Source organism: Photobacterium sanctipauli, from assembly GCF_003026495.1.
Classification (GTDB): Bacteria; Pseudomonadota; Gammaproteobacteria; order Enterobacterales; family Vibrionaceae; genus Photobacterium; species Photobacterium sanctipauli.
Genome location: NZ_PYMA01000001.1, coordinates 634,385 through 748,385, shown reverse-complemented (window position 1 = coordinate 748,385; position 114,001 = coordinate 634,385). Strand labels below are relative to the sequence as shown.

103 protein-coding genes, 2 tRNA genes and 1 pseudogene (1 of these 106 only partly in view) are annotated in these 114,001 nt (G+C 48.2%); 46 read left to right on the top strand and 60 right to left on the bottom strand.

The window, feature by feature from the left end; translation table 11 throughout:
* Window positions 1-291 precede the first annotated feature (291 nt).
* Both C9I98_RS03265 and C9I98_RS03260 read left to right on the top strand, forming a co-directional pair.
* The gene (locus C9I98_RS03265; protein WP_036825404.1) at window positions 292-891 is read left to right on the top strand and encodes a glutathione S-transferase family protein; all 600 of its coding nucleotides are present in this window, start codon (window positions 292-294) and stop codon (window positions 889-891) included.
* 56 nt (window positions 892-947) lie between these two features.
* Window positions 948-1,370, top strand: a complete 423-nt coding sequence (locus C9I98_RS03260) for a GNAT family N-acetyltransferase (RefSeq protein ID WP_036825402.1) — start codon at window positions 948-950, stop codon at window positions 1,368-1,370.
* Between the two features lie 60 nt (window positions 1,371-1,430).
* Here C9I98_RS03260 and C9I98_RS03255 read toward each other — a convergent pair whose 3' ends face one another.
* Both C9I98_RS03255 and C9I98_RS03245 read right to left on the bottom strand, forming a co-directional pair.
* Entirely contained in the window at window positions 1,431-1,859 is a 429-nt protein-coding gene (locus tag C9I98_RS03255; protein WP_036825400.1) for a VOC family protein, read from the bottom strand.
* Between the two features lie 705 nt (window positions 1,860-2,564).
* Window positions 2,565-3,449 (bottom strand): LysR family transcriptional regulator, encoded by an 885-nt coding sequence (locus tag C9I98_RS03245; RefSeq protein ID WP_036827307.1) that lies wholly within the window; start codon window positions 3,447-3,449, stop codon window positions 2,565-2,567.
* Between the two features lie 154 nt (window positions 3,450-3,603).
* Between C9I98_RS03245 and C9I98_RS03240 the strand changes: the two genes are divergently transcribed.
* The 7 genes from C9I98_RS03240 to C9I98_RS03210 all read left to right on the top strand — a co-directional run bounded on the left by C9I98_RS03240 (window position 3,604) and on the right by C9I98_RS03210 (window position 12,908).
* The gene (locus C9I98_RS03240; protein ID WP_036819401.1) at window positions 3,604-3,996 is read left to right on the top strand and encodes a RidA family protein; all 393 of its coding nucleotides are present in this window, start codon (window positions 3,604-3,606) and stop codon (window positions 3,994-3,996) included.
* 4 nt (window positions 3,997-4,000) lie between these two features.
* On the top strand, window positions 4,001-5,455 hold the full coding sequence (locus C9I98_RS03235) for an aldehyde dehydrogenase family protein (protein ID WP_036819396.1): 1,455 nt from the start codon (window positions 4,001-4,003) through the stop codon (window positions 5,453-5,455).
* A 10-nt stretch (window positions 5,456-5,465) separates the two neighbouring features.
* A complete protein-coding gene (locus C9I98_RS03230) occupies window positions 5,466-6,458 on the top strand; it encodes a membrane dipeptidase (RefSeq protein WP_036819395.1) in 993 nt (330 codons plus the stop codon).
* A 99-nt stretch (window positions 6,459-6,557) separates the two neighbouring features.
* A complete protein-coding gene (locus tag C9I98_RS03225) occupies window positions 6,558-8,150 on the top strand; it encodes a BCCT family transporter (protein WP_036819394.1) in 1,593 nt (530 codons plus the stop codon).
* 258 nt (window positions 8,151-8,408) lie between these two features.
* Window positions 8,409-10,124: a hypothetical protein gene (locus tag C9I98_RS03220; RefSeq protein WP_036819391.1), complete on the top strand. Its 1,716-nt coding sequence runs from the start codon at window positions 8,409-8,411 to the stop codon at window positions 10,122-10,124.
* Window positions 10,121-10,852, top strand: a complete 732-nt coding sequence (locus C9I98_RS03215; RefSeq protein ID WP_036819389.1) for a DUF3726 domain-containing protein — start codon at window positions 10,121-10,123, stop codon at window positions 10,850-10,852. The genes C9I98_RS03220 and C9I98_RS03215 overlap by 4 nt, the downstream gene beginning before the upstream one ends.
* A 550-nt stretch (window positions 10,853-11,402) precedes the next feature.
* Window positions 11,403-12,908, top strand: a complete 1,506-nt coding sequence (locus C9I98_RS03210; RefSeq protein ID WP_245907074.1) for a DUF3943 domain-containing protein — start codon at window positions 11,403-11,405, stop codon at window positions 12,906-12,908.
* Window positions 12,909-13,326: 418 nt separating this feature from the next.
* Here the strand turns inward: C9I98_RS03210 and C9I98_RS03205 are convergent, their stop codons facing one another.
* A complete protein-coding gene (locus C9I98_RS03205) occupies window positions 13,327-14,646 on the bottom strand; it encodes an outer membrane protein transport protein (protein ID WP_036819387.1) in 1,320 nt (439 codons plus the stop codon).
* Window positions 14,647-14,948: 302 nt separating this feature from the next.
* Here C9I98_RS03205 and melR point away from each other — a divergent pair, with 302 nt between their 5' ends.
* The 4 genes from melR (at window position 14,949) to C9I98_RS03185 (ending at window position 19,440) form a co-directional block, all read left to right on the top strand.
* Entirely contained in the window at window positions 14,949-15,851 is a 903-nt protein-coding gene (gene melR, locus C9I98_RS03200; RefSeq protein ID WP_051902037.1) for a transcriptional regulator MelR, read from the top strand.
* 247 nt (window positions 15,852-16,098) lie between these two features.
* Window positions 16,099-16,896 (top strand): phosphate/phosphite/phosphonate ABC transporter substrate-binding protein, encoded by a 798-nt coding sequence (locus C9I98_RS03195; protein ID WP_425440723.1) that lies wholly within the window; start codon window positions 16,099-16,101, stop codon window positions 16,894-16,896.
* 20 nt (window positions 16,897-16,916) lie between these two features.
* Window positions 16,917-18,854, top strand: a complete 1,938-nt coding sequence (locus C9I98_RS03190; protein ID WP_107271563.1) for a HAMP domain-containing hybrid sensor histidine kinase/response regulator — start codon at window positions 16,917-16,919, stop codon at window positions 18,852-18,854.
* Window positions 18,855-19,047: 193 nt separating this feature from the next.
* Window positions 19,048-19,440 (top strand): hypothetical protein, encoded by a 393-nt coding sequence (locus C9I98_RS03185; protein ID WP_245907072.1) that lies wholly within the window; start codon window positions 19,048-19,050, stop codon window positions 19,438-19,440.
* Between the two features lie 314 nt (window positions 19,441-19,754).
* On the opposite strand, the gene C9I98_RS03180 is transcribed toward C9I98_RS03185, so the two are convergent.
* The 6 genes from C9I98_RS03180 to C9I98_RS03155 form a co-directional block, all read right to left on the bottom strand.
* Complete coding sequence (locus C9I98_RS03180; protein ID WP_036827989.1) at window positions 19,755-20,033, bottom strand: type II toxin-antitoxin system RelE/ParE family toxin; 279 nt, start codon at window positions 20,031-20,033, stop codon at window positions 19,755-19,757.
* Window positions 20,030-20,314, bottom strand: coding sequence for a type II toxin-antitoxin system RelB/DinJ family antitoxin (locus C9I98_RS03175; protein WP_036827987.1), 285 nt, complete (start codon window positions 20,312-20,314; stop codon window positions 20,030-20,032). Before C9I98_RS03175 ends, C9I98_RS03180 begins: the two co-directional genes overlap by 4 nt.
* Before the next feature lie 142 nt (window positions 20,315-20,456).
* Window positions 20,457-21,905: a melibiose:sodium transporter MelB gene (melB, locus tag C9I98_RS03170; protein WP_036827984.1), complete on the bottom strand. Its 1,449-nt coding sequence runs from the start codon at window positions 21,903-21,905 to the stop codon at window positions 20,457-20,459.
* A 151-nt stretch (window positions 21,906-22,056) separates the two neighbouring features.
* The gene (gene melA, locus C9I98_RS03165) at window positions 22,057-23,406 is read right to left on the bottom strand and encodes an alpha-glucosidase/alpha-galactosidase (RefSeq protein ID WP_036827982.1); all 1,350 of its coding nucleotides are present in this window, start codon (window positions 23,404-23,406) and stop codon (window positions 22,057-22,059) included.
* A gap of 222 nt (window positions 23,407-23,628) precedes the next feature.
* Window positions 23,629-24,018, bottom strand: a complete 390-nt coding sequence (locus C9I98_RS03160; RefSeq protein ID WP_051902493.1) for a DUF6559 family protein — start codon at window positions 24,016-24,018, stop codon at window positions 23,629-23,631.
* 106 nt (window positions 24,019-24,124) lie between these two features.
* A complete protein-coding gene (locus tag C9I98_RS03155; RefSeq protein ID WP_158262655.1) occupies window positions 24,125-24,877 on the bottom strand; it encodes a sulfite exporter TauE/SafE family protein in 753 nt (250 codons plus the stop codon).
* Between the two features lie 181 nt (window positions 24,878-25,058).
* Between C9I98_RS03155 and rsgA the strand changes: the two genes are divergently transcribed.
* Complete coding sequence (rsgA, locus tag C9I98_RS03150) at window positions 25,059-26,102, top strand: ribosome small subunit-dependent GTPase A (RefSeq protein ID WP_036821266.1); 1,044 nt, start codon at window positions 25,059-25,061, stop codon at window positions 26,100-26,102.
* Here rsgA and C9I98_RS03145 read toward each other — a convergent pair.
* The 10 genes from C9I98_RS03145 to C9I98_RS03100 form a co-directional block, all read right to left on the bottom strand.
* Complete coding sequence (locus C9I98_RS03145; RefSeq protein ID WP_036821269.1) at window positions 26,099-27,283, bottom strand: hypothetical protein; 1,185 nt, start codon at window positions 27,281-27,283, stop codon at window positions 26,099-26,101. The two genes, rsgA and C9I98_RS03145, sit on opposite strands and share 4 nt — an antisense overlap.
* Window positions 27,283-28,110: an outer membrane lipoprotein-sorting protein gene (locus C9I98_RS03140; RefSeq protein ID WP_107271562.1), complete on the bottom strand. Its 828-nt coding sequence runs from the start codon at window positions 28,108-28,110 to the stop codon at window positions 27,283-27,285. The genes C9I98_RS03145 and C9I98_RS03140 overlap by 1 nt, the downstream gene beginning before the upstream one ends.
* Before the next feature lie 30 nt (window positions 28,111-28,140).
* Window positions 28,141-30,489 (bottom strand): efflux RND transporter permease subunit, encoded by a 2,349-nt coding sequence (locus C9I98_RS03135; RefSeq protein ID WP_036826474.1) that lies wholly within the window; start codon window positions 30,487-30,489, stop codon window positions 28,141-28,143.
* Window positions 30,486-31,550, bottom strand: coding sequence for a flavin-containing monooxygenase (locus C9I98_RS03130; protein WP_036826471.1), 1,065 nt, complete (start codon window positions 31,548-31,550; stop codon window positions 30,486-30,488). Before C9I98_RS03130 ends, C9I98_RS03135 begins: the two co-directional genes overlap by 4 nt.
* Window positions 31,540-31,821 (bottom strand): acyl carrier protein, encoded by a 282-nt coding sequence (locus tag C9I98_RS03125; RefSeq protein WP_036826468.1) that lies wholly within the window; start codon window positions 31,819-31,821, stop codon window positions 31,540-31,542. The genes C9I98_RS03130 and C9I98_RS03125 overlap by 11 nt, the downstream gene beginning before the upstream one ends.
* Window positions 31,822-31,881: 60 nt before the next feature.
* Window positions 31,882-33,612: a fatty acyl-AMP ligase gene (locus tag C9I98_RS03120; protein WP_107271561.1), complete on the bottom strand. Its 1,731-nt coding sequence runs from the start codon at window positions 33,610-33,612 to the stop codon at window positions 31,882-31,884.
* The gene (locus C9I98_RS03115) at window positions 33,605-34,804 is read right to left on the bottom strand and encodes a cysteine desulfurase family protein (protein ID WP_051902160.1); all 1,200 of its coding nucleotides are present in this window, start codon (window positions 34,802-34,804) and stop codon (window positions 33,605-33,607) included. Before C9I98_RS03115 ends, C9I98_RS03120 begins: the two co-directional genes overlap by 8 nt.
* Window positions 34,788-35,201 (bottom strand): iron-sulfur cluster assembly scaffold protein, encoded by a 414-nt coding sequence (locus C9I98_RS03110; protein ID WP_081878938.1) that lies wholly within the window; start codon window positions 35,199-35,201, stop codon window positions 34,788-34,790. The genes C9I98_RS03115 and C9I98_RS03110 overlap by 17 nt, the downstream gene beginning before the upstream one ends.
* 41 nt (window positions 35,202-35,242) lie before the next feature.
* Window positions 35,243-36,430, bottom strand: coding sequence for a LuxE/PaaK family acyltransferase (locus C9I98_RS03105; RefSeq protein ID WP_036821831.1), 1,188 nt, complete (start codon window positions 36,428-36,430; stop codon window positions 35,243-35,245).
* A 153-nt stretch (window positions 36,431-36,583) separates the two neighbouring features.
* Complete coding sequence (locus C9I98_RS03100; RefSeq protein WP_051902162.1) at window positions 36,584-37,345, bottom strand: helix-turn-helix transcriptional regulator; 762 nt, start codon at window positions 37,343-37,345, stop codon at window positions 36,584-36,586.
* A gap of 433 nt (window positions 37,346-37,778) precedes the next feature.
* On the opposite strand from C9I98_RS03100, the gene C9I98_RS03095 reads away from it, so the two are divergent.
* Window positions 37,779-40,082 (top strand): chitinase, encoded by a 2,304-nt coding sequence (locus C9I98_RS03095; protein ID WP_158262654.1) that lies wholly within the window; start codon window positions 37,779-37,781, stop codon window positions 40,080-40,082.
* Between the two features lie 65 nt (window positions 40,083-40,147).
* Here the strand turns inward: C9I98_RS03095 and tyrS are convergent, their stop codons facing one another.
* The 3 genes from tyrS to C9I98_RS03080 all read right to left on the bottom strand — a co-directional run bounded on the left by tyrS (window position 40,148) and on the right by C9I98_RS03080 (window position 43,117).
* Window positions 40,148-41,341, bottom strand: a complete 1,194-nt coding sequence (gene tyrS / locus C9I98_RS03090; protein WP_107271559.1) for a tyrosine--tRNA ligase — start codon at window positions 41,339-41,341, stop codon at window positions 40,148-40,150.
* 64 nt (window positions 41,342-41,405) lie between these two features.
* The gene (locus tag C9I98_RS03085; protein WP_036820932.1) at window positions 41,406-41,843 is read right to left on the bottom strand and encodes a PACE efflux transporter; all 438 of its coding nucleotides are present in this window, start codon (window positions 41,841-41,843) and stop codon (window positions 41,406-41,408) included.
* A gap of 185 nt (window positions 41,844-42,028) precedes the next feature.
* Window positions 42,029-43,117, bottom strand: coding sequence for a permease (locus tag C9I98_RS03080; protein ID WP_036820935.1), 1,089 nt, complete (start codon window positions 43,115-43,117; stop codon window positions 42,029-42,031).
* Between the two features lie 281 nt (window positions 43,118-43,398).
* On the opposite strand from C9I98_RS03080, the gene C9I98_RS03075 reads away from it, so the two are divergent.
* Complete coding sequence (locus C9I98_RS03075) at window positions 43,399-44,130, top strand: GntR family transcriptional regulator (protein WP_036820938.1); 732 nt, start codon at window positions 43,399-43,401, stop codon at window positions 44,128-44,130.
* 147 nt (window positions 44,131-44,277) lie between these two features.
* Here the strand turns inward: C9I98_RS03075 and C9I98_RS03070 are convergent, their stop codons facing one another.
* The 4 genes from C9I98_RS03070 to C9I98_RS03055 all read right to left on the bottom strand — a co-directional run bounded on the left by C9I98_RS03070 (window position 44,278) and on the right by C9I98_RS03055 (window position 48,128).
* Window positions 44,278-45,603: a 6-phospho-alpha-glucosidase gene (locus C9I98_RS03070; protein ID WP_036820940.1), complete on the bottom strand. Its 1,326-nt coding sequence runs from the start codon at window positions 45,601-45,603 to the stop codon at window positions 44,278-44,280.
* A 43-nt stretch (window positions 45,604-45,646) separates the two neighbouring features.
* Complete coding sequence (locus C9I98_RS03065) at window positions 45,647-47,239, bottom strand: PTS transporter subunit EIIC (RefSeq protein WP_036820943.1); 1,593 nt, start codon at window positions 47,237-47,239, stop codon at window positions 45,647-45,649.
* 254 nt (window positions 47,240-47,493) lie between these two features.
* Window positions 47,494-47,796, bottom strand: coding sequence for a hypothetical protein (locus C9I98_RS03060; RefSeq protein ID WP_036820946.1), 303 nt, complete (start codon window positions 47,794-47,796; stop codon window positions 47,494-47,496).
* Window positions 47,797-47,975: 179 nt separating this feature from the next.
* Window positions 47,976-48,128, bottom strand: a complete 153-nt coding sequence (locus C9I98_RS03055; RefSeq protein WP_107271558.1) for a hypothetical protein — start codon at window positions 48,126-48,128, stop codon at window positions 47,976-47,978.
* Window positions 48,129-48,675: 547 nt separating this feature from the next.
* Here C9I98_RS03055 and C9I98_RS03050 point away from each other — a divergent pair.
* Window positions 48,676-50,037, top strand: coding sequence for an endonuclease/exonuclease/phosphatase family protein (locus C9I98_RS03050; protein WP_036819620.1), 1,362 nt, complete (start codon window positions 48,676-48,678; stop codon window positions 50,035-50,037).
* 427 nt (window positions 50,038-50,464) lie between these two features.
* Window positions 50,465-51,841 carry a cytochrome-c peroxidase gene (locus C9I98_RS03045; RefSeq protein WP_036819625.1) on the top strand — a complete coding sequence of 459 codons (1,377 nt, stop codon included), beginning with the start codon at window positions 50,465-50,467 and terminating at the stop codon, window positions 51,839-51,841.
* 67 nt (window positions 51,842-51,908) lie between these two features.
* On the opposite strand, the gene nagA is transcribed toward C9I98_RS03045, so the two are convergent.
* From nagA to C9I98_RS02995, 10 genes are all read right to left on the bottom strand, one after another.
* Window positions 51,909-53,108 (bottom strand): N-acetylglucosamine-6-phosphate deacetylase, encoded by a 1,200-nt coding sequence (gene nagA / locus C9I98_RS03040; protein ID WP_036819628.1) that lies wholly within the window; start codon window positions 53,106-53,108, stop codon window positions 51,909-51,911.
* Window positions 53,108-54,454: a class-II fumarase/aspartase family protein gene (locus C9I98_RS03035; protein WP_036819631.1), complete on the bottom strand. Its 1,347-nt coding sequence runs from the start codon at window positions 54,452-54,454 to the stop codon at window positions 53,108-53,110. The genes nagA and C9I98_RS03035 overlap by 1 nt, the downstream gene beginning before the upstream one ends.
* 2 nt (window positions 54,455-54,456) lie before the next feature.
* A complete protein-coding gene (locus tag C9I98_RS03030) occupies window positions 54,457-56,016 on the bottom strand; it encodes a PTS transporter subunit EIIC (protein WP_036819634.1) in 1,560 nt (519 codons plus the stop codon).
* Window positions 56,017-56,118: 102 nt separating this feature from the next.
* Window positions 56,119-57,669 (bottom strand): PRD domain-containing protein, encoded by a 1,551-nt coding sequence (locus C9I98_RS03025; protein WP_107271557.1) that lies wholly within the window; start codon window positions 57,667-57,669, stop codon window positions 56,119-56,121.
* Window positions 57,670-57,932: 263 nt separating this feature from the next.
* Complete coding sequence (locus C9I98_RS03020; RefSeq protein ID WP_107271556.1) at window positions 57,933-58,550, bottom strand: DUF1190 family protein; 618 nt, start codon at window positions 58,548-58,550, stop codon at window positions 57,933-57,935.
* 11 nt (window positions 58,551-58,561) lie between these two features.
* Window positions 58,562-58,978, bottom strand: a complete 417-nt coding sequence (locus C9I98_RS03015; RefSeq protein ID WP_107271555.1) for a DUF350 domain-containing protein — start codon at window positions 58,976-58,978, stop codon at window positions 58,562-58,564.
* 45 nt (window positions 58,979-59,023) lie between these two features.
* Window positions 59,024-59,659, bottom strand: a complete 636-nt coding sequence (locus tag C9I98_RS03010; RefSeq protein ID WP_107271570.1) for a YjfK family protein — start codon at window positions 59,657-59,659, stop codon at window positions 59,024-59,026.
* Window positions 59,660-59,697: 38 nt separating this feature from the next.
* Window positions 59,698-60,729, bottom strand: coding sequence for an ion channel (locus tag C9I98_RS03005; protein WP_036828376.1), 1,032 nt, complete (start codon window positions 60,727-60,729; stop codon window positions 59,698-59,700).
* Between the two features lie 35 nt (window positions 60,730-60,764).
* Entirely contained in the window at window positions 60,765-61,451 is a 687-nt protein-coding gene (locus C9I98_RS03000; protein WP_036828377.1) for a PspA/IM30 family protein, read from the bottom strand.
* Window positions 61,451-61,849, bottom strand: a complete 399-nt coding sequence (locus tag C9I98_RS02995; RefSeq protein WP_036828380.1) for a DUF2170 family protein — start codon at window positions 61,847-61,849, stop codon at window positions 61,451-61,453. The genes C9I98_RS03000 and C9I98_RS02995 overlap by 1 nt, the downstream gene beginning before the upstream one ends.
* Before the next feature lie 284 nt (window positions 61,850-62,133).
* Here C9I98_RS02995 and C9I98_RS02990 point away from each other — a divergent pair, with 284 nt between their 5' ends.
* Complete coding sequence (locus C9I98_RS02990; protein ID WP_107271554.1) at window positions 62,134-63,519, top strand: MATE family efflux transporter; 1,386 nt, start codon at window positions 62,134-62,136, stop codon at window positions 63,517-63,519.
* Here the strand turns inward: C9I98_RS02990 and C9I98_RS02985 are convergent.
* On the bottom strand, window positions 63,505-64,320 hold the full coding sequence (locus C9I98_RS02985) for a helix-turn-helix domain-containing protein (protein WP_036830851.1): 816 nt from the start codon (window positions 64,318-64,320) through the stop codon (window positions 63,505-63,507). The two genes, C9I98_RS02990 and C9I98_RS02985, sit on opposite strands and share 15 nt — an antisense overlap.
* A 153-nt stretch (window positions 64,321-64,473) precedes the next feature.
* Window positions 64,474-66,255: a solute:sodium symporter family transporter gene (locus C9I98_RS02980; protein WP_036830849.1), complete on the bottom strand. Its 1,782-nt coding sequence runs from the start codon at window positions 66,253-66,255 to the stop codon at window positions 64,474-64,476.
* A 119-nt stretch (window positions 66,256-66,374) separates the two neighbouring features.
* Here C9I98_RS02980 and C9I98_RS26485 point away from each other — a divergent pair, with 119 nt between their 5' ends.
* Window positions 66,375-66,905 carry a hypothetical protein gene (locus C9I98_RS26485; RefSeq protein WP_036830847.1) on the top strand — a complete coding sequence of 177 codons (531 nt, stop codon included), beginning with the start codon at window positions 66,375-66,377 and terminating at the stop codon, window positions 66,903-66,905.
* Window positions 66,898-67,221, top strand: a complete 324-nt coding sequence (locus tag C9I98_RS02975) for a helix-turn-helix transcriptional regulator (protein ID WP_158262653.1) — start codon at window positions 66,898-66,900, stop codon at window positions 67,219-67,221. Before C9I98_RS26485 ends, C9I98_RS02975 begins: the two co-directional genes overlap by 8 nt.
* 349 nt (window positions 67,222-67,570) lie before the next feature.
* Here C9I98_RS02975 and C9I98_RS02970 read toward each other — a convergent pair whose 3' ends face one another.
* Window positions 67,571-69,337, bottom strand: a complete 1,767-nt coding sequence (locus tag C9I98_RS02970; RefSeq protein ID WP_036824278.1) for a sialidase family protein — start codon at window positions 69,335-69,337, stop codon at window positions 67,571-67,573.
* Between the two features lie 459 nt (window positions 69,338-69,796).
* On the opposite strand from C9I98_RS02970, the gene C9I98_RS02965 reads away from it, so the two are divergent.
* Complete coding sequence (locus tag C9I98_RS02965) at window positions 69,797-70,453, top strand: Qnr family pentapeptide repeat protein (protein ID WP_036819516.1); 657 nt, start codon at window positions 69,797-69,799, stop codon at window positions 70,451-70,453.
* Between the two features lie 109 nt (window positions 70,454-70,562).
* Here the strand turns inward: C9I98_RS02965 and C9I98_RS02960 are convergent, their stop codons facing one another.
* On the bottom strand, window positions 70,563-71,018 hold the full coding sequence (locus tag C9I98_RS02960) for a GNAT family N-acetyltransferase (RefSeq protein ID WP_036819509.1): 456 nt from the start codon (window positions 71,016-71,018) through the stop codon (window positions 70,563-70,565).
* Between the two features lie 171 nt (window positions 71,019-71,189).
* Here C9I98_RS02960 and C9I98_RS02955 point away from each other — a divergent pair, with 171 nt between their 5' ends.
* From C9I98_RS02955 to C9I98_RS02935, 5 genes are all read left to right on the top strand, one after another.
* Window positions 71,190-71,972 carry a hypothetical protein gene (locus C9I98_RS02955; RefSeq protein ID WP_036819507.1) on the top strand — a complete coding sequence of 261 codons (783 nt, stop codon included), beginning with the start codon at window positions 71,190-71,192 and terminating at the stop codon, window positions 71,970-71,972.
* Between the two features lie 70 nt (window positions 71,973-72,042).
* Entirely contained in the window at window positions 72,043-72,249 is a 207-nt protein-coding gene (locus C9I98_RS02950; RefSeq protein ID WP_036819505.1) for a DUF3283 family protein, read from the top strand.
* A 191-nt stretch (window positions 72,250-72,440) separates the two neighbouring features.
* On the top strand, window positions 72,441-73,166 hold the full coding sequence (locus tag C9I98_RS02945) for a response regulator (RefSeq protein ID WP_036819503.1): 726 nt from the start codon (window positions 72,441-72,443) through the stop codon (window positions 73,164-73,166).
* A gap of 49 nt (window positions 73,167-73,215) precedes the next feature.
* Window positions 73,216-74,661 carry an ATP-binding protein gene (locus C9I98_RS02940; RefSeq protein ID WP_107271552.1) on the top strand — a complete coding sequence of 482 codons (1,446 nt, stop codon included), beginning with the start codon at window positions 73,216-73,218 and terminating at the stop codon, window positions 74,659-74,661.
* A gap of 11 nt (window positions 74,662-74,672) precedes the next feature.
* Window positions 74,673-75,929, top strand: coding sequence for an ABC transporter substrate-binding protein (locus C9I98_RS02935; protein ID WP_107271551.1), 1,257 nt, complete (start codon window positions 74,673-74,675; stop codon window positions 75,927-75,929).
* Between the two features lie 89 nt (window positions 75,930-76,018).
* On the opposite strand, the gene C9I98_RS02930 is transcribed toward C9I98_RS02935, so the two are convergent.
* Window positions 76,019-76,201, bottom strand: a complete 183-nt coding sequence (locus C9I98_RS02930; RefSeq protein ID WP_107271550.1) for a hypothetical protein — start codon at window positions 76,199-76,201, stop codon at window positions 76,019-76,021.
* Between the two features lie 453 nt (window positions 76,202-76,654).
* Between C9I98_RS02930 and C9I98_RS02925 the strand changes: the two genes are divergently transcribed.
* From C9I98_RS02925 to C9I98_RS02910, 4 genes are all read left to right on the top strand, one after another.
* Window positions 76,655-76,918, top strand: a complete 264-nt coding sequence (locus tag C9I98_RS02925) for an Lpp/OprI family alanine-zipper lipoprotein (RefSeq protein WP_036818920.1) — start codon at window positions 76,655-76,657, stop codon at window positions 76,916-76,918.
* 216 nt (window positions 76,919-77,134) lie between these two features.
* The gene (locus C9I98_RS02920; protein WP_036818913.1) at window positions 77,135-77,632 is read left to right on the top strand and encodes a SixA phosphatase family protein; all 498 of its coding nucleotides are present in this window, start codon (window positions 77,135-77,137) and stop codon (window positions 77,630-77,632) included.
* Window positions 77,633-77,748: 116 nt separating this feature from the next.
* Window positions 77,749-77,839, top strand: a tRNA-Ser gene (locus C9I98_RS02915).
* Between the two features lie 41 nt (window positions 77,840-77,880).
* Window positions 77,881-77,957, top strand: a tRNA-Asp gene (locus tag C9I98_RS02910).
* Between the two features lie 74 nt (window positions 77,958-78,031).
* Here C9I98_RS02910 and pobA read toward each other — a convergent pair.
* Window positions 78,032-79,246: a 4-hydroxybenzoate 3-monooxygenase gene (pobA, locus tag C9I98_RS02905; protein WP_036818911.1), complete on the bottom strand. Its 1,215-nt coding sequence runs from the start codon at window positions 79,244-79,246 to the stop codon at window positions 78,032-78,034.
* A gap of 120 nt (window positions 79,247-79,366) precedes the next feature.
* Here pobA and C9I98_RS02900 point away from each other — a divergent pair, with 120 nt between their 5' ends.
* On the top strand, window positions 79,367-80,266 hold the full coding sequence (locus tag C9I98_RS02900) for a helix-turn-helix domain-containing protein (protein ID WP_036818909.1): 900 nt from the start codon (window positions 79,367-79,369) through the stop codon (window positions 80,264-80,266).
* Here the strand turns inward: C9I98_RS02900 and C9I98_RS02895 are convergent.
* From C9I98_RS02895 to C9I98_RS02865, 7 genes are all read right to left on the bottom strand, one after another.
* Window positions 80,263-81,180: an MBL fold metallo-hydrolase gene (locus C9I98_RS02895; RefSeq protein WP_036818908.1), complete on the bottom strand. Its 918-nt coding sequence runs from the start codon at window positions 81,178-81,180 to the stop codon at window positions 80,263-80,265. The two genes, C9I98_RS02900 and C9I98_RS02895, sit on opposite strands and share 4 nt — an antisense overlap.
* Before the next feature lie 88 nt (window positions 81,181-81,268).
* Window positions 81,269-82,555 carry a TRAP transporter large permease gene (locus tag C9I98_RS02890; protein ID WP_036818905.1) on the bottom strand — a complete coding sequence of 429 codons (1,287 nt, stop codon included), beginning with the start codon at window positions 82,553-82,555 and terminating at the stop codon, window positions 81,269-81,271.
* Complete coding sequence (locus C9I98_RS02885; protein WP_051902007.1) at window positions 82,555-83,160, bottom strand: TRAP transporter small permease; 606 nt, start codon at window positions 83,158-83,160, stop codon at window positions 82,555-82,557. The genes C9I98_RS02890 and C9I98_RS02885 overlap by 1 nt, the downstream gene beginning before the upstream one ends.
* Window positions 83,161-83,209: 49 nt before the next feature.
* Window positions 83,210-84,232 carry a TRAP transporter substrate-binding protein gene (locus tag C9I98_RS02880; protein ID WP_036818902.1) on the bottom strand — a complete coding sequence of 341 codons (1,023 nt, stop codon included), beginning with the start codon at window positions 84,230-84,232 and terminating at the stop codon, window positions 83,210-83,212.
* A 105-nt stretch (window positions 84,233-84,337) separates the two neighbouring features.
* A complete protein-coding gene (locus tag C9I98_RS02875; protein WP_338049189.1) occupies window positions 84,338-85,366 on the bottom strand; it encodes an aldo/keto reductase in 1,029 nt (342 codons plus the stop codon).
* Window positions 85,367-85,376: 10 nt separating this feature from the next.
* Complete coding sequence (locus C9I98_RS02870; RefSeq protein WP_036818899.1) at window positions 85,377-86,303, bottom strand: NAD(P)-dependent oxidoreductase; 927 nt, start codon at window positions 86,301-86,303, stop codon at window positions 85,377-85,379.
* Window positions 86,304-86,445: 142 nt separating this feature from the next.
* A complete protein-coding gene (locus tag C9I98_RS02865; RefSeq protein WP_036818897.1) occupies window positions 86,446-87,669 on the bottom strand; it encodes a LysR family transcriptional regulator in 1,224 nt (407 codons plus the stop codon).
* Window positions 87,670-88,262: 593 nt separating this feature from the next.
* Between C9I98_RS02865 and C9I98_RS02860 the strand changes: the two genes are divergently transcribed.
* The 7 genes from C9I98_RS02860 to C9I98_RS02830 all read left to right on the top strand — a co-directional run bounded on the left by C9I98_RS02860 (window position 88,263) and on the right by C9I98_RS02830 (window position 96,329).
* Window positions 88,263-89,267, top strand: coding sequence for a DctP family TRAP transporter solute-binding subunit (locus C9I98_RS02860; protein WP_245907078.1), 1,005 nt, complete (start codon window positions 88,263-88,265; stop codon window positions 89,265-89,267).
* Between the two features lie 67 nt (window positions 89,268-89,334).
* Window positions 89,335-89,829 carry a TRAP transporter small permease gene (locus C9I98_RS02855; protein ID WP_107271548.1) on the top strand — a complete coding sequence of 165 codons (495 nt, stop codon included), beginning with the start codon at window positions 89,335-89,337 and terminating at the stop codon, window positions 89,827-89,829.
* An 11-nt stretch (window positions 89,830-89,840) separates the two neighbouring features.
* Window positions 89,841-91,118: a TRAP transporter large permease gene (locus C9I98_RS02850; protein WP_036821720.1), complete on the top strand. Its 1,278-nt coding sequence runs from the start codon at window positions 89,841-89,843 to the stop codon at window positions 91,116-91,118.
* 130 nt (window positions 91,119-91,248) lie between these two features.
* Complete coding sequence (locus C9I98_RS02845; RefSeq protein ID WP_051902155.1) at window positions 91,249-92,199, top strand: AEC family transporter; 951 nt, start codon at window positions 91,249-91,251, stop codon at window positions 92,197-92,199.
* A 36-nt stretch (window positions 92,200-92,235) separates the two neighbouring features.
* A complete protein-coding gene (locus tag C9I98_RS02840) occupies window positions 92,236-93,282 on the top strand; it encodes a Gfo/Idh/MocA family protein (protein ID WP_036821722.1) in 1,047 nt (348 codons plus the stop codon).
* A gap of 52 nt (window positions 93,283-93,334) precedes the next feature.
* Window positions 93,335-95,173, top strand: coding sequence for a bifunctional sugar phosphate isomerase/epimerase/4-hydroxyphenylpyruvate dioxygenase family protein (locus C9I98_RS02835; RefSeq protein WP_107271547.1), 1,839 nt, complete (start codon window positions 93,335-93,337; stop codon window positions 95,171-95,173).
* A 208-nt stretch (window positions 95,174-95,381) separates the two neighbouring features.
* Window positions 95,382-96,329 (top strand): universal stress protein, encoded by a 948-nt coding sequence (locus C9I98_RS02830; RefSeq protein ID WP_036821714.1) that lies wholly within the window; start codon window positions 95,382-95,384, stop codon window positions 96,327-96,329.
* A gap of 275 nt (window positions 96,330-96,604) precedes the next feature.
* Here C9I98_RS02830 and C9I98_RS02825 read toward each other — a convergent pair whose 3' ends face one another.
* Complete coding sequence (locus C9I98_RS02825) at window positions 96,605-96,952, bottom strand: DUF3316 domain-containing protein (protein WP_036821493.1); 348 nt, start codon at window positions 96,950-96,952, stop codon at window positions 96,605-96,607.
* A gap of 233 nt (window positions 96,953-97,185) precedes the next feature.
* On the opposite strand from C9I98_RS02825, the pseudogene C9I98_RS02820 reads away from it, so the two are divergent.
* Window positions 97,186-97,572 (top strand): annotated as a pseudogene (locus tag C9I98_RS02820) (thiol-disulfide oxidoreductase DCC family protein).
* A gap of 4 nt (window positions 97,573-97,576) precedes the next feature.
* Here C9I98_RS02820 and C9I98_RS26480 read toward each other — a convergent pair.
* The 5 genes from C9I98_RS26480 to C9I98_RS02795 form a co-directional block, all read right to left on the bottom strand.
* On the bottom strand, window positions 97,577-97,813 hold the full coding sequence (locus C9I98_RS26480; RefSeq protein ID WP_245907077.1) for a DUF4019 domain-containing protein: 237 nt from the start codon (window positions 97,811-97,813) through the stop codon (window positions 97,577-97,579).
* A gap of 499 nt (window positions 97,814-98,312) precedes the next feature.
* Window positions 98,313-99,578 (bottom strand): RidA family protein, encoded by a 1,266-nt coding sequence (locus tag C9I98_RS02810; RefSeq protein WP_107271546.1) that lies wholly within the window; start codon window positions 99,576-99,578, stop codon window positions 98,313-98,315.
* Window positions 99,579-100,218: 640 nt separating this feature from the next.
* Complete coding sequence (gene aroQ, locus C9I98_RS02805) at window positions 100,219-100,662, bottom strand: type II 3-dehydroquinate dehydratase (RefSeq protein WP_107271545.1); 444 nt, start codon at window positions 100,660-100,662, stop codon at window positions 100,219-100,221.
* Window positions 100,663-100,675: 13 nt separating this feature from the next.
* A complete protein-coding gene (locus tag C9I98_RS02800) occupies window positions 100,676-101,527 on the bottom strand; it encodes a shikimate dehydrogenase family protein (RefSeq protein ID WP_036821054.1) in 852 nt (283 codons plus the stop codon).
* A 35-nt stretch (window positions 101,528-101,562) separates the two neighbouring features.
* On the bottom strand, window positions 101,563-102,510 hold the full coding sequence (locus tag C9I98_RS02795; protein ID WP_036821057.1) for a Gfo/Idh/MocA family oxidoreductase: 948 nt from the start codon (window positions 102,508-102,510) through the stop codon (window positions 101,563-101,565).
* Between the two features lie 435 nt (window positions 102,511-102,945).
* On the opposite strand from C9I98_RS02795, the gene C9I98_RS02790 reads away from it, so the two are divergent.
* From C9I98_RS02790 to C9I98_RS02765, 6 genes are read left to right on the top strand one after another with little or no spacing between them, the layout of a single operon-like run.
* On the top strand, window positions 102,946-103,959 hold the full coding sequence (locus C9I98_RS02790) for an amidohydrolase family protein (protein WP_036821059.1): 1,014 nt from the start codon (window positions 102,946-102,948) through the stop codon (window positions 103,957-103,959).
* Window positions 103,960-103,972: 13 nt separating this feature from the next.
* Window positions 103,973-104,650, top strand: coding sequence for a 4-carboxy-4-hydroxy-2-oxoadipate aldolase/oxaloacetate decarboxylase (locus C9I98_RS02785; RefSeq protein WP_036821061.1), 678 nt, complete (start codon window positions 103,973-103,975; stop codon window positions 104,648-104,650).
* A complete protein-coding gene (locus C9I98_RS02780) occupies window positions 104,643-105,710 on the top strand; it encodes a 4-oxalomesaconate tautomerase (RefSeq protein ID WP_036821065.1) in 1,068 nt (355 codons plus the stop codon). Before C9I98_RS02785 ends, C9I98_RS02780 begins: the two co-directional genes overlap by 8 nt.
* A gap of 28 nt (window positions 105,711-105,738) precedes the next feature.
* Window positions 105,739-106,611: an amidohydrolase family protein gene (locus C9I98_RS02775; protein WP_036821068.1), complete on the top strand. Its 873-nt coding sequence runs from the start codon at window positions 105,739-105,741 to the stop codon at window positions 106,609-106,611.
* A gap of 11 nt (window positions 106,612-106,622) precedes the next feature.
* A complete protein-coding gene (locus C9I98_RS02770; RefSeq protein ID WP_036821070.1) occupies window positions 106,623-106,976 on the top strand; it encodes a protocatechuate 4,5-dioxygenase subunit alpha in 354 nt (117 codons plus the stop codon).
* Between the two features lie 4 nt (window positions 106,977-106,980).
* Window positions 106,981-107,823 (top strand): class III extradiol dioxygenase family protein, encoded by an 843-nt coding sequence (locus tag C9I98_RS02765; protein WP_036821073.1) that lies wholly within the window; start codon window positions 106,981-106,983, stop codon window positions 107,821-107,823.
* Between the two features lie 153 nt (window positions 107,824-107,976).
* On the opposite strand, the gene C9I98_RS02760 is transcribed toward C9I98_RS02765, so the two are convergent.
* The 5 genes from C9I98_RS02760 to C9I98_RS02740 form a co-directional block, all read right to left on the bottom strand.
* Window positions 107,977-108,906 carry a lipoprotein gene (locus tag C9I98_RS02760; protein WP_146153851.1) on the bottom strand — a complete coding sequence of 310 codons (930 nt, stop codon included), beginning with the start codon at window positions 108,904-108,906 and terminating at the stop codon, window positions 107,977-107,979.
* A gap of 262 nt (window positions 108,907-109,168) precedes the next feature.
* A complete protein-coding gene (locus C9I98_RS02755; RefSeq protein WP_107271543.1) occupies window positions 109,169-110,563 on the bottom strand; it encodes a glycoside hydrolase family 1 protein in 1,395 nt (464 codons plus the stop codon).
* Window positions 110,564-110,587: 24 nt separating this feature from the next.
* Window positions 110,588-111,505 carry an ROK family protein gene (locus tag C9I98_RS02750; protein WP_036820465.1) on the bottom strand — a complete coding sequence of 306 codons (918 nt, stop codon included), beginning with the start codon at window positions 111,503-111,505 and terminating at the stop codon, window positions 110,588-110,590.
* A 75-nt stretch (window positions 111,506-111,580) separates the two neighbouring features.
* Entirely contained in the window at window positions 111,581-113,773 is a 2,193-nt protein-coding gene (locus tag C9I98_RS02745) for a CBM35 domain-containing protein (RefSeq protein ID WP_036820462.1), read from the bottom strand.
* A 10-nt stretch (window positions 113,774-113,783) separates the two neighbouring features.
* Window positions 113,784-114,001, bottom strand: partial view of a carbohydrate porin gene (locus tag C9I98_RS02740; RefSeq protein WP_107271542.1) — the final stretch only. 1,114 nt of this gene lie beyond the right edge of the window; only the last 218 of its 1,332 coding nucleotides appear in the window; its start codon lies off the right edge, out of view — the gene reads right to left on this strand; the stop codon is at window positions 113,784-113,786.

Genomic DNA, 114,001 nt, shown 5'->3' with positions numbered 1-114,001 from the left:
CTATGCGATGCCGAACCAATGGTTCAATGAACGTGGTCTGGTGAATCTTGAACATGTAAAGACAGGGTATGTGTTCAGCAATTACGCTGAATGGAAACGTGCATGAGCCGTATACGAGGTCCGTACGTACGGTTCTGTAAGAGGGATGAGGCGGTAACGCCTCACCCTACTTTATGTATCCACTCTTTGATAGTTAACTGGTTACGCTGATTGTATTTATCCGTTAGTATGTTTTTTCACCAAGCCTAAGGAGTGGCTTGAGTTCCCATAGGTGCCAACGGAGGGCAGATAATGAAAGTGTACGGTGATATCCAATCGGGCAACTGTTTCAAGGTGAAGCTGGTGCTTGAACTGTTGGGATTAGAATACCAGTGGCAGCATATCAATATCCTTGACGGTGAAAGCCGCAGCGACGAGTTTCTGCTGAAAAATCCTAATGGCAAGATCCCCACGGTTGAACTGGATGACGGCCGATGCTTGGCGGAGTCCAATGCTATCCTAGGCTTCTTGGCCGAGCAAACAACACTGTTACCGCAAGACAGTTTCCAAAAAGCCAAGGTAATGGAGTGGCTGTTCTTCGAGCAGTACAGCCATGAGCCGTTCATCGCGGTAGCTCGGTTCATTAATAAATACCTTGGCATGCCAGAAGCGCGCCGTGAGGAATACCATAGCTTGCAAGAAGGGGGCAACAAGGCGTTGGCGGTCATGGAGAAGCAGTTGGCTCAAACGCCTTACCTAGCCGGCGATCAGCTGACCATTGCTGATATTTCGCTTTATGCCTATACCCATGTTGCTCACGAAGGGGGCTTTTCTTTGGCGCAATACCCGGCTATTAGCCGCTGGATAAAACAAATCGAAGGCCATCCCCGTTATGTCGGCATGTTGTCATAATAGGACGTTATGCTTACGGGCTGTTTATTGTGGGTTGCCCGTAGGAGAGAGTGAAGATGGAAGTAAGGTTATTATCATCCAATAAGCAAGCGTTGACCGAGGTCGCCGAGGTGCTGTTAGAGCTGCGCCCCCAGTACACGCTGGATAACCTGATCAGCCAGATAAAATCGCAACAAAAAAGTGGTTACCAAATTGTCTATGTCACCGAAGATGAAAAGGTGCTTTGTGCTGCTGGCTTTGTGACGGGGCAAAAGCTCTCTTGGGGAAAGTATATTTACATCGATGATCTGGTTACCGCAGAAGCCCACCGCTCGAAAGGGGCAGGGCAGATGCTGGTGGATTGGTTTAAAGACTATGCCCACCTTAACCAGTTCGATCAAATTCATTTAGATTCTGGCGTTCACCGGTTCGGCGCCCACAAGTTCTATCTCAAAGAAGATTTTGTGATAGCAAGCCACCACTTTTGTTATTCGTTTTAGCCAGCTGCTCCCTTTGCCCACCATGGCTGAGTCTTCACGGTGGGCAAAACAGCTGGGCTGTTAGAGCGAGTAATCATTCCTTTTGGTTGGTTCGCTAGAGAGGTATTCGACAAACTCGAACTGGATATTGTGCTGGTCGAGGAAGTAGACATTTTTACGGTGTGGGTGGTCGGCACCTCTATGATCGATGGGGAATCCTGCATTTTCTAATCGGGTAATCAGTGCCTCGAGATCAGGTACTGCGATGCCGATGTGCTTTACGCCTGTCCAGTGCTCAGACCAATGGCCACTTTTTTCTTCCCCACCACTTTGGATGGCAATGTAGCTATTTTCATTTCCGACGTGGTACCAGTTTATCGATTTACCGAACCAATCCTGATTGACCCCTTCTCCCCTGATAGACCAATCCGGCAGTGCTGTTAGCAGTAGCTTGATGGTATGGTCGGTATCGGAAACCGTGATATTGGCATGTTCAACGTAGCTTTTCATAATCATTCCCTTTTGTCTTATTGCTTATATTTCAATGTATAAGATTGATTCGTGCTGGCTTTCTGTTGCGATATTGATGAGTCTAGTAGTTAAAGTTAACTTTAAGTCAATAAGGCGGTGGTGATCTATATCGCGCTTTTAAATGAACGTGGTGAAACGCAGGACGAGTAGGAATTACTGGCTATGGCCGGATCAACTTAGGGAAAGATTGAGATAGTGGCAAGTGTGTTGTGGGGGCAACAGAGAAGAGCATGCCACTCAGTACAAATATGAATTGTACTGAGTGAATATCTTGTTTAATAACAGTTTATTAGCCTAGTTAATTTAAGCTTTAGGTATGATTATTTTATTTGTCACAATTTAGCGAAATATTTGCGTTTGTAGCTAGACGATCTTGCAAAAAAGCCAATCATCAAGGCAGAAAAGAGTAACCCGTTAGAGAAGATCAAATTCTCATTGGCAAGTAACTGGTAGCAGCTAAAGGCAAAAACCATCATTACGACAACTAGGTTAAATATATGAATTTTAGAGTGATTAGATGAAAAAATCGCATACGCCCTGAACATAACTACATCGACCTTTATCACTGATGGAATTATTATTTTAGTTGATAATTTCATCAATGATAGAAAAGCTTAATGATGAGAATCGGCCATTATGATGATTATTTTCATATTGCACTTTTTTATTCTGCTTTATTTCGCCTTACTCACCAGTATAAGTTAAATATTCTATACACAGCTCATAGAACGCATTGGCCTGCGGTGAAATGGTCCTATCCGCGAGACGGAAAATACCGATGTCCCGCTTGAGAGGAGGATCGAGCAACGGGCGCCACACTAGCTTGGTTTCGTTGGTGGGAAAGGCCAATTTGGGCAATGTCGTGATGCCAATACCCAGCTCCAGTACCGAAAACAACGAGGTAATGTTCTCCACCGAATAGAGTGCCTTTTCACTCAAGGCGCGAGCGGGAGTCGGCTCAAGCAGGGTGCAGGTGCCATTGCGGATAAAAGGTTGCTTGAGCAATGCCTCCCAATGAATACCTTTTTGGTCGTCGGCCAATGGGTTATCTTGCAGGCATACCACGCCAAGGGGATCGGAAAGCAACGGGGTGAAAGTAATCGCCTCGTCGTCAAAGTGGGAGCAGTTTCCAAGCGCCAAATCCACTTCGCCTGCGAGCAGTCGCGCTTCGACTCCGGCGGCATTGTCATCAATCAGGCTTACTTCAACCTTGGGGTAGCGCTCGCAGAAGGCGGCCAACACGCTGGGAATTAGCTTGGCTGCTACCGAAGGCACGCAGGCAATTCGCACTTTGCCCTGTTGGCCAGCCGCAATGGCTTTTAAATCGTTATCCAAGTCGTGATAAATACTTAAGAACTGAGTGATTTTGGGGTAGCAGACTTTCCCGAACGGGGTGAGTTGCGCCTTATGCCCGGTTTCAAATAGCGTCTGCCCCAGTGTGCGCTCCAACTCTTTTACCGAAGTAGATAGTGCGGCTTGCGAGCGGTTTGCCCGTTTGGCGGCGGCACGAAACCCGCCTTCCTCGACCACCATCACAAAATGGATCATTTGCTGCAGTTTGATATTCATGGCCATCTCCCTTTGAGCCCTTTATCCATCATGCCTGAAATCAAGTGTTAAATAAAATTTATCAATTGTAAAAAATTAACCGTTAGATATATCAGTACAGTTAGTGCATGATTTAACCAACTTGAAACAAATTGATTACAAGCTGGAGTTGAGCGTGAGCCTTCAAGACAATAAGCAAGCAGTTAAAACCTCTCTATTCGCATCGAAAGCCCCGCTTGAGTGGGCAATCACCCATAACGGGACGCTTTACACCGCGCAGATCCCTATCGACCAAAACGGTGTTGTGGTGGAGGGCGGTATCGAAGCCCAGACCCGCAAGACGTTGGACAACCTAGTCCACACCTTGGAGTGCGCGGGTGAGTCGCTGGATTCGGTATTGCAGGTGCTGATTTATGTGACAGACCGAGAGTACCTTGCCACCGTCAACAAGGTTTACGCTGAGTACTTCAATGCCCCATTCCCAAACCGTGCAGCCATGGTGGTTGCGGGTTTGGCACGAGAAGAAATGTTAGTTGAGCTAGTGGTTTACGCCGCGGTGAAGGAATAAGGAAATGACAATGACAATTCAAGCAGAACAGTCCCTTTATATCGCAGGTGAGTGGCAGTCAGGCCAACGCACTGTAGCAAACATCAACCCATCAGACATCAGTGAAAACTTGGGTGATTTCGCCCAAGCGAGCCAAGCCCAGGTTCAACAGGCAATTGATGCGGCCAATGCGGCGCAGCCTGAGTGGGAGAAAACCCCGATGGAGCGCAAGCTGGCAGTCCTACAAGCCATTGGTGACGAGCTAATCGCGCGTTGTGACGAATTGGGTCGCTTGCTATCAAGCGAGGAAGGTAAGCCGTTCGCAGAAGGGCGTGGCGAGATTTACCGTGCTGGCCAGTTCTTCCAATACTACGCTGCTGAAGTGCTGCGCCAGGTTGGTGATACCGCCGATTCCGTTCGCCCGGGTGTGTCGGTGGAAGTGACCCGCGAAGCCGTGGGCACGGTTGCTATTATCTCGCCTTGGAATTTCCCGACAGCGACAGCGGCATGGAAGATTGCCCCGGCATTGGCCTTTGGTAACAGTGTGATTTGGAAACCGGCCAACTTAACGCCTGCCAGTGCGGTGGCCCTGACTGAAATCATTGCCCGCCAAGGGCTGCCAGCAGGCACGTTCAACTTGGTATTGGGCAGCGGTGCCGAAGTAGGTGATACGCTGATTAACTCTAAGCAAATCCAAGCTGTCAGCTTCACTGGCTCGGTGGATACCGGTCGTAAAGTCGCTGCGGCAACGGCACCTAATTTCGTGCGCTGCCAGCTTGAAATGGGTAGTAAGAATGCCCTGATTGTCGCCGATGATGCTGACATTCAAACGGCTGTTGAAGCCACCATTGCGGGTTCGTTCTCAGGTGCAGGTCAAAAATGTACTGCTTCATCGCGCTTGGTGGTGATGGACGGTATTCATGACGCCTACGTTGAAGCGTTAATCAAGCGTATGAGCGAGCTAAAAGTTGGCCACGCATTGGAAGATGGCGTTTTCATGGGGCCAGTGGTTGACGGTAAGCAGCTTGAAGCAAACTTCGGTTGGGTAGAGAAAGCCCGCCAGAGCGGTGCCGAGCTAGCATTTGGTGGCGAGCGCTTGAACCTGCAGCACGAAGGCTACTACATGTCGCCAACCCTGTTCTTGAACACCCAGAACAGCTGGGAAGTGAACCAAGAAGAAGTCTTCGCCCCGATGGCTTGCGTTATCAAGGTGTCTGACTTGGATGAGGCAATTGCCACTGCCAACGATACGCGCTTTGGTTTGACCGGCGGCATCATCACCCAAAGCCTGCGTACCAGCGCGCTATTCAAAGAGCAGATCCAAACCGGTTGTGCCATGGTCAACCTGCCGACGGCGGGGACGGATTACCACGTACCGTTTGGTGGTCGCAAAGAGTCGAGCTTTGGCCCGCGCGAGCAAGGCCAATACGCCAAAGAGTTTTACACCGTAGTAAAAACTGCCTACCAGCGTCCTTACTAAGGAGTGGCCTATGTACCAGCAGGAAATAGTGATCGACGGCTTGCAGTACTGCCATTGGGATCGTGAGTACTTCCAAACCTTGAAAGCCAGTGGCATACACGCTGTGCACGCGACCTTGGTGTACCACGAGAATGCCCGTGAAACCTTGACCCGCTTTGCCGAGTGGAACCTGTTGTTCGAGCGCAATGCCGACTTGATCATGCCGGTGCTATCGATGGCGGATGTCGAGACAGCCAAGGCGCAAGGCAAGGTTGGGATCATGTTCGGGGCGCAGAACTGCTCGCCAATTGATGATGAAATTGGCTTGGTTGAGGTGATGCGTCGTCAGGGTCTACTGATCATGCAGTTGACCTACAACAACCAAAGCCTGCTGGCGACAGGTTGCTACGAGCAAAACGATAACGGCGTAACCCGCTTTGGCAAGCAGGTGATCGAAGAGATGAACCGCGTTGGCATGATCATCGATATGTCGCACAGTGCCGAGCGCTCAACCCTTGAAGCGATTGACCTGTCGGCCCGGCCGATTTGTATCAGCCATGCCAATCCGAGTTTCGCCCATGATGCATTGCGCAATAAGTCGGACACGGTGATTAAAGCACTGACGGCCCGAGGTGGTTTGTTGGGCTTTAGCCTCTATCCGTTCCACTTGCCAAATGGCAGTCAGTGCACCTTGGAAGACTTTTGCCAGATGGTGGCGCGTACCGCCGATATGGTTGGGGTTGAGCACTTGGGTATCGGCAGTGATCTGTGCCTGAACCAACCACAATCGGTATTGGAGTGGATGCGTAATGGTCGCTGGTCGAAAGCGATGGATTACGGTGAAGGTTCGGCAAGTAACTCAGGTTGGCCTGATGCCCTACCTTGGTTTAGCGGTAGCCGTGGGATGGAAAACATCTACAACGGACTGGTCAAGACAGGGTTTAGTGAAGCAGAAGCCGGCCAGGTTATTGGCGGCAACTGGTTCAACTTCCTGCACAGCGGTATACAGCCAGCAGAGCTGTAACCGAAAGCACCAAAAAAACGGCCTGCCATTCCAATAATTTCTAGCAGGCCGCCAATTTTCTTTTTGCCCAGACTAATCCACTAACCGCTGGAGACAATCATGTCTGACATTATGAATACGGCAAAGGCTGAAGCAATTACAACCGAGCCTTCGCACACAACAGCACACCCTACGACAGAGACCTTAACTGACAAGCTTGGCGTCAATAACCCTGTGCTATGGCTTAGCGGCGGCTTTATTGCGCTGTTCGTTACCCTCGCGTTATACGACCAAGAATTACTGTCGTCTTTCGTTAATGCCGGTTTTGCTTGGTCGGTGAAGTATTTTGGCCCCTACTGGCAAATACTGCTGCTACTTACCTTTTTGATTGGCCTCGCTTTGGCAGCTGGCAGAACCGGGCACGTAAAACTTGGCAACCTAGACAAGCCTGAAATTGATGCCTTCCGCTGGATTGCCGTCATGCTTTGTACCCTGCTTGCCGGTGGCGGTGTATTTTGGGCCGCAGCCGAACCTATTGCCCATTACGTGAGTGTGCCACCGCTCTATGGTGAAGCAACAACGCCGTGGCAGAAGGCGATAAACAGCTTATCGCAGTCATTCATGCACTGGGGCTTCTTGGCATGGGCCATTACCGGCTGCCTGACCTCCATCGTGTTGATGCACTTGCACTATGACAAGGGGCTACCACTCAAGCCACGTACCTTGCTGTACCCGTTGTTGGGAGAGCGTGCGCTTAAAGGCGGTATTGGAGCCACTATTGACGCCTGTTGCATTATTGCCGTGGCGGCGGGGACCATCGGTCCTATCGGCTTCCTTGGCCTGCAGATCAGCTATGCCTTGAATGCGTTGTTTGCCATTCCAGATGGCTTCACAACCCAGCTGATCATTATTTTGTTCGCCATTGCTATCTATACCATTTCTGCCTTGAGCGGTTTGAATCGTGGTATCCAGATCTTGAGCCGTTGGAACATTATCCTAGCCGTTGGCTTGATGGTTTATATCTTGCTGGTTGGCCCAACTAACTTTGTCATTAATGGCTACCTGCAAGGTGTTGGCACCATGCTGGATAATTTCATACCAATGTCTACTTACCGTGGTGATGAAGGCTGGCTAAGCTGGTGGACGGTATTTTTCTGGGGCTGGTTCCTAGGCTATGGCCCAATGATGGCAATCTTCATTTCGCGTATTTCCCGCGGCCGTACCATACGCCAGTTGGTGATGACCCACAGTGTGATGGCACCGCTTGTGACCTGCTTCTGGTTCACCATCGTTGGTGGTACGGGTGTGGCATTCGAGATTGCCGCTCCGGGCTCGGTAAGCCAAGCATTTGAGGGCTTTAACTTCCCTGGTGCACTGCTGGCAATTACCCAGCAACTACCGTTTCCGCTGATTGTGTCGATTCTGTTCCTGATCCTGACCACGATCTTCATTGTGACCACGGGCGACTCGATGACGTACACCATCAGTGTGGTGATCAGTGGTGAAACCGAGCCAAATGCTTTCATCCGTACCTTCTGGGGCGTGATGATGGGCCTAACAGCACTGATCTTGATTTCTCTAGGCTCAGGTGGCGTATCGGCACTGCAGTCCTTCATCGTGATTACTGCGGTACCTGTGTCGCTTATTTTGCTGCCGTCGCTATGGGATGCACCAAAAATCGCAATGAAGATGGCAAAAGAGCAAGGGGTATAACCAGGCATAGCCCAATGGGTTGTAAACCGCATGCCCCGCAAGGGACATGAAAAACAATATCTTGAGCAGCAACACCTTGAACTGAACAGCAACACCTTGTGGCTGCTTTACAGTGTAAACGCACCGTGGAGCAGCAACAAAAACCAGTACGAGTAAACCGAAAGTACGAATAAACCAAGCGAAATATGAACAACATATCCGGGCGGTAGTTGGCCGCCTTAAACCAGAAACATAATTATAAAATTGGTGGTGAGCAATATGGATGCACATCGTTCCCTGAAATCTGATAACACCCTACGCCAGCCTGAAGTGGTGATGGCCCCGGAAAGACTTGGTGCTATGCACCAGAACCGAGTGAGCTTCGTACGCTACTTGATTCGCCAGATGGCCCAGAAAAACTGGCAGGTAAGCCAACATGACTGGCAGCTATCGCCAGAAGGGTATGGCCATGCCATTTACCGGCTTGAAACCCAACAGCACCAATATCACTTGGTGGTGTTCTGTGACGAAATCAGCGATGAAGAGCGTAACGACCGCGTTATTGCCGAGAAGTGGGATGTTACCTTTGCCCTGATCCAAGGGGAGGTAGACCAAGCGCTACTTGAAAGATTACGTGCCAATGTACCACTGCAGGAAGCGGGCCGTAACCCTAATAGTGCCTTGGTGTTGGCCCGTGCCAATAAGAGCGTGCGGGTGTTTGATCACTTAGTTTCAAGCCTTGCCCAAGGCGAACAGCCGGACCCGCAACAGTTGGCAAATGTGGGTTATATCCTGCGTACGACTGCGGTATATGGGAACGGTAAGTTCGGTATTGCAGATTTCAAATTGCTGGAAGACAACCCTGATTTCCACCAATCGTTTAGTGCCCAGATGTGCGCTGTTTACCTGCTACGTGAATTTAGCCTTGATTGGGTGCACTACCTTGCCAAGCAGCGTGGAGGCGATAAGGCCGCGACCTTGCACCGCTCGTTGCAGCGCTATTTGGGTGTCGGTAACGCGACAGGGCTTGGCATGGCTCCTTATCTGATCAACCACCCTTGTATTGTTGACCAGTGGATGACGACTCGCGAGCAAGCGCTGGGTGAGATCCTGAGCCAACCATTTGACTCAGCGAAACTGCCTCAGTTAACCCATTTGCTTACTCAGGCAGTGACCCACCTAAAGCAAGTGGTGACCATCAACGATCACCAGCGTGAACTGAACAAGCAGGCAGTAGAAGAACTGGCAGCCTTCAGCCATGACGTTGTTAGCTTGGCACCAGAGCAAACGCACAACTGGCAGGTAGTGGTTGAGCAGTCGCAGAAAATGAGCTTAGAAACGCAAGAAATCGTTCTCTCTTGCGTGATGGAGCTTTATCCCGAGATCGCAGACAGCTACCAAGAGCAAATGAACTGTGATGAGACCTTGGCGCTGGCCAGCGGCAAAAAAGTGAAAGACTTGATGCTGCTGCTGGAAAGTCGTTACCGCTGGGCCATTGATACCGATTTTCAACAGCCCGAGAACAACTACTGGTTCTGGTACCGCTCGCAAGACAAAGAAGAGCCTCGACTGGGTGTGCGCGGTGAAGAAGCAGGGGAAGAGCGGGAGCTACCGCTGGATGTTGGTCGTCAGGTATATCGCTTGTATGGTGCTCTGCTGAAAAGTGAGTCGCAACAAACATTGGCTGAGTTCTTGTTGTTGAACCCGCAGCATCGCGGCATTGCCAAGCGAGCTTGGACGTTGGGGAACAAAGTCATGGGCGATATCCAGATGAACGTTTTGCATCAAGGTTCGCTGCCTATGCACCTGTTGCGCTGCAAGCTTGCGGTGTTTGGGGCGACCAAGTTCGACCCGCGTTCGGATCGTTGGGTACAGGTGACCTTCTTCCAAGGGGCACCGTTGTTGGATGAAATTCATGATGGTGAGTGGCTATTCCCAATTTTGCCATCAAGCGAGGAATTAGCAGGACAAGCACTAGTAGGAGAAGCAAAATGATTGTATCTCATAACGAACTGGTCGCTGCCGTTTACAAAGCCTTCTTAGGCTTGCGCCGCAGCTGTGGTGAAGCTGATGTTGTGGCCAATATGGTTGCCGACTTGCAGATGGTTGGCCTTAACGGGGTTGGCCATTTCAATAAGGCCGTGCCGTTTTTGGCAAACGAAAAGGACGGCCCAATTACACTGTCAAAGCCTGCTGCTGATAAGATTGCCGTCGATATGGGCGGGGCGAGCCTGGCTTGTCATTTGCCAAGTATCATTGATTATGCCGTTGAGCAATTGGTTGAGACAAAAGCACTGGCAATTGAGGTGCGCAACTGCCACAACCGCTGGCTAGCCTATAGCGAGCTGGTCAAGTTGTCGGCGAAAGGATTGGCGTGCAAAGCACAATGGTCAAATGGCTCGGATGCCAAACAAACGCTTTATGTGCTTAACAAAGGTTGCATCTATCCTGAATTATTCCAATCAGGTTGTGGCAACGAAAATAGCCAAGCCAAACACGACATGACAATTGAAATCTCAACAACCAATTTTGCGCTGCCTTCGGCAAACACGGTTGGGGTGGTTCAGCTTGACTCATCAACATTGCGCGATGCCCAAAATAGTGCCTGGCAAAACGGGATTGTGGTTGATGATAGCGAATGGCAAAAGCTCAAGCAGGCTGCCACTGTTTTCTTGGTGGAAAACAGCGAAACGTCAGCAAGAGGTGCGGGCGAGTTAGTTTGAAAGTCTAGCGCTACAAAGCATTAATCGATAAACCCTTTGAGAGTAAAACGGGGATCTCAGAGGGTTTATTTTTTATATACCCAAGTTCCTTGAAGCAACAGTATTCAGAGGGCCATCAGCCCATTCAACCCTAGACGAAGGTTGGTGAGAGTGGCATGGGGGGATAATTATGCTGCAACGAAACTTTCTTACAGGAAATTGTTACAGTGTTTGGCAGAATAAACAGTTTATTCGCAGTTTTCTGGTCGGATCAGAAAGACTAAAAAATCATGAACAGTGTTTTTTATTGTGAATAATGGTTATTTTCTCCGATTTTTAGTGCAACTTCCTGTGCGAGCTTAATTTTACGTGACTTCCTGTCTTATTCTCACAATTGCGTAGTAGCTTTTATTTCCTATCTATAACCCTTGTCTATACTTCGAGTACAATACTGCAACTAAATGAAATATCAGTTAATTGTTGTAGAAGTTACTAGGGCAAGGATCCGTTCGCAATGAGTTTTAAAAAGCCTTTTATAGGAAGCCAGGTTTACAAAGTAATACGATCACCTTTGTTGGGCCTCGTTTATGCCCCGGCATTACTGGGTGCATCAGTTGCTCTGGCTGAGCAAACGACGGATTTAGCGTCTTCTTCAACAGCTGATCAAGCGCCGACTACTGAGCAGATAGATTTTTCTAATCAAGCGGCTGTTTCTAATCAAACGGTAATAGCAGAACAACCTTCGACCTTTGGCCAGGTCACGCCACTGGAGCAGTCAGTCACGGCTGATTCTCTTGAATCGACTTTCGAGCAACGGGCCAAAATAACCAATACCACTTGGGAGAATACGCCCCGGCCGCTTTCGACTTATGATTCCCCCTATAACGTTGCGTTGTTTTCCGCCGAGAACGGCGAGGATAAAGATCGTTTGTGGTCGCAAACCAAGTCTATCTTTTGGTACGGCGTGGGTGTGGCAGGGTTTATTGCCTTGCTGCCGGAAGATATTTCCAACTGGGATACCAGTGACGATCGCTTGATCGAAAAATGGTGGGACAATGTTCGCCAAGGCCCGGTTTGGGATAGGGATGTTTGGTATATCAACTATATCGGCCACCCCTATTTTGGTGGTGTGTATTACCAAATTGCCCGTAAGTCAGGCTACCGCCAGTGGGATGCCTTTGTTTACTCCTTTATGATGTCGACGTTTTACTGGGAGTACGGTGTCGAGGCATTTGCGGAAGTGCCGGCGATACAAGACTTGGTGGTGACGCCGGTCTTGGGCTGGGTATACGGTGAATGGGCGTTTAACAAAGAGCGTGAAATCATCAAGCGCGGTGGTACCGTATGGGGCTCAAAAGGCATGGGTAATACCGCCCTGTTCCTGTTAGACCCAGTAGACAGTATTGGTCGCGGTATCAATAACATGATGGGGCGTGATGTGGTGAAAGCCGGTACCGGTTATATCGGTTTCCAAGAACGTACGTTGCCAAACGGCGATGTTGACACTCAGGTGAATTTCAACCTGACGTATAGCATCGGTGAGGGGGATACCAGCCCTGCGATGTCGCGTCGCTACACCCATACCACGATGATGACGACGTACGATCCGGTGGACTACAGCATCGTCGGGATCAGTGCGGGTGCCCGTTACCTGAATCTGGACAAAGCCTGGGGTGTCGAAAACGCATGGGCACCTAGCATGACGCTGGGCCTCTACTTCACGCCAAGTTTCTCTGCCCGTTTGAGCTATGCGCGGATTGATACCGACAGCATCGCCACTGGCGAGCGCGTCACCTATGAAAACTACAGCGTCGATGCCCAGTATTATTTCATGAGCGATCAAAAACTACGCCCGTATGTAACTGGCGGTATCGGTGAAACCTTATTGGATCTCGATCGCGATACCACCACATTCCAAGCCAATGCGGGATTGGGCTTGCATTACCAGTTCCATGATAACTGGGGTGTTCAGCTTGACTGGACGCATTATTACAGCGGCAAGCTTTCTTCCCACGACGACTTGTTATCGGGTAGGTTGGTGTATCGATTTGGCACTGGCGAGCGCAATTGGCGCTAATAAAATAAGTAGGTTCGATACTGTCGATAAAATCATTTCGTTGTACGCCAGTAAGCCAACGGGATATAACTAGCACCGTTGCTCAACGGCATGAATCGTACCTTTAGCTTATTATAACAAGACTCTATCTAGGCTTTGCCTATCTGGTGAAAACCAGGTAGGCATTTTTATTTTGGGGCGAATATTGGTGTCATGCTGAAATGAAAAAAGCCCCAACCCGCGACCGAGGTTTAACGCTCGATAGCCGCAATTGAGGCAACAGAAAAAGGGACGGGGCAACGCACCCCGAAATTAATATATAAAAGCGATGATGCCTAAAAGGCACGGATAACGTCTGTATTTCAGTTAATGACGAAAAGCTTCGTCAATTCTTGTACACCTCCTTGGTTGCTCGGACTAGATATACATCTGCAAAGTGTTAAAACGAGCGGCTATACTGCAAACCCACCAAGATCGCATCGGAGCGGGTAGTCGCGCCGGTAATTGATGGCGCAGGCAGTGACGGGCTCAAGGATTCATCAAAGGTCACGTCTTCACCCATCAAATAGGTGAAACCAAAATCGATGCTTTGCTTGCTATCTGGGTGGTAGGTAAAGCCTGCCGAGAACCAGTGGCGGTTAGAATCAGGGATCGAAATGGACATCAACTCATCCGTGGCGGCAATGTCGTACATGTAGCCGGTGCGCAGTGTCCAGCTATCGTTAAGGTAGTAGGTACCACCGATAGAAATGTGGCCGGCATCTTTCCACTCGTAAGCCTTGTCGATTGCCATTGACGGCAGGATACCGAATAGATCGCTTTGTGTTTGCAATTGTAGCGAGTTGAATGCACTCCACTGTACCCATTGCAGGCTATAGTGGGCTGCGAATTTGTCGGTAAGGCGGTGGTAACCGGAAAACTCTGCCATATCAGGCAGCGGTAAATCTATTTTGTCGGTTGGATCATCGCCATCGGCTTTAACCGTTGGGCTGTAGCGGTAACTTAAGCCGAAGCGGTGGTTTTCGTTGAGCTCATAAACGGCACCGATGTTCCAGCCAACGGCAAAACCGGTAGCTTCAACATCAATCACATCCTCTTTGACGGTGCGGCATTCTTCTTCACCAAACAGGGGCTTATTACATAACTCCGCATCGAACCCACGTTTGAGATCGCCCATACCGTAGATAAGATCAAGGCCAGCACCCACGCTCCATTGTTCGTTGATGAGGTATGACACATTAGCGGCAAAGTTCATGCTTTTCACGCTGGTGGTACCGCCAAACAGCGATGCGGCGAAGTCATCGTCAAACTCGGTACCGGTACCAAAGTTCGAATAGGCCGATAGTCCCCATGCCCATTGTTCGTTGATAGGCATGACAAGGTGCATATTCGGAACGAAGGAGCTGGCACCAATGCCGTCGGTGCCGCCGATGTCAAAAGCGTTAGAATCAAAGTCTACTGACGGTGGAAAGATACTTGTTGTGATTTTGGGCTGGTGATAGGTGCCTGACTTCACTCGAACATCAGTATCAATAAAGTTAAAGCCCAACGAGAAGTTGGCCTCTTTGAACAGTGCCATTGCTGCCGGGTTACGGGCGGCTACCGATGCGTTGTCGGCAATCACGGCATCGCCGGCAAAGGCGCGGCCCAGCCCCGTGGCAGATTGGCTATTGAGTTGGAAACCTGCGGCATGAACGGCGGTAGATGCACCCGATAGCGCCACAATGATTGCTGCTGATAATAATTGCTTCTTGGTCATAATATTTTTTATGTGTTGGCCTGTTATCAGGCACGATTTATTGAGAATTGGATGAAACCACTTCTTTAGAATGCGTTAGATTCGGTTGTGTGCGTTCGGGGCGTCATGCTACGGCTTATCAATCTGTCATTTTCTGAAAAGTTGGAAGATTATGATGGTAAGGTCGAGTGGTAGGAGCAGTTGTGGATTTCGCTTTGCCTCACATTTCTACTTCTAGCCCGGTGACTGTTAAAAAGGCTGAGGTATAGTCTTTTCTTCCTAGCTGTTATTCCTACATCGCATAGTCTCAAGGATGTACCTGCATGTTTTTTAGCAATGAAAACTCACAAGATGCCTCAGATTCGCAAGCTGTCGGGCCATTGAGCTTATTTTCTGCTGATGAACTGGTACATATAGAATTGCGCAAGCCCCACCATATGCCGTGCTACCATTGGCATGGACAAATAGAGGTGAATATCCCTTTTGGTGGTGATGTCGATTATCAAATTAACGATCAGCCATTTACCATCAAAAGTGGCCATGTCGGTGTGTTCTGGGCAACCACTCCGCACCAGCTGCTCGAACCGGGAGACGCCAGCAACATGGGGATTTTGAATATCCCTATCCACTACTTTTTGGCTTGGCCGCTGGAGCAAGCACTGCTTAATCAGATCACCCACGGTGTGGTTATCCAATCTTCTTTGCCCGATCTGGTGACTGAGCGCCAAGTTGAACTTTGGATGCAGGAAAGCCGAAATGAGGAAGTGGGGATGCGCCAGCTGGCGCTGGATGAGATGGCATTGATGCTCAAGCGGGTGTGCCTGACAGGGTGGCAACAGCTCACTTCAACCATGGATTGCAAGCAAAGCGTGAAGGGGTTATCCAAGCACTCCCAGTTCCATGTGCAGAAAATCTTAGAGTACATTGCCCGCAACCATGACTCATCGCTCACCGTCAAGGCCATCGCGGATCATGTCGGGTTGCATGCCAATTACGTGATGAACCTGTTCCAGAGCGTGATGAAGATGACCATCAAGGAATACATTACCTCAATGCGCCTCTACCATGCCCGGGCATTGCTTACCGACTCTAACCGGACAATTTTGGATATTGCCCTGACGGTTGGCTTTAACTCAAGCAGCCGCTTTTACGATACCTTTCAACGCTATATGAATATGACGCCTACCCAGTTCCGCGAATTGAGCCGCAAGAACAATCAGCTATAAATGCTGGCTAAGCGATGCTCAGTTGGCGCCGACAGCTATCTACTCCTGCCTCTGATGGCATCAAACTTGTATCTACCCTTGGTATTAGCCGTGATATTGGAAGAAGTGCATTCGTTGCTTTGTGATTAGCATATGGATGCATAACTGCATGGTTAGCCCTAATCCAAGGAGATGAGCGATGAATCGAGAGATGGTCTTCGCCAAGATGCGAATCAAAATACAACGCACAATAAAAATACAACGCACAATAAAAACGGCGGTGCTGGCGTTGCCATTGTTGTGCGGTTCGCAACTTGCCTATGCAGAGCAAAAGGAGTTGGTTTTTGGTGTTGTACCTCAGCAATCGGCGGCGAAGCTGGCTCAACAGTGGGGGCCATTGCTTTCTGCTTGGAGTGAGGTGACTGGGGTTAAATTCCGCTTTGCGACGGCACGGGATATTCCTACCTTCGAGCAACGCTTGGCTGAGGGCGAATACGATATTGCCTACATGAACCCCTATCACTTTACCTTGGTTAACCATCCGCAAGGGTATAGCGCCCTTGCCCATGCGAAAGACAAGCGCATTACCGGTGTGATGGTGGCCAAAAAAGGCTGGGATAAAGAACTGTCGGCATTAGATGCCCAATCTTTGGCGTTCCCTGCCCCTCGCGCCTTTGCGGCGTCTATTTTGACTCAGTCTGAGCTGCGCCAGAAAGGGCTAGAGATCACGCCGAATTATGTTGGCTCCCATGATTCGGTGTATATGGCGGTTGCCAAGGGAATTTACCCCGCTGGCGGCGGCGTGATGCGCACCTTTAACAGTATTCCAGACAGCTTGAGGGAGCAACTAACGGTTATCTATAAAACCCAAAGTTACACCCCCCATGCGATCGCCTACAAGCACTCACTTGATGATGAAACGGTAGCGCTGCTTCACCAGAGTATCGGCCAGCTTAACCATCACGAGCAAGCAAAAGGCATGTTCAAGGCGTTAAACATAAAGGGCTTTGAGCTGGCGGTAGATAGTGATTGGGATGATGTGGTTGCGCTGGGTATCCAGCTATAACGCTTAGGGAGGGGGATGTGATGACGTTGCGTTCAAAAACAATCCTAGGTATTGCACTGATTGAAGCCTTTGCCTTGGCGTTGCTGATTATCAGTGGGCTGCATTGGCTTAAAGCCTCGAATGAGCAACGGTTAGAGCAGGGGAGCCAGCAACTGGTGAGTGTGTTTGCCAAGGCCGCGCGCGATGCGGTACTGGCGACCGATTTGGCTTATCTCGATAGCTTTGCCCGTTCCATCGTCAGCGAACATAACCTAGCCTACATCCGTATCAGTGATAGAGATAATACCGAACTGACGTTGCATGGGCTTTATACCGAGGTTGATACCGCCCAGTCCCCCGCAAGCGTATCGGACGGCGTATTTGATGTGCAAAGTAACATCATGGTTGACGACCAATATTACGGCAATGTTGAGATGGGCGTTCGAGTGAGCGATCTGCATACATTGCTCAGCCAAGCAACCAGTGCCAGCTTTATGATTGCAGCTGCCGAGATGACCTTAGTGGCGCTGTTTTCTCTAGGACTCGGAACATATTTGATGCGTCGGTTGGATATGCTCCGTAAGGGAGTGGATCAGGTCGCCCAGAAAGGGCCAGGCGCACAGATCCACATTCGCGGGAACGATGAGGTGACAAGGGTCTGCGAGGCCTTCAATACCATGTCGTCATCGTTGGAATACACTCAGCAGAAATTGCAGTCAGCGGTTACTGAGGCCAACAAGGCTACGCAAGCCAAGTCGGAGTTTCTTGCCAACATGAGCCATGAGATCAGAACCCCAATGAATGCAATTATGGGAATGAGCGAACTGCTGCTTGAGCAAATCGACGATGAAGAGCATCGCAAGCAGTTAACGTTAATCAACCGCTCCGCTGAGAACCTGGTAACCGTTATTAACGATATTCTCGATTACAGCAAGATTGAAGCTGGCAAGCTAACCCTGGTCAATGAACCGTTTGACCTACGCGAAACCGTCGAAGGCGCAATGTCACTATGTCGTTACCAAGCCAATGAAAAAGGCTTACCGGTTATGCTCGAATTACCTGACAACATAAACACCCGGATCTGCGGTGATAAAGGGCGCTTGAATCAGGTACTACTCAATATTGTCGGTAATGCGGTGAAGTTTACCAATTCCGGGCATGTGAAGGTGTCAGTGACGGCAGAGGAACAGCACGGGCAAACCAAGTTTGGTTTTTGTGTTGAAGATACCGGTATTGGCATTCCTGCCGATAGACTGCCGTTTATTATGGAAAAGTTTGAGCAGGTCGATAACTCGGCTACGCGGGAATACGAAGGAACCGGGCTGGGGCTTGCCATCAGTAAGCACCTGATAATGATGCTGGGCGGGACCTTATCGGTGACCTCGCAAGAAGGGCAAGGCTCGCAGTTTATGTTCTCGGTGCTATTGGATGAGCAACCGCTGCTGGGTGAGGAATCTATACCTAGTGATGAACCTATATCTAGTAAGGAACCCTGGTCGAGTGAACTCCCTGTGCTATCGCTTGGCGGAGAGAGTACGAAAATACCAAGTAGGGGGCTTAATGAATCAGGTCACCAGCCAAACATTAATAACATTCGAGTGCTCGTCGCCGAAGACAGCCAAGTCAATCGGCTGCTGGTGGAAAAGATGCTAGTCGGCACTGGGGTGGAGCTGATCCTTGCCAACGACGGTGAGCATGCGGTTGAGCAGTACCAACGGTATGCGCCCGATATTGTTATCACCGATATCTCTATGCCCAAGAAGGACGGTTACGGGGTGACGACAGCCATACGTGCACTGCAACAAAGTGGGTTATCCTGCTGGTGTCCGATTGTAGCCTTGTCTGCCCACGCCATGGTAGAAGAGCGTCATAAAAGCATGGCGTGCGGGATGAATGATTACCTAACCAAGCCAGTGAAAAAGGCCGAGCTTATTGGCATGATCGCCAAATGGGCTGATCGGATTGATCAGGCGGGGTGAGGTTAGAATAATTGCTTAAATGATTATCACAAAGGCATTTAAATTATGTGGAGGATTAACATTTTTTTTGTGTAGAACAATGTTTCTGAGTGCGTTGTCATTTTCAAATTAGTTAGAATTATATCGAGAAATTTATCTTTGCATTTTGTTTATAAATATTGAGCTGTTAGGGTTTTCTTTTTCAAGAGGGCTCATGATGGTTTCATGCAAAATAAACATAACAGCGATACAAAAAGAAGTAGATGATAATTTGAAATTGATGAACTTGCCAATGACAAAGACTGTAGCAGGCTCAGCTGCTCTTACTTGGGCAATGATTGATAGAATTGATAAAGCGATGGCTTTATCTGGAGGTATCGCTCAGCCTATAAAAATGTCAGCAGTCGCGAGAACTGGTACAGTAGGCGCGGGATTATATGCTTCATTTTGGGCGGGAGCTGTGATTGGGAGTACTGCTCGAGCAATTTACAGAAATACTGATTGTACACAAAGTCAAATTGTCGCATTTGCCAAAAATATCGGTGTGACCGGAAGTTGGCTACAAACTACATTCGCTAGGTATCCGGAGCTATTAAGTGTTCGATAGATTGAAGTTAGTTGTATTAGCGATTTTTATCGTATTTATAATTGTATTGCTTTCAAAGCTATTAGGGCGAAATACTGTCTTTTTGGTAATAGTTGCGTTTTCGATATTTGAAGCGTTAAGAAGAATCTATATAACAGTTAATAAAAGTAATACTCCCCCTAAATAATACCGGATATAAAATCTTAAACTCTAATTGAAGAGCTTTTCTGCTAACTTTGCACCTTTGGGAGTTACGATTACTGATTTGTTTTTGTTTGGGATTGGTGTATTTTACTCGACCTGCGGGGCAAGCGTTAGTAGCCCAGAGAAAGTAATCAATCCATCGGGAACTTTTGTTTCTGATGGAGTACACGCATAATGCGGATGAGATCGCCTTCAACCCAGTACGATACAACCATCGAAATTTCAGGAATGATGAGTAAACGCCCTCGTATGCCATCTCGTTGTACACCCATGAGAGGTTGTTCGAGTAGATTTTCTACTTTCGTCTCTATAAGGGTATCGGTTTTCTCGGCAGCATCAGGGTTGAAGTCATAGAGAAATTCAAAAATCTTTTCTCGATCGTTAAGAGATTCTTCTTCCCATAGAATCATTGCTTACCTCGGTTACGGATTCTGGCTTTACGCTCTTCCATTCGAGATTTAGCGGATTGGTGTTCAACGAAAACTGCTTTTCCTGAGTCAAACTTATCAAATGCAAGGTTCACTTGCTCAGTTAGCCATGCATCATGAGATAAGGCTTTTCTTTGTTGTTCAGCAAGTTGCTCGGTAAGTTCTCGGCAAGCATCACTCAGTGTGCGACCTTGGCTTTCAGCCATTTGTTGAGCAAGACGTTTTGTTTCCTCATCAACACGGAATTGAATTCTAGTGTCCATGGTGTGCTCCTTTATTGGTGTGCGTACATATGTTAGCACTAGCTTGTAAGACGGGCAACTCGTAGGTGTTTAAGGTGATTGACAACGCCCCTTGCGATAGCGAAGGGGCGTATGATTTGTATATCGATTAGAGATGTTGAAACTAGCGTGTCTCTGTTGCCAGCTGCGGCTCCGCTACCAGAGGTTTTTCTTGGTTGTCGGATTCGTCGTCGCCGTATTTCTCCATCAGGCTGCGCTGCACTTTTTGTTGTAGCTCGCCATTTAGCTTGTAGAACTTGAAGTAGATGAACAAGCAAATGAAGAAGAAGATACTTGGCAGGGCAATCATGATGCATTGCATACCAAAGATGGTTTCAGGTGTCTGCTCTACGTTTGGTACGTAGTTCACCGCGGTTAATACGATGCCAATCAAGAAGCCTGCGAATGCCGAGCCTGCCTTAACCACCAAGGTTTGTACTGAGTAAGCGACACTTTCACAGCGTACGCCAAGCTTGTACTCGCCGTAGTCGACGGTGTCGGCCACCATAATTACCTGCAACACCCAGAAGAATGCCGTACCGATGTTGAGGAAAATACCTGCCAGAGTGATAAGGAATACGCTTTGCGAACTGGCGATAGCGATATAAACCAGCGTTAAGCTACTGATGATTGGGAATATAGACGCCCCAGCCCAAAGCACGCGGCGCGAGAAGTACTGCGAGAGTTTCGGGAACAGCACAAGGGTGATCAGGTTGGCAATACCGGCATAGGCCATGTAGTACGGGAACAAGTCTTCACGGCCAATGACATAGGTGAAGTAGTAAATGGCAAAAGCGGTGATCACATTGGTTGCTAGGTTGTAGGCCAGCGACATACCCAACATGCTAGATAGCTGGTCGTTTTTGTAAATCAGTGAAAGTAGTTTTTTCAGGCCGATACGTTCCGGTGCTGCCTGCTGGGCGGCATTGGCTTGTGGTTTGGTTTGCTTGTCGGAAGAATAGCGCTCTTTAACATTGCGCAGCGTAATGAAAGTCGAAATACAGAAGAAGACAATAAGTACCAAGGTGAACATCTGGAAGCCGTAGCCTTTGTCATCACCGCCGACATAGTTGACGAACGGTAGGGCAACCGCTGCGGTTAGGCTCCAAGAAAGGCTGGCAAAAAAGCGAGGGTATGGCACTAATTCTTCACGTTCACGCTTGTCCAGCGTCAGGGTTGGTACCAGCGACCAGAATGGGATGTCCATCAGGGTGTAGGTCATGCCCCATAAAATATAGGTGACGGCAACATAGGCGATAAGCGCAGTGCCTTCAAAATGGTGGGCGCTAAAGACCATGTACAGCACAACGGAGTTGGCCAATGTACCAATGAGGATCCAAGGCTTGAACTTACCCCAGCGGGTGCGAGTATTGTTGACCATCCAGCCCATGATAGGGTCGTTGACGGCATCCCAGATGCGGGCAACCAGGAAGATGGTACCGACGACACTGGCGGAGATCCCGACCACATCGGTGTAGTAATACATCAGGTACATATATACAACACCGATGGCGAAATCCTTGCCAAAGGCGCCGAAGCCGTAACTCAGCTTGGTGTTCATTGAAACGCTCATGAAAAGCTCCTTATGCCCGCATGGGGTCTGCGGGCATTTTATCGTTATTGTTTCACGTTATTGTCTATATCGTTTAACTGCTTCTTGTTCTTAAACTTTTTGTTATATCTGGCTTTGCTTTATCGAGTTTTGTTTTATCAAGCTGTGTGGCTTATTGATAAATCCACTCTGGTAGCCAGCCTTGGTGTGCGTCGATGAGTTCATCGACCAAGGCATAGATTTCTTCGATACCCAATACCGCTGCTGTGTGCGGGTCTAGCATTGCCGCGTGGTAGATGCGCTCGCGGTTTTCGGTCAAGATAGCCTCGGTCAGCAAGGTTTGGACATTGATGTTGGTTTGCATCAAGGCTGCCAAGTGGCTAGGTAGGGAGCCCACCGCTGTTGGTTGGATACCGTTGGCATCAACCAGGCACGCCACTTCGACACAACAACCCGCTGGCAAGTTATCAATCAGGCCTTCGTTTTTCACGTTGCCGTAAATCACGCTAGGGGTATTGGTCCAAATCGCATTCATGATGGTGCTGGCATATTCATGGGACTCTTTGATGTCGATGCGATCGGCATTCTTGTACTCTTCAAGATCTTGCTTCCAGCTGGCAATTTGCTCGACGCAACGCTTTGGATATTCGTCTAGCGGCACTTGGTAGCGCTCTATCAAGTCAGGGCGGTTTGGCTTGATGAAGTAAGGGGTATATTCGGCAAAGTGCTCCGAAGATTCAGTCACGAAGTAGCCTAGCTTCTTGAACATCTCATAGCGAACAACGTTTTGGCAGCGCGCGTTGTGCGGGTTGGGTTTTGGTGCCTGTCCCATTTCGTAAGCTGCTAATAGATCAGGGTAGATACTGCGGTAATTGCCGTCTGCGTCTTTTTGCTCAAGGGTGAGGTAGTACGCCATGTGGTTGATACCGGCACAGGTATAGCGCAGGTCGTTGTAGTCAATTTCAAGATCGCGTGCGAGCTCTTCTGCGGTGCCCTGGACGGAGTGGCACAAGCCGACTTGCTTGATGTGCGGGTATTTCTCGTACATTGCCCAGGTGTTCATTGCCATCGGGTTGACGTAGTTCAGCATGGTGGCATTAGGACAAACGTCTGTCATGTCTTCACATATTTGCCATAGGTGGGGAATGGTACGCAGGGAGCGCATAATGCCGCCAGGGCCAAGGGTATCAGCAATGGTTTGCTCCAGCCCATGTTTCTTGCACACCTCAAAATCAGTCACGGTACATGGCTCATAACCACCGATTTGGAAAGCGACCACAACAAAGTCTGCGCCATCGAGTGCGGCTTTTTGGTCGGTGTAGCAGTCGATTTGACCGGTTGCGCCAGCCGATTCCATCAGCTTACCGACCACAATTTGTGACTCTTCCAAACGCACAGGGTCGATGTCCATCAGCGCGATATTGGCACTTTTTAGCGCGGGCTTGTGGAAAACATCACCAAGAATGTTCTTTACGAAAATGGTTGAACCGGCACCGATGAAGGTGATTTTAGGGTGTTTCATAGCCGTTCCTTTTTACTTTCATTTTGATGGTTACATCATCAATGAATCCGGTGCGGCTATCTTCCCTATAGTTTGCCTTTGTGTCCCATTTTCTAAGATTTCGGTGGTTGGCTCACAATATTGCTTCTACAGCTAAGGATTATTGGCTGATATAGATGCTGCATGACAAATAGGGTTGATGAATGGCTTGGGCATTGTTTTCTTGCGCAAGCACACTAGTGCTCAGTAGCGGCTGTTTTGACCGTAGTAGTTGGATAGGTTGTCGCGATTGCTCCCGCCCTTCCAGCCTGATGACGTGGTTAATGCGAGGATGTCTTTGACTTGGTATGGCTCGCCGCCAAAGATCAGCGTAGAAAGGGTTTGCCTTAATGCGTTTAATTCTGTTTGGTCGAGCTGGTAGCGTTGTTGGGTTTGCTCTGTAGCTTGTTCAAGGTACAAGGCAATGGCATAGCGGAAGAAGTGTTTTGAGACCTTGGTCTTCTTAGCGGCTTGCTCTATCTGGCCGAGGGAAAAGGACTCTTGCGGGCCATAGTCGGCCACCAAAACCGGAGCCAGTTTGCTGATGTAAGCCCTTAGCGCACGCTTTCGACGAAGTTTGGAAAATAGCATCATATGAATCTCCTATTTTTACCCAAGCTACTTCAAGATGCAGGCTCAGTATGCCAAAGCGCTGCTTGAAGGGGAAGCATTCAGCTGTAGGGGGGATCACCCAACGGGGCTATATCAATACCATTAACGATGACCAAATTAAGCGAAGGGCAATCAGGCTCAGCAGGATTTTAAGCGCTTTGTGGTATTGATGGTTGGGGAAGCGGTCGAGGAGGTATTGGCCTGCCAGAGTGCCCAAAAAACCTGTTGCTATCATAAGGCCAATTACACCAATCCACTCCATAAAGGCAAAACCAAACAGGCCGAATACTAACGCTTTGATTGAATGCTGGATGGTCATAAGGGCGGCGGTAGTACTGACCAACTCTTTACGCTCGGTGATCATATGCTTCAAGCTGGCAATAACAAACGGGCCCGTTGCGCCGATGAACATGGTCAGAAAAGTGGTGATGCTACCAAGGGCGGCGATACTTTTCTTGCCACCTAAGCCGCGGGTGATCGGGAGCCAGCAGCTCGACAGAATGAAGCAGCCGAGGATCAAGGTGATCGCTTCTGCGGGGAGGTTGAGCACCAGATGGCCGCCGAGGGCGGCGCCTAAAACACTGCCGACCACGAACCACAAAATAATAGCGCGCCTCACGTGCTGGCGTAACAACCAACAGCGGCTGCTGTTCGAACTGAGCTGCACCACGGCATGAACCGGAATGATGGCGCTGGCTGGTATGATGCTGGCCATGACTGCAATCAGCAGCGCGCCACCGCCCACGCCCATGACAGAGGTAATGGCTGAAGTCATGAAACTACAAATAATTAAGATGCTGAACTGAGAGGTGCTCAGTGCATCTGGTATTATTAGTGCCATCAACTCCATCATTTACCTGTGCTCGTATTATCCTGATAAGTGCTTAGTGTAACGCGATTATTTGCTAAAAACTGTCGGATTTCTTCAATCTTTACGGGGTTGGCCGGGGTAAACTTCCACTATGCTAACCAGAGGTTGTTAGCATGTTTGATAAGCCTGAAATTATTTGAGTATATTTATTATGAATTCAATACCGTCACTACCTCAGCTAGGTTGGCGTCCTTTTTTTCAGCAGCAGTTGACCCTCGATGAGCTAGGCGAGTACCAGGTTGGTCGCGTGGTTGAACAGCATCGAAGCGGTGTGGTGGTAATGGGCGAGCAAGGCCAGCAGAGCCTAACCCAATCGCCCAATGGCGAGCGTGTTTGTGTCGGGGATTGGGTACTGTTTGACGATAACCTTAAGCTACATCGCTGCTTGGAACGCCAGTCTCTGTTCAAACGCAAAGCGCCGGGCACCAAAGTGGATACCCAGTTAATTGCTGCCAATATCGATAGTTTGCTGGTGGTGTGTTCGTTGAATAACGACTTTAACCTAAGCCGTATCGAGCGTTATTTGGCACTAGCAAAAGAAGCGGAAGTGGAACCGATTATTGTGCTGACCAAGGCAGACCAATGCGAGGATGTGGAAGATAAGCGCCAGCAAGTACAGGCGTTGGATCCGCTGCTGATGGTGCATGCAATCAATGGGTTAGATCCCGAGTACTTGCAAGAGCTTGCTGGCTATTGCACTCAGGGTAAAACCTTGGCCTTGCTGGGATCATCCGGTGTTGGCAAGTCGACCTTGGTCAATGGGTTGATGGGCGCAGAAGTCCAGTCAACGGCGGCGATTCGAGAAGACGATAGCAAGGGACGACATACGACGACTTCCCGTGCTCTGAAGTGGTTGCCACAAGGTGGATTGCTGATGGATACCCCGGGCATGCGCGAATTGCAGCTAAGCGATTGCGAGCAAGGGGTGAGTGATACCTTCAGTGAAATCACAGAGCTGGCACAACAATGCCGCTTTGGTGATTGTAGCCACGAGAGCGAACCGGGATGCGTGGTGCAACAAGCCATTGCCGACGGTACCCTCGCGCCAAGGCGCCTGGTGAGCTATCAAAAGCTGATGCGCGAACAAGCGTTGAATAGTGCAACTCTTGCCGAGAAGCGTGCCAAAGATAAAGCGTTCGGCAAGATGATCCACAATGTGCAAAGCCAATCTCGCCACCGCAAGAAAGGGTATTAAAAAGCGACATGTAAGCTGGCTCTAACAAAGTCTTCATCTTTGTATGGGTAGAGCGACATGTCGTCGGGTGAAGCGTTCATGATGCTGGTGGCTTTGCCCATTAGCCTGACATAGTCGTTTATTCGATACTGCAGACTAAGCTCTAGATATTGGCTGGCATAGCTTAAATCATGGCTAAAGAGCAGCTTCATGTCGCTATCTGTGCCGATCTCTGCCCGCATGCCAATGAATACATCGTTTTGGCCGTGGTTTTCCACGGTCTCTTTTCGGCTGTCATAAAGGTATTCGCCAATCAAGGTGACCTCGTTGAGGTTGCTAATATTGGGATAGGTACGGTATTCGACGCCAGCATTAATAGCGACGAAGTTGTCATCAAGCTCACGGCCGGCTTTTACTTCGATCTTCGGCGTGAGCACTTCACCCAAATAGAGCCCGTCAAAGAGTAAATTGTGGGTCTGAATGTAATAGGGCATCAGGCGACCGGAGCTTGGGGATGGACGAAGTATTGGTACACGCCGGGTACCCGTGAAAGCACCTATCGCCCATTCCCCGTTATCGGTATAGAACTTTGCCCGAGTTGCCCATCCGCCATCTTCTTTGCCATCTTCAAACACGGCGTTATCAGCCAGTTTCATCCCGGTATTGGGGCGGAGTGGATATAGGCGCTCCCTGAACACTGGCATGTAGATTAGGGTGATATCGGCCTCGCTCGCAGCGTAAAACAGAGAAATCATTGGCTGGCCGAGTTTTACTTTGCCATCGAAACTTTCAGTGAGATCGGCTTGGTTAATCACATTGACGACATTGATGGATTCAGACACGCCCCAAAATACCCGGCTGATCCCCGCTGTCAGTTCAAAATCCTGCCAGATCTTAGTGGCATGGGCTTCCCTGATGTCCCAGTACCTTCGCTCCGGATCTTGCTCGTCCCAGTTACCGAAGATGGCAACCCGCCACGGCAAGTTGGCTAAGCTGCCTTGCCATTCTGCTTGCCCTTGAACGCCATAGGAGGTTTGGTATAGGCGCTCTTCGTGGCGATAGCTGGGGGTGGGGCCGAGAATTTTCTGCTCAGCAAACCAAAGGCCATTCACAGACAGATCATACCGGCTATTATCGATAGCGGCATAGGATGAAGCGATAAAGAACCAGCAGGGCAGTAGCCAGAGCCGAGGGGATGTCATTAACGGCCTCCCCGCTGCAGTGCGCGCCGGTTCAGCTCATTGTCGGATAAGCCTTGTTTAAATGCGATGCTGGAATACACCAGTCGGGTTTTGCGCTGGGTTAGCCAGTTGGTCATCTCCACGTTCATTGGTCGCCAGTATTGGTTGTCGAATAGTGTGAACGCTTTGGCGAGCATGGTTTTTAGGTGTGCTTGTTTGCGGTCGTAAAAATCGATGCGAACGATCCGGCGGTGGGCTTGGTCAACCCATACCCGTTGCTTGGTATAGCCGGATTGCTTATCGACCGGGAAGCGATCGACGATATCGCAAATGGCCTCGTTACCCAGTGTGTTATTAGCTTCCAGGCACGGGGCTGTGTCGATGTATTGGTAGGTGAAATCATCGACAACTTTGTCGGTCATGTCCTCGAAAGAAAACTCGCTGCCAACAAACGCGCCGGATTTGTTCCGCGATGAAATTCGCTTGACCCGGTTGAGGCTTGGCAGATAAAGCCATTGCTCATCTGAGGCGTTTGGCTGGGGGTGAGTCAGTAACGCTGTTCCCTTGATATCTGCAGGAAAGTTAAAGCTTATTAGTGATTTGTCGCCACCATCTTGATTTTCCAACCTTTTGAAGGCGAGCTTGCGCAATGTTTCGTTGCCGGTGTTATTGGTGAGGATCATCTCTACTTCGGCCGAGCTATCAAGAAAGCCCCGATCCCGCATTTCTATTTCGGTCGCGATGGCCCTGCCTTTGCCAGCAGCATCGGCCAAAGCCCATGGTGATGGCAGCAAGGCGAACAAGGCGGCTGAAATTAACAGGTGGCTGGGTTTGCTAGTGAATATCATATGTCCCCCTTTTTCAGGTATTGTTGTGTGTCAGGTATTGCTGTGTGTGATTGAACGGGTGGTTTCGGTCTTGCTGATGCGTTTTTTCATTGGCAATTGGCGTAGGTACTTCAGCACGATGGCGGGTAGTACCAGCAAATCGAAGATCAAGGCCAATAAGATAGTCAGCCCAGTGAGCAGGCCCATTTGGGCATTTTTCTCGAACGAGGAACTGGCAAGCAGCAAGAAGCCTATGACCAGTAGCAAGGAGCTGATGACGATAGCGCTCATGGTGGTTTCAAAGGTGTGAGTAATGCTTTGCTCTGGGGTTAGGCCGCGCTTTAGGCCGTTGATGTATTGGTGAAGAAAGTGAACGGTGTCGTCGACAATGATGCCGATGGCCATTGCGGTCACTCCTGCCAGCCCCATTGAAATTTGCCCGTTGAGCCAATACCAGCAGCCAAATGCGGCCCCGATAGGAAGCAAGTTGGGGAGGAGTGTTAGGGCGCCGATGTAGGCCGATCTGAATAGGCTGGTCATCGTCAGGGTGATCACGATAAAGGCGATGAAAGCCCCTTCAAGCAGGCTGATCACATTGCTTTGGCCGATATGGGCAAATATTAAAGCAGGGCTTGAATACTGGTAGTGAACAAACGCCGGAGCATGGATATCCAACCATTCTGCAGCCCGCTGCTCGAAATTAATCACTTCTACCGAACTCATATTGGTCAGCCGCGCAGTCAGTTTCAAGGCCGATTTATTGAAGGTCAGTTGATGGGTGATGTCTTGGCCGAAGGGCAGCGACATTTCGTACAGCAGAAAATATTGGGCGGCAAGTTCTGCTGTTGCGGGAATGGCGTAATACTCGGGGAGGTCGCCGTTGAGCAGCTGGTTGAGATCCTTGATGCGAAATAGCGGGCTGTCGGTGACCGTCACCTCCGGCTGCTGGCTTAGCCAGGCGGTAAATTGTTCGATAAAGCGAAGGAAGCGAGGCTCGAACACACCATTGTCTTTGCCGCTGTCGAAGGCATAGCCGATGTTATAGATGGCAGAGAACTGACGGTCGATGGTTTCGGTCTCGGTTCTAAATGGCACGTCTTTGCTGAAGTACTTTACCAAGTCGTCATTGGGTTGGTTAAGTAAACCTGTTGCCGCAAATAGTATTGCGGCGGGCACCATCCAGCGCCGGATCCTCGCTTGGTAGAGAATAACCCACTTGGCTAAAGCCGTGACACGGGCCATGACCCCTGCCACTTTGCCTGAGTGTTTATTGAACCTGAGCGTTAGCAGTAAGGTAGGCAGGACAAAGAAACAAAGCAGTAGTGAGAAAGCAACTCCTAGCGCCACGATATTGCCAAGGTCACGAAAGGGGGGGGAGTCACTGACGTTCATTGCTAAAAATCCGGCAATGGTGGTGAGGTGGCTAACCAATATTGGACGGCCATGCTGTTGGTAGGCGGTGGTAACCGCTTGGTGTTGAGCCAAGCCCTGTATGAGACCGCGCTTGACCGCATTGATGATATGGATGGTGGAGGCAACAATCACGGTGAACATAATAATTGGTGCCGAAATGGAAGGGGCGGATAATTGAATACCCAGCCAGCCCGCACTACCCAATGCGCCGGCAAAGGTCAGTAGCATTAGCACCAGAATGGATAGCGATGCTTTGAACGAGCCGAGAATGATCGCGGACATCACCAAGATCACCACTATCATCAATGGAATAAGCGTGATGAAATCCTTTTTTGCCGCCTTGATAAATGCGCTATTCATGGCAACCACACCGGTTGCGTAAAAGCGATAGTCCGGGTAGTCGGCACGCCAACTCTCCAAGAGAGTGTCCACGGTATTACTGACAGCGAGGATTTCCTCCTGAGGTGATAAACCCGGCAGCTGTACCGTGATATTGATACCGGCATAGCTTGGATCATCGTTGATCAGGGAGCCGAACAAATTTTTCTCTTTAGGCGCTATTTGGGCAATCCAACGGGCAAACTCAGGGGTAATTTGCGTTGGCTCATAAATGAAATTGTCGATAACGATGTCATCTTCAATGGCACTGCTATACGGGTAGTTAGTTAACGAGTTGACGCGCGAAACATGGGGAAGGGTCCAGAGTGTTTCGGTCAGACCATGCAGCAATGATAGCGATGTTGGGGTGTAGATATCCTCTGGTGCTTTCACCATGATGAAAACATTGTCAGATGCGGTGTATTCCGCTTCCATTTGCTCTAATACCGCGAGGTCACGGCTATCATCATCGAAGAATATTTTGTAGTCGGTTGCCAGCCCCAGCTTGCTAAGCCCCACCCCGGCGATTGCGGCCAATACCAGACTGATGAACAGCAATGGGCGAGACCATGACTTGTCGAGGAGCTTGTCGATAAACGTTTTGCTCATACATCCACCTTGTGCTTGTTGCCAAGGTGGTTATCAACCAATGTCATTACATGGTCGACGTCGCGCTCTACCCCCATGATAAGCTCGGAAGCACGGCAGCTCAGCCATTTTCGCCCTACCACAAATAGCCCCGAGGCGGGGGTGAGCCCGTTGTCTTGAACAAAGCCCTGTTGGTCAATGCAGTGCTCAACCTTCAACCAGCGGGTGTCGTCTTGGTAGCCCGTTGCCCAAATCACGACATCAATGGCGGCTTGGCGGCCATCGACAAATAACAGGGTGTCACCATTACAACTTACTAGCCGCTCAAAAATTGTGACACCTTGCTTTGCCAGCTTTGGGTTGGTGAACTCGCCCAGCGGTACTGGGTTTCGCTTCTTGAGGATTTTGCTGACGATCGTGCCATTGCCAGCCGATAGGATGCCAAGTTTGGAAAGCCACCAGAAGATATCTTTGCCAAATACCTTGTTGGGTGGCATCCCTCGGCGCTGGCCGCAAGCCAAGCTTACCTCGCAACGTGAAGCCAGTTGCGCTGCAATCTGGCGGCCGCTGGCTCCGTCACCGATGACAGCGACCCGATGGCCATTTTTGATGGCGTCCAAATTGGGTATATCGGCTGGCAACTGGATGACAGCACGGGATAACTGGTGGCTTATCGTCGGTATTTGCGGCAACTGGTTTGAGCCAGTTGCATTGATGATGGTTTTGGCTTCTATGCGGTCGGTGTTGTTGGTTTTGATGACATAGAGGCTGCCTTCGCGAGTAACTGAGAGCACTTGCGTATTGGTTTTGACGTTGAGCGAGAAGGTCTTCGCGTATAGTTTGAGATACTCGGCCACTTCGGTGGTAAGCGGGAAACCTTGCGGGTCGCCAGGAAAATGAAGCCCGGGCAATGCGCAAAACTGGCGGGAGGTGAATAGCCTCATGCCATTTAGGCGTTGTTGCCATTGCTGACCGATTTGGTTGCGCTCAAGCACGACATAATGTTTATTGCGTTCTGCAAGGGCTTTGGCTGCATATAGGCCGCTTTGGCCGGCGCCGATAATGACTGAATCATATTGCATCTGCGTTCTCCTTCAGTTGGGCTTGAAGGTGCTCCAGCATCGAGTTAATCGTTGGGTAATCAAACGCCAAGGTTGGGTCTATCTCTTGGCCAGTATGCTTTTCAACAATGCTGCTGAGCTGGACGTGCCCCATTGAATCCAGTCCTAGACGGGAAAATGAGGTGTCGAGGTGGCTGTTTCGGCAAAAGTCTTCGACTTCGCTTTCAAGAAAGGCGCATATGTCATCGAGCATCGCGTTTTTGTCTATGTGGTTCATGTTGAGTCCTTTCATTTACTTTTTCCTGCTTGGCGAATTTACTTTTTCCTGCTTGGCGAATTTACTTTCGCTTCGTTAGGCTTGGTCTAAGTTCAGAAGCCGGTGGCATTCGCCTCGCCTTACTTTGCCGCTGGTTGTTTTGGGAAGGCTGCCCGGGGGAACGAGCAACAGGTGATCGAGGGTGATCCCTGCTTCGGAGCTGAGCGCGTGTTTAAGATCCTGGTTCATCACGTCATGGCATTGATCGCGCAGCGAGCGCTTTTTGATTTCAACCACGGCGGCAATGGCGGTTTTATCTCCGTCGGAAACGGTAAAGACAGAGGCCCCGTTTCCGCCTGTTGCGTGCTCATAGCTATTGCAGATCTGCTCAAGGTCATAGGGGTAGATATTCTTACCGCGCACTATCATTAGCTCTTTGTGCCTGCCGGTAACAAACAGGCAGCCACCGTGGACAAAACCAAGATCACCGGTACGCAGATACTGCCCATCGTGTTCACCAGCGATTTTGGCTGCGAAGACTTCTTGGCTGATGTCAGGTTGGTTGAGGTAACCCTTGGCAACTGAGCGTCCTTTAAGCCAGATTTCACCAACGGTGCTGTCTTGGCAGCGTGAGCCTGTAATAGGGTCAACAATGGCACAGGCAAAATGTGGGCTGAGCTCGCCACAGTTGACGATGGTCAAGGGCAATGCGTCTGGCTCATTATCGGCAGTGGTGATTTTTCCCTGCGCGAGTGCGTTGCGGTTGAGCTTTAGGCTTCGTATCCCCGTCGACTTGGGACCGCCACTGACAAACAGGGTGGTTTCCGCCATACCGTAGCAGGGGAAAAACGAGCCATGCTCAAAGCCAGCGCAAGCAAAACGCTCGGCAAAGGTGTGCATGGTTGAGGCTTTGACCGGTTCTGAACCATTGAGAGCCACTTTCCAGCAACTTAAATCCAATTGTTGAATTTGCTTGTCGTCCCTGATCATTTTCATGCAGTGCTCATAGCCAAAGTTGGGGGCCGCCGAGCTGTGGATACGGTATTGGTCGATGAGCTGCAGCCAACGTAGAGGGCGCTGGATAAAGTTGAGCGGTGGCATGAACACGTATGTGCCGCCTAAAAACAGCGGCTGCAACATGTGGCCAATAAGGCCCATGTCGTGAAATTGCGGCAGCCAGCCGCCCGCAATCAACCCTGGTTGGTGATCACACGCTTTCTGGATCGCCAGCTGGTTATCAATGATATTGCGGTGGGTGACAATGACCCCCTTGGGGGCACTGGTGGAGCCGGAGGTATATTGGATAAAAGCGGTGTCATCGAGTTGGATGCTGGGCAGAGTGCGGTTCTGTGTTGCCGCGTGGCGCTCATCAAGCCAACGAAAGCCGGATAGGGCTTGAATGTCCCGTAACTCAGCATGCAGCAGTACCTGTGTCTCTTGTGTTGTGAGTATCGTTTTTACGCCCGTATCGCGCAAAATAGTCAGGGTACGCTCCAGTTGCTTGGCGTTCTTGGTTAAGTTCATGGGAACCGCATACGCTCCCGCGGCAAGGCAGGCAAGGAAATCAACCACAAACTCGATACCGGTTGGAAATAACAGACCAACGTGTTGGCCCGATAACCCGCTTTCAACTAAAAGCTTTGCCCGGGTAACCACTTGCTTGTTAAGTTCACCGTAGCTTAGTGTCTCGGCGGTTTCTGGTCCGCGAGGTTGGAATACACAGGCCAGTTTTTCAGGGTGTTTTTCAGCATGGGAAAGAACCTGGGCCAGGTATAAGCCTGTTGATGACTCTGGCTTGTAAGGCGTTGAAAAGCAGTTGTTAGCCATTTGCTATTTTTCCTCCAATGCCAAGCAACGCACTGGCTTCAGCTTCCAGCGCTGCCACCAGATAACGAATATCTTGCTCTGTGGTGAATTGGCCGAAGCTGATACGAATTGCACTTTGGATTGTTTGCTCGCTGATCTGCATCGCGCTAAGTACATGGGAGAGCTGCTTTTGTTTGTTGTTGCTGCAAGCCGAGCCGATTGACACCTGAATGCCGTGGTTGAGCTCCAACCTGAGTGCCAGTGCTTCGCCCCTGAGCCCATTGATGGATGCATTAAGGCAATTGGTTAGTGCGTCCTGGTTAGATAACGCGCCATTGAATGAAACGGGTAGCCATGATTGATCAAGCAGCTGCATCAGTAACTGTTTTTGCTGCCATGCTTTACCATGCCATTGCTCAATGTGAATTGAGGCTTGCTCGGCCGCGGCGGCAAGGCCTGATAATGCGAGTAGGTTTTCGGTACCTGAGCGCATGCCATCTTCTTGACCACCACCATGGATAAGTGGGTTAAGGTTGTGAGGCTCCTTGATATAGAGGCAACCGATCCCTTTGGGGCCATAGAACTTGTGGGCAGACACAGAAGCAAAGTCGACACCCAGTTCGGTGCAACTAAATGGTGTTTTTCCCACTTGCTGCACAGCATCGACATGAAAAGGGATTGCCCGTTGTTGCGCCAGCTTGGCTATCGATTCTATTGGCTGCAAACGGCCCGTTTCGTTGTTTGCCGTCATGATGCTTATCAGCTGGGTGTTTGGCTTGATAGCATTCTCGACTTGGGAGGTAGAGATAGCGCCAGAATGGTCGGGCTTTAAATAAGTGACAGAAAAACCGTGCTCTTGTTCGAAATAGCCGAGGGTAGAGAGCACCGAAGGGTGCTCTATTGCCGTAGTGATTATATGGCCGGGCTTTGGCAGCTGTGGGTATAACACCCCTTTTATTGCCCAGTTATTGGATTCAGAGCCGCCCGAGGTGAAAAAGATTTGCTCGGGTTTAGCACCCAATAGTGCTGCCATATTTTGTCTGGCAGTGCTTACGATATGCTTGGTGTTTTTGGCCAATAGCGTATTGCTTGATGGGTTGGCAAAGAGTGGCAGTGCGGCCTGAATGGCCGCCATGGTTTCTCCCGCCATTGGCGTAGTCGCATTGTAATCGAAGTAGCTGTTGAGCGTGTTTGTGTCAGGATGCAGAGACATGGCGCGCCTCCGCATGTTCAGTTTTTATAGTTTGCTGGTGGTTGCAGGCTGTTTGTAGGTATTGCTCAAACAGCGCTTCTAGAATCGCAATGCAGTGTTGTTGGGCGGGCTCTAGTTCACCCAGCATAGGTGCAATATCTGTTGCGGCTATTTGCTGTACATTCTGGAATGATTTGCCATTGATATTGCTGCAAAAAATATTGGCTGTTGCCACGGATGTTGCGCACCCCCAAGCCTGAAATTTGGCTTCTGTAATTAGGCCGTTTTCCGTTGCTAGCGCGATCTCGATGCGGTCACCACAAACAGCGTTGCCAACCATAAAGGTGAAATCTGGCGATGCTAGCTCACCGCTGAACTGAGGGTGGGTAAAGTTATCGATAATGATGTCGTTGTACATCCCAAGTCTTCCTTGTTTCGATTCCGTTTAGTAATAGTTCACTAGCTTACAATTGGGCAGCTTTCGGCTTGGGTTTGCTCTGCTTCAAGATCATCAAGACGTTTGTCGAGATTAACGGCGCAGCAGCCAAACTCTTTGGACTCGGGGAGGCGCATGACATATTGCATGCGTTGGCCTGAACGGTGGTCGCCTTCTTCCTTCGGCAATAAACGTACAAGGTCTTCGGTCAGGATAAAGCCGGGGGTGGAGCGGGATAGCGGGTCGAGAATAGCGAGTTGGCCAGTGGTACCTAAGGGGACTTCTTTATCGAGCTGCTTCGGATCGCGCACCGAGAAGTGGATGAAGGGTGACACATGCTTTACGCCCTTTTCATCATCGATGGCCACCACATTGGACTCTACCAGTGCATAGATATCGCGGATGTTCTTTGGTTCGACGCCAAGGTATTCAATACACTCTTGGTTGAATTCAGCACGGGATAGCATTTCACCGCTAAAGCGTTTCCATCCGCCAAGGGTGACCACATAGCTGTTTTTGTCGAGCTTTAACTTGGTGTTGGTCGCCTTCAAAAAGCGGATAAACCGATTGATGAGAAACGGAGGCCCGATGATATGGCGGTCGAATTTTCCAGCCCACTCATCAAGCTGCGCTTGGGCATCTTCGGGGATCATTTGCTCGTTTTTCACCATAAAGCGATGGGTGTCTAAAAGGCCAGCCAGCATATTTAAGGCTTTTATCATCCCCATTTCTGGGATTTCTTCTGTCGATGGACAAAGGTATAAGCCTGCCCCTTTTGATATGTGCAAAAACTCGCGGTACATAGCGTAGATACCAAGCACGGCATTATCGACGGTATCTTTACAACGGCGGGATACACTTGGGATGCCAGATGTACCGGTACTGCGCATTTCAAGCTCTACGTCATTCAGTGACTTCGACAGTAGTTTATAGTTGTCCTGTGCCTTAAACAGGTGGATAGGCATCACTGGGATATTGAGCAGGTGATCTGCCTGGGTTACTGAATCTGGTGTGACGCCTTTTTCATCACATGATTGGCGATAAAAAGCGTTGTTCTGGTAGTGAAATTCAAACGCATCCTTGATGATAGAAAACTTGAAATTCAGCAACTGCTGTTCAGGCAGGTTATAGAGCTCACCTACTGATGAAAGGGCAACTTTCAGCGGGTCGAGCCCAAATTGCTGACATAGTGAGTTGATTGAATCGCTCATTGTTTTTTAGTCCTTTAGCCAACTGAGGTTCTACACGTTTATTTACATGGACACCTTAGTGGGCTTTGGGATTAAAAAATTGAACAAACCTGCTGCGCGATGATGCTCACCGGGGGAAAATGCGAGGCATCAGGCATTTATTGGGTGTACTTTTTACCCAAGCATCTGCTTGACCTGCCGTATAGAGACCCCAAACATCTCCCGGAAAGTGCGGCTGAGGTGGGCACTGTCTGAGAATCCTGCGATATGGGCAGCACTTGTCGCGTCTTCACCTTTCATCAAAGAGTAAACGGCGCAAATTAGGCGACGCCAACGTAAGTATGGGCGCCAGGCGATACCGATATGCTGTTTGAATAGGTGAAGGAAGCGGCTTTCTGACATGCCTAGTTGCTCTGCGACATCCGATGCGCGCCATGAACTCGGTTTTTGGCATTGGCCAGATAAGCACATATCCAACTGGGCGATAAGCTGCTCAATACGCGAGTCCATAGTTTCCGGTTCGTCATGCTCGATGTTGGTTTGGTATTTCAGCATGCTGAGGTAGGGCGAGAATAAGCGTAATGGCGCATTTTCATCGTTGTCGGGGTGAACATCATGTCCAGTAATAGAGGAAAAGACACGTATGGGTTGGTCGTCAAGGTATTGGTTAAGCCGCTGCCCTAATTTACTGTGGGGTTCAATCAAGATGATCCAGCCCTCTTCTAAAGCCAGTCGATGTAGGACTTGCGAGCCAATAATCAAATTGCCGTTATAAGCGCGGTTTTCAGCATGGCACACTGCTTTCTTCTTCGGGAATATTATCTGAATAGCGTGGTGGCTATGCTCTTCTGCATCAAGGCTTGAACCATAAACCAGCAAGATGCCGGGTTTAAGCCAAACTTTAGGTTTCTGGTGTAGGTGTGTTGAGGCGCTCATTTCCATTGATGCCTTGTTTATCATCTGCTTATGAATATTGTCTTACAATCTTAGACGCATTTTTTAAAGTCGCTTTTATATGGGTAGAGGTCTTCGAGTTACCTCTCAAAATAAGTTGCTTGCTCTAGATTGAAGTAAAGAAGGCATAATTATAGATTTAAGTATTTATAAAAAAATTACATATGCCATATGGTATGTATATGGTTGATATATTTATAAAAATTAAGATTTATACTTCTGGTGAAATTATGGAATAAGCATCAAAAAATCGAGCTTATTCGCTGAAGCACGATCTCAAAAGCATTCTTTCTTTTGGAAATTGCTTTATTGATAACAAAAAATAGCCCTGCAATATGTATGGAAAAGTAGGCAGTTAAGCATGGCTTAATTCTGACTTTCTTTCATGGGCTGTTCTATAAATTTGGTTATCAAAATGAAAAATAAAATAATTACTTTGGCTAGGTATGGCTTGTTAGGCTGTGCGAGTGGGCTGTTTGCGCCCTCTGCATTAGCGGCAGCCATGATTGATGTTCAACAGAGCCGCTATCAGGCACCGCAACCTGCACCAGTGCAGACGGAAGTGATTGTCGATAGTGCTTCTGAGCATTGGTCTAACTTATCAGTGAAAATCACCAACACCTTGCCCAATCCTATCGACTTGAATGGAATGGTGGTGACCTTTGTGTCGCCCCAGGAAGTGACTTCTGCATGGGGTAACTTTACCGGTGTGAGCTACCCCGATGCTATTACGGCAAGTTCAACGGCAACCGGTAACGGTGACTACTTAGTTCAAATCACGACGACATTTGGCACCGATAGCTGGGTGAACAGTGAGTTGGCAACGGCTGGCTCGATTGCCTTGCAGTTTGGCCTGGGCGTAAACGCGACACCAGACATCCTGAGTGACGTGAAGGTTTACCTTGATGGTGTGGATGCACCGGAAGGGGCCATTACCTTATATGCTCCGCAGGCACCGGGAAGCGATGTAGCAAATGAGCAAGCGGTCGTCACCTTGAGCGGCCCGAACGGCTACCAGAAAACCGTATCAATGGATTGGCAGCAAACCGAAACCATCGAAGATTTGCTCTACGGTGCTTATACATTGCATGTTAACCCGGTGGGGGGCTACCCGGCTGATCCGGCTGAGCAAGAGAAATCCCTGACTGAAGAACAAGATAATGTCTCTTTCACTTGGGGTTATGGCGAAGCCGTGTTGCCGGCAAGCTTCAAGTTGCAGTTGCCAAGCGACGAGTTGGTAGAGCAAACCACGCTGACACTGACCAATCAGCAATCTGGCGAGCAGAGCTTCTATACCTTGCCGTATGGTCAAACAACGCAAATTGATGACTTGGTTCATCAAATTGGTTATTCAGCTGAACTTGCCAGCTATACCCTGAATAATGTGATGTTCCAGCTAACCATGGATGGCGAACTTGTTCATACATTCACGGCTGATAAAGATCAGGTTGAGTCGCCGTTAGTTGCCCAAAGTAGCACGGCTATCGATACCGATGGCTTCTTTGAAAGCCGCATGGCGCTTGAAGGGTTGGCCGAGTCGGCAGAGGTAGCGGTTACCTTGATCCACAGCGGTGGTGATATGTACCAACACCAAGTGAGCACTGGCGATGCGCAGGTGTACGACCAGCTTCGCCCGGGAGTTTACACTGTAAAAGCACCGGCAATTGATGCTGAAGATGGCCGCTATGAGCTGACGACCACATCGATCACTGTCAATGATTCCGCGACCTATACCCTTGCTTTTGCGAAGCAAGGTGGCGAGCAAGCGAATATTCTGGCGCCATATAAAGACACCAGCATCAATGCCGATTGGGCCAACGGTGGCATGGAAAGCCTAGTGGACTTGGCCAATAATTCGGGCAACAAGCACTTCACCTTGGCTTTCATCCTGGGTAGTGAGTGGAACCCGAATGAGTGTAAAGCGTTGTGGGGTGGTCAACCAGAAATGACGGTTGCCGATCAGTGGGGCAAGAAGCAAATCGACGATCTTCGTGCTATCGGCGGTGATGTAATGATTTCATTTGGCGGTGCTAATGGACGTTACCTATCGCAAGCGTGTGGTACGGTTGATGAGCTTTACCGCGAATACAAGGCCGTTATTGATACTTACCAGGTCTACCACTTGGACTTCGATGTGGAGATGGGACGCGAAAATGATGCGCCAGCAATGGCCCGCATGATTGAAGCGTTGAAGCGCCTGCAAACTGAGTACCCACAACTGAAGGTTAGCTATACCCTTGCTGCGGCACCGGACATTGTTCGTGGCTTCAACGAGGTGGTGGTTCCTTCGGTGGAAGCCGGTATTGAAATCGATAGCGTGAACCCGATGACCATGAGTTTTGGTCAGTGGTACCACGATAACTATGTTGCCGATACGGCAGAGCTTTCAATCTTGACGGTTGAGTACCTGAAAACGCTGATGCAGCCGCTTTACCCTGAACTAAGCGACAGCGAGCTTTACCAGAAGTTGGGTATGATCCCGATGCAGGGCTTAAATGATCTAACGGTTGACTCGATCAGCCTAGAACAAGCAGAGCGTATCGCGTCTTGGTCGAAAGAAAAGAACTTGAAGTACCTGTCATTCTGGTCAATTAACCGAGATCACTCTTGTGACGATGCTTGGGCTTCGCCAACGTGTTCAAGCTCGAAAGACGGCGTGCCGTTCCAAACCGAATCTTGGCAGTTCTCAAAAGAATTCTTGAAATTCCTTGATAAGTAACAGACGCTAAGGTTTTACCTTGAGTTGATAGAGAACGCTCGGGCACCCGCTCGGGCGTTATTTCCTTAGCTGATATTTACTTTGGCAATACGGCGCTTACCAACCTGGTAAACGGCCGTCCCCGTTTCAGGTACCCATGCTTTATCTTCCAGCTTTGTCCCATCCACCTTTAGAGCCCCTTGCTTGATCATCCTCAGTGCCTCAGACGTGGAAGCGACCAAACCCGCTTCTTTGAGCAGTTGGCTGATAGTCATGCCTTGTGCCAGTTCGACTTCGGCGATGTCGTCCGGTACAACATTGTGTTTGAAGCGGTTGTCGAACGCTTCGCTGGCGGCATCTGCTGCTTGTGTTGAGTGGAAGCGGGCAACAATCTCTTTTGCCAGTAGCACTTTCACCTCTTTTGGGTTGCGACCCGCTGCAATGTCTTGCTTGAACTGTTCAACCTCTTCCATCGGGCGGAATGACAGTAGCTCGAAGTAGTTCCACATTAGTTGGTCTGAAATCGACATTAACTTACCAAACATCTCGTCGGGCGCTTCGGTCACGCCGATGTAGTTATGGGCTGATTTCGACATTTTCTTCTCGCCATCAAGGCCGACCAGCAACGGCATGGTGATCACAACCTGAGGTGACATTTGGTGCTGCTTTTGTAGCTCGCGGCCCATCAACAGGTTAAAGGTTTGGTCGGTGCCGCCCAATTCAATGTCGGCCTTTAGCTCGACCGAATCGTAGCCTTGCAGCAGCGGGTAAATGAATTCATGGATCCCGATGGCCTGTTGGTTGGCAAAGCGGTTTTTGAAATCCTCTCGCTCCAACATACGGGCAACGGTCTGGCTGGCGGCAAGCTTGAGCATGCCTTCAGCCCCTAATTGCGATAGCCAATGCGAGTTAAACACAATCTCGGTCTTGGCCGGATCGAGGATCTTAAACACCTGCTGTTGGTAGGTTTTGGCGTTTGCCAATACTTGCTCGGTGGTTAGCGGCGGTCGAGTGGTATTCTTGCCCGACGGGTCGCCAATCTTTCCGGTGAAGTCGCCAATCAGGAACATCACATGGTGGCCAAGATCCTGGAACTGGCGCAGCTTGTTTAGGATCACGGTGTGGCCAAGGTGAATGTCTGGCGCGGTAGGATCGGCACCCAACTTGATCCGCAGTGGTCGGTTTAATCCAAGTTTTTCAGTCAGTGCGGCTTCGGGGGTGATGTTATCGACACCACGTTTAATTACGGCAAGGCTGCGCGCTAGGTTTTCGTCTTTCATTATGTCTTACTCTTCTTTTTCACTGACTCGGCAGGGAATTACTGTTGTGCTGTTTATCGTGCTGCTATTGGGCTTGTACGGTTGCGAGTTGGCGCCTGCGGAGCAAGGCGGCACGCAGATGGTCGTAGCAATAGTTGAAAACAAACGCATAGGCGGTAATAAACAAGGTGACGCCAATATCCATAATAAACGCTTCCCATAGACCGACACTGAGCAGCCAAGCCATTATCGGCACGGTGAAAAGCAATAACCCACCTTCAAAACCGATGACTTGAACACAGCGCGCTTTTAAGCTGCGTTCTTCGCGTTTACCGGTAAAGAAGCGGTCGAAAATGGCATTAAAGATCATGTTCCAGATCATCGCGATAGTGGCGACAGCTATCATTGTCCCCGATAGGCTCGAAACCGGATGATGGGTGAAGATCGTTAAGCCAATAATGGACAGTGAAATGGCCAATACTTCAAATAATACGGCGTGAAATACTCGCTCGATAGTCGACATCGTATTCGCTCCTTTATTGATAACGTTGAACTCAAGGCGAGCCAGCATAGCAGCAGAAAAACAGAGGGAAAGTTAGCTGCTATCACGGTTTGTGATACCCCTGGCGATGGCTGCCAAAAAGGGAGCGGAAAAGAAAAAGCGCCGGGATAAATCCCAGCGCTTTGTTGGTTGCATTACGTTCTGGCTTAGCCAAACAAGTAGGTGTACATGTAGCCCGCGCTGATTGCCATACCTAGAATCACAGCAAGGAAAGCGGCAATCATTTGGTTCTTGAAGATAGACTTCAGAAGAATCACTTCAGTAAGGCTAGCACCAGCACTACCAATGATTAATGCCATTACCGAACCCATTGCCATGCCTTTTTTTACCAACGCTGCACTGAGCGGAATAACGGCTTCAGCTCGGATGTACAGTGGAATACCGATAACTGCCGCAACCGGAATGGCATACCACATACCTTCGCCTGCATACTTGGCAATCAAATCAGTCGGGATAAAACCGTAGATGAAAGAGCCAATCAAAATACCCAGCATTAGGTAAGGAAGTACTTGCTTGAAGTCTTTCCAAGTTGAGCGCCAAATACGAACCCAACGGCTTTCTTCTTTCACAGTCATGACGGCTTCCCCACAACCACTGATTTTAACATTCACTTCTTCTTTGCTGTCACAGCATGTACTGGCAGCTGGCGCAGGCTGAGGTTCAGTTGCCGCGCAGCAAGATGCCGCTGGTGCTGGTTTTACCCCGCAAGATGACGCTTCTGCTTTCTTCGGTGCCGAATCACCGCAAGTGCTACCGCAGCTCGAACCTGAATCGGCAACTTGATATGCCTCTTGGCGGACATAACGTTCAAAGCCAAGTTTCTCCAGCACGTAGCCGGCAATTACCGATACTGCCATTGCCACGATGAAGTAGAATGCCGCAACTTGGATCCCAAAGGTCACCACAAACAAGCCGATGATCACCGGGTTAAGCAGTGGGCTTGCGAACAAGAACACCATCATTGGGCCGAAGCCGGCTCGGGCTCGCAGTAGACCTTTCAAGAAAGGAATCGTCGAGCATGAGCAGAATGGGGTGATCGAGCCAAGTAGCGCTGCAATCACATACCCCTTGCCGTTACGCGAGCTCAGGATCGACTGGATCTTTTCTGGAGTTAGGAACTCCTGCAATACGCCAACAAGGTAGCTAATCACTAAAAACAGCACGGTGAGTTCGGCTGCTAGGAACAGGAACATGCCTGCTGCTTCTTTGAACATGGTTACGAATTCTGGGCTCATCGTTTTGCCTCGTTTTCTCTAACGTTTCGATATGTGTCGAAATATAGTGTCCTGACGATTGTCTGTCAATACGTCATTTCCAAAAATATCGAAATAATTTTGAAGTTATTTTTATTGTATTGATAATTAAGGATTTAAAATGAGCGTCATCTGAAAGAAAAATAGCGCGAAACGTGCTGTGACTTGATAGCAAGGTGCTTTAAGGAGAGCTTGTTAGTTGGCTAATGTTGTCTATACAACTATGGCGATGTAAGATTGAGTATCGTTTTAAGGAGAGAACCATGATTGATAAGCACTCGTCGGTGCCCATTTATCTGCAAATAGAACAAATCCTCACAGAGCAGATTGATAACGGTATGCTTAAGCCGGGTGATTCAATCCCGTCGGAGCCGAGTATGTGCGAGCAATTCGGCGTATCGCGTATGACGGCGCGCAAAGCGGTCGATTACCTGGTGAGACAAGGCGTGGTGGAGCGTATTCGCGGCAAGGGCACGTTTGTTTGCGAGCGCGAGCAGCAACTTAAAATTGCCCTGCCGCTGGACAAGCACCTGACTTCGAGCGAAGTCGCGGACTTTCTCAATAGCCCTATCACCAACCAACTGCTCCATCTATCGAAGCAACCGGTAGAGCGTGAAATTGCCGAGATATTGGGGATCAGCGAGGGCGATGAAGTTTGGCATATGAAGCGACTGCGCTTGGTGGGTAATACCCCGTTTGTATTTGAGCGCACCTTTATGCTGGCCGAGCCTTTTTCCGATTTGACCGAAGACGACCTTAATAACTCAAAGTACGGCTACCTGGCCGACAAGGGTTATGCCGTTGGCGGCAGTAAGAAGGAAATCCGGGCTGAACTGCCAATGCAGGATGTGCGCGAGCTGCTAGGCTTACGCCGTGACGAGCCGGTTCTGTTTGCCCGCTCGGTTGCCTACCTTGATGACAAGACCCCGTTTGAGGTGTCGGATATCTACTATAACCAAGAGCACTACACCTTCACCCTAGAAGCAGATCGCTAGCGGGTAGGGTTAGGGGTATCTCGCAGAGTAAGATGAATCAAAGGATTGTGCGGAAACAAAAAGCTCTGGCATTGCGCCAGAGCTTTTCTTTAGGTGGTTTGAAGCGCCATGGATGAGGCTTGCTTAAACCGGATCAGCCGACAGGATTTATTTCAGTTCTGGCCAGTAATCTTTGTTGGCTTCGATAAGCGCATCAAGTACCTTGCGTGCTTTCTTGGCATCAACAATCGTGCGGTTTAGCGTGAGCGCTTGCAGTGCTTTGGTGTACGAACCTTCGAACCATGCTTCTACAGTTAGGCGCTCATAGGCAAATTGTTGTTCGATCATGCCTTTGTAGAATGTTGGGATCTTACCAACACCGTACGGGCGCGGGCCGTTAATGCCAAGCTCAGCAGTTACCTCTACCATTACGTCGTTATCAAGGTTGGCAACCAGGCCATTGTTTTCAAGGATAACCACGAACTTACGGCGTTGGTTGAAGACGATAGACTCTGCAACTTCAACAATCATGTCGCCGTGGGCATCGTTGTGAACCACGGTTGCGTTTTGGGTGGTGCCTGCTGCTACTGCTTCGCGGCACTCATCAAATACACGTTTTTCACGGCCGTTCATGACTTCGTTGGCACGGGTGAACTCAGGGTCAAGCTTAGACAGCTTGTACTCTGGGTACAGGTAGTACTGCAAGTAAGTGTTCGGCAGGTAATCCGGGAAATCACGCAACATATCAGCCACTGCAGAGTAGGTATCTAGCCAAGATTGGTCACGCTGCTCGGCATCGACTGGCTTAAAGCCGTTCTCTGAGATGAAGGCTTTTAGCTTCGGTGCCAAATCTTCACCTTCTTGGTTGTACAGGTGAGTGAACCAACCGAAGTGGTTGAGGCCGAAGTAAACCGGATCGAAGTCGTCTGGGTTTACATCCAGCAGGCGGCCGTATGAGCGAAGTAGGTTAACTGGCTGATCACAGATGTTGAGGATCTTGTCATCGTGCGGGAAGCGCTTCTTCAGTGCGTCCGCCACGATAGCTGCCGGGTTGGTGTAGTTTAGGATCCAAGCTTCTGGTGCGCGCTCACGCACATCTTCTACCATTTCAATCATGTCGCCGATAGAGCGCATACCGTAGGCAAAACCACCTGGGCCGCAGGTTTCCTGACCAATTACACCCATAGATAGTGGGATTTTTTCGTCTTTTTCACGCATTTCGTAGCCGCCGGTACGCATCTGGCACAGTACGAAATCCATGTCTTTGTAAGCCACGTCTTTGTCGGTGGTGTATTCAAACTCAAGCTCTGGGTATTCCTCTTGGAATAGTAGCTTGGCGTATTCACCAATCACTTCCTGTCGCTCTGCCTTCACATCAAACATCACTAGGCGTTTTAGTGGGAAGCTCTCTTTACGCTTGCACAGTGCTTTTAGTAGACCCGGTGTCCATGTAGAACCACCACCAACCAATACGATATTGAATGCTTTAGTCATAATGTGTCTCTTTTACTCGGTAAATTTAAATTCGTTGTTTGGATTAAGCGGTAAGGGCGCGCTTAACGTCATTGGCAATCTTTTCGACCTGCGGGCCGTAAATAACCTGGATATCGACATCACTGGCTTGCTTGATGCCGCTGGCACCTGAAGCAAGTAGTGCGTCTTTGTGGATGGCACTCATGTCAGCCACTTTGACGCGAAGGCGGGTGAAGCAGCAGTCGACGATTTGGATGTTGTCGCTACCCCCGAGGCCTTCGATGATTTTTGCGGTTTTCTCGGAAGCTGGCATGGCAGCTGCCTCATCATTGTTCTGGGATTCTTCTTCGCGACCCGGCGTTTTCACATTCATACGGGTGATCACAAAGCGGAAGGCGAAGTAATAAAGCGGGAAGTAGGCCGCGCCAATAATTACCGTGTACCACCAAGCCGTTTGGCTCCCACCTAGGATGCCGAACACCAATAGATCAATCACACCGCCCTGAACGTTACCTATCATCACACCGAAGATGTGTGCCATCGCGAACGACAAGCCTGTCATTACCGCATGGAAGAAAAACAAGATTGGCGATACAAAGATGAAGCTAAATTCCAGTGGCTCGGTAATACCTGTGGTAAACGAGGCCAGTGCACCGGCGATAACCAGCGCCTTTACACGGTTTTTATGTTCAGGCTTGGCGCAGTGATACATCGCCAGTGCCGCACCCGGCAGGCCAAACATCATGACTGGGATCTTACCTTGGGCCAGGAAGCGGGTGGCTTCACGGACAATTTCGTCGGCTATCAAGCCTGGGTTGGCCAGCGCGGTGTTGAAAATAGTCAGTGCGCCAACAATGCTTTCGCCATCGACTGTTGTGATCCCACCAATTGGCGTAAAGCGAACGGTTTCATTCAAGATGTGGTGCAAACCAGTTGGGATCAGTAGTCGCTCAGCAAAGGCATATAGGAATGTACCGAAGCTGCCTGAGTGGCCGATAAACTCACCGATTTTGACGATGGCGGCACCGATAGTTGGCCAGATTAGCGATAGGCCGACACCCACAAGCGGTAGTACGATAACGGTAATGATTGGTACAAAACGGCGGCCACCAAAGAAGTTGATCGCGGTCGGCAGTACGATGGTGTAATAGCGGTTGTGTAGGGCAACAGTAATGAGACCCGCGATAACACCACCCAGCACGCTCATGTGGTAGGAAAAAATCCCTAGCGTGTTGCCAAACTCGGCCGAGTACATCATGGCCTCGGTTTGGCTCATACCTTGTGATACCAGGTATTCAACCGAGGTGGTGGCAGGTGTCAACCCTTGGGCAAGCAGGCTGTAGTTAACCCCGACATGCATGGCGATAAAGCCAATAACCGCTGCAAATGCCGCTGTTGGTTTTTCTTCCTTGGCGAGGCCGATAGCCGCTGCGACAGCGAAAAATAGTGGCAGGTTAGCAAACAGCGAGCCTGCTACTTTACGGATAAAGCCAATGAATAGCTGTAGGGCTTCCATCTGGACAAAGCTCTGGCCCATGATGGCAGGGTTCTGCATTGCTGCAGCGAGTCCCAGAAAGATACCGGCGGCGGCGATCACAGAGATCGGCATCATCAGTGCTTTCCCGAGATCTTGAAGCTTGGCTCCAAGCTGTTTCATGAGATGTTCCTTCTACCGTTGTTTGTTGTAATAGTGCTCTTTTCTAATAGTAAGGCTATTAAACAATCTTGATTGTATAGTTGTCTATACAACTTAATTTGTTTTATGAGTTTGATCACGATAGAACTGAACAAATTGTTTTTAATCAAATGGTTATGGTTTTATGACTTAGCGGGGTTGTCTATACCAGACTATACAACCTGATAGTCATTGATTTTAAAAGCGAGCCTAGATGTAGGGTAGGCGCAAGGAGGTTATGCCTCGCGCTCGGTAGTTATGCTCTGCCTGTCGCGCACCGCGTGGTGGGTAACTTTGGTGCACTCGATTAATTCACTACGACTCAGCTGCCGCTGGGTGAGGGTTTGGGATATGGCCTCAAATCCGCCGCTGTAGGTGTCATAAAGTTCTTCAGTGGTTTGGAAGCCAACGTCGTAGCACAGGGTATAGGTTGAGATGGTCTCGGGCTGTTGTTGCTTGGTATTCAAGTGCTCGGTATTCAAATTGGCAAACAAGATCAAGCCAGCTATGGTCGAAACTGAGGTATATTGGATAATCACGAAGCGCCTTATTGCTTGGTTAAATAGAGCGCGAAGGATATAGCAATTAAGAGCAGGGAACTTATCATATTGTGCCAGTGAGGTTATCGCTGTTTTGAATGGAAGGTTGTCGTCACGATTAGCATGACAGGAAGATAGCCAAATAGTATCAACTATTTCGGCTATCGAACCTGCAAGGATTAGGCTTTTTGTAAGTCCTGCGCAGGGTAAGTCAAAGTGATATCACCGGCTTTAACATGGACGTAGAAACCATCGCTGCTTAGCCCTGTGACTACCATCTCGCCTATATCCACACCTTTGGTTGCGACTACGCGATCATCAATTGAGAACATTTTTATTACCTTAAATACAAACAACGGACAATGACAAACATTTAGGGCGGTATTTAAGCAGAGGGTAACGATATCAACTAATCGGGTATTTTATGGTGGTGATGAAGTTAATTAATCAATCACTACTCTAGTTTGTTATGCGTTATACGTTGTTAATGTAACTTATATTTAGTTTTAGAGGCTTTTTATGAAGGTTTAAAGCCTGAGCTAAATCAATATAACTTATGTTTTATATATTTATAAAAAATATAAAGTGATTTATCAAGTAGCATGAATATTTTTATATTTGTGATATAAGTCTCGAGTGATCTCTATATTTTTGTATGGTTTTCATGATTATGTTGTGTATCATCACAAAAATTTATCGATGGACAGGAACCTTGTAATTTGAATTAGTTTAGCCATATTGTTCTTTTTAAGTCTGGACTTTGTGGAAGGGCTGCTGCTTTCGATTATTCAATATTGCTAATTCAGGAGCACTTTATTTCTACTGTTTATAATAGGGTGAAACTTGAAATTAATAACCGTAAATTGAGAAAGGTTTGAAATGAAGTTATTGAAATCTTCACTAGCATTGCTAGTTGGGACTGCATTAATTACAGGTTGTAATGATGAAACCATCAAATATGTTGAGCCAACAGAAAGAGTGAAATTAGCAACATTCAATTTATCTTTTGACCGGGCGACATTTGAAGAACTCGCGGATGAGATGCAGGTTTCACCTGAAAAACAAAGTGAACTGGTTATTGCATACTTGGACAATTCTATTGATGAACAAGATAAAGTGCTAGCAGAGCATATTATTCAAATTCGTAATGTCGCCGCTATCGTTCAGAAAAATCGTCCACATGTGTTGATGATGGCTGAATTTAATAATGATGGTGTTGGTGAGGATTTAACTGCACTTCAAGGTTTCCAAATTAACTACCTTTCTGTGCCGCAAAGTATAGATGGTGCTGGTGGTGAACCAAATCTTGAACCAATTGAGTATCCATTTCTTGAGTCATATGCGACCAATACCGGGCTTGTATCAGGATATGATTTAGATAATGACGGTTCAGATGGTACTGCACCTGGTGACTCATGGGGGTTTGGAAATTACCATGGGCAATATGCTTTTGCCTTGATGTCTCAGTATGAAATCGATACAGCTAATACTCGTACTTTCCAAGAGTTTAAGTGGAAGGACTTAGAAGGCGCCAAGAACCCGACGATTACTATCTGTGATGGCTCAGAAGCTATCCCTGATGGTATGCAGTGCGGCGATGAGTGGTACTCTGATGAAGAGTGGGAAGTTGTCCGATTGTCATCTAAAAACCATGTGGATGCACCAATTATTGTTCCAACTGAGAGCGGGGAAGAAACCGTACACTTATTGATGTCTCACCCAACCCCTCCAGTTTTCGACCCAGGTAAGAACATGCAAATGAATGCGGCTGAAGTTGAGTTTTGGCAGCACTACATTAACGGCTCAGACTCGATTTATGATGATAATGGGACTTCTGGCGGTTTAGGGGAAGAGGCTAAGTTTGTCATTATGGGCGATCTTAACCTTGAACGTTGGTCAGGGGATGGTATTACAGATGTAATGGAAGCACTTCATAGTGACCCATTGGTAAACCAAAGTGTAGCGAATGGTGCTCTGTACCCTGTTAGCTATGGTGCTGCTGAGCATGCTGTAGATGAATCGATTGAGCATCCTTATCCAAACCGTATTACATCAACATTTGGTTTGGGGGTCGACTATGCGATGCCTTCGGCAACACTTGACGTAAAAGCAACTGGTGTTTATTGGTCTGCTTCATATGAAGAAGGGCGCAAGCTATTTAACGATCAAGATGTTGGTTTTGGTGATGGGAAATCAATTTCATCCGATCACCGTATGGTATGGATTGAAGCTCAGCTTTAATCTATTACACAAACTTAAACTGCTACAAAGCCAGTCTTCGTGACTGGCTTTTGTTTTAGTCAGAGCGGACAGGTTTAGCGATTATTGGCAGTTTGCTGGCCCAAGTTCTTCCTACACGCCCTACTCACCGCTTTGATTTGGGTTATTGCTTTTGGTGGTCTAGCTCCATCATATCTCAGTAGTCAGAAACAAGACCTTAATTTCATTGCTAGTTTTTTACTATCAACCTAAATACGCCTTTTTTCATTGGGGATGAATTGCGCCGTAGCAGTATTAGGTTTGGTAGTGCAACCAGTGTGAAGTTGCTAGGTATTGGCCTATGTACGCTGGTGAAGATAGAAATAGGCAGGAAAAATAATAATTTAACTTACTGCCATAAATTATAACCCCTAAAGATACCTATTTTGGCTAGGTATGGAGTGTTTGAATGAATACTTCTCGCTATTTATTGGCGGTCGTCATTTTGGCGTCCGTTACCGCTTGTCGTGACGATTCTAGCGACGACGAAATTAGTTCTGTTGCTGCCGCCTCTGGTGATGGTGAGCAAGTGGCAGAGTCGACAAACGAACCTGAAGCATCACCAGAGCCAGAAGCGCCTGATGGTGATGGTAATCCACCTGCACCTGAGCCAACGCCCGAGCCTGAACCGGAGCCCGAACCAGAACCTAAATTGGATATTGATGGCTTGCCGATGCCTGATTTATCAGTCACCCATGACTATGAAGCGTATCTGGCGGCAAGGCCAAATTATTACACTCGCCTCTCTGCGCCATTTGGCAGTGTTGATGGGCAAGATAACACGCCTTTTGGAAACCCGGTGACCAACGAAGGGGCGAACCTAGGCCGAGTTATTTTCTATGATGTTCGACTGTCGGCAAACAACACTGTAGCTTGTGCCGATTGCCATATTCAAAAGCACGGTTTCACCGACCCTAAAGTGTTCAGTGATGGCTTTGATGGGGGAAAAACTGGTCGCCACTCGATGAGCCTATCTAACGCAACCTACTATCGAAACGGCAAGTTCTTTTGGGATGAAAGGGCGGATACGTTAGAAGACCAGGTATTGATGCCGATTCAGGATCCTGTCGAGATGGGAATGAACTTGTTTGATCTAGAAGTCAAAATGGCTGAAACCAGCTTCTATGGCCCCTTGTTCGAGCAAGTCTTCGGTGATGATGCGATTACCAGCGAGCGGATAGCCCTTGCGATGGCGCAATTTATTCGCACCATGGTGAGCTATGAATCCAAATACGATCAAGCGTTCGATGCTGATTGGAATGAGCCTGACTTCGAGTCGGTGTTTACTGAGCAGGAGATGCTGGGACTTAAATTGTTCTCAGGCTTTCCGGGCCCTGAGCGTGATTCCTTGGGTTGTGTGGCCTGTCATACCACCACAGCGCACAGCATGGATCAGGCCCATGTGAACGGGCTTATTGATCGCAATGCCGCCGATCAGGGGGCGGGTAACGGCTTCTTTAAATCACCGTCATTACGTAACATCGAAGTGGGGGCACCGTATATGCACGACGGTAGCCTGGCAACATTGGAAGATGTTGTTGAATTCTATAACAGCGGCATCAAACGGCATCCAAGCTTGAGCCCCGATTTAACCTCAAACGGACAACCCGGCGGGCCAGCTATCCGGATGGGGCTCAACGAAGAAGAGAAAGCGGCGCTGGTGGCGTTTATGAAAACCCTGACCGACGAGGCGTTCTTGGCGAACCCGATTTTCGAATCGCCGTTTGAAGAGCGGGCTAAAGAAACAGGGGATAATGATGCACCGCAGGGCGATCAAACCCCCTAGGCCGGGTTAGCCTCTCGGTACAGAAAACCCGCAAGATAGGGGTATCTTGCGGGTTTGTACTAGGACGTTACAAGGGTTGTTTAACTCCGTGGCAATAGACGTCAACCAGGTTGAGTTCATCATCTAAAACCAGAATATCGGCATCCATCCCTGTTGCCAGTTTGCCTTTGCGATCTGAAGCCCCAGCTAGGATTGCCGGGTTTTCACAGGCAATTTTAGCGACAGAGCAAAGCCCATGATCGAGGCGGTCGACAACGGCTCGCACTGACTCAAGGTAGTTCATTTCAAGCCCCGCGACTTCCTGGTAGCAGCATGGGTCGACTGTTTTCACGCTGCCGTCATCATGCTTCAGGTGGAGTTTACCCCCCTCGACGATAAAGGTTTCTTTGCGCAGATAATGGTAGAACTCGTAACCGTCCGGGAAGTCGGCGTAGCCCATGCAATCGCTCATCATTACCATGCGGTTGTCGGTTTTCAAGCGGTACAAGATGTCGAACGCTTCGGGTTTGACGGTGATGCCGGTTTGCTTGGCCACTTCGGCAAAGGTGTCCTGGTAATACATCAGAGCGCCAACCACCCCGAGTTCGCGGTGGTGGAATCCGCGCATACCGCTGTAAGCATGAGTGAAATGCTGCAAGCCTGCTTCAATGGCTGCCGTAATTTCATCAAACGTTGCTGCGGTATGGCCCGCTGAAGCCGTGATCCCCTTGTCTCTCAGGTGGCTGATTAACGGTAGGCTGCCCTCGATTTCGGGGGCCAGTGTCATTAACTTCACTTGGTTGCCAGCCAGCTGGTTGAAGTGGTCGAATCCTTCGATGCTGGGTTGTTGGATGCTGTCCTCACGCTGCAGGCCCAAATACGCTTTGTTGATGTACGGGCCTTCCATATGGATACCGATAGGCTCTGCACCCATATCTGGTCGGTATTCCCCTATGTGTTCCTTGGCTGCCAGCAGCGAAGATTCCAAGAAGTCGTTTGGCATGGTGCTTGTTGTTGGTAGGTAAGCGGTAACACCAACTTTTGGCAAATCTTCGGACATGTAGCGTAATGACTCGATGTTTCCCTTGTAGGCGTATGAACCGCGCCCCCAGCCATGGATATGGATATCGATAAATCCTGGCATCAAGGTTTTGCCAGTGTAGTCCAGGTAATCGCCTAGGTAGCTTTCGGTAATGGCATGGATTTTACCATCGCGGATCTCAACAAAGCCTGAGACTTCCCCTTGTGGGGTAATAATGCGGTCGGATTTTAATACGAGCTGAGACATTACTGGCCCCCCAATGCGCGCTGGGCAAACTCTTCTGCAATCACCGAGCATAAACCGGTATATTGACGCGGGTCGAGCATATCAGTGATTTCCTGCGGGCTAAAGTTGTCAGTGATGACCGGGTTATTTGCCAGCACTTCGTTGTAATCGATACCCTGGTGGGTGCTTTCCATCGCCAGCTCGTAAACCAACTCGTGTGCCGGATCTTTCCCCAGCCTATCGACCAATTTCATCATGATTTTTTCACTGTTGATCAGTCCCTTGGTGATCATCACATTGCGGAACATTTTGTCAGGGTTGATGACGATGGTACGGGTCAGCTCTTCGGCGCGAAGGACAATCTCAGCCATCAGTTCGATACTCTCTTGTAAGCTGGCATCGTAGATGAAGTAAGCTGAGCTGTCGGCCTCGAATGGGCGAGGTGCAACGTACATGCTTGCTGTTTGTACTGAATATAGCTTTTGGGCGTTGGCAATGATCCCTTTGGCTAGCTTAGGGTTGACCTTCTGTGGCATGGTGCTGCTGCCAACCGTTCCTTTGGCAAAGGCTTCCGATACTTCGGCAAACTCCTCGCTGGACGTTTGGTAAACCTCTTCGGCGATTTTATGGTAAGTCGACGCCAGCAAGCATAGGTTGGTAATGTATTCGGCGCGGAAAATACGGGTATTGCGCGACGGGATAGGCATTGAGTGCATGCCCAGTTGCTCGGCAATGCGATCTTGGATTTTGCGTCCCGTTTCACCGGTGGCATGGAAGGCACCAACAGCGCCGCCCATCATCACGGTAAATACGCGTTTTTCCGCTTCTTGCATACGCTCTTTGGCGGCAAGCAGTTCGTTGATCCACACCGACACCTTATAGCCATAGGTGATTGGCAAGGCATGTTTACCATGGGTTCTGCCCGGCATCACGGTATCTTTGTGCTCGGCTGCCAAACGGCCAAGGTTTTCGATAGTGCGCTGGACAAAATCCATCAGCTTGTCGTGGAAGCGCTTTACCACTAAGAGGTGAGCACTTTGTTGGATGTTCTGGGTTGTCACACCATAGTGTACATATTTGCCACTCTCTTCATCGCAAGCTTCCACTAGCACCTTGATCAGCGGTACAAAGCCATGGCCGATTTTCTGGTAGATTTCATTCATTCTCACCAGATCGATTCGGTCGAGGTGGCTGTTTTCACTGATGTTGGCAGCTGCAGAGGCTGGGATCATGCCAAATTCTGCTTGAGCTTGGGCAAGCGCCGATTCGAGGTCGAGCCAAGATTGGATTCGAGCCTCGTTGCTGAAGAGATCTTTCATCCCTTCGTGGTTAATCGTCAGGCTCTTGGAATCATATAAAGCGCGCATGGTTAAGCTCCGGCTGTCAGGTTATCGTCAACGGCGTTACGGACAAACTCGACATGAGGACCGAAAACAACATGGACATGGTTACTGGAAGGTATAAAGGTGCCTGATGAACCGGCTTCCTTGAATCGTTTTACATCGATAATCTTTTGATCTTTAACGTCTATACGCAGTCGAGTGACGCAGTTTTCAACACGCTTGATGTTGTTTTTACCACCCAGTGCTTCAACAACGATATCTGCGATTTTGTCGTATTCCTTGTTAATGAGTAGGGTGTTATCACCCACGTCTTTCTCACGTCCTGGCGTGGCAATGTTGAAGCGTACAATGGCGTAGCGGAACACGAAGTAGAACACCACGAAGTTCACCAAGCCAAGCAGTACTAGGTTTAGCCATTGGGTGTTTTCGTACATCAAGCCAAAGATGCCGAAGTCGAAGATAGTGCCTCGGATGTAGCCCATTGAAATATCTAGGTAATACATCGGTATGGTCAATAGGCCACAAAGTAGGGCGTAGACAGCGAACAACTTGGGTGCAATGAACAAGAATGAGAACTCGAGCGGTTCGGTAACGTTACCCAAGAATGCGGTTAGCACCACAGTCAGGATTAAGCCTTTGGCAATGGTTTTATTTTTGGCAAATGCGGTGTGGTACATTGCAAGGCCGATAGCAGGAATACGGAACAGCGTTGTTAGCATTTGCCCTGGGGCAAGGTATGACGATAGGGTTGGCATGTATTGTTCCCACGCCGGATGATCTGGGCCTAGCTCGAACAGGATTTGGTTCATCGCTGGCAAAATACCGGTATAGGTTACGCCATCAATAACATAGATACCGCCCGCTTCGGTGAAACGCATCGCGGAACTAAATACGTGGTGTAGGCCGAATGGGATAAGCAGCCGGTTTAGAGTCCAATATAAGCCCGAGCCAAAACCCTCCGCCATGAATACGCTTGATAAGCTGATCATTGCCGTAGTGAATAGGTTCCATACGAACGGGATGCCTAAGCCGATCGGGATCATCAGGGCGATGGAGATAATAGCAACCGACTTTTTGCCACTGAAGAAGGCAAAGGCTAATGGTAACTGCAAACGATAGAAGCGGTCAGTGGTGAGCGCGGCGACAAGGCCGGCGATGATCCCGCCAAGGGCTTCGATCTTCAATGTGTGAACCCCTAGCACCACACCTTGACCGACTAGGCTCGGGGTTTCGGTGTTCAATGTACCAGTGAGCTGAAGGCTGACCTTCATGGAAATGAGCAGCGTCAAATAAGCGATCACCGAAGCAAAGACGGCAATCCCCTTTTCTTTTTTCGACATGCCATAGGCGACACCCATTGCGAATAGTAGTGGGATATTGGCAAAGACAACACTGGCGATTTCACGTAGTGATTGGAACAGGATGGTAAAAAACTCATTCCCCAACATGGGAAATTTTTCAATCATGTAGGATTGTCCAAGAGCACTTGAGACTCCCATGATCATACCGACAGGGGCCAAAACGGCTATCGGTAGCAGCAGGGAGCGCCCGAATGTTTGGACTTCATTTTTGAAGTTAGAGCGCATTGTAGGATACCTATTCTTATTGGTTGAACGCGACTAATGATAAAATTTTGTTATGGGTCATCAAGGCAAGAAAATCGGCTTAAATCGTTGCAAAAAGTGACCCTAGATAAAGTGTTCTGGGAAATGGCTTTTTAACAGGTGGCGAATTTCGTGTGGGGTGAGCCCTTGAATTTGGTTGACGAATTCATCGGCTGGGATCTTACGTGCCGAGCGGGATAGCCCCAGTGCTTGTAACTGGCGAAAGTCGCTTTCTTTAAGTTGGTAGCCGAGTTTTACCGAGGTTTTGCCATGGAAAGACAGGTAGCGCGAAATCTTGTTGGTAAAGGTGATGAGCAAGTCATACTCGTCGTCGGGGATATGGATGATCTCATTGCTGTTAACAATGCCTTTTACTTCGACGTGGAATCGGGTCTTTAACTTTTCGATGAAATAGCCAAGTTTACTTTCCGATGAGTTGCTGATGAGGTAGATACGGGCGCGTTCGCGGGTGACGGCTTTATTTTGGACAACATACTTTTTGATCACCATGGTAATGGTGGCGAGGTGATTATCATCAAGGCGGATCCCTGCTGTTTTTTCAACCTGGGTGATATGTGTTTTTACCAATCCGTAAACATAGGCATGCTTGTTGGCGACGTTTAGCAATTTCTTATCGGGGAACGTGATATCTAAAGTGGCTTGATAGAGGCAGCGGGTGATTACGCTATAAACATCGGCATAAAAATCCTGTTCGTTGTGTATTTGAGTACGAATGTTTTGCTTAAGCTGGTGGGTGAATTGCTCCACAAGTGGGGTAAGCATCAGATCATAGCAATTATATTTACCCGCATGAAATGTCAGCGATGAAATAATTTGGTTGGCTAATCTATTTTCATTTTTATTCTCAAGTATTGAGAGCTCTTGAGCCGAAAAATCAATCACCTCAAGGTGGGATACATTAAGGTGGTTGATACTTATTCGCCTTAAAGAAATAGCAAAGTAAATAAGAATGAATTTTTTTGAATTATAAGAAAGCTTTAAATGGTAGTGGTTCTCTATTTTGTTAAATAGCGTGACAGCAGGCGCAAGATGCTGCTGGCAATACTCAAGGAACTGACTGGCCATTAATCGATTAACCGGGGTATTGGATATATGCTCGGTCAGTTGGTTGTCCTTGTCTAGCTCAAGTGTATTGAGCAATGCTTTGGTTGCTTGCACCCTGATGTGGCGCTCGCTGCCTGTCAAGCGGCTGCCTATGCGGGCGACTACTTCGTAACCCAAGCCAAGCTGGGCCAAGGTGGCATTGAACTGCTGGCGGTCATTTTTCTGGGTGGTATCACTGGTTCCAAAGCGGTAGTAAAATTGCTTCCGGTTTACCACGTCGTTCAAGGTCATTTCGACGAGTAGGGCGCGGATCCTCTCATTGCTATTGGTATGGTACTGGGTAAGCGTAAGCTTATTGAGTAAACGGGTATAGCCAAAATAAGAAAAATTTGTGTTAATTATTTGCTTATCGAAGTGAATAAAATCTTTATTTTCAATTAGGTTGTTGATCTTATTTATGCTTCTAGAAATCGTGGACTTGGACTTATTAAAATGTTGCTCGATATCAACAACAGGAATAGGGGCGAATTCTTGAATGTATTTTGCTAGTGCGAGTTCAAACTGGTTCATGCTTACATCGTCATACTGCGTGGGCTAGTGCAGAATAAAACAAACTAACAGTGAATAAATTTTCAATGGTCACAAATTGACAGTTTTATTAAAAGATAAGGTGGGCCCTGTCGGTGGGGTGAAGGAAATGTGAGAGACGAAAAAAAATGCCCACCGTATGGTAGGCAAATGTGTTTTAGAACAAATTGACGAGATACGAACTTGTCATAGTGTCTAACGTAGTGGGTGACAGTTCGGATCACTTCTCAATGGATAAATGATCATTAACCGCCCCAGCCCTTGCTACCGCTTGATGAACGGCTGCTGCCCCAGCTGGATTTGGCGGAAACAGTCGAGCCGAACCCGCCCCGTGAAATGGTGCGGCTTACCGTGGGCTTAGGTTTCATTGAATCACGGTTTACCCTTACCTTGGCTTTCTTATACCGGTTGCCGTAGTCGCGGCCGTCGGCAGTGGTCCAGCGGTCATAGAAAATACTCCCAGGGTACCTTGAGTAGTACATCGGTTGTGAATAGTAGTTATTGTTATTGAGCATTCGGGCAAACATGAAACCGGCCATGGCAGGCATGAACCAGTTTTGGCCGCGAGGTTGGATACAGGCATTGTCACCAAACTCGGCCTCACAGTCATATTCGCTGTTGTACTTGGGGGCGGTTCGAGAAGATTCCTGCAGGGCAAACTGGTAAGCACTGCGGCACTCTTCGCTATAACTGGGGTTGTCATCAAGGCAGTCATCCAGCGACTGGTAGATAACGGCATCTTGGTCATTGTCGCTACATCCGCTGAGGGCGATAGAGGCAAATGCCGCCGTGATTGGGGTGTAGGTTAGGGGGCGCCAGTTTTTACGCATACTGGCGAGTACCACTTGCTTACTGCGCTTCATCTTGTTTCCCCCTAGTAAGTCATACAGGCGGCATTGAGCAAGCCAACAGATATGGCTGTTGCTGCCATGACGATACCTGCTGGGATTTCCCCGGCTTCAATGCGCTCGACAATCTTTGGCATGAAGCCAAAGCGCAAGATGGCAAAGGCGATGAGCTGGGCGATGAGGGCTACGACGCCCCAGATCATGAAATCGATAATATTGACGGAGTTACTGGCGGCCCCCGCAATGGCAAGGCAGTAACCAATGATGGATCCCGACAGGCCAATGGAGGCGGCCACGTTTTGTTCTTCTTTGACTAGCTTCCATTCGTCGTGCGGGGTGAAGCGCACATACACAAATTTAAACAGCAGCAGAAAAGCCAGTGATAGCGAAAAGTAGAGGATGAAGGCCCCAAGGCCCGCCAATGAATTGCTAAATACGTCCATGCGAGTTCCGTTTTATCTAGGTAATTGAAAACAAAATAATTCGAGCTAACCGATAAGCTTGAAGTCGGTTGGTGACAGGTCAAAGCCGGTGCTGATGGCCACGCACCGCTCGGCTTGCTGATGGCGGATCTTTTCTTCTCCCGCCACAAGCAAAAACTCGAACTGGTTGTCTGCAGCTTCACGTTCGTAAATCATGACGAACTGATCGGTTTCGCTGACTTTGCCATTCTCGTGCCAAGTCTTTTCGGTCATCGCCACAGGGCGAGTGTTATCCCAAGCCTTGGCAAAGTCGTGGCCTTCAAGTTGCCAGTTGTCTTGGACCAAGGTGTTATCCAGCAATTGCTGCCATTGGTCTTGGCTGTCGATGGGCTTGGTTTCGTAGAAGTAGTACAGCTTCACTTCGCTGATATCCGCTTCGGATTCGCCATGCAGCAGTACTTGGATAAAGCCGTCATCGTCGGTGTAGTAGCGCAATAGGCGGGTTTGCTCATCAAGCTTAACCTCGCCCACCGCTTTTATTAGCTGGGTTCTGGCTGCCCCCTCGATGATCAAGTCTGGCTCGATAAGGCGCAGCTTGAGATCGTCGAGCTCGAACGCGCCACCAAGCCTGAGCCCCAAGATCTCAGGGCTTGGCGGAGTGGTCGGCTCCGTTGTCGTTTTTCGCTTAAACCAATCAAACATAATGGCTCCTGTCTTGATATTGGCATCGGCCTGCTGGGTTAGTGTTGCTGCCAATTGAAATCATTTACCCGTTCGTCGGCGATATAGAACAGTTTGGCACCGGCAGTAACGGGGTGCTCAAGCGTCGGGTTAAGCTCAACCCCGTTGCCGTTATCAATCGCAATGAGGATGGCCTCGTAATGCTGCTTGAAGGCGCTGAACAAGGGGGAGATGGTGGTTGGCTGCGCATCGGCGGGATAAACCACCGAGTATTGGGTCATGCCCTTGTGGGTACTCAGCAGTTCATGGTGCAATTCGCTTGAGCCGGGGTCGACCGCTGCCTTGGCCAGCATTTCCACCGCAACGGACGGAATGCATTCTGCGTTGGGGCAATGGCGTTTAAGTAGCTTGCTTAGCGACTCATCATTGAAGTAGGCGAGCAGGTGGGCGTCGGGGTTGCGGCTGGCGCAATAAAGGGCCGCCGAGAGCGTAATATCATCCTCGCTGTTATCAATCACGATACAGCTGGCCGATTCGATGCCTGCGCGGGTCATGCCCTCGCTATCGGTAAAACTGGCGACTCGGACGAATTCGATTTCACCGGGGAGCGGGTTTTCTATTTCCGGGCGCACGCAAAGTACGATTGGCCGGTGGCCCGCTTCTTCGTGTTGCAGCATTTTTATTAGGTGAAGGGTGCGCTGCTCATTCCAGCCCAACACTAATATATGGTTGTTCACAGTGATTTTCCTTTTTCCCAGCAGGCCGCGCTTCCAATAATCGATAAACAAGCTAGCGACCCGTCCAACACCAAGGGCAAATAACCCCAACCCGCCGGGGATCACAAAGAGCATGACGATCCATTTTCCAGCGACTGTAGTGGGTGACATATCGCCATAGCCGACAGTCGAGGCGGTGACGATGAGGTAGTAGATAAAATCCGTGGGGGAGTGGATGAGTGCGCTTTCACCGACAATCAGCAGTAGGATGAAGCTGACCACCGCATAGCCAAGGGTAAGCATAAGGAGGTTCTTGCCCGTAAGTGCATTGAATTGGGTTGCTGCCCAGCGACGAAACATCAGCCACAGTGACATTGTTACCTCCTTGAATTTAAAACATTAGCCAATGGTTACTTGCCGAGGATCCGTTTTAGTTCATCTTCCGCTGATGACGACTGACCTGCGGTGATCCCCGCTTGCGCCAACTTTTTATCCAAGCTTGAACCGGATTGCTCTTCGGCCATTTCAGCAGCGGCTTCCAGCTGGGCAGACTTTTCGGCTTGGCGTTGCTTGATGCGCTCCAATGATTCAACCGCGGTATGCATTTTCGCATTGGCACCGACATTGGTGGCCGACACAGCCGATTGGGCTTTTTGCACCGCCTCGTTGGCTTTTACCACATCGACTTGTTGCTCCAGCTGGCGTAGCTTGTCTTTGGCTTGGCTGATGTTGGTGCGCATACGCTGCTCGGAAGCGATGAATTGATCGAGGTAGGCTTGCTCGGCTTGTTGCTCATTGCGCAGGTTGGCCACCTTTTGCGCACACTCCAGTGCCAGCTCTTGCGCCCCTTTTTCCATCGCGCTGCGGGCATGGCCTTCGTATTCTTCAATACCTTGGTTGAAGCCATCGACTTTTTGTTGGGAAAGCTTGCGCTTGGCGACAATACCCACAAGGGCTTCATCAGAGCGGCGCAATTCTTGTTTTGCTTCGCGGATCTCTTGGTCAAGGATGCGCAATGCTTGGCTGTCAGCCACTGATTCGGCTGTTTCATTGACTCCGCCTTTAATGGCGGTAAATAGCTTCTTCCAGACACTCATTATGCAAGCTCCTTAAGGTGATCCTGATAAAGCTCAATAAAGGCTTCGACGTTGCGGAACAAGGTCGCGACTTCAATGACAATACTCTCCGCCTTGGATTGTGATGATAGCGAGCCGAAAGCCACATAGTAGCTTTCGCCATCGAGGGTATTGATACCGATAGTCGATAGCGGGAACATTTTGTGGGTGCGAAGAATTTCCTCGTTGAGCTTAGCGGTGTCGGCAACCTGCCCAGCCGGGAAAAGCAGTATTTCAACCAGAATCTGTTCGCCGGAAACCGCAAGGTAAGCCTCGATTCCGTCTTCGTTGTGGATAGTCAGCACCGAGTCGTTTTCGGTGACGCGCCAGCCCTCATGGCTGGATAAAATGGGAGTCAGTTCCGCGAGTTGCCAAGTCATTTTGATGTCGTCCTCGGTTATGGGCTGTACGAAAAATGTCCTTTAATTATGGGGTTAATTGCAGTAAATACCCATTTAAAACGCTAGGTTTGTTGTTTTTTTGTGACCTGTTTTGGGGCTTTGCTGGTGATAATTTTAACAATTGAGTGTTTCAATCTTGCGCTTTTGGTGTAGCGAACAAAAGCAGATAGGTAAAAAGGTGTTATCTGGCGTGGGGAATTTGGCACCTTATCCTCTGTTTTTCTTGCCTGCGATACGTATCCTCGTTACTCCTTGATAAGTTCATGAATAAGTTAACTATGTCTGCTACCAACGCCAACGACGCGCTTGAAAGGGGCTTGCTTGCGATAAGCTTGCCACTGTTTTTAGAGATTCTGCTGACCTACCTGATCAACTTTACCGATGTGCTTTTTCTGAATTATGTCTCTGAAGCCTCGGCTGCGGCGGTGGGTACCTTGATGCCCGTTATCGTGATCCCCATTGTGATCCTCCATTCTTTGTCGATTGGTACGACTGCGGTGCTGGGCAGGATGTTGGGAGCGGGAGAAACGGAAGGGTTGCCGCGCAATTACCGCCACACTGTTGTCTTCAATACTGGGGTCGGGGTTGCGGTGATGCTGGTCTATTGGCTGTGTTACCAGCATATTGGCCGCTGGATGGGGCTGGACACCGAAATGGCACAGCTTACCTCGGCCTATTTGTTTATGTTTTTGCCTGCTTTGTTGATCAAGTCCGTGCAGATCGGCTATAGCTCCATCTTGAATGTCAACGGCTGGACCAAGCTGAATCTATGGGCAACCTTGACGGCCAATAGTTGTAACATCGTCCTAAATGGTTTGTTTATCAGCGGGTGGATCAACACGGGGTTATCTGGGGTAGAAAATGTCGCCGTGGCTTCGACATTGTCGTTCTTGGTTGGCTTGCTGGTGGCGATGTATTTTGTCCACGGCTACAAGAAAATAGGGTTCCAATCGGGTGGGGAAGCTTGCGTAAAACAGCAGTATTCCTTTACGGCGTTTATGCGCCAAACGCTGAAAATCGGGGTGCCGGCCACCATGGAACCGATGTCTTATGAGCTGAACCGCTTCTTTATCACCATCGTGGTGATAGGCCTTGGCACATTGGCGGTTTCTACCCGTATCTATAGCTTGAACCTGATCTTGGTGCCGGTGATTTTCTCCCAGGCAATTGGTGTGGGTAATCGAATTTTGGTGTCTTACCTGCTTGGCAAAGGGGACGCGGCAGCGATTGAGGCCCAGATAAAAGAAAGCATCAAGGCCAGTGTATTGGGCAGCAGTGCTATGCTGCTGTTGATCTGGTTCTTTTCGGACTATGCGTTTGGCATTTTTACCGATGCCGAAGATATTCTAGCCCTCGGTGCGGTGCTCATTGGCATTGATATGCTGCGCCACCCAGCTGGCGCGACAAACATGGTGGTAGTGAACAGTTTGGTTGTAGCCGGCGATGTTCGATATCCGGTGGTGATCTCCATTGCCAGCATGTGGTTGATCTGCTTGCCGTTGGTGTATGTCTTCGGGGTGGTGCTCGAATACGGCCTTTACGGGGTGTGGATTGCCCTACTGCTCGATGAGTACTTTCGCTGCATTATGATCCTAGGTCGTTGGTCGGCACGGCGTTGGCAGCGCATGAGTATGCTACCCACGAGTTAAATGGAAGACTGATTGGTAGAGCTGGCATAGGCGCTGCTGTTGCTCTGCCGATGCCTGCGAAAATACCGGACGCAGCAAATCCAACCGCTGGCGGCGTCTTCGGCTAAAGATCGCAAAGGGTGACGATCCGGTTTCTGCCCATTGGCTCTCAAGGCCAAGGATAGCATGGGTACGGGCACTGAAGGTGACCGGGATCTTGGGCGTATTGCTCAGTTTTTCGTATTGCTTGTAGGTGGATAGCGAAAGGCCCAGCAGTTCGGCCATTTTCTCTTGCGAGAAACTCAGCGATTGCCTTATGAGCAGCAGGTTTTTGGCGACGCTGGTGTAGTAGTGCTCATCGATATTGCCGAGTACCTGCTGAATATCACTTTCGGGAGTCTCGCGAAAGCAATGTTCCAGCGGCTGGCCGGTGATCTCATTGGTGAGTTGCAGCAATGCCTGAAAGGTGTTTGGGCTGGCATGGGTGATGGCATGATAAACGCCGAAAAAATACGGTGCGGGTTGTTCGTCAAAGGTGGCCTGGTAGCAGGTATTTCGAAACAACAATGAAATTGGCGCGCCAAATAGCACCGACCATCTTGCTGCCGAGTGCATTTTGGGTAAATCGATACCCCGTTCATATTTTCGATACTGGGCTATCGACACTTGCATGGCGTTTGCTTGGGATTGCTGTGTCAGCTGAGTCGCCGTCCTGAACTGCCGAAGGTTGTTGCCAACATGCTGGACGCATTCGGTGTCATCGAATGCGATAAAGCGGGGGCTAAGCTGGTCTTTAATGGCTTCGAAACAGAAATAATCCAAGGCGAACTCCTTCTCACACTGATCTTCTTATACTGAATACTGCTTTTATTTTCAATTGATTATGAAACTCGCTTTTATGTTGGGAATACATTGGGAAGGGATAAATAAAAATGGCGACCAGGTGGGTCGCCATTTGTTTAGGTGGGTTTGCGGTTATTGCGGCTGGCTTTCACCGTTGGCTTCTTGTGCCATTCGGTTTTTGATGACTTTAGACACGATATGGATCACCGCGTAGATACCCAGCATGCTGCCGATGATAGCTGCCATTACCTTCAGCAGCGAGCCGTCCGGTGATGTCAGGCCAAGTGGCGAGAAGGCGGCGTATAGGGCAACAAAGCTAAGAACCAGTAGGCCACTAGCAAGCTTGGCATGTTTCCAAGGCTTGATTTCAACCTCTTGGGTATAGTGCTGAACAAACGCTTTTTCTTGTGGTTTCAAGTAGCGGATCACCGTCATGATACTTAGCATCAGCACGAAGTTCAGGCCAACAAGGTGAAGCCAGTGGAACTGGATAAAGCCAAGGTCGCCGCCCATGACAAAGTGCGTGGTATAGAAGAAGATCATACCGAACACCAAGCCCACATAAGCTGCGATTGCAGGTGCGCGCTTTGAGAGTACGCCCATCACAATCACGGCCAGGATTGGCACGTTGATCACCGCCATAATGGTACGCATTAGGGTGTAAAGGCTATCAGAGGTTGAGATGGATGGCGCGATACAGATACAGATCACGATGGTCGCAATACCGAATACGCGGCCAACTTTTACCGTTTCCAAATCTGTCGCCTTAGGCTTGATCAGCTGCTTGTAGATATCCAAGCTGATCAGGGTCGAGAGGCTGTTTACACCACTGTTGAATGAGCTCAATACGGCACCAAACAAAGCAGCACCGAAGAAGCCGGTTAGCCAGCCAGGCAGCACTTCACGCACCAGAATAGGGTAAGACATGTCAGCGTTCAGTACGTCTGTCAGGTTGCCATCCGCCATCTTGAATGGGATATCCAGCATGCCGCGCTGGTGCATGTGCCATGCAATGATACCCGGTAGCACCAGCATCAGGATGCCGACAATTTTCATCGCACCGGCAGCCAGCACACCTTTTTGGCCTTCAGCCAAGTTCTTGGCGGCAAGGGTACGCTGGATAATGGCTTGGTTAGTACACCAGAAGAACAGGTTGATAATGATGACGCCGGAGATCATACCATGCCAAGGGATGTTGGCATCGGCCGTCAGGCCAGCTGCGTTCATGCGCTCAGGGGCTTCTGACAGCAAGATAGAAAAGCCTTCGGTCATGCTACCGGAACCCAGTTCGTACAAGCCAATCGCTGGCACCAGCATACCTGCAATCAGCAGTCCGATGCCGTTGATGGTGTCTGATACCGCGACTGCTTTCAGGCCTCCGAATACCGCGTAGAACCCGCCGATGACGCCGATGGCAATGACCATGATCCACGTCGTGGTGTTGTCAGTGGTGCCGAGTAGGTTGCTAACATCAAACAGCTTACCTAGGGTGATGGCGCCGGCGTAAAGTACGAATGGCAGGAAGCCAATCACAATGGCGTAGAGGAAAATGAACGAGGCAACAATACGCATTTTCTTGCCGTAGCGGTTTTCAAGAAATTGCGGAATGGTGGTCACGCCTGATTTTAGATAACGAGGTAGAAAAACAAAGGCTAGAACAATCAGGGTAAGAGCAGATGTGGTTTCCCATGCCATTACGTTGGCACCATTCATAAATGCATTGGCATTTAATCCTGTTAGCTGCTCGGCTGAAATATTAGTAAGAAATAGCGAACCGGCGATAACAAACCATGGCAAACTTCGGCCTGCAAGGAAGTAACCAGTTTCACTGTTTAGGTTATCATTTCTTGTTTTTATATAAGAAATGACCGCAACGAGTGCTGTAAAGAATATAAAGGATAGTAGGGTGAACATTTATTGTATACTCACGTTATGTCATAGTTTTATTCGTCTTCAATAACGCTTTAATTATTAGGATAAAGTCATTATTAAATGATTGAACCAGATTTATTGTTCACCTGTAGGCTTACAGAATGAATGGATTTACTGATAAAAAGCATGTAAAAAACGAAACGCAGCACAATATTCCGGTAGTTCTTGACGGAAATGTGATGTCGAGCGGGATCCGTCTTATCGCCTTATGGGATACCAAAGCGGATGCATCCTATGATGTGAAGTGGCCAAGGGATAAGCACCTGCCACTGAACCCCCATTCGACAATTGCACTGTATACGCGATACGGCAGCGGTGTGGTGAGCTTATCTAATGGCGAGGTGATTGCCTTGCCAGAGGCGAGCGTTATCTTTATAAACCCTTTACTTATAGAGGGTTATCGCTGTGTTGGTGAAATATGGGATTTGTTTTTGTTGGAGTTCGTCCCGAACGGGTTCTGGGATTTGCCCTATAACCAATTGATTAATCTGCCTGACGATGTCGATGTTAGTCAGCAACTTGAAAGGGCATCACGCTTGTTCTCGTCGCAAAACGCTGGCCAAGAGCCACTGGCGGTTTCGATTATCACGACGGTTTTGTACGAATGGCTGTCGCAGGTTAAGCGTGTATGAAAAAAAGGTGCAGTTGGTAATAGATGAGTTGTGTAGCAACCTTGGTCGGAAGTGGACGGTAAAAGAAATGGCGAGCTATGTAAAATGTAGCGAGCAGCATTTACGAAAAATATTCCTTAAGCATACGAATCAGTCACCTAAAGAGTATTATTTAAACACGAAACTCCATTATTCCTACTCGTTATTAAAAGAAAATAAAAGCGTTCATCGTGTAGCCGAACAATTGGGCTTTTATGACAGTTTTCACTTTAGTAAGGCATTTAAGCATAAATTTGGCTATTCACCATCAGAAGTTAATGCTAATAAAGATAAATAAGTGATATAAATAACCTCAAGCATATATGATGGCTATAGGTGCTTGGTTGTGTACATGGGGCATCACCCCTGAAACATGTTTATAACTTGAAAAGCAAGTAAGGTTGTGAAAGCTTGGGTTAATGGCTCCAATAAGTATAACTTTGAAGTTAAGCGATAAAGACTTTGTCTGGGGGCTAGAAAATTGCACACCTTGCTTAATCAGAGGTTCTTTAAATCTGGTATAAAGCTCGGTAGGGGGCCTTGTTTAAAGTAAAGTTAAAATCACCCAACAAAGTGCTCAAAAAAGCCAGTAACAGAAGCTGCTGGCTTAGAAATGATTGCAAACGTATCTTAAGGTGAGGCCTTTGTTATTTAACCGACGCTTTTACCGATTTAACTAACATCCCATCATCAGCGTCTTGGCTTGTTGAGATAAAGTGAAGATAGCTGATGCCATTAGGGCTGGTATTTTTAATTTTGAGCCTATCCACTGGCTTCCCATCAAGTAAGACTCGAACAGATGAGTTTTTCTTTACCCCGTTCCAATCTAAGCCAAGGGTATACCAACGGTTAGCTTTGAGTTTATGCTTACCAAGCTTTTCTCCAGGTGCCAGATTCAAAGTATATACAGCATAGTGTGCAGTTGTTTCGTCAACAGCATTGAACAGGCGATCAGTGAGGCTAACTTGAGTGCCACCACTGTGTTTATTTAACTTAAAGCGAACATCAACTCGGCCTTTTTTCCCATTCGGGAAGTTCCAGGTTGCACCACCTTTTTCATAGTTAAGGTTGTTATCAATATTAATGAGTTCGCCGTCACTCACTCGTCGTACTTGGAGTGCTTTTTGCTTCGGCTTATCTTTAAGATTTACAAGTTGAGCGGATGGTTTACGATCATAGCTGACATGCCCTCTAACCTCTGGGATATAGCTATGAATGGTCCAATCTTCTAGGCCGTTGTTAAAGTTCTCTCTGCGTTTGTTTTGATAAAGCCAACGCGTATCCAAGATCATCAAACGGCGATGTTCTTTATGCTGTCCAATAGAAACAAGCACGCGATGCTTGTCCAGTTGGATAAACTCACTTTGCTGTTTACCCCGGTCACCTTTGCCTTCAAAGAGGGCATAATCATCACTATTGCGATGTTCATCTAGGATGATCTCACGAAATCCAATCCATGTTTTACCGTCATTGTCAGAGATTGCAGCATGATGGGAGTCGCGATTAGTAAAAACGTCTTCCCACATGTCATCTTGGGTACCTTGGTGCTCAGGCAATGGCATCGTATTTGTCCATAGAGCAAGTAGGCGTCCATCCTTCAAGCGGCCAATGGTTGGCATAGTTAATGTACCGAAAAAACGCGAAGGTTGTGATTCAGTCCATGTATCACCAAAATCTGAGGAGAATGCTTCGTAGTATTGATCTTGTGAGGTGCGAACAAGAATCCAAAGGCGCCCGTCTTTTAGCTCTACAATTGATCCTTCAACGCCGCTATTGCGCCATCGTACACCTTGGTGGATTTCATCTTTTTCATGCGGAGGGGCTGAGATTATGTCTTTAGAAGTGCGCCAAGTTAGCCCGCCATCATCTGAAATATGTATTGTTGTACCTTCGCGCATTTCATGTGACGGAATTAAAATTCGTTTACCGTTATTCACGAAAGTTGGATTACGCATAATGCCACTAAGAGTCAGGTAGTTCTCTTTGTCATTTTGCTCCCAGTTATAGTCAAGTTGGCCATCTTTTGTCACCGCGGCCCATTCGCCATCAAGTCCGCCATTGGAAATAAAAACGTAACCATCAATTGGCTGTACTCGTATATATTCCCCAGTAATTGGGTTAGGGGAAATTGCTGGTGACTCAATTGGAATTCCCCCAAAGTTAGGCGGGTATGATGATGGCGCCAAGCTTTCTTGCCATGTAAGGCCATTATCGCTACTTACCAGCATTTTACGGCCAGCGTAACCCTCCCCACCATTATAGTGGCGAATTTCATGGTCATTGACTCGTACTAGGCCTCTTCCTGCATCAGCGGGAGGGACGCCCACAATTTGTGGTGGCTGGATATCTTTCACACTTGCCAAAGTGACCTGTGGTAAAAACAGCAGCAGCATTATCAATTTATGTAACTTCATTGTTTCTCCTGATATATAACAAAATGACGCAATGATTTAGACAGCCATCACTATTTCTGGCTGTCTTATAGGTAATTAGTGGTTTTTAATCTTCTTGTTTATTTGAATACTTTAATGATTGACCGCATTTATTTTTCACCAACATTAATGTTTATTCTTTTTTATATGCCGTAATCCCTCAGCACAAACTCTCCCAATAAAATTACTAAACAGTATTTGGGGAGTAAATCTCCAAAATTTTATTGTTGTTGTGAGCGTGGCTTCATTATGCGGGGGGGTGGAGTTATGCTTCAATAAGTTTTGAGTGAAATGTAGCTTTGCTTCACTTTTTTGTTGGTGAGTCATGGAAGAAATGAGATGTTGCCCTAAATAATTGTTTGCCAGAAAAGTGAGTTTCCCCATTTCTATTTGCACCGATTACTTTTACCCTAACCATAAACAACTGTCAGATATGTGATTATGCACTTCACCAACCAAACCTTTACCGACCATAGCTTTGCCAAAGAGCAGTTGCAGCAGGCTACCTTTGAGCATTGCCAGTTTATTCGCTGTGACTTCAGCCGGGCTGATTTGACCGAGGCGAGCTTTGAACATTGCCAGTTCGTAGAACGGGGTGAGCATGAAGGCTGTGTGTTTCAATACACCAAGCTGAAAGAGGCCAGCTTTAAAGAGTGCGACTTGAGCATGGCTGATTTTACCGGAGCGGAAATGTTCGGCATTGAGATCCGTGACAGCCAGCTTAAAGGGGTGGTTTTGTCCCGCGCCCGGTTTGCCAATTACATTACCCACAATACCTTCTTTTGTTCGGCGTATATTACCCGCTGTAACTTGGCCTATGCCGACTTTGAAGATGTGAAGCTAGAAGAGTGCGAGCTGTTCGAAAACCGCTGGACCGGGGCGAATTTAGTTGGAGCCTCGTTTAAGGGATCAGACCTTACCAACGGTGAGTTTTCGCAAGAGGCATGGGGGCAGTTTGACTTAACGGGTGCTAACTTGAGCCATGTTGATTTAACGGGACTCGATCCTCGTCGAGTGAGCCTTGATGGCGTCACCATTTGCGATTGGCAGCAAGCGCAGCTGCTGGAACCTCTGGGGATCATTGTGCTGCCAAGCTAGAGGCTTACATGCGAGTTATTAGCTAAAAACCAGCTCAAAAGATCAATATACCCTAATGCCGTTCACTTATGGTGGACGGCATGACTGTATTTCAGCGCCCATTTTATGCTTATAGCGCTAGCGTTAAGCGCAGCATGTCTTTATGTTGAATGCCGTTCTCGAAAATTGGCTCGTCATAGTGAATGAGGAAAAAGTCTTTATCTATGCTCGTTACCCTGAATCCCGCCCGCTGGTAGAAGGTGAGCTGGTAGCCGAATGTGCCTGTGCCAAGGGTGAGGTTTTTTAATCCTTGTTGGCGGCTTTGCTCAATCACGTGTTCAAGTAACTGGCGTCCGATCCCTCCGGCTTGAAGGTGAGGGCAAACCGCAATATTCATCAGTTCTGCGCTGTTATTTTCAAGCGGCTTAATGACACAGACACCGACGTCCTTGTCACCTTGCTTAGCCACATAGATATGGGAGCTTGCCAAGTAAGTACGTACTTGCTTTTCGCTGGGATCGGCCTCTAGCAACAAAGGCATAGGCGCGTTTTCCGCTGTTGTTGAAATAATGGTCAATGCTGGCATGAAATATGGTGAATTCCTAAGTAAGCAAATGATTGATTGGTAGATAAAACCGAATGAGGCTATTTTGTCGAAAAAAACATCGTTTGAAAATAAGATTTCGATCAAAGTAGTTTTGTCATGAATTGATTACAATGTAGCCAACAAAATCAGTGATATTTCCGGAGGAAAGCCATGACTAACTACCAACATTATGAGTCAACGGTTGATCAAGTTTACCGGTCTATCTTACAGGAAGTATCAAGACCGTGGCACATTCAGCACCAGCCAGCTTTGGCTGGCGCAGATCAAGCCCAGCAAGCGGTCGCATTGGTGTCTCCCCGCGGGACGGTTTGCCAGCGCATAACGCTACCTTCGCAATCGGCACAGCACCTTTGGCCTGACAACTCCTCAGTCAGCCAGCTGGTTACCGAGTATGTGGTCCGTGGCGCCGCCCGTCTTGCTCCACTTCGTCAAAGTGCATTTCGTAACAACTTCCCCCACTGGCTAGAGCGTTGCTTGCAGCAACTTCACTTCCTTATCGACTCCAAAGATAAATTGCTGTCTGTGATGAAAGATCCGCTGTTCCCGTTCCCAAGTAACGTTAAAGTTGGCGGTACTTACCTGCCATGCTGGGTTTGGTACCAAGAAGAAGACAAAATGACAGTGTCGGTTATCGACCGCCGAACCGGCCAATTTGCCGAGCCCCGCAATGTTGCCCCTACTCAGCTGGTGGACCGCGAGCGCTGGTTGGGTGCCCAGGTGATCGACTCAGTAGAAGAGTCTATCGACACTATTCAGCACTATGTGAATGAGCTGATCGAAGGCCAAAAACAGCGGGAGTTCGACGAGCCCAAATTAATGGACGCGATTACCAACCCGTGTGCATCGACGCTGAGCCCGGTAATGAGTGTGGCCTTAACCATGGTGGTGGTTGCCGGGTTCTTTATTACCTTTAAGTGGCTACTTGGCTTTTAGCATGTTGGTATCAGCCACCAATATTCGGTAAAATTAAAATAGTACTGGATAGAGATATTGGATAACGGCAATGCATAACTTAGCGCTGCTTTCAGATGCTGAAAAAAATCGAGTGGAATTGGATAAGCAGGCGGCTTACTCCGTTTGGCAAGTAAAGAATGCCAAGAAGGGGTATGAGGTATTTGCCGAGATCGCCAATAATATCAGCGATGATGATGAGCGTGAGTTCTTTGAACGTGCCGTCACCAAATACAAAGCGCAAATGGGTGTTGCATAATATTCATTGTGCTTGAGTAAACGGATACTGAACAAATAGGCAATTCCGTATCCGATAGTAGGCTCAGATCATGATTCTAAGGCGCAGTACGCGCCTTTTTTGTTTGGGTTTGCTATTTTTGTCTGCCTGCATAATCCATGCAGTGACAGACGGGTTGTAAACTGCTCGTAAGGGCAGAAAAGGAATAGAGAATGAGCACAAGCAAGAAAGTTCTTGTTGTCGATGACGATCAGGAAATTCGTGAACTGCTGGATGAGTTTCTGACCAAAGCGGGCTTCACTGTAACAACGGCTGCGGAAGGCGAAGAAATGAAGCGCCGTCTGGCTTCGGGCTACCCTGATCTGATCTTGCTGGATGTCATGATGCCAGGTGACGATGGGTTTACCCTCTGCCAATACATTCGTAAAACGTCCGATGTGCCGATCATTATGTTGACTGCCGTTTCGGATGAAATGGATCAGGTTATCGGCCTTGAACTGGGTGCCGACGATTACATCGCCAAGCCATTTAGCCCACGCCAGTTGATGGCGCGTATCAAAGCCTTGTTACGACGGGTTAAGCCGACCGAAGCACAGCAGATGCCGTCGGCACCGAAATCGATTCGTTTTGCCCACTGGCGCTTAGATACCGCAGCCCAGCGACTGTATGATCTCGACAAAGAGAAAGATTACGAGCTAAGCGGCGGAGACTATGCTTTGTTGATGTTGTTTTTGACTCGCCCCAACGAAGTGTTAGATCGGGATACTATCTCATTTGCTACCCGTGGCCATGAGGCAAAACCATCGGCACGTAGCATTGACGTTCAGCTTAGCCGCCTACGCCAACGCCTAGGTGATAAGGGTAACCAGCAACGATTAATCAAAACCATCCGTGGTAATGGTTACTCGTTCAATGCTGAAGTCACCTACGAAGATTAATACCTGAAATCTGGCGTTGCTTGGCAGCGCCGGTTTTGAGTGAGAAAACATGAATATTCAAAAATGGCTGCCAAAGTCTCTGTTGGCTCGTACCCTCTGGTTCACGTTGCTGGCGGTGTTTCTCGCTCAGATGATTGCCACCACCATTTGGTATGGCCAATCCAAGCAGCGTGATCTCCAAGGTTTGGAATCTGCTTCGGCAAGCATGGCAAACATGTTTGCTTCCACGGTGACGTTCTTTCAATCCCTTCCCCTTGAATACCGCCATATTGTCTTGGATCAGCTACGAAATATGGGGGGAACCCGCTTTTTCGTCTCCTTTAACGAAGAAGAAATTTTGATTGATCCTATCCCTTCATCACAGATGAAAAACACGGCGGTTAGGGTGTTTGAAGAAGTGTTGAGCGACAAGCTGCCGAGCCTGGATGTGATTCGGGTTGAGTTCTCCCGCCCTGAAACCCTGCATGTGCTCAAAAATGATATCCTGCTGAGCGATCTCCCCCGTTCTTGGGCGCACTATACCCTTAGCCTTGAGCCTTTGAATCCGCCTATTTTGGTGGTGCAGTTGGAGTTGGCCGAAAACGAATGGTTATACATTGCCGGTTTGCTGCCGTCGCCTTATGTCAGCCTGGAAGATGAGATCATTACCAGCCAGCAAGTGATTTTTATGGGCTTTATCACCACCTTGCTGTTGTTGTTTACCTATTTCATGATCCGTCGCCAGACCAAGCCACTTAAGCGCCTGGCAAACGCGGCGAATGCCTTGAGCTTTGATATTTACCAACCGCCACTCAAGGAAGAGGGGGCGAGCGAGCTGGTGACCGCAACCCGTGCCTTTAACCGGATGCAACTCAGGGTACGGCGCTATATTGATGACCGCGAGCACTTGTTCTCGGCTATTTCCCATGACTTGAAAACCCCGATCACCCGCCTACGTTTGCGTGCCGAGCTGATCGATGACGAAAGCAAGATCGAGAAATTCAACAATGATCTCGACGAGCTTGAGATGATGGTGAAGGGGGCGTTGCAGACCGTAAAAGATACGGACCTGCATGAAAACCTGACCCAAGTTGATATTGCCGAGATGTTGCGCAGCATTGCTGAGCAGCACAACCAAGAGCTGGTGAAAGTACATATTCCTGATATCAAGATAGCCCCGCTGACGGGCAAGCCGCTGGCACTGAAACGCTGCTTTAGCAACTTGATTGAAAACGGCGTGAAATATGGTGATGAAGTACGCTTGATCATTGTGGACGAGAAGGGCTCGCTCATTGTGATCATTAAAGATAGTGGGCCGGGGATCCCCGAGGCCTCGCTAGAGGCGGTATTTGAACCCTATGTACGTATCGCAAAAGACGATGAAGGTCACGGGCTCGGCATGGGGATTGCGCGTAATATTATCCATGCCCACGGCGGCGATATGGCAATTCATAACTCGGTTGACGGTGGACTGGAAGTTAAGGTCTTTATCCCTCGTTTGATAAAAGAAAAATAAAGGTCGGAATAATGAAACACTCCTTGCTGTCTCTTGCTTGTGGTTTGGGTATGGCGGCATCGTCAGTGATTGCCCACGCCGGTGAAGTAGAAGTGTTGCACTGGTGGACATCAGGCGGTGAAGCCAAGTCGGTACAACTGCTAAAAGACACCATTGAAGCCCAAGGCAACCAATGGAAAGATTTTGCCATTGCTGGTGGCGGTGGCGAAAGTGCCATGACGGTGTTGAAAACCCGTGCGGTATCGGGCAACCCGCCGTCGGCAGCGCAGATCAAAGGCGATGATATCCAAGAGTGGGGTCGGTTGGGCTTTTTGGCCGACTTGAATAACGTTGCCGAGCAAGATCATTGGCAGCAGTTTTTGCCCAAGGTCGCCCAGCAGATCATCATGCATGAAGATGACTATGTTGCGGTGCCGGTGAATATTCACCGAGTTAACTGGCTATGGGCGAACCCGAAGGTGTTTGCCGAAGTGGGTGTGGCAATTCCCGTGACACTGGATGACTTTTTTGCCGCCGCCGAAAAAATCAAGCAGGCGGGCTATATCCCATTGGCTCATGGTGGCGGTCAGCCATGGCAAAACGTCACCTTGTTTGAAGCTGTCGCCCTGGCAGTTCTTGGCCCTGAAGACTATCAAAAAGCCTTTGTCGAGCTTGATATGTCGATACTAAATAGCCCGAAGATGGTGGAAGTTTTCACTCAGTTCCGCCGTATGAAAGAGTACGTTGACCCTAAATACCGTGGCAACAGCTGGAACACCGCGACAGCCATGGTCAGCAATGGTGAAGCGGCGATGCAAATCATGGGGGATTGGGCCAAGGGTGAGTTTGCAGCCGATGGCAAAGTGGCAGGCCAAGATTATATTTGCGTCGCCGCCCCGGGCACGCATGGCCAGTTCACTTACAACATTGATAGCTTTGCCTTCTTTAAGCTCAGTGACGAAGAGAATCGCAAAGCGCAGGAAGATCTTGCTCGCGCCATTTTGGATGAAGGTTTCCAGACATCATTTAATTTGAATAAAGGGTCTATCCCAATTCGTATGGATATGGCGCTGGACAGCTTTGATCAGTGCGCCAAAGATTCAATGGCAACCTTTAAAGATACCGCTGAAAATGGCGGATTGGTGCCGAGTGTGTCCCAGGGCTTGGCAACAACCAGCTATGTCCAAGCGGCTATTTTTGATGTGGTGAGTAATTTCTTCAATGCCAAAACGGCTGATCCTAAGCAAGCGGCACATCGTTTGGCTCGGGCTGTTAAGGCGGCGATGTAGGGTTTAATTCTCATTAGGCAAATTCTATTGCCTAATGAGAACTACTTTGGTTTTCGGTCATGTTAGATGTATCTGGGTGAATTCTACATTTAGTTTTCGATTATGATGTGATCACATTCGGTTGTGACTAGTTTTGCCTTATTGTTTTCGATCAGTTGTGCGGCGAATGATGGTGTAACAGCTTGAGTTTGGCCTTTAGTTTTTGTCGTTGCTCCTTCCCATACATTATCTCTGTATTTGCCCATTTCGGTGTATTCAATTAGTACTTTCATAGCTAGCTCTCTTATTGGTGTTGTGAACGCATAACTAAAAAGCTAATACTTATTCTGATATCTGGCACCTGCTAAAAATGGAATATGAGATTGGCGGAATAATACGTGCTTCAGTGGGGCTTTCTCTCAGGGAAGCTCTATGCTTATTGATATATATTTTATTAACGCGCGTGATTTGTTGGGAAGTTGCTAGGTGACGATAGGTGGGCAATAAGCTTCTATTATTCTTTAATTCTATTTTAGCAATATCGAGATTATTTCTACATAAGATGTTAAAACTCAAATACTTAAATCCATTAAATATTTAGCTGAATGTCAATTAGCTGTCAAAATTCGGAAGAAAAAGAGACACTCATGCCACAAAGTTATAAATTCTCTCGTGAGCGGCTTTGAGGTTATGTAACCTTTGCTTGATGTGGTAAATAATATTCGATATTAAAATGGAGAATAATGATGAAACGTTCTGCAGCTCTTTTCACCGGTCTAATTTTGAGTGTAACCCTAATGGGTTGTTCAAGCAGTGAAGAAGTGGATCAGCTAAGCCAGCTAACCAACAAAGTTGATATGCTTTCTGATCAGGTTAGCTCACTACAAGGCCAGCAAGATCAATTGGCAGGCGCGGTAAATGACTCGCGTGCAGCATCTGATGCGGCATACCAGGAAGCAATGCGTGCAAACCAGCGTATCGATAACATTGCTGACTCTTACCAGAAGTAATGCCATGAAGTGGCGTTAATGGCGCCACTTTCCTCCTTTTGCCCTTAATTACTATTTTTTAAAGCAACGACCTTCGCCTTCGTTATCTCATCAGTATCGCTTTCTACAAACTGCAACGTCTTATCTTTCTTATACTTTAGCTATTATGCCTTGATGGCTGTTTGACTATTCATGCCGCCTGCAGGCGTGCGAGTGATTGGGTTTTAGGGGGATGCGATGAAACTGTTGTTTTTGGTTCGACATGCCAAGTCATCATGGGATGATCCAACGTTGGATGATCATGAGCGGCCGCTTAATAGCAGGGGGATGAAGAATGCACCTAAAATGGCGCAACAGCTCAATGCTTGGCAAGCCAGCCCTCAGTTGATATTAACCAGTTCGGCTTTGCGGGCATCGGAAACGGCGTACTTGATGGCAAAAGCGCTGCACAGCAAGCCTAAGCTAGAGTCGAGAACCGAGCTGTATTCGGAATCACCGTTTGAGCTGCTCGATATTATTCGTGATTGTAATGACGTGGTTGATAGGTTGATGGTGGTCGGCCACAATCCGGCCATGACGGACTTGGCCAATATGCTTGGATTCCAGACCGAGAACATCCCCACCTGCGGGGTATTGGTGGTTGGGTTTGAAGTTGACTGTTGGCAGGCAGTGGCTGAAACGGATGCGACAATCTTTTTCTATGATTACCCTAAGCGGCTGAGAGAAAAGAATTAAATTGATATATTGTGCGATATAACATGCTATTGCTGAAAATGTGTCCAAACGGTTGTTTTTGGTTAATTTAAGGGTTTACAACTTTTCTGATGCTCGGTATTATTCGCCGCACTTACGGAGAGATGGCTGAGTGGTTGAAAGCACCGGTCTTGAAAACCGGCATACGTTTGTAGCGTATCTAGGGTTCAAATCCCTATCTCTCCGCCACATTCTAAAGAGCAGTATATATACTGCTTTTGTACAGAATTGGAGCGGTAGTTCAGTTGGTTAGAATACCGGCCTGTCACGCCGGGGGTCGCGGGTTCGAGTCCCGTCCGCTCCGCCACTGTTTAAAAGCCTTGTCGAAAGACAAGGCTTTTTTGCTTTTAACGCTCCAGAAAGTACTGCGTACATCTAACCTTAATCTTTAAGCGACTCGTACGGCAGGCCGACGTATTGCTCGGCAATGGTAACTTTGCCGGCTGGCGTATTAAGGAAATAATCGAGTTCTGAGCCCATTAGCTTGTTGAAGATTGCACCGTCGGTATTATCGACATTGAGCTCGCCGAAGTCATGCAGCATGTTGGTCATCCACCATGAGAAACGCTCGCCGTGCCACACTCGACGCAGGCAAATTTCTGAGTACTGCTCAATACAGCCCATGTCGTCGTGCTTGTAGACGCGGGTTAGCACTTGATACAAGGTGGCGACGTCTGAAGCGGCGAGGTTTAGGCCCTTCGCCCCCGTAGGTGGCACGATATGGGCGGCATCTCCCACCAAGAATAAACGGCCGTATTGCATCGGCTCACAGACGAATGAGCGCAGTGGGGCAATGCTTTTCTCGATACTTGGGCCAGTTTGCAGTCGCTGTGAGGCATCTTCCGGTAAGCGTTTTTTCAGTTCATCCCAAAAGCGCTCGTCGCTCCACTCTTCCACCTTGTCGGTGAGAGGAACCTGCAGGTAATAGCGTGAGCGAGTCGCGGAGCGTTGGCTGGCCAAGGCAAAGCCACGGGGATGCTTACAGTAGATCAACTCATCATCGACCGGTGGGGTATCACTCAATAGCCCAAGCCAACCGAACGGGTAAACACGCTCGTATTCTTTTCGAATGTGATTGGGAATGGTGGGGCGTGAAATACCATGGAAGCCATCGCAGCCAGCGATGAAATCGCAGTTCACTTCGTACTGCCGACCATCTTGTTCAAAGTACACTGAGGGAGCCGCAGAGTTGGCATCGGTAATTTCAGACACGGGCGCGTTGTAGTAGGTAGGCAGGCAAGCTGCTTGGCGAGCATCCATCAAGTCTCGGGTGATCTCGGTTTGACCGTAGCAAGTCACGACCTTGCCGTTGGTTAGCGCTTTTAAGTCAATGCGGGTACCTTTTCCGTTAACACTAATTTGAAAGCCGTCATGGGTATGCCCTTCTGCATCCATGCGGGCGTTGCAGCCTGCTTCACGAATCAAATCGACAAAACCTTGCTCCAGAATACCGGCTCGAATCCGGGATAACACATGGACGGCAGAAGATCGTTCGATGATGACATTGCTGATGCCTTGTTTTGCCAATAATTGGCCAAGCAGCAGACCAGAAGGACCTGAGCCAATAATGGCTACCTGGGTATTGATGACTTCCATTTCAACGCTCCTGAATAATGAAGATGTATTCATTGTGTTAAAAGGTTGTGATCTTCTCCATTCAATTACCGACCAAATTCTTGTACTTTTTAGTCATGATGGATATTGAAAGGCATAGCGATGGAAAGCGAAGCAGCCATACCCCGTTTCTTCTTGTATGGCGAAGAAAATGACAGCGATGATTCTGAATTTGTTCATATCGAGTCAATAGCAGCAAGAAGCGAAAAGCAGGGGTGGAAAATCAAGCCACATCGGCATGGAAAGTTGTTCCAGTTGCTGATCATATATCAAGGTGAGGCTAAAATATTATTAGATAACAAAGAGCTAAGCTTTGATGGGGGAGGGGCGGTGGTAGTCCCAACCGGGGTTGTCCACGGGTTTGTTTTTTCGCCCGAAACCTTAGGTCATGTACTGACTATTGCCGAGCCGCTTATCAACCAAGCGGCAGGTTCAAGGGCAATGGGGCTGTTTGATACTGTTATCCATAGCCCGAGGATATTGCGTTTCTCATCCAACTCTCACCACCCGCAACAGCTCAAGAACTATTTTGATTTATTATCAGCAGAGTCAGATTCGAGCTATTCAGGTAAGCGACATACGGTTGAGTGGCTCGCCAAACTTATTCTGATGACCCTGTACCGGGAAATCGAGCACTGCAACCATCAAGGCTTGGGGGCAAATCAGCCAAACCAAGGGTATTATGTGTTTCAACAGTTGGTAGAGAAGCATTTTCGCCAGCAATGGACGGTTGCCCGATATGCCAACCAGCTTCAAATGTCGCTTTCAACCTTGAATCGGATATGCAAAACGGTCAAAGGAGTGGGGGCCAAAGCAATCATTTCCGATAGGCTGTTTATTGAGGCCAAGCGAAGCTTGCTCTATACCCAGCTCAATATTGACCAGATCGCCTACAACTTGGGGTATGACGATCCGGCCTATTTTTCCCGCTTCTTTAAGAACAAATCTGGGCTGAGTCCGAAGCAGTTTCGCCAATTGAATCCGTTTGATACTGAGTTTTAGAAGACATCCAGATCATTGCCGATCACGACGTCACCATCGTAACTGGCTTGCACCTCTTCCAATACCGAGTCGACAGAAGCACTGTAGTGAAGGATATGGCTTAATACCAACAGCTTAGGCTGAGCGGCATTGGCTATCTTTGCGAGTTCATCGGTCTTGGTGTGGCTACTAGAGTGATATTTCTGCCAGAACGGGGGTAGTTTTGCCAAGCCTTCGTCGCTGATCACTTCATGAACCAGTACATCAGCATTTTTGGCAATGTCCTTCATTGCCTCTGAGTAAGCGGTATCCCCGCTGATCACCACCACGCGGTCTGGCGTTGTGATCTTGTAGCCAAACGCTGGGCGGATATCGCCATGGGGAACCTTGAATGCTTCGATAGTCACCCCGCCTTGGTTATAGACTACGTTGCCGGTGGTGTATTCGGTGACATTAACTTGGTATAGCGTCGGGTTTTTCACTGGCTGCTTGCCACTGGTACGTAAGCGAATGTCGGCCGACAGCATATCGTAGTATCCGGTGATGAACTTCTTTGTTCCTATAGGGCCATATACAGACAGCTTTTCATCCCTGCGCCACCAGTAAGTGGCGGCCAATTCCGAAACGTCGAGAATATGGTCGCTGTGTAGGTGGGTGAGAAACACATGTTGGATATTGGTTGGATATAGCGCTTTGATCCCTTTATGTTGGGCAGCTTCAATGGCTCGCTGCACCATGCCGCCGCCAGCATCGAAGACAAAGGCCCTATCGTTATAAACGACAGCGGTTGATGGACCCGATCGGGAGGCGTCGGGGACAGGCGTTCCCGTGCCTAGCAGGATGACGTCGGTTTTTGCCATGGCGGTGAATGAGAGCAATGCACCAAGCATGACAGGAATTGCGCGCACAAGCGTACGCGAAGACAGATATTTCATCTTTTTCTCCGTAGGGTAGGTTTTATTGTTGGTTGTAGTGCGTTTGTCGCTACCCCCCACAGCCGCAATAGCTGTGGGGGTGGAAGTGCTAGAGCAAACCCAGTGCGAGGGAAGGGAAGCCGATGATAAGCAGCAGGCGGGTGATATCTGACAGCACAAATGGGAATACCCCCTTGAACATGTCTTTGATGGATACTCCCGGGGCGAGGGATTTGATGACGAATACGTTCATACCCACAGGCGGGGTGATCAGGCCGAGCTCAACGGTGATAACAGCAACGATACCGAACCAAATTGGGTCGAATCCGGCTGCTTCGATCAATGGGTAGACCACCGGTACCGTAAGCAGCAGCATTGCAATGCTGTCCATGACACAGCCTAATAGCATGAATAACAAGAGTACCGCGAACAGCACCATGTAAGGCGATAGTTGCAAGCTATCAACAAAGTCGACCAACGAGTAGGAAATACGCGAAACCGACAGGAAGTAGCCAAAGATTTCGGCACCGATGATCATAAAGAAGATCATTGATGATATCGCCAAGGTCTCTTCGATGGATTCGATAAACTGTTTCCATGTCATGCCACGGAAGATGGCGATGAACAAGGTACCGGCCGCACCAACAGCTGCTGCTTCGGTCGGGGTGAATAAACCAAAGTAGATCCCGCAGATGATAAAGGCAAAGATGCCGGTAAATGGCACTAAGCCTTTTAGCCCTTTGATTTTTTCCATAAAGCTGGTTTCTTGCCCTGGGGTGGCAAGATCAGGGTAGAGCCATACTGTAATGGCGATCGTGGCACAGTACAGGAAGAGGCCAAGCAACCCGGGGATCACCCCTGCAATGAACATATCACCGACCGATTGTTCGGTGATCAGTGCATAGAGCAACAGGGCGATGGAAGGCGGGATCATAATGCCTAATGTACCGCCAGCGGCAAGGGTGCCGGTGGCGAGGGACATCGAATAGCCATTCTTTTCCATCTCCGGTAGGGCGACACGGGACATACTGGCTGCCGTCGCCAGTGAAGAACCCGAGATGGCTGAGAATACGCCGCAGGACGTCACGGCTGCCAAGGCCATGCCGCCGCGCCATCGTCCAAACAGGGTACGTGCGCCATAGAAAAGTTCTTGCGACATTTGCGCCTTCGAGGCAAAGACACCCATCAGGATGAACATTGGGATTGGGCTGTAGCTATAGTTCGACAGGGTCTCAAATGGGCCGCTGTCTAAAATTGCAACGGCTGAAGGAAAGGCAACTATCGAACCGAAGCCAACAAAGCCGGTGACGGCCATTGATAAGGCGATAGGGGCTCGGAAGGCGATCATGACCAACATTAAGCCAATACAAATTAAACCTATGGTTGAAGCATCCATTATGCAAGCTCCTCTTTGTGCTGTGATTGTTGGCGAGCGCCTGGCGCTGTTGCAGCTTCTGCTTTTTCGCTTGAATCACTTTGAGGCGTGGTGTCTGGAGCTGGGTCGTTTTTCGCGAACACCAACTCAAGTGCCAAGATGAAGGAGCGAAGCGTTAACATCGACGTTGCCACAAGCACAGTGCTGTAGAGGTAATGCATTGGGATGAGAAGATCTTGGGTTGTCTCTCCGGTCATTTGGGCAGAGCCAATCGCTTCGTAGAAGCGCACTGACATACCTGCACCCAGCAGGGAGAAGCCGAGGGTATAGAAGGCCTCAAGGTATATTTTTAGCCGTTGGTTCATTTTCTCGGTAAACAAGTCAACAATAACCTGAGACTTGGTGACCGAGTGTGGCAGGGTGAATAAAATGGCAAACAGCAGGCCATATTTAATTAATTCCACGCCACCGATGAAGGTGAAATCGATATTGCCGCCAGTGAAGTTAAAGACGGCGCGGGTGATGACATCGCTAAGGGTGATGAACATCATCGACACCAAAATGGCACCGCTGACGAGGTGTAATCCGTAGGCACAGCGGTTAACGAGGCTGACGAATCCTTTCATGATCGAGCTTCCTTATAGACTTGAGGCCTTTATTAGCAAGTGGGGTGAGTTAGCTACAGGTGGCAGATAATTCCATTGCTCGTTTGTAGACCGTTCTACCCGGAAGGCCTTTTGCGTCCAGTTCAGATAGGTAGTTTTCGGTTACCTTTTCAAATACTGGCTGCCAAGTTTCTTGGTTGCTGGATGCATCAACTCGGTAGATGCTGTGGTTGGCGGCTTTGGCGTCGGCAAGACCTTCTTTGTCTAGGCGGTCAAACACGGTGGCAGCGATGCTCGACCACTTTTCGCCGGAGTTGTTGTCGATAACGGCTTTTAGTTCGTCATCCAATTTGTTGTAGACGTTTTGGTTCATCGTCACGATGAATGCGAGGGAGTAAAGGCCACCAACCTCGGTATGGTTGTCAGCCAGCTCGTTCAGCTTGAAGCCCTTTGCGCCTTCCCAAGGTAGTGCAACACCATCGATGACACCACGTTGAAGCGACTGGTACGACTGCGGTGCTGGCATCCCGATGGGTAATGCGCCCAGCTCTTCAAGCAGGCTGCCGATCACGGCGGTAGGGCGGCGAATGCGAAGCCCTTCGAGATCTGACGGCTCTTCTATACTCTTACCCTTAACATGCAAGACGCCTGGTCCGTGGGTGAACAAAAAGAGTGGCTTGGAGTCTTTGTACTCTTTGCCGAATGCGCCCTCATCATACAGTTTCTGCGCAACACAAGAGCCTTGGGTCGCGTTTTGTACAACACCTGGCAGCTCTAATACTTGGGTGAGCGGGAAACGGTTAGCCGAGTAGCCTTGTACGGTTGCCGTGACATCTAAAATACGGTGTTTTACCGCATCATATTGGGCGGGTGGCTTGGCCAGCATAGACGCGGGGTATAGTTCTACCTTGATGCGGCCGTTGGAATCCGCTTCCACTTCATCGGCCCATGCTTGGTAGATCTCTTTGTGAATGTCGGAAACCGCAGGCCAGAAGTGGCCGAAGCGTAGGGTAACATCGGCAGCCATAGCGGTAGAACTTAGCAGTAGAGAAGTTAGAACAGCGGTACTCGTTTTTTTTAAAATAGTTTTCATAGATAAACGTCCGGTTGTTTATGTTGTATTAAAACTCTTTTGTATCGATTTCTTGCTGTGTTGTTGCTTTTTGCTTATAGATGATTGGTTATTGATTGTCGGTATTTAAAATTCTTCGGTATCAATTTCCTGTTGGGTTGTTGCGTTGTACCTCGGCCCGATAACGGTGTGTTGATTAATGATGCGATCGAGTGCATCCAGGGCGGTGTTACTGAGTTGTATTTCTCGTGCTGAGAAGTTTTCGACCATGTGTTCGTAGCTGGTGGTGCCAGGCAGCGCGATGATGTTGTCTCTTTGGGCGATGGCCCATGCCATGGTCATTTGGGCTAGTGACAGTGGCTCGCCTGTTGTCGAAGCCGATTTGGCTACGTCGAAGAGCTGGTCGATAAGCGCGAGGTTTTGAGCAAAATTCTCTTGGTTAAAGCGCGGCATTGCCCGGCGGATATCATTGGCGGCGAAGTTATCGACTTCGCGTAACTTACCGGTCAAGATGCCTCTTCCCAATGGGCTGAAAGCCACCATTGTAGCACCGACTTCTTCACACTTATCAAGTAAGGCAATTTCAGGGTTACGGGTCCAAAGTGAGTACTCAGATTGGACGGCTGCGATAGGGTGGATGCGATGGGCTTTTTCAAGGGTGGTGGCTGAGACTTCAGATAAACCGACTTCTAGAATTTTGCCTTCCTCAACCAAGCGAGAAAGCTCGCCAATGCTCTCTTCAATCGGAACTGACTTGTCCCAACGGTGAAGGTAGTAGAGGTCAACCACCTCAGTATCAAGGCGACGCAGGCTATCTTCGCAAGTTTTGCGGATGGTTTCCGGGCGTCCATCAATGGCTTTTTTACCATCAGGTCCTTTGAACATACCGCACTTACTGGCAAGCAGGTATTCATCACGGCGGTGCCCCACGGCCTTGGCAAGCAGGGACTCATTCGCCCCAAAGCCATACAAGGCTGCTGAGTCCAACATGCTATAGCCCTGATCCAGGGCTTGGTTCAGTAACTCAATGGCTTGTTTTTCTGATGGCGGGTTGCCATAGGCGTGGGAGACATTCATACAGCCAAATGCAACGGTCGGGGTTGAAAACCGACCAATACGGCGCATGTGTTTTTGCTGATTCGCACTGTCGCTCATTACATCATCCTTACACTATTTTCTTATCAGCGATTGGTGCGGCTGTGACTGCCTGCTGTGCTTCCAACTCATTGAGCAGGGCGTCGGCCAGTTCTGCGAAGTCTTCGCTTTCGGCATTTAGCGCTAAATCACCAATCTGTTGTTGCCAGTCTGTGGTGGCTTTTGCCATCCCGTTGTTCAGTCCCAACTGCTCAACGGTTAACGCCACTTCACGCATCTCTGCTGCACGGCGTACACCATGAAGCATCATTCGCTCGAGGTTGTAGCCCGCTTTTTCATACCAATTGAACTCAGGGTAGCTATTATCGAGCGAGGCCAAAATGCGGGTATCAATCTGTGCTTTTCTGGCGGCTAGCAAGCATTCGGCTGTGAGTGCCTCAAGCCCTTTAACCATGATGCTACGGACCATTTTGATTGATGAAGCCACACCAACGTCGCCCTCAATGATTTGGGCGTTCATGCCAAGAGAGTCGAATAATGGTTTTGCTTGCTCGGCATGAGAGCCGCAAATCAATAGTGGGGTGCGGTGAAGCTTAGGGTGAACAGGTGACATAACAGCCACGTCGACATAACAGCCGCCAGCGGCATTGATGAGTTTTGCATTCTCGCGCTTGGTATCGGGAGAGCACGAATTACAATCGAAATAGAACTGGCCTGGCTTGATGTGTTTTGCCGCTGCTGCCGCTGCCTCATAAGCCTGGTCTGCGGTGACAAGCGAGAATACCACCTTTGCGCTGTCGATGGCCTCGTGAAGATTGAAGCAACCTTGCACGTCTTGCTGGATGTAATCTTGTAATTTATCTTTGCGAAGACTTAGGTGATTCGTCTTTTGGTCATAGGCTGTAATAACTGGCGGAGCGGCATCGGCCCAGCCAGTAAGAAATGCTTTAGCGGCTTCACCAAAGCCGATGAAGGCAAGCCTAGATACTTTTGCCATAACGCTATCCTTTGCGGAGGGTAAATTCAAAAAAAATGTTAAAGCTATGTAAATAGCATTTTGAGAATTTAGCACTGCGCAAAACAAAGCGTAAATTGAAAAAAGTCAGTACCTATTCATTTATTGAATAGCGCTTTGGCGGTTATTGAATACCTGAAAATGCCAAACCCTTTTCCCTTAGCAGGTGAATAAAGTGCTCTTGCGGGGTGGTGGCTTGCCAGTTTTTCCTCAAGGTGATACCGATAGGTCGCTCTTTGTTGGCTAGCGGAAAAGGGATCACGGTTAGGGTATTTTCTTCAATTTCACGATAGGCTTGGTGCTTAGAAAGCAGCGCGAGTTTGTCACTTCCTAATAGCAATTCACGGATCAGTGCCTGAGAGCTTGCCTCGATGATTTGTGTCGGCTGGGCGCAGTTATTCTCAATGAAGATATCGTCGAACATTTCCCGTGCCGGGGTATTTTGCCGTGGCACAATCCAACTTTGCTTGGCCAATTCTTCCAGCGATACTTCGTTTTGGCTTGCCAACGGGTGGTCTTTTCGAACCAGTATGCTGTTGGGGGAGGCGAATAAGGTCTCTTGCTTAATATCACACACCGGGGTGGGGAAACGCAGCGCACCAATCAAGACATCGATTTCGCCATTTCTAAGGTGGTAGAGCAGATCTTGGTATGGGCCGTCGATGATTTGGATAGTGCAGTCGGGGTATTGGTCGGTAAATTCATTGATCGCATCAGGCAAAATACAAGTTCGTGCCAGTGGCATACTGCCAACCACGATATTGCCGGAGCTGGTATTGTTGTTGCTGGTGATTTCATCCAGTCCTTGCCGGATTTCACTGAAAGCCAGCTTGGTTGCCCTAACCAGTGATTGTCCCGCCTTGCTTATACAAATGCCAATACTGGTTTTTTCAAATAGTACCAAATCTAGGCAGTCTTCCAGCTCTCGCGATGCACGGTAGAGTGATGATTGGGAAACCCCAATGCGACGACCCGCCTCGGTATAGTTTTGCGCTTCGGAAACAGCCAGCAAAGCACGAAGCTGAGTGGTTGTTACGGCGATCACCCGGCTATTGGCGAGGGTTTTCTTGTCGCCTTTGCCGATACGTACCGCATCCTTGATGCCATTGTTGATTTGCTCAAGGGCGCGCTGGACCCGAAAAGAGAACCCCTCACCGGCATCGGTCAGGTACATGCCATCAGAGCGCCTTTCAAATAGATTCGTCTTTATACTCTTCTCTAGCTTCGAGATCGCTTGAGTAATGGCTGGCTGGGATAAAAAAATGCGTTCTGACGCTTTGCTGATGCTTTGGGTGTTAGCGACTTCAACGAATGCATTTAAATGCCGTAGGTTTGGGATATCAATCATCAAGTCCTCCTTAACTATCAAATTAAGGCGACTATACCAAAAACAAATACCATGGGTTGAAAATGAAATGTTAACTTTTTGATATTGTGATAACTATCAAAAAGCGAAAAATTAACTTTCTGGTCGCACCAGTTTTTTGGTTGGGCTATTCAAAAATGATGCAGTTTTATTCATAAATGGTGAGCCATGTCATGTTTTAATCGCGATTTCGAATGAATTTTAGTCAATCACTTGAATGATTATTCCTGATTTAATGTTTTATAAAACATGTACTTAAACGCATTTATTGTATTTTCGTTTCTTGTTTTGTGGGTAAGCGAGCAAAGGCTTTGCTTAGTGGTCGGTTTTATAAGGAAAGTAATAGGCATTTAAGCTCTCTACCCTTGTCCTTATGGTTCTCTATAGAGGCTGTAGCCCTTATAAATTAGGCTCTTGCCATTTTTTAATCAGTATATTGCCTGCTTAGTGCTTTATACCAATTAAGAGCATGTCTATATCAATATTGAATACACCTTGCACTATATCAATTACAGCGACTAAACATTCAATGCTAATGTTTTGGTGATGTTAATAGGAGGTAACACGCTGTGAATATGATTAAATCTTTAGTGCTGGCATTATCACTGGGAACCGCTACTGGTGCATACGCCAAAGACATATCTATTACTATTGGTCACGTAGACTCCCAGGATTGGACAATTTCTAAAAAAGGTGCCGCGACTCAGGTCTTCAAAAACTTAGTGGAAGCAGAGTCCGGTGGCCGAATTAAAGTCAATGTATATCCAGCTGGTCAGCTAGGTAGCGAGACAGAGCTGGTTCAGTCAGCACAGGAAGGCATGGTAACCATGGCAATGGTTTCAGGGCCGTTTACCAAAGTCTGTAAAGAAGCGGCGGTATTGGAAATTCCATACCTGTTCCCGTCAGCGCCAGTGGCGTGGGATGTGCTAGATGGTGAGTTTGGTAAGAAGCTTAGCGATCACTGTTTGAAAACAACCGGCCTTCGTACGCTAGCTTACGGTGAAACTGGCTTCCGTCACTTCACGAACTCAAAGCGCACGATCACCACCCCTGAGAACCTAAGTGGTTTGAAAATTCGTGTGATGACGGTACCGCTATACATTGAAATGATGAAGTCAATGGGTGCCGAGCCAACGCCAATCGCGTTCCCTGAAGTACCAACCGCATTGACCACGGGCGTTATTGACGGCCAAGAAAACCCTATCAGTGTTATCACTGCCAACAAGTTCTATGAGTTCCAGAAGTACATCACGCTTGATGGCCACGTCTACAGTACTGACTTCCTGCTGATGAACGACCACTTCTACAAGTCACTGTCTGACGAAGATCGCGCCATTATCGATCGTGCTGCGAAAGTGGCAGGTACCGTAGGTCGCGCTATCCAGCAGGTTAACTCTGCACAAGGCCTTGAAACACTGTCGAAAAACGGCATGGAAATCACCACGCTTAACAGAGAGCAGCTAGAGAAATTCCGTGAATCTTCTCAGCCTGGCGTTATTGAGTGGTTGAACAAGTCAATCGACTCTAAGTGGGTGGTTGATGCACAGGCTGCTGTAGCGAAGTCTCAGGCTAAAATCTAAACGGCATACGTTAGCTACCTATTGCTTGGCGATAGGTAGCTGATGCCATGCCAGTGTCGAGGTGGGTATGATAGAAAATTATCGCAAGGTGCTAGCTGCACTGACAGGGCTGTCACTGTTCAACTTGTTCGTTGTTATGTTGGTGGCAAGTATCAGCCGCTACTTTTTCAACTACTCGATTATGTGGAGTGAAGAGCTCGCCAAGTACTCCATGATCTATGGTGTGATGTTCGGGATGATCATCTGTTACTTGGACGGCACACATATCAAATTCTCTGTCCTAAATGGCTTCATTAAAGAAAGCCTGCAAAAGAAAATTGATTTTATTACTGACATTTCAGTGTTGGGCTGTGGCTTCATTATTGCTTACTCAGGTTATTTATTTACCCAGCGTCGGGGGAGTATCGTTTCTCCGGGGACTGGTATTGAAATGTACTACTTCCAATCAGCCATTATTGTTGGTGGTGTTGGCCTGATTATCGCCGCTGTCCTGCGTTTGTTGAGCTACCGTCAAAAGTCGGTGACGCATAACACTGCAGTTTTACAAGAACAAAACGATTAAAGGGATTTAGTATGTTTTCTTTGGCTGTTTTATCTTTCTTTTTAATACTCGGTATTCCGCTAGTCTTCGCCATTATCATGTCGATGACGTTGTATCTTGGCGAAACGCCTATTTCTATTAGTCTTATTGGCCAAAGGATCTTTGGCGGCCTCGATTCATTTTCCATTCTGGCAATTCCATTGTTTGTGCTTGCCGGTGAATTAATGAATAAAAGTGGCATTACCAACCGTATTATTACCTTTGCCAACTCGCTAGTGGGTGCATTCCGAGGTGGTCTGGCACAGGTAAACGTGTGGTCGTCGGTGATGTTTGCCGGCCTGTCGGGCTCTGCTGTTGCAGATACCTCTGCACTGGGTCGCGTGTTCATTCCTGAGATGGAAAAAGAAGGCTACTCTCGAGAGTTTTCTTCGGCGCTAACCGCGGCTTCATCGGTGATCGGCCCGATGATCCCACCAAGTATTCCGGTGATCATCTATGCCTTGATTGCCAGTGGCGTATCGGTGCCGGCATTGTTCTTGGCAGGGATTGTACCGGGCGTACTCTCAGCCGTTTGCTTGTCTGTATTTGTTTATATCTATGCGTCACGCAATAAGAACATCAAGTGTAATACGGCCAAGCAGAGCCTAAAAGAAAGGTTCAATGCGTTTATCAGTGCGATAGTACCGCTGACAATGCCAGTCTTTATTATCGGTGCCATCTTGATGGGGATTGTTACCCCGACGGAAGCGGCTGCGTTTGCTGCCTTCTACGCACTGATTATCGGTATGTTTATTTTTAGAACATTGAAGATCAAAGACTTGCCTGAAGTATTTATTACCTCGATGCGCGACTCTTCAATTGTGCTGATCTTGATTGCAGTGGTATCGGTCGCGAACTGGTTGCTGACTTTCTCTCAAGTACCTCAGATGATCAGCCAGCAGGTGCTGGATAACATCACTAACCCGATTGTGTTCTTGTTATTGGTTAACTTGATCCTATTGGCTGTCGGCCTATTCCTTGAGGGCATTGCCGCGATGCTGATTTTGATCCCTATCCTGCACCCAATAGCGATGAGCTTTGGTATTGATCCGGTGCACTTCGGGGTGATTGTTATCTTCAACTTGATGATTGGTTTGATCACACCGCCAATGGGCATGTGCTTGTTTGTTGCCAACACCATATCAAAGGTTGGAATTGCGGCGATTTCCCGTCAGGTTATTCCACTGTTCTTACTGGAAGTATTGGTACTGATGTTTATTACTTTCGTCCCTAGTTCTGTACTGATGTTACCAAGACTCTTTGGGTATTAACGAAAGACAAACAGTAAGAACGAAATAAAAGGTAATATTCGGCTGGAATTGCCCAGCCGAATAACCAAATACAAATAGCTATACCTAATAATTAAAATAAAAAATTTAATCGCAGATAAGGAAATATTGCGTGTCTATTATAAGCATACTGCTACCAATAATTATATTAATTGGTATCGGTTACTACACCGTGCATATTGGTTTCTTCAGTAAGAAGTTTATTAATGAATGCAGTGTGTTTGTCTTATATATAGCCATGCCGTCGATTATTGTCGTCAATATTATCGACATGGATTTCTTTTCCGGGTTAAACACGAATTACTTGACCGTTTATACCTTAACGGGGTTAACTGCCATGCTGTTTGGTATGTTAGGCAGTCGCCTGATATTCAAGCACTCTTGGGGGGAAACAGCGGTCAATAGCCTTGGGTGCGGCATGCCAAATAGCGCATTTATCGGCTTGCCGATTGCGATGCAAATATTTGAAAGCAATGTTGTTGAAGCTTTCTTAATGTGTATCTTAATCGAGAACCTGATCCTAATACCGCTATCATTGATTTTTATTGAGTCGACGAATGTGAAGACCAAGGTCAATGCAGGCAAGACGGCGTTGGCAATACTGTCGAAGACAATGAAGAGCCCAATCATCATCGCGATCATTGTCGGTGTGGTGATTAACCTATCAGGCTTAACAGTACCGAGCTACTTAGTGGAAACATTGGATATTTTGGCCAATACCTCAATGGGCTTAGCCCTGTTCTTTATCGGTGGGGCATTAGCCCGCTCTAAGATAATGGATGATTTAAGCCGGACACTGTTTGTTTCGTTTATTAAACTTATTGCTTGCCCGGTGATTGCCATTGTACTGATGTTGTTCTTACCGCTTGATGGTGATTTAAAGCTGGCGATCATTATATTTACTGCCGCGCCAATGATGAGTATTTATCCCGTTATTGGTGGGAAATATGGCCAACAAGTATTTTGTGCCAGTACCTTACTGATAACGACGGTGCTTTCGAGTATCACGATTACAACGACGATTTATTTTTACACCTTATATGCTGGAAGCGTGACTTTTTAACGCTTGTATTAATAATCTGCTTAACGGAATAAAACGATGACAAAATTAAACATTGCGGTCGCAGGTGCCGGCCTTATTGGTAAAACTCACTTGAAACTAGTGAGTGAAAGCACGGAGTGTAACCTTGCTGCTATTGTTGACCCATCGCCAGAAGCCAACGAAATTGCCGAACAATACCAGGTGCCACTGTATGCAAGCCTAAATGAATTGTTCGCAGCAAATAAGCCGGATGGCGTTATCCTGGCAACACCCAACAAGCTTCATGCCGAACAAACACTGCAATGTATTTATGAAAACGTGCCAGCGATTGTCGAAAAACCGGTAACAGAATCGATTGAAGATGGTGAGCGTGTCTATCGCGAAGCACAACGCTTGAATAGCAAAGTGCTTGTGGGTCACCACCGTGCGTACAGCCCGGTACTAGAGACGGCTAAGCAGGTTATTGAAAGTAACCAATTGGGTAAGTTGGTGGCTATCATGGGCAGTGCGATCTTCTACAAGCCAGATGACTACTTTGAAATTGGCGCGTGGCGCACGAAAAAAGGCGGCGGTCCCATCCTCATCAACCTTATCCATGAAATCGGCAACCTACGCTACCTAATGGGTGAGATTGTCGGTGTGCAGGCCATCAGCTCTAACGCGACCCGTCACTTTGAAGTAGAAGATACCACGGCTATCACCCTGAAGTTTGAGAGCGGTGCGCTAGGGACATTCTTGCTGTCCGATGCCGCAAGTAGCCCAAAGAGCTGGGAGCAAACCTCGCAAGAAAATAAATCCTATGCGACTTATGAAGACGAAGACTGCTACCACGTAGCGGGTACGCATGGCTCACTGTCGATTCCGACCATGCGCCTGAAGTCATTTGCTCAAGGGGAAGCGCAATCGTGGTGGAAGCCGTTGCAAGAGTCGGTAGCGAATATTGATCGCGAAGACCCTCTGAAACTTCAGCTGCAACACTTCTGTGATGTGATTAATAACGATGTTGAGCCACGCGTGAGCATTAAAGACGGTTTGCAGAACCTGAAGGTTATCGATGCCGTCATCAAGGCATGTGAAACATCGGATTATGTTGAAGTTAAGTAAGGCTGAATGTCGCTAAACACGCTGGCAGTAATGGATTAATAGAGGTATTACAATGAAGTATTCAATCGCAACTGTTTGTCTTTCCGGAACCCTTGCTGAAAAGATGGAAGCCGCCCATAAAGCCGGTTTCCATGGGATTGAAATTTTCGAGCAGGACTTAACAAAATTCACTGGCACTCCGGCTGATGTGAAGCGCATGGCGGGCGATTATGGGCTGGAAATCTTGGCGTTGCAGCCGTTTCGCGATATGGAAGGAATGCCTGCACCATTACGCCAGCAAAAGTACGACATGCTTGAGAAAAAAATGGCACTTGCCCATGAGCTTGGTACCAAGCGCATGATGATGTGCAGCAACGTCCAGCCGTATTCATCACCTGACTTGCAGCAGTGCGCCGAAGACTTGCATGCGGTCGCCCAGCTGGCCAAGCAAGAGAATATCATGTTGGGGTATGAGGCCTTGGCATGGGGTCGCCATATCGCCGATTATGATGATGCGTGGAAACTGGTGAACTTGGTTAACCACGATAACCTCGGTATTGTGCTCGATACCTTCCATATGTTCGCCCGTGGCAATACCCTTGATACGTTAATCAACGATATTCCACTGGAGAAAATCGCCTTAGTTCAGGTCGCGGATGCACCTAAGCTGAATATGGATGTCTTGCAATACAGCCGCCACTTCCGTTGCTTCCCAGGCCAGGGCGATCTACCGGTTGTTGAGTTTTTGCAAGCCCTTAAAGCCAAGGGGTTTGACGACTACCTATCCCATGAAATCTTCAACGATGAATTCAGGGCTTCGTCACCTTACGAGAAGGCGGTTGATGGTATCCGCTCATTGAAATGGCTAGAAGATCAAGCCAAAGAGAAAAAGCATACGCCGCCTGAAGTGACCGATATTGAATTTATCGAGTTTTCGGTAGCAGATAAAGCCAATAACCCCGTGGTGAAGGTGCTGAGCTCGTTGGGCTTTGAGACAACCCACGTTCATAAATCAAAAGATGTTGAGCTAATGAAAAAAGGCAATGTAAACATTGTCTTGAATAAAGAGCGCAACAGTAATGCCCATGAGTTCTTGAACAAGCACGGTGAGTCGGTGTGTGCTATCGGTTTGCTGTCGAAAGATAGCACCAAGAGCATGGCGTTTGCTCAGCGCTACCATTCGGATGTGATCCTTGAAGCCAATGCCGATACTGAGCTGAGCATTCCAGCCGCAGTAGGGGCCGGTGATACCTTGGTGTACTTCCTGGATGAGAAGTCGCCGCTGAAATTCTATGAGGCCGACTTTGAGCCGCTTAGTGATAAGCATTCGGCGGAGGATGATAACTTGGTCCGTATCGACCATGTGGGCCAAACCGTGTCGAATACCGAGATGCTATCGACCATCTTCTTCTATAAGTCAATGTTTGGCTTTGAGACCGAGAAGAGCTACGATCTGCCAGATACCAACGGGTTGATCACCAGCCGTACGGTTACCAGCCCGAACAACAAGGTGAAGATTGCACTTAATACCACCAATGCATCGCAGACATCATCGCAGCACTTCCTGAAGCAGTCGAATGGTGCCAGCGTTAACCAGATTGCCTTTGAATGCCGCGATATCTTTGTGGAGGCAGAGAAGGTGGATCGTGATTACTTGCTTGATATCCCAGCCAACTATTACCGTGACTTGGAAGCCCGTTTTGGTCTTGAGCCTGAGTTATTAGCGAAACTGGCAAGCAATAATATTATGTATGATCAGGATGAGAAGGGCGCATTCTTCCACTTTTACACCCAAGAGTTCAATGGCATTTTCTTCGAGGTTGTTCAACGTGTGGGTGAGTACTCTCGCTACGGTGAAGAGAATGCCTTTATTCGCCTATCGGCCCAGTCGATGGCAAGGAACACCGATTAAGAGTCTTTAGTTTTTATTTGTTTTGTCCTAGCTTTTGAGTTCACGTTTAAATCCTTTTGGCAGCACCGGTGTGCTGCCTTTTTTTATCTGCGCTGCCTGACCCAAATCTCTCATGGCTATACTTATCGAGTGAAGCGGCAGCTTGGGTGAGTAAATGACACCGTAGCCGTACCTGCCCAGTTATCAGTTGATTTTTACAGGAGGCGTTATGAAATTAAGTCATCTACTTGTCCCTATCGCACCCGAGCAGCCACTCAATGATTATTTTCATCAAGCCTTTGAATTTGCAAATAACTGTTCAGCTAAAGTGACGTTACTGACCGTGATTAAGGACTTTAATGAGCTAAGAGAAGTGTCTCGCCATTCGTGTTCTACACTCGATTTACTCGATAAGGCGACGGAGGTATACCATGACGCGCTAACAAACCATATTAAGCAAATTCAACAACAATACCCAAATATTCAATTCGACACCAAAGTGAGGGTTGGTATCCCTTCTATTGAAATTATCAAAGAGGCCGAAGAATCAAGCGTAAGTATGGTGGTTATTGACTCTCATCGAAAAGAAAGGAGTGTGGTGTGCAAGCGAGGTAGCAATACTTTAAACCTAATGCGCAAGTCAGAGGTGCCGATTTGGTCGGTAAGCTCGACAACTGACAGTATTGCAAAAGTTTCTCGCGTCGTTGCGGCAATAGACTTGGCCAATCAGGAGTATCAAGCATTCAATGAGAAGATTGTCTCTCTTGCGGTTGAGTATTGCTCAATAATGGGTGCCGAATTAACCCTGAGCCATGTTTGGCGTCTTGAATCAGAAGGCTTTTTGAGAAAATGGAGTGGTTATTCTGATGTTGATATTTCCCTGTTGGCAGCAAAAATGCGGGAAGAGCGGATAGAAAGGTTGAAATCTTTATTGCTACCCTACGAAAATAGCGCTGTACCAACACAAATCAAAGTGCTGGAAGGTGAGGCGCGAGTCATGCTGCCTACTTATATTGCAAACAGTAACGCTAGTTTGGTGGTGCTCGGCTCGCTATCTCGTAGCGGTATTGCCGGGTTCTTGATGGGAAATACCGCTGAGTCCATGGTAAATAAGTTAGATTGCTCGGTTATTACGCTCAAGCCAGACAGCTTCAAGTCACCTATCTTAATGGAATAACATTAGGTCAGTAAAAGCGAGTGTCTGCTATGAATACAGGCTACAAAGAGCAAAGAAAAAAGGGTAGACATTATCTACCCTAAAATTTCATAGCTCGTTTGTTACACAGCGATGTGCGTACCTTAGGCATGCTGCAGACAACTAGGAGGAATCGCGGTAAATTGTCATACAGCAGTGTTAATATAATCTAGGGCTGATGCGGTTTCTAGATAATAATATTCATCACTTATCCTTTGTTATATAAGGATAATCATGGATTTGCTGGTCACAGCTAATTAGCTGTCATTATACTTATATTTGTATTTTATTGTGGTCACTGGTTGGAAATGAATCTCTCCGTCTTGGTTCATTATCTCATTTACCCTTGAGCTTATATCGAGAATAGTAAAACTTGATGGCAATGTTCTGAAGTTGTGCTTATAGCCAAAGTTATTCCTAATATCTTTGGCGCTATACATACCGACTTCATTCATTACTGTTTTCGCCTGAGAGAATGCTTTCTCTTTCGTATCAAAGTGATCACCAAATATACGGTGGTTATTCACTTCTTGTGTTATCGCAGCCACAGATTGAAAGCTAGCGATAGAAAGCATCAAACATATAGGTGCAATAAGTTTTTTCATGATAAATACTTCCTTTGATATGCATTGTTTATGCGATGTTTATGCATTGTTGTTGTCTCACTCCATAAAGAAGACCCAGTTGGGGAGCAATTATTTCATGCCCCTTCTTGCAGGCTTTGTAACTTAATGTGACTGAGGGCTTAATTGCTGAAGGTGGGTGATCTAAATGTAGGGTGATAGCGTTCCAACAGCATTACACTGGTATTTTGTGACAGCATAGAGGGGGAGAGGCGATGGCAAAACTGACAATATTTTATGATGGCACTTGACCGCTTTGTGCAAGGGAAATGCAGGCTCTGAAAAGCCGAGACCAAAAGCAGTGTATCCAAACGGTGGATATATACAGTGATAAGTTCACACAATACCCTAATATAGATGCTGGGCGAGCCAATACGATTTTGCACGCGCTCGATGATCATGGGCGGTTATTGCTAGGGTTGGATGTCACATATCGAGCTTGGCAGTTGGTCGGGAGGGGCTGGCTGTATGCGCCATTGAGATGGCGTCTAATCAAGCCCCTGGCTGATAAGTGCTACCTCTATTTTGCCAATAACCGATATCGAATTTCTTTTTGGCTAACTGGCACCTCCCGGTGCGACAGCAAAACATGCTCCCGATAGAGTGTTAGTGAATGTAATAGCCGATAACCTCCCATTTGCTGTTACCTTCTTTGAGGGTGATCACCTCCATAGCTTCTGACTTATTATCAAACACTGTGTTGTACCTGAGGATGGTGTATTGTCCCTCAGGTAAGTTTGGGATAGAGGGGGATTCTGTACTTTGGTGTATTGAGCGGGATTGCACTTCTCCTACTGAATTTCTTGCGTTTCCAACTGCATTAACCCAGTCATCTTTTGTCAGCTCTGCTTGGAAGTACGGTGCGCTTTCATCCCAGCTTTGTTCATAGCTTTTTTTCGTCTATTAATGTTAACCAGTTTTGTGCAACGTATTGAGCATCTTCATGTTCTGCAAATACGGCGGTAGGAAATAGCATCAATATTGCTAACGCCATTCTAATCATGTCTTACTCCTTAATTCATGGTCTACTTCGATAAGGCTGAAAAGCTTGCTAGCAGTATATTACTTGCTGGAGGTTGAATGTTACATGTTTAAGGTTATGATTTTTAATGGTTATTTTGAAAGTGTGAATAGGTGGCTGTCTTTGGCTTGTATTTCTGGATGTTAATGATAATGAGAGTTATTATTACTGGTTCGTCAGGATCGAAATTATCTCGTGTGCAAAGATAAAAGGCAGGCAATAAAGTATATCGCCTGCCTAGCTATCGTGCTCTAATTCGCCTTAATCCTAGCTTTCAAACTTAGCTGATTCAGGTGAATCTAAGCCAAGCAAGGGTTGCGATTAAGCCAGCGGTGGTGTGCCTTCACCATTGGACACAACGGCATCGATTTTTACTAAGGCATCCATTTCAATGTCTGAAACGCCCACGACGGTGCGTGCTGGTAGTTCGCCCTGGAAGAATGACGGGTAGATTTCGTTGATCGCGTCAAGATCTGCCATATCTTTCAGCTGAATGTTGATCTTAACGATATCGTCCATCACATGGTTAACGCTCTCGACGATGCCTTTGATGTTGTTAAGGCATTGCTGTGCTTGCTCTTTCACACTACCCGCGACGACTTGGTTAGTATTGGTATCAACAGGCAACTGAGCGGCGATGTGATTGTAGTGGGAGAAGGCGACGGTTTGAGTATGCAGGGCACTGCGCGGCGCATTGTCAGTATTGTTGGCTCGAATGACGATACCGTGGCGATCTTCTACTTCCTGCGGTGGTGTGCCATCGCCATGTGATACGACGGCATCAACCTGTACCAAGGCACCCATAGGAAGCTCAGAGGCGGCAACAATGGTCCGTGCCGGCACATAGGCTACGGCCCTGGCAATGGCTGAATCAGGGAAGAAGGTTGAGTAAACCTCGTTGATTGCATCCATATCGGCCAAGTGCTTAACGAAGATAGTGACTTTGACGATGTCATCAAAAGGCACATCGATGCTTTCCATAATCGCCTTGATGTTTTTAAAGCACTGTGCAGCCTGCGTTTGTACATCTGCTGCTACAAGCTCACCTGTCATTGGATCGACTGGCAGCTGAGCCGAGATATTGTTGTAGTGAGAAAATGCAACGGTTTGAGTTGATACAGCTTGGATTGGTGCATTTTCGGTGTTGCGTGAAAGCTTGATAAGATCGCATGGATCTTGCGGGGCCGTGCCTTCACCGTTAGAAATCAAAGCATCCATTTGTACTAATGCATCGCTGAGTGGTAGCGAAGACACTTGTACTGATGTGCGAACGGGTAACTGGGTATCAAAGAAGGTCGCGTAGACTTCGTCTATAGCACTAATATCATTAATATTTTTAACAAAAACATTGATTTTAACCACGTCATCCATCACATGGTTTATGCTCTCTACGATAGCTTTGATATTGCTAAGGCACTGTTTGGCTTGTGCTTTAACGTCACCCGCCACAATCTGGTTGGTATTAGGGTCAATAGGTAGCTGAGCCGAAATATTATTGTAGTGAGAAAAAGCCACTGTTTGAGAAGAGAATGCACAGCTTGGTGCGTTGTCAGTGTTTCTTGAAACTTTAATGATACTGCTAGTCATGTCGAATTTAATCCTTTGATGTAGTACAGAAGAGGTTTTTTATCTTTAGTATTTTTATTGGAAAGAATAATTAAAGAGGCGACATGGTAAGTGAAAGTATGAGGGGTAAATGTGACTTATTTCAAAACATTCTTTTTACCAAATTCCAGATAATTCAGGATAAATAATCAGTTTGTGAGTATTTATCCATGGATGATTTAATAATCATTAAAATACAGGGTGTTAAGTTTTTATTTGGCTCATTGAAAGTGAATAGGATTTCAATCAAATTATCGGAAGCGCGATATGATTTATTTATAATTTGATAGCTTGCTCACATTAATGGCTGTATGGTTATGCCAATAACATTATATGATCAGGTTTTTATGCATGTATTGGTGCATAAAATATCCGGCCTTATTAATTTATAATTTATTTTTAATAATGCTTAGGTAATTGCTTGATAAAGATGAATGATGATAAAAGGGTTTTTAAATGTGGGAAATAAAGTGGCTATGTATTGTTAATTCAACCTGCCAAATGTACTGGCTGTGTTTGGCAGGTTGATTTTTTTATCGGTTAAAGCTCCGGGTTAAAGCGTGATAAATGACAGCTTTATCTCGCAGTTTGGCTATGTGTCGCCATGCGCAATATTTACGCCTTATTTCATTAACAAGGAATGAATAGCAAGATCATAGCCTTTTGTGCCAAAGCCGATCAGTGTGCCTGCCGCAACAGGAGAAACATAGGAGTGGTGACGGAATGACTCTCGCGCATGCACATTCGAAATATGCACTTCAATCACCGGTGGTTCGATACCTTTAATCGCATCGTGAATGGCAACTGAGGTATGCGTATAGGCGCCAGGGTTGATGATGACACCGATCAGCTCACCTTGCTTGAACTTTTCATTGGCCTCATGAAGGTAATCGACCAAGGATCCTTCATGGTTTGATTGGCGGAAATCGATTGTGTGATCATATTGCTGGGCTGTCGCGCGGCAGTTGTTTTCAACATCGGCAAGCGTTTCGTTGCCGTACTGATCAGGTTCGCGAGTGCCTAAAAGGTTAAGGTTGGGGCCATTTAAGACCATGATTTGAGACATAAGGTTTCCTAAATTAGTGCTGGGCGATTTGACGGAAATAACAGGTCTGGCGGTAAGCGTTTATCGTGTCGTTATCGAGCTTGGTGTTGTTGAACAGCTCGTAAGCATCAATCGCTTGATAGAAGAACAACTCAAAGCCAGATAAGATTTGCAACCCTGCGGTTTCTGCTGCTGCCATGAATGTGGTGTTCAGTGGCGTGTATACCGCATCAAACGCCCATTTTTGTGCGCCTAGCCATGTTGTATCGATAACACATCCCGGCGTTTTGTAGTGGCCGATAGGGGTACAGTTCACTAGCCCTTCAGCTTGCATGACGTACTGCTCAAGCGATGGCTTGCTTAGGGCGATACCCTTGAAGCCTGCTTGTTTTAGTTCGCTTGCCAGGGCTGAGGCGCGTTCATCGTTGATGTCATATAGCGCAATCTCTTTGGCACCGAGCTCGCCGAGGGCAAAGGCAATGGCTTTGCCTACTCCGCCAGTACCAAATAGCACAACTTTGCCTGGCGGTTGTGATGAGAACTTATTCTTGTAGGCCTTGATGAAGCCTGTGTAGTCGGTGTTGTAGGCAAGGGTACCTTGCTCGGTAAAGAGCAGGGTGTTGGCCGCAAGGGTTCTTTCAACCGAAGGATCCAGCTTATCAGACACCATCAATGCACATTCTTTGAAAGGGTAAGTGACATTGACGCCGCGGTGCTGGCTACCTTTTAGTGCGTTGATCTGGGCGACAAAGTCATCCTTATCCCCTGAATCAACCGGCGATAGGCTGTAGTTCAGATCGATCCCTTTGATTTTGGCCAAGTGGTTATGAAAGCCCGGCGAGCCGGACTTATCAATGTTGGCACCCACAAGCGATAGTTTCTGCATTATTCACCTCGGTGGCTTAGCGATTGCTGTTGCAATTAATCTAATAGTTGCTCGATTTTGTTCAGTGTTTCCATTGCTGGCAGGCACTGCGCTACGCTTGAGTTTGGTTCGCGGCCAGTTTTGATAGCATCGAAGAATTCACGATCGATAAGCTCGATACCATTGTTTGAAACCGCGACACCGCTTAGGTCGATCGGGTTTTCTTTGCCGTCAAACAAATCATCGTAACGGGCAATGTATGTACCTTCATCACAGATATAGCGGAAGAAGGTGCCGAATGGACCGTCGTTGTTGAACGAGAGCGATAGGGTACAAATCGCGCCAGATGGCACTTTCATGCCAATGCTCATGTCCATGGCAATGCCGAGTTCAGGGTGGATTGGACCTTGTAGCGCTTGTACCTTCGATGCAGTTTCGCCAGTTTGGTATTGGAACAGATCCACCGTGTGGCAAGCGTGGTGCCATAGCAGGTGATCGGTCCAAGTGCGCGGCTCGCCCTTGGCGTTGGTGTTGGTGCGACGGAAGAAGTAAGTTTGTACATCCATCTGCTGGATGTTGAGTTCGCCTGCTTTGATTTTATTGTGGATCCACTGGTGGCTTGGGTTAAAGCGACGAGTATGGCCAGCCATTGCAACCAGTCCAGTTGATTGCTGAAGGTCGACAAGGCGGCGGGCGTCCTCAATGTTATCGGCCATTGGGATTTCAACTAATACGTGCTTGCCGGCTTCAAGGCACTGGATTGCTTGGCTTGCGTGCATTTGGGTTGGGGTTGCAAGGATCACTGCTTCAACGTCTTCACGAGCAAGAGCTTGCTCCAGTTCGCTGGTGATGAAAGGAGGCGTGTCATATTGCGCCGCAATCTCTTCAAGCTTGTCTAATTGCGGGGAAACCAGCGCAACCACGTTAGCATCTTCAATATTGCTAATTGCTTCCAGGTGTTTGGTACCAAATGCGCCCGATGCACCAACGACACATACGTTCATAATACAGCTCCTTTGCTATTCAGTAGTTAACAAATCGTTCTATAACGCCAGTGAAGTGCGTTTGATTTGTTGCATTTGTGTAATGCGTATGGTGTCAATCTATCAGCACAATTGCGAAAGTGATAATTGATTAATTCGAGAGGTTATTCATTTTTTGAATAGTTTATTTTGGTATTGCTGAATTGGTAGTCGCAGGTGGCGTAATAGAGGGGATTTGAATAGATGGCACTAAATAGCGTGGTTTCGGGCTGTTCTGGCGGTTTTTAGCTGCACTTCATCTTACTTTTTAGATGAAGCTATTTCGGTTCGTTATATCAAAACTCAATATCATTGCATGAAAATGGAATGGTAAAAATCCAGCTAGGTATGAATACTGTATTTCGTCATTGAGAGAAACATTTTAGTAACATAAAAATTTCAAGCAGGATGCCTAGTATGATTATCGACTGTCACGGACATTACACCACCACGCCTCCTCAAGTTGGCGATTATCGCGAGTCACAGAAAGCTGCATTAGCAAAAGATCCGAACCACATTGGTAGCAAAGGCCAGATCAATATTTCTGATGATGAAATTCGCGAGAGTATCGAGAACAACCAGCTGCGCTTGCAAAAAGAGCGTGGTACTGACTTAACGATTTTCTCGCCGCGTGCTAGTTGGATGGGCCACCACATTGGTAATGAGCATACTAGTCGTTTCTGGACCGAACATCAGAATGACCTTATCCGCCGCGTTTGCGATCTTTTCCCAAATAATTTCGCGCCGGTTGCCCAGCTGCCCCAGTCACCGGGTGTGACACCGTCCAAATCAATTCCTGAGTTGGTGCGCTGTGTAGAAGAAATGGACTTTATCGGCTGTAACCTGAACCCGGATACAACCGGTGGCTTCTGGAAAGATGCATCGTTGGGCGATCGCTCATTCTACCCGCTATACGAAAAGTTGGTTGAGCTTGATGTGCCTGCAATGATCCACGTAAGTGGCTCTTGTAACTCATGTTTGCATACGACGACGTCGTATTACCTGGGTGCTGATACCACCGCTTTTCAGCAGTTGATGACTTCTGATGTATTCAAAGACTTCCCCGATCTGAAAATCATCATTCCTCATGGTGGTGGTGCCGTGCCTTACCACTGGGGGCGTTTCCGTGGTATCGCTCAAGACATGGGTTTGCCACCGCTGGAAGAGCTGGTACTGAAGAATATCTACTTCGACACTTGTGTTTACCATCAAAAAGGCATCGATCTGTTATTGGATATCTTGCCGAAAGAGAACATCTTGTTTGCTTCAGAAATGATCGGTGCGGTGCGTGGTGTTGACCCGGAAACAGGCCATTACTTTGATGATACCAAACGCTACATCGACGCGAACACCAAGCTAACGGCAGAAGAAAAATCGATGATTTTTGAAGGCAATGCTCGCCGTGTATTCAGCCGCCTAAACATCGCGTAATCAAGGAGTGATCATGAACAAGAACGTTGTTGTACAAAATATCGAGCGAGCGAACCCGGAAATCATTCAAGGGTTGGCTGAATGTGGGGTGGCAACCGTACACGAAGCCCAAGGTCGTCGTGGTTTGCTGGCTGATTACATGCGCCCGATTTATTCAGGCAAGGCGGTAGCAGGCTCGGCTCTGACCATTTCTGGTGCGGCAGGCGACAACTGGATGATGCACGTGGCGATTGAGCAGGCACGCGAAGGTGACATGCTGGTATTCGCCCCGACATCACCCTCTAACTTTGGTTTCTTCGGTGATCTGCTGGCAACGTCTGCCCAGGCGCGTGGTGTGGTTGGCTTGATCATTGAAGGCGGTGTGCGTGACACCCGTGACCTAAGGGAAATGAATTTCCCGGTGTGGTCAAAGCACATTTTCAGCCAGGGTACGATTAAAGAAACCCTGGGTTCGGTGAACGTGCCAATGGTCTGCGCCGATGAGTTGATCAACCCAGGTGATGTGATTGTGGCCGATGACGACGGTGTTTGTGTTGTTCGCCGTGATGAAGCAGAGGCCGTGTTGGCTGAAGCCCGTGCCCGTATGGCACGTGAAGAAGAAAAGCGTGTTCGTTTGGCAAATGGCGAGCTTGGGCTGGATATCTACAATATGCGTGGTCGCCTGGCTGAAAAAGGACTGAAATATGTCTAATGCGCCGCTATCTGCCCCTTGTATGTGGATGCGAGGGGGGACGTCCAAAGGGGCGTACTTCCTGAAACAAGATCTGCCGCAGGATACAGCCGAGCGTGACGCATTCCTGCTGAGCATCATGGGATCACCAGACCCGCGTCAGATCGACGGTATGGGCGGAGGTGATCCGCTGACCTCGAAAGTGGCGGTGGTTGAGCCGTCATCGCGCCCGGGTATTGATGTTGATTACTTGTTTTTGCAGGTATTTGTCGATGAGGCCATCGTCAGTGACGGCCAGAACTGCGGCAACATTTTGGCTGGCGTTGGTGCGTTTGCTATTGAACGCGGCTTGGTTGTCGCCAACGACGGTGAGACGACGGTCAATATTTTCATGGAAAACACCGGCCAAGTGGCTTCATGTGTCATTCAAACCCCGAATGGCGTGGTGTCTTATCGCGGTGGGGCCGCTATTGACGGGGTTGTCGGTACGGCAAGCCCGGTTGCAGTGACGTTTAAAGATACGGCGGGCTCAAGTTGCGGTGCTCTATTACCGACCGGGCGGGAGTTCGACAACATCGACGGTGTGCCCGTCACCATGATTGATAACGGCATGCCCGTGGTTGTGTTTCGAGCAGAAGACATGGGGATCACGGGTACCGAGTCGAGAGCCGAACTTGAGGAAAATGCCGAACTGCGCAAAAAGCTGGAGAGCATCCGCTTGCAGGCTGGCCCCCTGATGAATCTGGGTGATGTGACCGAGCGCTCGGTACCAAAAATGACCATGGTGAGTGCAGCGCAGCAAGGTGGCGCCATTTCTACCCGCACCTTTATTCCCCACCGCTGCCACGCCTCTATCGGCGTGTTGGGCGCGGTCAGTGTTGCCACTGCTTGCATGTTGCCGGAGTCACCGGCATATGGCTTGGCTAACATCCCAGAAGGTGAGCTGAAAACACTGGCTATAGAGCATCCTATCGGCAACCTAACTGTACTGCTGACGACAGATCAAAATAACAATGTCGAGAACTCAGCCATTTTACGAACCACACGTAAGTTGTACGACGGTGTCGTGTTTGGACACTAACGGAAGAGATTTAAAAGGATAATTAAAGATGGACGCAGATTACCTACCATTTCACGATAACCCTGCAAAACCTGAATTTAAGGCCCCGGCAGGCGCAGTTGATGCCCACTGCCATGTATTTGGCCCTGCCGAGACTTTCCCGTATTCACCGAAGCGCAAATATACCCCTTGCGATGCACCCAAGTCGCAGCTATTTGCCTTGCGTGATTACTTAGGTTTTAGCCGTAACGTGATTGTTCAGGCTTCTTGCCACGGTACCGATAATGCGGCGCTATTGGATGCGCTAGATAGTGCTGGCGATTTGGCGCGAGGTGTCGCGGTTGTGTCGGAAGACATCACTGAAGCCGAGTTGCAAGATATGCATGAGCGCGGTGTGCGTGCGGTACGTTTTAACTTCGTTAAGCGTTTGGTGGATACCACCCCAAAATCTGTGTTCAAGAACATTGCCAATAAGATCCGTCCATTGGGTTGGCATGTAGTGGTGTATTTCGAAGCCCCCGATCTTGAAGAGATAGCGCCATTCTTGGTTGAGCTGGATATGACGATTGTTGTTGATCACATGGGGCGTCCAGATGTTGCCAATGGTGTTGAGCACCCTGACTTCCAGCGCTTTGTATCATTGCTGGATGAAAACCCGAATATCTGGACGAAGGTGAGCTGCCCTGAGCGCCTAACCAATACCGCGCCGGATTACAGCGATGTGGTGCCGTTTGCCAAGTACTTGGTTGAACGCTTTCCTAGCCGCGTGTTGTGGGGAACAGATTGGCCGCACCCGAATATGAAATCTCACGTGCCAGATGATGGCAAGCTGGTGGATGTGATCCCGCAGATCGCACCGACAGCCGATAGCCAGCAAGCGCTACTGGTTGATAATCCGATGAAACTGTACTGGTCAGAATAAGGGAGCCCGCTATGTCATACCTAAATAACCCCAACCCGATTTCAGGCACCACCATGTTCGATAGCAAGATGGCGATGAAAGGTTACGGGCTAAATAAAATGTGCTATTCGCTTAATGAAGCATCGGCACGCAATGCTTTCCAGCAGGACGAGATGGCCTACTGCGATCAGTTTGGTTTAACCGATGCCCAAAAAGCGGCGATCCGCGACCGCGATGTACTCAAGTTACTCGAAGAAGGTGGCAGTATTTACTACCTGGCTAAATTCGTCGGGATGCTGGGGCTGAATATGCAGGACATTGGGGCACTGCAAACGGGTGTCACGGTAGAAGAGTTCCAACAGAAGCTGGTTGCGGCAGGAGAATAAGCACATGGCAAAGATTATTGGCGGTATCACCACATCTCATATTCCACTGATTGGCAAGGCGATTGATCAGGGGCTACAGCAAACACCGTACTGGAAAACATTCTTTGATGCTTATCCGCCTATTCATGATTGGCTCGAAGAAGAAAAGCCGGATGTGGCCATTATTTTCTATAACGACCACGGGTTAGAGTTCTTTATCGACAAGAAGCCAACTTTTGCTATTGGTGCTGCCGCGCAGTATCACAATGCCGATGAGGGTTGGGGCATCAAGCCGATCCCGCCGATCAACGGTGATCAGGAGCTGTCGTGGCATATCTGTAACGAATTGGTGGAGAAAGAATTCGACATCACCATCTGCCAAGAAATGCGTGTTGATCACGGCCTGACGGTACCTATGCAGCTAATGTGGCCGGGCAACCAGTATGAGCATATGAAGGTGATCCCGGTGTGTATCAATGTTGAGCAGCACCCAATGCCATCACCAAAGCGTTGTTTTGATTTAGGCAAGGCGATTGGCGAAGCAGTCGAGTCATACGATAAAGATCTCAAGGTGGTGGTGCTAGGTACTGGCGGTTTGTCTCACCAACTGGATGGCGAGCGTGCCGGCTTTATCAACAAAGAATTCGACTTGTACTGCATGGATAAGATCATCAGCGAGCCAGAAGCATTAACATCCCTGACAATTCGTGACTTGGTGGAAGAAGCGGGGGCCCAGGGGCCAGAGCTGATCATGTGGCTGGGTATGCGCGGCACACTTCGCGGCGAGTTGAACGTCTTGCACAGCAACTACCACATCCCGATTTCCAATACGGGAGCGGGTACCATGTTGATTGAGAATAAAGAGTAGCTTTGAGCTGCTTGAACCTAAGCTATTTAGCGCCTTGAGCTGTTATAACTACAAATAACGTTGTTACAAAGTTGTCTTTGGTAAAATTAAGCCACCCTTTGCTATTGGTTTTAGCTGAGGGTGGCTTTTTGAGTTTAAGTCGCTGTAGCTAACTTACTGTTTTGGCCAGAGGTAGACCTGCATGTTTTGTGGTTCGCTTTGGGCTGGGTTTTGGTATAGCGTACGAAGTACAGCCTTAGCTCGATCATCGAACGTACCGCCATCTTCACCAAAGCCCGGCCAGTGGCCATCGCCACCACCTGAGTTGATCATAAAGCCAAGGTAATGGGCGACCTCGTGCATGACAATCCCTTTGTCAAACCAACATTCACTGCTCTTATCGCCGAGGTTAATCCAGTTGAACCCTTTCTGTCCGTTGAGGTAGTTATTCTCATCGATGATCAGGTTTGCACCGGTCGACATGTTTGGCCCGCCAGAAACCGTGCCGCAGGTTTGTTGGTCATTATACATCTTGATGGTTGTACCAACCGAGAATATGACGCCACCTTCACCTGCAATTGTTGAGTAGTCGATCTCGTGTTTCCAAGGGTGTTCAGCGCTTGTATCGATATCGGTATAACCCATAAACTTGAAGGCGCCAGGGGTCCCCATCACCGCTTCCAGTTCATTAAGTGATTGCTTAATGAGATCCTCATTGGCTGATGTCATTTCATCAGAGTTATTGAAGTAGTAGTGAATAGGATCTTCGGGTGTTGCGTGGAAGCGAATGCTTAGCCCGCCAGTTGATGCTAGACCGTTGTTTTCAGCACAAAGGCTAGACCAAGATGTGTTGTCGGGTAGGTAACCACCAGCACAGTACCAAAGGTTATTTTTGTCGATAAGGTGTTGATCATTTGAATCGCTTAGCGGATAGATATTTTCGGCATATGATTCGATGAACGTTTCGTCGGTGAGCTTATTCAAAACCGTTCGCACATGATCTTCTGAGGCTTTTTTTGACGCTGAGCCGGAACCATCTCCGCTGCCGCCACCACAGCCAGAAAGCGCAATCATTGCTAATGTCGGATAAAGTATTTTTTTCATTTATATTATTGATTGTAAAAATTAAAAGGCGGGGAATGATAGCACTCAGGTGCATTGAATGACTTTGTATAGTTGCGAGGAACAACTTGCTAGGGTGAATATTGTTCGGGTTGCCTGTATATTGATCTTTTTGGGCGGAGTTACTACTACTTATTTGTTTAAGTTATTGATTTATTGAGTCAAAATTGACCCGTGATTGTGTTGGTGTAAACAGGTTTAGCGACCTTCTTTCCTATATAGCTGAAGGTCGCTGATTCGTTATTTAAACACTAAACTGATTAGTTTCTGCCAATGATTTAAACCACTGGGAATGACGTTTCGGGATGCGATTACCCGTTTCTAAATCTAAACGATAAAATCCATATCGACGCTTGAATGAATTAATCCAAGACCAGTTATCGATGAAAGTCCACTGGTGGACGCCAAAGCAGTTTGCACCTTCTTCCATAGCACGGTTAAGTTGAATGAAATGCTCTTTCATGAGCTCGGTGCGGAAGCTGTCATCAATATACCCATCACCTTGCACAGGGCCTTCCGATTCAAGATCCATCGCAATACCAATTTCCGCTAAGTACCATTTGATGTTGCCGTAATTGTCCTGAATGTTCTTGGCTATGTCATAAATGGCCGTTGGTAAAATTTCATTGTTATCTCGGTAAGGATTGAAACGGCCTTCAGGGTTTATATAGTTCTCAAAATAGACTTCAGGCGTGAAGTAATCGAGGGTGTACTCTGTTTCTCGAGCTTTAACACGGCGTGGAACATAGTAGTTGACGCCAAGGAAGTCGACCTTGGCTGTGGTTATCGCCGTTAATTCACTATCGCGAACTTCAGGCATTAGGCCGTGTTTGTCGAGTAACTGGCAAAGTTCTTTCGGGAAGCTGTTTTTTACCATTGGGTCAAGAAAGCTTCGGTTGAACAGTAAGTCTGCATACCATGCAGCTTGTTTGTCTTCGTCGCTGTCGTTACGAGTATATGATGGTGTAAGGTTAAGCACGACACCTATTTCACCATCGATATTCATTTCCCGAAAAGTCATGACAGCCTTGGCATGGGCAACCATTATGTTGAATGCTACCTGCGCGGCTAGCTTACCGTCCTTTTTACATGGGAAATGGAAGTCGTACAGGTAGCCACCTTCAACCGGAACTATGGGTTCATTGAAGGTGATCCAATGTTTTACCTTGTGGCCAAAAAGTTTGAATGCGGTACGGGCAAACTTCTCAAATAAGTCGATTACGTGTTTGGATTCGAAGCCGCCATATTGCTGTTGTAAAGCGGCTGGCATATCGAAGTGGTAAAGGTTGATCATCGGTGTAATGCCATTTTCGATCATTTCATCTAGATAGGCATCGTAGAAGGCTACTGCATCTGGGCAGGCCTCACCGGTTTCAAAGTTTTTGATTAGGCGTGACCACTGGATTGAGGTACGGAATGAATTGAAGCCAATTTCTTTCATTAGGGCGACATCTTCCTGATAGCGCTCATAAGTTTGGTTTACTTTGGCTGGGCCGATTTCTTTAAAAAAACGCTCAGGGTTAGTTTGATGCCAAGTGTCCCAAATTGAAGGGTGTACTTTATTTGTTGTGCCTTCTGTTTGAATACCTGATGCAGCAGCGCCCCATAAGAAGCCTTCAGGGAATGTATAAGTAGTCATTAGAACCTCGTGTGTGGTCATGTGTTAAAACGAAAGATGTTGAGATTGACGATTTAGGTAGTGATAAAGAGCGCCGATTAAGTTCGCGTCATTACCTGCTTGGCAAACAGCCAATTGGGGGCGAATTTTTGCGAAAGGCATTTTTCTCATCAGCTCGTCAATATGCTGATTTAATTTGATGAGGAGCTCTGGGCGGGCGCTAATTGCCCCACCGAGAATGATCTTTTCCGGGTCAATGCAGTATTGGATATTGAACAAGCCAATCGCGAGCATGCGATACCAGTTATCGATCACTGTCGTTAGCCTGCTTTCTCCCTGCTCGTTTCGCTCGAATACTACTTTTCCATTTAGCGTTTCTACTGGCTCGTTGAGTGCTTTGGCTGCCGCCTCGACTAGCCCTCGAGTCGAGGCAAGGTCGCTGAAAGTAAGGGGGAGATCATGATCATGCCCGGCAATCATATAGCCGAATTCGCCGCCATGCCTTTGGTGACCATGATGAATAGAGCGGTTTTGTACGATTGCACCACCAATGCCGCTACCGATGACGGCAAGACAGCAGTCTTGGGTTTGCTGTGCAGCCCCCTTCCAGAGTTCGGCGAGGGCAGCACAGCAGGCATCATTTTCTAATTCTGATGGTAACTGGTATCGTGCCTGTATTAGCTGCTTGAAGTTTGGTCCATGGATGTAAGGTAAGGCGCTGGCACCATGGATCACACCAGTTTCACAGTCGACAGCACCGCATGTGCTAATGGCAATCGCGGTAATATTGAATTTTTGGCGAGTAGGCTCTACCACTTGGTCTAAGGCTGCCCAGAAATCGTCTAATTGGCTTTTGGGGCTTGGAAAGGCGCCTTTTAGAAGGATAGCTGCCGAGTCGTCCATGACCGCGTACTTCACTGCGGTCCCACCAATGTCTAGCACCAGATAATGTTGCGTGCGCATAGATATTCCTGCTGTTGTCTTGCAAATAGTGTTGCGGTTGAAGAGGCAGCACACCATTGTGCGCTGCCTACTGGGTTACAAGGTCGAGATTGAGATTTCTTTGACGAACATATAGCCCCAATCACCAGGGAATTTGCCAAAGATGAGTTGGTTGTCCCCTTTGGCTAATCGCACAGGGACGGATAGCACACCGCCTTTATCGTCGGTTGCGATAAACTCGAATTGTTGTGGATGGCCATCGTTTATTTGGATTGAATTCATTTTGTTGCCCCACTTTCCGCTGTAGTGCAGATTGAGAGTAAAGTCACCCTGCCATGGTGCTTCAATTGTCCAAGCGACACTGTCTCCTTCCTGAGCAAATGGGCCGAGGAAGCCATCTTCATCAATGGATAGCTGCTCTTGTTCGGCGTCGATGCGGGTGATGGCGCCTCGATCAAGGCCGTGGGTTTCCGACTGGTAATGGCAGTAATCGTCCGGAACGGCGCCTTGTGCTTCATCAACATCCACCGTTACGGTTTTGCTGGACTTCAGCAAACCATCGTCGGCAGTTAATGTCAGTTGATACTGTCCTGGCTCAGCAAAGTAGGCACGGGTGGTGACTGAATTTGGTTGACAGAAACGAGCCCCACTTTCGCCTGAGCTTTGCCATTGAGTCGTTACTTCGGAAGTTGGAAGACCGTCATCTTTGACTGTGACTTCTAGTAAAACACCAGCCTCCAGTGTGGTAGACAATTGCTTGTCCATGGTGATTGCTGGGGCTTGGTTAGCTTGCGAATGTTTCACAGTAATGACGTTGGATGGTGAAGACTCTCCAGATTCATTTTTAGCAATGACTCTATAGAAGTAGGTTTCTCCTAGTTGAAGCGAGTGATAATCGTCGCTGAACAGATCCATGGTGGCTGGATCCCATTCGTTAATCCCATCAGAAATGTTCTCACCAACAGTTTGCCATGGACCGCTAATATTCGTTGCACGCTCAACATCGTAGTATCGCCCTACAGGAGCGCCCATCCAGTTGATGGCAAAGGGAGAGCTTGTTTCACGTAGTACTGGCGATTCAGGTACTGGCAGCGCTGGGACTGTTTCCTGTCCATCCATTTGAGCTGCCGCAAGACGAACAAGATCAACGACTTCAATTTCTTGATTTGCTTCGCCTTCAACCGGAAAGCCCGGTAGGTGGTAGCTATAGTGGCCGGTATATTCCTTGTGCCAGTAAAAGCCCCCATCATGGCGATGGCCGCGAAAGCCCCATACAAACCCACCGGCTGCTTGCGCCCCGTCAACTTCAGTGTGAACGATCGCCTGCATGATATCGTTCAATTCAGTGTGGTCCCGAAGGCCAAATTCACCAACGTAGTAGACTTTTTTGCCTTGGATAGCAGCTAAGTCTTTACGTACTTGATCCGGGTGGTTGTTACCGGCGTTGGTATAGTAATGGTTGCTGATGATATCGATATTCGGATCATCTAAGGCAAACTCATTCACAGCTTTGTAGGTGCCATCCATGACGAGCTGGTGGGGAGCTAGCTGTTTGATTAGCGCTGCTGTTTCTTTCAGGAAAGGCGCATTGGTATATTCCAGCTCATTTCCCGTTTCCCACGCCATGATGGCTTTTTCTTCGAAATAAGGCCTGCCCGTCACAGTATTCGTGCGCGTGATAACCTGGCGGATAATGTCTTTGTAGGCCGCATAGGTTTTGCTATTGACATCGTAGAAGTCATCCGCAGCCTCGTCATAGAAGGCTGCGAGTTGCTCACGGCCTCCCCACCACCACCAATGGTCAATAAAAGGTAGGATTAAACGCAGGCCATGCTTGTCTGCCAATGCAATCATGTTGTCATAAACACGCATTGCTTCTTCGTTTAGCCTTGGCATCTCACCTTTGGTTTCGGGCGCGAGGATATGGGTTTCACGATCACAAACTTTGTCGTGTTCTTGTTCAATGGACAAGACATAGACACGTTGTGCCTTATGGCCGGTTCGCACCATCGCCTTGATCCAGTTTTCTTGCTCCTCATGGGTTGGCCATTTGAAGTACTGTCCCCATCCACGAGGATCTTCTTGGCAGATCCCTTTAGCATCGTCCTCGATCCTATGCAGTTCAGGTGCATGGATTCCCGCAAAACGAAATGGTTGGCTGCCGTCGAGCAACTGGTGGCCGTCTCGGGTAATGAAATGTTCAAAGCCTGATGGTGAAGCCGCGCTGACCATACTGGTGCCTAACGCCAATGCCATTAAAGTGGCAGCTTTTGATAAATTCGTTTTCATGCTCCGCTCCTTAGAACCACACTTCAGCCTGAATGCCAAAGTTCAGGGTGTCGGTTTTTCCACTTGCTGTGTAATTACCTGGCATAATCGCATTGCTGCCCCAGTCGTAATTGGCGTCCAGTGCATCAGATACGCCTTCATCCCACGTTGCATAAGTTGCGAAGAAACGAAGTTGTGGGCGGTTCCAGTAGCCAGTGTCGAAGGTAAGTGTTGGTGCAATTGTTAATT

Bases quoted from the DNA above. Each gene is read 5' to 3' on its own strand.
- C9I98_RS03265 (WP_036825404.1), top strand. From the start codon at position 292: ATGAAAGTGTACGGTGATATCCAATCGGGCAACTGTTTCAAGGTGAAG.
- C9I98_RS03260 (WP_036825402.1), top strand. From the start codon at position 948: ATGGAAGTAAGGTTATTATCATCCAATAAGCAAGCGTTGACCGAGGTC.
- C9I98_RS03255 (WP_036825400.1), bottom strand. From the start codon at position 1,859: ATGAAAAGCTACGTTGAACATGCCAATATCACGGTTTCCGATACCGAC.
- C9I98_RS03245 (WP_036827307.1), bottom strand. From the start codon at position 3,449: ATGAATATCAAACTGCAGCAAATGATCCATTTTGTGATGGTGGTCGAG.
- C9I98_RS03235 (WP_036819396.1), top strand. From the start codon at position 4,001: ATGACAATGACAATTCAAGCAGAACAGTCCCTTTATATCGCAGGTGAG.
- C9I98_RS03230 (WP_036819395.1), top strand. From the start codon at position 5,466: ATGTACCAGCAGGAAATAGTGATCGACGGCTTGCAGTACTGCCATTGG.
- C9I98_RS03225 (WP_036819394.1), top strand. From the start codon at position 6,558: ATGTCTGACATTATGAATACGGCAAAGGCTGAAGCAATTACAACCGAG.
- C9I98_RS03220 (WP_036819391.1), top strand. From the start codon at position 8,409: ATGGATGCACATCGTTCCCTGAAATCTGATAACACCCTACGCCAGCCT.
- C9I98_RS03215 (WP_036819389.1), top strand. From the start codon at position 10,121: ATGATTGTATCTCATAACGAACTGGTCGCTGCCGTTTACAAAGCCTTC.
- C9I98_RS03205 (WP_036819387.1), bottom strand. From the start codon at position 14,646: ATGACCAAGAAGCAATTATTATCAGCAGCAATCATTGTGGCGCTATCG.
- melR (WP_051902037.1), top strand. From the start codon at position 14,949: ATGTTTTTTAGCAATGAAAACTCACAAGATGCCTCAGATTCGCAAGCT.
- C9I98_RS03190 (WP_107271563.1), top strand. From the start codon at position 16,917: ATGACGTTGCGTTCAAAAACAATCCTAGGTATTGCACTGATTGAAGCC.
- C9I98_RS03185 (WP_245907072.1), top strand. From the start codon at position 19,048: ATGATGGTTTCATGCAAAATAAACATAACAGCGATACAAAAAGAAGTA.
- C9I98_RS03180 (WP_036827989.1), bottom strand. From the start codon at position 20,033: ATGATTCTATGGGAAGAAGAATCTCTTAACGATCGAGAAAAGATTTTT.
- C9I98_RS03175 (WP_036827987.1), bottom strand. From the start codon at position 20,314: ATGGACACTAGAATTCAATTCCGTGTTGATGAGGAAACAAAACGTCTT.
- melB (WP_036827984.1), bottom strand. From the start codon at position 21,905: ATGAGCGTTTCAATGAACACCAAGCTGAGTTACGGCTTCGGCGCCTTT.
- melA (WP_036827982.1), bottom strand. From the start codon at position 23,406: ATGAAACACCCTAAAATCACCTTCATCGGTGCCGGTTCAACCATTTTC.
- C9I98_RS03160 (WP_051902493.1), bottom strand. From the start codon at position 24,018: ATGATGCTATTTTCCAAACTTCGTCGAAAGCGTGCGCTAAGGGCTTAC.
- C9I98_RS03155 (WP_158262655.1), bottom strand. From the start codon at position 24,877: ATGGCACTAATAATACCAGATGCACTGAGCACCTCTCAGTTCAGCATC.
- rsgA (WP_036821266.1), top strand. From the start codon at position 25,059: ATGAATTCAATACCGTCACTACCTCAGCTAGGTTGGCGTCCTTTTTTT.
- C9I98_RS03145 (WP_036821269.1), bottom strand. From the start codon at position 27,283: ATGACATCCCCTCGGCTCTGGCTACTGCCCTGCTGGTTCTTTATCGCT.
- C9I98_RS03140 (WP_107271562.1), bottom strand. From the start codon at position 28,110: ATGATATTCACTAGCAAACCCAGCCACCTGTTAATTTCAGCCGCCTTG.
- C9I98_RS03135 (WP_036826474.1), bottom strand. From the start codon at position 30,489: ATGAGCAAAACGTTTATCGACAAGCTCCTCGACAAGTCATGGTCTCGC.
- C9I98_RS03130 (WP_036826471.1), bottom strand. From the start codon at position 31,550: ATGCAATATGATTCAGTCATTATCGGCGCCGGCCAAAGCGGCCTATAT.
- C9I98_RS03125 (WP_036826468.1), bottom strand. From the start codon at position 31,821: ATGAAAGGACTCAACATGAACCACATAGACAAAAACGCGATGCTCGAT.
- C9I98_RS03120 (WP_107271561.1), bottom strand. From the start codon at position 33,612: ATGGCTAACAACTGCTTTTCAACGCCTTACAAGCCAGAGTCATCAACA.
- C9I98_RS03115 (WP_051902160.1), bottom strand. From the start codon at position 34,804: ATGTCTCTGCATCCTGACACAAACACGCTCAACAGCTACTTCGATTAC.
- C9I98_RS03110 (WP_081878938.1), bottom strand. From the start codon at position 35,201: ATGTACAACGACATCATTATCGATAACTTTACCCACCCTCAGTTCAGC.
- C9I98_RS03105 (WP_036821831.1), bottom strand. From the start codon at position 36,430: ATGAGCGATTCAATCAACTCACTATGTCAGCAATTTGGGCTCGACCCG.
- C9I98_RS03100 (WP_051902162.1), bottom strand. From the start codon at position 37,345: ATGAGCGCCTCAACACACCTACACCAGAAACCTAAAGTTTGGCTTAAA.
- C9I98_RS03095 (WP_158262654.1), top strand. From the start codon at position 37,779: ATGAAAAATAAAATAATTACTTTGGCTAGGTATGGCTTGTTAGGCTGT.
- tyrS (WP_107271559.1), bottom strand. From the start codon at position 41,341: ATGAAAGACGAAAACCTAGCGCGCAGCCTTGCCGTAATTAAACGTGGT.
- C9I98_RS03085 (WP_036820932.1), bottom strand. From the start codon at position 41,843: ATGTCGACTATCGAGCGAGTATTTCACGCCGTATTATTTGAAGTATTG.
- C9I98_RS03080 (WP_036820935.1), bottom strand. From the start codon at position 43,117: ATGAGCCCAGAATTCGTAACCATGTTCAAAGAAGCAGCAGGCATGTTC.
- C9I98_RS03075 (WP_036820938.1), top strand. From the start codon at position 43,399: ATGATTGATAAGCACTCGTCGGTGCCCATTTATCTGCAAATAGAACAA.
- C9I98_RS03070 (WP_036820940.1), bottom strand. From the start codon at position 45,603: ATGACTAAAGCATTCAATATCGTATTGGTTGGTGGTGGTTCTACATGG.
- C9I98_RS03065 (WP_036820943.1), bottom strand. From the start codon at position 47,239: ATGAAACAGCTTGGAGCCAAGCTTCAAGATCTCGGGAAAGCACTGATG.
- C9I98_RS03055 (WP_107271558.1), bottom strand. From the start codon at position 48,128: ATGTTCTCAATTGATGATCGCGTAGTCGCAACCAAAGGTGTGGATATA.
- C9I98_RS03050 (WP_036819620.1), top strand. From the start codon at position 48,676: ATGAAGTTATTGAAATCTTCACTAGCATTGCTAGTTGGGACTGCATTA.
- C9I98_RS03045 (WP_036819625.1), top strand. From the start codon at position 50,465: ATGAATACTTCTCGCTATTTATTGGCGGTCGTCATTTTGGCGTCCGTT.
- nagA (WP_036819628.1), bottom strand. From the start codon at position 53,108: ATGTCTCAGCTCGTATTAAAATCCGACCGCATTATTACCCCACAAGGG.
- C9I98_RS03035 (WP_036819631.1), bottom strand. From the start codon at position 54,454: ATGCGCGCTTTATATGATTCCAAGAGCCTGACGATTAACCACGAAGGG.
- C9I98_RS03030 (WP_036819634.1), bottom strand. From the start codon at position 56,016: ATGCGCTCTAACTTCAAAAATGAAGTCCAAACATTCGGGCGCTCCCTG.
- C9I98_RS03025 (WP_107271557.1), bottom strand. From the start codon at position 57,669: ATGAACCAGTTTGAACTCGCACTAGCAAAATACATTCAAGAATTCGCC.
- C9I98_RS03020 (WP_107271556.1), bottom strand. From the start codon at position 58,550: ATGAAGCGCAGTAAGCAAGTGGTACTCGCCAGTATGCGTAAAAACTGG.
- C9I98_RS03015 (WP_107271555.1), bottom strand. From the start codon at position 58,978: ATGGACGTATTTAGCAATTCATTGGCGGGCCTTGGGGCCTTCATCCTC.
- C9I98_RS03010 (WP_107271570.1), bottom strand. From the start codon at position 59,659: ATGTTTGATTGGTTTAAGCGAAAAACGACAACGGAGCCGACCACTCCG.
- C9I98_RS03005 (WP_036828376.1), bottom strand. From the start codon at position 60,729: ATGTCACTGTGGCTGATGTTTCGTCGCTGGGCAGCAACCCAATTCAAT.
- C9I98_RS03000 (WP_036828377.1), bottom strand. From the start codon at position 61,451: ATGAGTGTCTGGAAGAAGCTATTTACCGCCATTAAAGGCGGAGTCAAT.
- C9I98_RS02995 (WP_036828380.1), bottom strand. From the start codon at position 61,849: ATGACTTGGCAACTCGCGGAACTGACTCCCATTTTATCCAGCCATGAG.
- C9I98_RS02990 (WP_107271554.1), top strand. From the start codon at position 62,134: ATGAATAAGTTAACTATGTCTGCTACCAACGCCAACGACGCGCTTGAA.
- C9I98_RS02980 (WP_036830849.1), bottom strand. From the start codon at position 66,255: ATGTTCACCCTACTATCCTTTATATTCTTTACAGCACTCGTTGCGGTC.
- C9I98_RS26485 (WP_036830847.1), top strand. From the start codon at position 66,375: ATGAATGGATTTACTGATAAAAAGCATGTAAAAAACGAAACGCAGCAC.
- C9I98_RS02970 (WP_036824278.1), bottom strand. From the start codon at position 69,337: ATGAAGTTACATAAATTGATAATGCTGCTGCTGTTTTTACCACAGGTC.
- C9I98_RS02965 (WP_036819516.1), top strand. From the start codon at position 69,797: ATGCACTTCACCAACCAAACCTTTACCGACCATAGCTTTGCCAAAGAG.
- C9I98_RS02960 (WP_036819509.1), bottom strand. From the start codon at position 71,018: ATGCCAGCATTGACCATTATTTCAACAACAGCGGAAAACGCGCCTATG.
- C9I98_RS02955 (WP_036819507.1), top strand. From the start codon at position 71,190: ATGACTAACTACCAACATTATGAGTCAACGGTTGATCAAGTTTACCGG.
- C9I98_RS02950 (WP_036819505.1), top strand. From the start codon at position 72,043: ATGCATAACTTAGCGCTGCTTTCAGATGCTGAAAAAAATCGAGTGGAA.
- C9I98_RS02945 (WP_036819503.1), top strand. From the start codon at position 72,441: ATGAGCACAAGCAAGAAAGTTCTTGTTGTCGATGACGATCAGGAAATT.
- C9I98_RS02940 (WP_107271552.1), top strand. From the start codon at position 73,216: ATGAATATTCAAAAATGGCTGCCAAAGTCTCTGTTGGCTCGTACCCTC.
- C9I98_RS02935 (WP_107271551.1), top strand. From the start codon at position 74,673: ATGAAACACTCCTTGCTGTCTCTTGCTTGTGGTTTGGGTATGGCGGCA.
- C9I98_RS02930 (WP_107271550.1), bottom strand. From the start codon at position 76,201: ATGAAAGTACTAATTGAATACACCGAAATGGGCAAATACAGAGATAAT.
- C9I98_RS02925 (WP_036818920.1), top strand. From the start codon at position 76,655: ATGAAACGTTCTGCAGCTCTTTTCACCGGTCTAATTTTGAGTGTAACC.
- C9I98_RS02920 (WP_036818913.1), top strand. From the start codon at position 77,135: ATGAAACTGTTGTTTTTGGTTCGACATGCCAAGTCATCATGGGATGAT.
- pobA (WP_036818911.1), bottom strand. From the start codon at position 79,246: ATGGAAGTCATCAATACCCAGGTAGCCATTATTGGCTCAGGTCCTTCT.
- C9I98_RS02900 (WP_036818909.1), top strand. From the start codon at position 79,367: ATGGAAAGCGAAGCAGCCATACCCCGTTTCTTCTTGTATGGCGAAGAA.
- C9I98_RS02895 (WP_036818908.1), bottom strand. From the start codon at position 81,180: ATGAAATATCTGTCTTCGCGTACGCTTGTGCGCGCAATTCCTGTCATG.
- C9I98_RS02890 (WP_036818905.1), bottom strand. From the start codon at position 82,555: ATGGATGCTTCAACCATAGGTTTAATTTGTATTGGCTTAATGTTGGTC.
- C9I98_RS02885 (WP_051902007.1), bottom strand. From the start codon at position 83,160: ATGAAAGGATTCGTCAGCCTCGTTAACCGCTGTGCCTACGGATTACAC.
- C9I98_RS02880 (WP_036818902.1), bottom strand. From the start codon at position 84,232: ATGAAAACTATTTTAAAAAAAACGAGTACCGCTGTTCTAACTTCTCTA.
- C9I98_RS02875 (WP_338049189.1), bottom strand. From the start codon at position 85,366: ATGAGCGACAGTGCGAATCAGCAAAAACACATGCGCCGTATTGGTCGG.
- C9I98_RS02870 (WP_036818899.1), bottom strand. From the start codon at position 86,303: ATGGCAAAAGTATCTAGGCTTGCCTTCATCGGCTTTGGTGAAGCCGCT.
- C9I98_RS02865 (WP_036818897.1), bottom strand. From the start codon at position 87,669: ATGATTGATATCCCAAACCTACGGCATTTAAATGCATTCGTTGAAGTC.
- C9I98_RS02860 (WP_245907078.1), top strand. From the start codon at position 88,263: ATGATTAAATCTTTAGTGCTGGCATTATCACTGGGAACCGCTACTGGT.
- C9I98_RS02855 (WP_107271548.1), top strand. From the start codon at position 89,335: ATGATAGAAAATTATCGCAAGGTGCTAGCTGCACTGACAGGGCTGTCA.
- C9I98_RS02850 (WP_036821720.1), top strand. From the start codon at position 89,841: ATGTTTTCTTTGGCTGTTTTATCTTTCTTTTTAATACTCGGTATTCCG.
- C9I98_RS02840 (WP_036821722.1), top strand. From the start codon at position 92,236: ATGACAAAATTAAACATTGCGGTCGCAGGTGCCGGCCTTATTGGTAAA.
- C9I98_RS02835 (WP_107271547.1), top strand. From the start codon at position 93,335: ATGAAGTATTCAATCGCAACTGTTTGTCTTTCCGGAACCCTTGCTGAA.
- C9I98_RS02830 (WP_036821714.1), top strand. From the start codon at position 95,382: ATGAAATTAAGTCATCTACTTGTCCCTATCGCACCCGAGCAGCCACTC.
- C9I98_RS02825 (WP_036821493.1), bottom strand. From the start codon at position 96,952: ATGAAAAAACTTATTGCACCTATATGTTTGATGCTTTCTATCGCTAGC.
- C9I98_RS02810 (WP_107271546.1), bottom strand. From the start codon at position 99,578: ATGACTAGCAGTATCATTAAAGTTTCAAGAAACACTGACAACGCACCA.
- aroQ (WP_107271545.1), bottom strand. From the start codon at position 100,662: ATGTCTCAAATCATGGTCTTAAATGGCCCCAACCTTAACCTTTTAGGC.
- C9I98_RS02800 (WP_036821054.1), bottom strand. From the start codon at position 101,527: ATGCAGAAACTATCGCTTGTGGGTGCCAACATTGATAAGTCCGGCTCG.
- C9I98_RS02795 (WP_036821057.1), bottom strand. From the start codon at position 102,510: ATGAACGTATGTGTCGTTGGTGCATCGGGCGCATTTGGTACCAAACAC.
- C9I98_RS02790 (WP_036821059.1), top strand. From the start codon at position 102,946: ATGATTATCGACTGTCACGGACATTACACCACCACGCCTCCTCAAGTT.
- C9I98_RS02785 (WP_036821061.1), top strand. From the start codon at position 103,973: ATGAACAAGAACGTTGTTGTACAAAATATCGAGCGAGCGAACCCGGAA.
- C9I98_RS02780 (WP_036821065.1), top strand. From the start codon at position 104,643: ATGTCTAATGCGCCGCTATCTGCCCCTTGTATGTGGATGCGAGGGGGG.
- C9I98_RS02775 (WP_036821068.1), top strand. From the start codon at position 105,739: ATGGACGCAGATTACCTACCATTTCACGATAACCCTGCAAAACCTGAA.
- C9I98_RS02770 (WP_036821070.1), top strand. From the start codon at position 106,623: ATGTCATACCTAAATAACCCCAACCCGATTTCAGGCACCACCATGTTC.
- C9I98_RS02765 (WP_036821073.1), top strand. From the start codon at position 106,981: ATGGCAAAGATTATTGGCGGTATCACCACATCTCATATTCCACTGATT.
- C9I98_RS02760 (WP_146153851.1), bottom strand. From the start codon at position 108,906: ATGAAAAAAATACTTTATCCGACATTAGCAATGATTGCGCTTTCTGGC.
- C9I98_RS02755 (WP_107271543.1), bottom strand. From the start codon at position 110,563: ATGACTACTTATACATTCCCTGAAGGCTTCTTATGGGGCGCTGCTGCA.
- C9I98_RS02750 (WP_036820465.1), bottom strand. From the start codon at position 111,505: ATGCGCACGCAACATTATCTGGTGCTAGACATTGGTGGGACCGCAGTG.
- C9I98_RS02745 (WP_036820462.1), bottom strand. From the start codon at position 113,773: ATGAAAACGAATTTATCAAAAGCTGCCACTTTAATGGCATTGGCGTTA.